Below are 115,343 nucleotides of genomic sequence, written 5' to 3' on the forward strand. Positions count from 1 at the left end.
TTTTCGAAAACAAAGGTGACAAACTGGTTTATCTGTCCTCTGCCGACTGGATGACCCGTAACATAGATTACCGCATCGAAGTCGCGGTCTCGCTGCTGGATCCAACGCTGAAACAACGAGTTCTGGATATTCTGGAAATTCTGTTCAGCGACACGGTCAAGGCACGTTACCTCGATAAAGAACTGAGCAACCAGTACGTACCGCGCGGCAACCGCCGTAAAGTCCGTTCTCAGGTTGCCATTTACGAGTATTTAAAAGCTCTGGAACAACCAGGACAGTAGGCCAGCAACTATGCCGCTAAAAAGCACTGCAACAAATAAACCGCAGGAAATTGCTGCCATCGACCTCGGGTCGAACAGCTTCCATATGGTGATTGCCCGCGTCGTCAACGGCGCTTTACAGGTATTGGGCCGTTTAAAACAACGGGTCCACCTCGCCGATGGATTGGACAGCAACAATGTGCTCAGTGAAGAGGCAATAGAACGTGGACTAGCCTGCCTGGCGCTGTTTGCCGAACGGCTGCAGGGCTTCCCGGCGGATAACGTCACCATCGTCGGTACTCACACCCTGCGTCAGGCCGTTAACGCGGAAGTGTTTCTCAAACGTGCAGCTAAAGTGATCCCCTACCCGATTGAAATCATCGCCGGACAGGAAGAAGCGCGTCTGATCTTTATGGGTGTGGAGCACACCCAGCCGGAAAAAGGCCGCAAGCTGGTGATCGATATCGGCGGTGGTTCTACTGAGCTGGTGATCGGTGAAGACTTTGAGCCGCTGCTGGCGGAAAGCCGCCGTATGGGCTGCGTCAGTTTCGCCCAGCAGTTTTTCCCGGGCGGTGAAATCAGCAAAAACAATTTCAAGCGTGCGCGCCTGGCAGCGGCACAGAAGCTGGAAACCCTGGCCTGGCAGTACCGTATTCAGGGTTGGCAGTATGCTCTGGGCGCGTCCGGTACCATCAAGGCCGCACACGAAGTGCTGGTGGCGATGGGCGAAAAAGACGGCCTGATCACCCTGGAACGGCTGGAGATGCTGACGGAGCAGGTGTTGCAGTTTAAAAGCTTCAGCTCCCTGAGTCTGCCGGGGCTGTCGGAAGACCGTCAGTCGGTGTTTGTACCGGGTCTGGCTATCCTGTGCGGCGTATTCGACGCGTTGGCAATCCGCGACCTGCGTCTTTCTGACGGCGCGCTGCGCGAAGGCGTGCTGTACGAAATGGAGGGCCGTTTCCGCCATCAGGATATCCGCAGCCGTACCGCCAAAAGCCTGGCCGATCACTACAATATCGACCGTGAGCAGGCCAAGCGGGTGCTGGACACCACCGAACTGCTGTACGCCCAATGGATGGCGCAAAACACCAAGCTGGCGAATCCGCAGTTGGAAGCGCTGTTGAAATGGGCCGCCATGTTGCATGAGGTGGGGCTGAGCATCAACCACAGCGGCATGCATCGCCACTCGGCCTATATTCTACAAAACACCAACCTGCCCGGCTTTAATCAGGAGCAGCAGTTGCTGTTGGCGGCGCTGGTGCGTTTCCACCGTAAGGGTATCAAGCTGGAAGAACTGCCGCGGCTGAACCTGTTCAAGAAAAAGCATTACCTGCCGCTGATCCAACTGCTGCGTTTGAGCACCCTGCTCAATAACCAGCGTCAGTCGACCACCACACCCGAGACGCTGCGCCTGAGTACTGACGATAATCACTGGACGCTGCGTTTCCCGGCCGGTTATCTGGCGTTAAACAACCTGGTACAACTGGATCTTGAACGTGAGCAGGCCTACTGGAATGACGTCGTCGGCTGGAAGCTGATTTGCGAAGAAGAAGAGACCCAAAACGAGCAACGTACTGCCTGAGTCTTTCGCCCCCTGCCTGCCGGGGGGCAAACTCAACGCGGTGTCGGTAACAGCGCCAGCAAGGGTTGTGGCTCGCCAATGAAGTAGCCCTGCATATAGTCCACGCCAACCCCTTTCAGCGCGACCAACTGCTCCATGCTTTCCACATATTCAGCCACTATCGCCAGCCGTTTCATGCGCGCAACCTTGCAGATAGACGTAATGACCTGGAAATCCACTGGATTGGTCAGCATGTCACGCACAAAACTGCCGTCGATTTTCAACATGTCGACCGGCAGCATCTTCAGCCGATCGTAGCTGGCATAGCCGGTGCCGAAGTCATCCAGCGCAATGCGACACCCCATCTCACGCAATGCCTGCAAATTGGCCCCGGCATAGGCCGTATCCTGCAACAGATGCGATTCGGTCACTTCCAGCGTCAGTTGATAGGGCTCAATCTGGTACTGCTCCAGCAGGCTGTTGACATCGTGGCGCAGCATAGGCCGGCACAGCGAAGAAGGTGACAGATTAACCGCGAAGCGCGCACTGGGCAGTTCGGCACGGTACAGATCCATAAATTTCAGCGTATTGCGCAACACCCACAGGTCCAGCCGATACGCCAGGCCGAACTCATGTGCCACCGGCAGAAAATCATTAGGCGATATGATCTCTCCGCACGTATCGCGCATGCGCAGCAGAATTTCATGATATCGGTCACCGCGCAGGCCCACGATCGGCTGCGCCATCAGAATGAACCCATCGTTATCCAACGCATGCTGTACACCATGCAGTAACTCGACTTTGCGCTTAATTTCTTCCTGTACCCATTGCCCACCGTTTTGCACGCTCTCCGGTTTGCCGCTGGTCAACGATACTTCGGCCAACGAGCTAAGCTCCCCCAGCAGAAGGTAGAGATGTTCGAAATCCGCATTCACGCTGCAATAGCCTAACCCCAGCGGCGGATGGAGCGGCAACCCGTTCCATATCAGACGGAATTTCTCCAGCGCGTGGTAGATCTGCAAAACCTTTTCTTCGCTATCTTCGCCATCCACCCGCAGCAACAGATCATAACCCGGCAGATGATATACGCCCTCACCGGGTGCCAATACCTGATGCAGCAGCGCCGCCAACTGCTGTTTGAAACGAATGCGCAATTGCATACCGTAGTTGCGGCTCAGCAAATCCAGCTCGCTAACGCGCAGGAAACACAGCGTTGAGGGTAATGACAAGGTCAGATCGCGCTTGAGGGCGCGCAGGTTAGGCAAGCCAATCACCGGATCTTGCAGCGCAGCGCTTTGCGCCCTGGCATGACTTAATCGCTGGCGGGTATTGAGCGCCGACATCAGGTAAATACACAGGGTAAACACCACCATCATCGAAGAGATGACTGCCAGGTTATGCAATAAATTGTCGCGCTGCGCATAACCGGGATAATGGAAAAACAGCACCAGCAGCGAAGAAGACCAGATAATGCAGTTGAATTGGTAGCCAAAGCGCATCGCGCCATACAGCATCACCGGCAGCAACAGGATCAGGCCATAGCCCCCCAGCAGCAGAGGATTGGAATTTTTGGCGTAGTAAGACAGCAAGGCCACCATGCTGACCAGCACCAGCAACCACAGAGACAACTCTTTTTTATCGGCCTGGGGAGCCATTTCACGGCCAAAACGTCGCCACAGCGTCAGTGCGAACCTGGGCTTGTTCAATAGGCGCAACATAAAGTAGAACAGCGGCATAGCGGACAGGCAACCCAGCAGCAGCGCCTGAAAATTGACCAGGGCCAACAAATAATCACTATTACCGGGCATCATCCCCAGTTCGTCAGGCAATTGGGCCAGAGCGACCAGCAGTTTCAGGCCGAAGACAAACAGCAACGCCGGCAGCACCACCAACCAGATCAACCTCGCTTTGACCAATGCCGGTACGCCGGGGGCCGCACACCAACGACGCTGAGTCTGGCTGCGATAGCCCAACCAGCACAGGATCAGACAAAGCAGGTACAACGAGGTGACCAATATGCCGCTCTCCAGCCCCAGTCGGCTCGCGTATCGCACCATGATGGCAAGGGTAATGCCCGGCAGCGCCCGCCAGTCGTAGACCATCAACAACGCAATGCAGGCTGCCAGTGGCAGATAGAGCAGATAGACTTTGCCCTCTGGCAACATAATGCGCGGCGACAACCAACCGGCGAACGGGATCAACAACAAGCCCCAGATGAGGGGATAACCCCACCAGCGCTCGCGTAAATGCTTCCAGAATATTGGCTTAACCATAAAAATAACGAGTCCGTCAGGGCGCAATTCCATTCGCGCGTTCAGGTAATAAGGCAGGTTCCTTTACGTACCTCTATCCATTCATGAGGCAAAGTGAAAGTAACATATGCGACAGGAGAATGGAGTGGAATTTTATGCGGCAGGGTCAGCAAGGGTTTGACTGCGATCAATCATGGAGGAAAAGTTGGGTAAATATGTGTAAGCCTATTTTGGGTATTTTCTTAAGTCCATGATCCAATAGACAAACTAAAACTCTTGCTAAACATAAGTGAAATATCCGACGGTACCAACCGGAAATAAATGGACAATATTTGTCATCGATAGCTAAAATTCCGTTTACAATTTATCGGCTTTCACCGTCGTTGAATGACACAGGAAACCGGCATGCCGGGTGATATATGCGTAAAAAAACCACCGGACAGATGACAAAAATAGTACTGTTTGTCAGCTTTATCATTTTGGTTGGCCGTCTGCTGTATGCTGCGGTGGTCGCAGTACCCCATCATCAGGAAAAAAAGCTCGCCCCTTATCAAACAACCACCGAAACAGGCGGCGAAAACCAGGGCACCGCTCCCTGACTTCAAAGACCCAGGCTACTTTGCAGGGCTTGCGAATAGTTAAGCAGCCTGCCGGCGTTTCGGCATGCCAGGCCCCTTACTTATTCCTCAGCTTCTGCTGCCATTTCATAAAAATGACGTCTGCATTCACTAAGCTCTCTGTTGTTCAGAGCTTGTCTGTAAGGACCCCTGAGTGCCAGTAAGGAATATCATGTCAGCCGCAACGCATAATGTTAAAAAAGTCGCTGAGCACCGCCAGCGCATTATTTCTCTGCTGTTAAATAACAAAGACCTGGTCGACGGCATTCTCGGCCGACCGGGTGACGAAAACGCCCTTAGCAAAAGTGAGCTGCTCAACCAGACCGCTGAAATTACCGGCCTGCTCGACGATATGCATGCCGCCGATTTGGCTGACTTGCTCGAAGCGCTACCGCAGGACGAACGTCTGGCGTTGTGGCGGCTGGTGGGTAACGCCAAGCGCGGCCAGGCACTGGTGGAAGTCGCCGAGCCGGTGTGGGACAGCCTGATCGAAGAAATGAGCGATAAAGACCTGCTCAAAGCCATCAAAACGCTGGACGTTGATGAACAGGCCTATCTGGCGCAATACCTGCCGCGTAACCTGATGGGCCGCCTGCTGACCTCGATGGAGCCGGAGCAGCGCGCTCAGGTGCGCGAGATGATCCACTACGGCAAGGACACCGTCGGCTGGATGATGGATTTTGAACTGGTCACGGTGCGCCCGGACGTCACCCTCGGTGCGGTGCATCGCTTCCTGCGCCTGCGCAAAACCATACCGGCGGCCACCGATAAGCTCTTTGTCACCGACCGTAAAAATACGCTATTGGGTGAGTTGCCGCTCACCGCGGTGCTGCTCAATGACCCGGAAACTCTGGTACAGGCGGTGATGGACAGCGATCCCACCCGTTTTCTGCCGGAAGAGAAAGCCGAGGCTGCAGCCAGCGCGTTCGAACGTTATGACCTGATCAGCGCCCCGGTGGTCGATGCCAAAGGCAAGCTGATGGGCCGCTTGACCATTGAAGAGATCGTTGACGTGGTCAACGAGGAAAGCGACAGCAACCTGCGCCGTATGGGGGGCTTAAGCCCGGAAGAAGACGTGTTTGCCCCGGTAAGCAAAGCGGTGAAAACCCGCTGGGCATGGCTGGCGATCAACCTGTGTACCGCATTTATCGCTTCGCGCGTTATCGGCCTGTTTGAACACACCATTTCACAACTGGTGGCGCTGGCGGCATTGATGCCGATTGTCGCCGGTATCGGCGGCAACACCGGTAACCAGACCATCACCATGATCGTTCGCGCACTGGCCCTGCATCAAATCGAAGTCGGCAATATCTCCCGCCTGATGTTCAGGGAACTGGGGGTCGCCATCATCAACGGCGTGGTCTGGGGCGGTATCATGGGCATCGTCACCTGGCTGTTGTATGGCGATTGGGCGATGGGCGGGGTAATGACGCTGGCGATGATCCTCAACCTGCTGGTAGCGGCGCTGATGGGGGTGGTTATCCCGATGGCGATGCTAAAAATGGGACGAGATCCGGCGGTCGGTTCCAGCGTCTTGATTACCGCGCTGACCGACACCGGCGGCTTCTTTATCTTCCTCGGTCTGGCCACCCTCTTCCTGCTGTAATCTCTGATGGCCGGCGGTTACGCCGGCTTTTGCTACCGCTCACTAACACCGTCCCCCTCCATTCAGCCCCATTCTCCTGTCTTTCAGGCCGTGGCGTCATTGGCCACATGCCCCCGATCACGTTTTTTTTGCTTAGCCAACCTGAGGTTAGTGGTATAACTAACGAGTTAGAGTTAATCGTTTGAACAAAACCTCGATACGGAAATCAGCACGCGCGTTAATTTCCACCACCATCTTTAAACGTGATTGCTCAGGGATAATGGCTATGAAAAACGAGTGGTTTGCCGCCAGAGAGCTTACCGGCATTGCAGGACTGCCCTCCTCGCCGCAGGGAATCAATTTGATGGCCCGCCGCGAAGGCTGGATCAGTCGCCGCCGAAAAGGCGTGCAGGGCAAAGCGGTGGAATACCACATCAATAGCCTGCCGATCGGCGCGCGCAGCCTGTTGGTACTGCAAGAAGATCCTGCTGAATATCAGCTTGAACGCCAGGATCCGCTGGCAGTCTGGGTTGAGTATTACTATCACCTGAGCGAAAGCGAGCGCGAGAAAGTACTCACCTTCCTGATGCGTGAAGGGATCGACAGCCTGCTGGCGCTGATTGCTGCCGAAGAATAACTCGGCTACTCGTCAGTGTCCGTTGACGGCACCCAACCCTGGTTATGCCACAGATGCAGCGTGGCGTAAGAGCGCCAGGGCCGCCAGCGTTCGGCATAGTTTTCAATCTGGCGTGGCGTCATCCCAGGAAAGCGCTGCTTGATCAGATAATCCCCTGTCAGAAACACGTCCGGCCATGACCAGGCGCGCATCGCGATGTAACAGGCCGTCCAACTGCCAATCCCCGGCAACGCGGTCAGCGCCTTGATCCCTTGCTCAATATCCAGCACGTTTTCCAACTGTAACCGCCCTTCGGTGACCGCCCGTGCGATGGCGATCAGCGCCGCTGCGCGTTTCAGTTGCACCCCCAGCGGGCGCAGTTCCTCGGGTTGCAACCGCGCCACCTGTTCGGCATTGGGGAACACATGGGTAATGCCGGCGTAAGGCTGTGCCAGCGGCGTTCCCCAGCGTTCAGCCATGCGTCCGGCAAAGGTCGCCGCCATCTTGACGCTGACCAACTGCCCAAGCACCGCCCGGGTCGCCTGCTCAAAGCCGTTGACGCAGCCGGGCAAACGCAGGCCCGGCGCATCGGCGGCAAGCCGCCCCAAGGCCTGGACGATCAGATCTGGCGCCGCGTCCAGATCAAACAGCTGGCGGATGCGACGCAGCACTTCCGTGGTCACCCGGCTGAGGGCGGGGGCAATCTCCACCCGCACTCGATTGTGGCTCTCTTCCGGCTGCACGCTGACCCAGCCGTGATAATCAATGCCGCCCTGGGTGATGGCGATCGCCCGCAGATACTGTTGCCCTTCCACCTTTTCCACTCCGCTCACCGCACGGGTTTGCAAAAAACTCAGCATACGCGGCCAGTCATAGGGCGGCCGGTAACCCAGATGAAAGACCAGCCCGCTGGCGACGGTGCGTTCATTACGGCCGCTGCTGCTGCGCAGCGCCGAGGGGATCAGCCGGTAGCGTGCCTTGAACAACTCGTTGAAACGTCGCAGGCTGCCGAAACCGGCGGCAAACGCCACCTCACTTAGCGGCATATCGGTATCCGCCAGCAGCCTTTTGGCCTGTAACAGCCGGTGCGACTGGGCATAATCAATCGGTGACGCGCCAAACTGATCGGCAAAGATACGCCGCAGGTGGCGGTCGGAAATGCCCAACCGCGCGGCCAGTTGCTCACAGCTGTGCTCCGACAGATAGCCCTGTTCAATCAACTGTACCGCCACCTGGGCATAGCGATTGCCCAGATCAATCAACGCCAGCCCCGGCGCCAACTCCGGCCGGCACTTCAGGCAGGGGCGAAACCCGGCCAGCTCTGCCGCCGCCGCGCTAGGGTAAAAGGTACAGTTCTCGATTTTCGGCGTGCGGGCACTGCACACCGGGCGGCAATAAATACCGGTCGAAGAAACGCCGACAAAAAAGCGGCCGTCGAATTTACGATCGCGCGCACTCAGTGCCTGATACAGCGCCTGTTGTTGGTTTTTCATGGCTAGGCTCGGGGTCAGTTTTTTGTTCATTATGCGACTCGGCTGGTGCGCTGACGTGCGGGATTCGGACATTAAGTTAAGCACGCGCTCCCGTTAGTCGCTAAAATTTTCGTCAGTTATGCGCTGGCACGTTGCCCGAGGGACAAGTCTCGGGTAAAGTCGCCCCCCTTCATCGGCATGGGGAGTGAGAAAAGACATGTTTATTGGATTCGATTACGGAACGGCCAACTGTTCCGTTGCAGTGATGCGTGATAACGGCCCCGAGCTGCTGACGTTGGAAAACAACGAACCCTATCTGCCGTCGATGCTGTGCGCACCGACGCGTGAAGCCGTGAGCGAGTGCTTGCACCGTCACTGGCAAGTGCCCACCGGCAGCGAAGAGAACCAGCAACTGCTGCGCCGGGCAATCAACTACAACCGTGAAGAAGACATCCCGGTCGCCAGCAACAGCGTGCTCTTCGGCCTGCAAGCGCTGGCACACTACGTTGAAGATCCGGAAGAGGTGTATTTTGTTCGTTCACCGAAATCCTTCCTCGGCGCCAACGGCCTGAAGCCACAGCAGATCGCGCTGTTTGAAGATCTGGTGTGTGCCATGATGTTCCACATCAAGCGCCAGGCGGAAAACGTCCTGCAGGACAGCATCAGTCAGGCGGTCATCGGTCGCCCGATCAACTTCCAGGGCATGGGCGGTGAAGATGCCAACCAGCAGGCGCAGGGCATTTTGCAACGCGCTGCCGAGCGTGCCGGGTTCAAAGACATTGAATTCCAGTTCGAGCCGGTCGCGGCAGGGCTGGACTTCGAAGCCACGCTGACCGAAGAGAAAACCGTGCTGGTGGTAGACATCGGCGGCGGTACCACCGACTGCTCGGTACTGCTGATGGGGCCACAATGGCGTGACCGCGCCGAACGCCAGCAAAGCCTGCTGGGGCACAGCGGTTGCCGCGTGGGCGGTAACGACCTGGATATCATGCTGGCATTCAAACAGCTGATGCCACTGTTCGGCATGGGCGGCGAAACCGGCAAGGGTATCGCCCTGCCTGCGCTGCCTTACTGGAACGCCGTCGCCACCAACGACGTGCCGGCGCAGAACGACTTTTACAGCGTCGCCAACGGCCGCATGCTGCGCGATCTGATCCGCGATGCCGCCGAGCCGGAAAAGGTCAAACGCCTGCTGAAAGTTCACCAGCAACGTCTGAGCTACCGTTTGGTGCGCGCGGCGGAGGAGAGTAAAATCGCCCTGTCCGCACAGCAAAACATCAGCGCACCGCTGGCTTTCGTCCAGGCTGATTTGACGGAAACCATCAGTCAGGATCAGCTTGCCGAGGCTATTTCGCAGCCGCTACTGCGTATTCAGGAACAGGTCAGCGCCGCACTAGCCAGCAGCCAGACCGCGCCACAGGTGATTTATCTCACCGGCGGCAGCGCACGTTCACCGCTGCTGCGCGCCGCGCTGCAACAGCAGTTGCCGGGCATTCCTATCGTTGGGGGCAACGATTTTGGCTCGGTCACCGCCGGGCTGGCACGCTGGGCGCAAACGCTGTTCCGTTAATCGTCCGAGGGCGCGGCCTGCCGCGCCCCTGGTCATTGGAGGTCAGTGATGTATGAAATACTCCCCCTGGAAAGCGACCGGTTGCTATTGCGCGCCTGGCGCGACCAAGATCTGCCGGCATTCGCCGCCCTCAACGCCGATCCCCAGGTGATGCGTTATTTCCCTGCCCCGCTGACAGCCGAACAAAGCCACGCGCAGGCTGATAAAATTCGTCAATTCATGCAGCAGAACGGTTGGGGTTTGTGGGCGGTGGAAGAAAAAGACGGCGCGCCTTTTATCGGTTTTGTCGGGCTGGCGATCCCGGCGGATGATCTGCCCTGCTCTCCCTGCGTAGAAATCGGCTGGCGGTTAGCGGCAGCGCACTGGGGAAAAGGCTACGCCACTGAGGCCGCCCGCACCGCACTGTGCTACGCTTTCGAACGGCTGGATTTAGCTGAAGTAGTGTCTTTTACCGCCGAAAACAACGGGCCATCACGCCGGGTTATGGAACGTATTGGCATGACTTCCAGCGGTGAAAACTTCCTGCATCCACGGTTGCCGCAGGGCCATCCGCTGCAAAAACATGTCCTGTATCGGCTGACACAACAAAACTGGCGGGAGCAACAATGCTGATCGTTTTTTCCGGTCTGCCGGGCAGCGGTAAAACTACACTGGCGCGAGCGCTGGCTAGCGCATTACCCGCAATGCATCTGCGAATCGATACCCTTGAACAAGCGATCCGCAACAGCGGAGCTCTGGCTAATGACATTGGCCCGGCGGGATATTTTGCCGCTTATGGCGTCGCCGAAGATAACCTGCGCCTGGGTCACACCGTGATTGCCGACTCAGTCAATCCGCTGCCGGTCACGCGTGAGGACTGGCATAGCGTTGCACTACGGGCTGGCACTGCCTGCCTGGATATTGAAGTGGTCTGTTCCAACCGTACGGAACACCGCCGACGAGTCGAAACCCGCGACGGTGATATTGCCGGGTTACGGTTGCCCAATTGGGAAAGTGTCACCGCCCATGATTACACGCCCTGGAGCACACCGGTGGTGACGATTGATACCGCTGGGCGCACCGTTGAAGCCTGCCTGACGCAGTTGCTGTCATTGATTAACGCCGTGCGCAGCTAACCCGATTACCAGGCGCTGGCCTGGTTCAGGGTGCTGATATCCTCAGCATCCAACCGCAGACGGGTAGCGCTAACCAACTCATCCAACTGCGTTAACGAGGTTGCGCTGACGATCGGTGCAGTAATGCTGGGCCGCGCTATCAGCCAGGCCAATGAAACCTGCGCGGGTGAAGTCTGGTGCTTCACCGCAACGCTATCCAACGCCGTCAGAATTTTTAAACCGCGCGGATTAAGATATTGCCCAATCACTCTGTCGCCACGCTGGCTCTTGCCGATATCTTGCTCGCTACGATATTTGCCGGTCAGGAAACCGCTGGCCAGCGAGAAGAAGTTAATCACGCCCAGTCCATGGCGCTGCGCCACCGCCTCCAGCCCTTGCTCATAGCCTTCTCGCGCATACAGGTTGTATTCCGGCTGCAGGGTTTCGTAACGCGCCAACCCTTCCCGCTCGCTGACGTTCAGTGCTTCTTCCAGACGATCGGCCTGATAGTTGGAAGCGCCTATCGCTCGCACCTTGCCGGCCTTGATCAGCGCATCAAACGCCGCCAGAGTTTCTGCCAGTGGCGTGTCCCGGTCGTCATCATGCGATTGATAAAGGTCGATATAATCGGTCTGCAAACGGCGCAGTGAATCCTCAACCGCCTGCTGGATATAGCGCGGCGACAGCCCCTGTTTGCCTTCGCCCATCGGCTTGCCCACTTTGGTGGCAATGATGACCTGGTCGCGCTTACCGGTTTTTTTCAGCCATTGTCCAATGGTGGTCTCCGACTCTCCGCCCTGATTGCCCGGCGCCCAACTGGAATACACGTCGGCGGTATCGATGAAATTGAGCTGGTTCTCCACCAGCGCATCCAGCAGGCTGAAAGAGGTTTCGCGATCGGCAGTCCAACCAAACACGTTACCGCCGAAGGTCAATGCCGGTACTTTAATGCCCGAACGGCCCAGTTCTCTGTTGCTCATTGTATGCTCCAAGGGAATTAATGATTCGCAGGGTAATTATTAGCGCCAAACCGAGAAATAGGCCAAAACGTATTGGCTATATGCCGGATTAAGTCTCTTATAAGGCGGGCATGCACAAATCTGCAACTTATTAGGACAATGCTGACGGTTACTCCATATTTCCTTCATTTTTATGCCGTCTTGACTGGCTAAACTAGTATCCTGTAAGGAGTGTAACTTTTTTGGCAATGAGTGCCCGCACGCCTGCCTTTTGGAGATATTTTCACCACCATGAATGCAAAAAACCCACGTCGTTCACTGATACTGCGCCTGCTGGTGGTGGTCATTGTGGCTATTGCCGCCGTGCTGATTTGGCGTCACTTCCGCGCTGCGCAACCTGCCACGGATGCTGCACCGCATGCGCGCCACGCAGGTAAAGGCCAGGCGGCCGCTGGCCGACGTGGGGCACCGATGTCACCGGTACAGGCCGCGACCGTCACGCAGCAGACGGTACCACGCTATCTTTCCGGACTGGGCACCGCCACCGCCGCCAACACCGTGACCGTCACCAGCCGGGTTGACGGCCAACTGATGGCGATCCACTTTACCGAAGGCCAACAGGTCAAGGCAGGCGATCTGCTGGTGGAAATCGACCCGCGCCCGTTTGAAGTGCAACTGACTCAGGCATTGGGGCAACTGGCAAAAGACCAGGCCACGCTCGCTAATGCCCGGCGCGATTTGGCGCGTTACCAGCAACTGGCGAAAACCAATCTGGTCTCGCGGCAGGATCTGGATACCCAATTGTCATTGGTGCAGCAGACTGAGGGGGCGATCAAGGCCGATCAGGGCACGGTGGACAGCGCCAGGCTGCAAATCACCTACAGTCGCATCACCGCGCCGATCGACGGTCGCGTCGGCCTGAAACTGGTGGATGTCGGCAATTACATCACCAGCGGCAGCACCACCGGCATTGTGGTGATCACCCAAACTCATCCTATCGATGTGGTGTTTACCCTGCCGGAAGCCAATATCAGCGACTTGATCAAAGCGCAAAAAGCCGGCCCGGTCAGCGTCGAAGCCTGGGATCGCACCAACCAAAATCAACTGGCAACCGGTTCATTACTGAGCCTGGATAACCAAATCGACACCACCACCGGCACCATCAAACTCAAGGCGCGTTTCACCAACGAGGACGATGCGCTGTTTCCCAACCAGTTTGTGAATGCACGTTTGAAGGTGGCGACGCTGCACGATGCCATGGTCATCCCGACCGCAGCGCTACAGATGGGCAACGAAGGCAACTTCGTCTGGACCCTGAGTGAAGAGAACAAAGTCAACAAACACCTGGTCACCACCGGCATGCAGGATAGCCAACAGGTGGTGATCACCGCCGGCCTGAACGTCGGCGATCGGGTAGTCACCGACGGTATCGATCGTCTGACAGAAGGCATGCAGGTAGAAGTGGTGACGCCGCAGACGGCTTCGGCAGCGACTAAACCGAGCCAACCAACTCGCGCTCAGGGGAAATCCTGATGCAGGTGATGCCACCTAACCCCGGCGGTGGCCCATCCCGCCTGTTTATTCTGCGCCCGGTCGCGACCACGCTGTTGATGGTGGCGATCCTGCTGGCGGGGATTATTGGTTATCGCGCCCTGCCGGTTTCCGCCCTGCCAGAAGTTGACTATCCGACCATTCAGGTGGTCACGCTGTACCCTGGCGCCAGCCCGGACGTGGTCACTTCGGCCATTACCGCCCCGCTGGAGCGCCAGTTTGGCCAGATGTCCGGCCTGAAACAGATGGCATCGCAAAGCTCCGGCGGCGCCTCGGTAGTGACGCTGCAATTCCAGCTTGAACTGCCGCTCGACGTCGCCGAACAGGAAGTACAGGCGGCGATCAACTCCGCCACCAACCTGTTACCGAGCGATCTGCCCTACCCGCCGATTTACAGCAAGGTTAACCCTGCCGATCCACCGATCCTGACGCTGGCCGTGACCTCATCCGCCATGCCTATGACTCAGGTGGAAGACATGGTGGAAACCCGCGTAGCGCAGAAAATATCGCAGGTCACCGGCGTCGGGCTGGTCACTATCTCCGGCGGTCAGCGGCCGGCGGTGCGCGTAAAACTTAATGCCGCGGCCGTTGCCGCCTACGGCCTGGACAGCGAAACTATCCGCACCGCCATCAGCAATGCCAACGTCAACTCCGCCAAAGGCAGCCTGGATGGCCCGACGCGCTCGGTCACGCTATCCGCCAACGATCAGATGAAGTCCGCCGACGATTACCGCCAACTGATTGTCGCCTACCAAAACGGCGCGGCGATCCGCCTGCAGGATATCGCCACCATCGAACAGGGCGCAGAAAATACCCGGCTGGCAGCCTGGGCCAATAAACAACCGGCGATTGTGCTGAACATCCAGCGTCAGCCGGGGGTGAACGTGATCACCACCGCCGACAGCATCCGCGAGATGCTGCCCCAGTTGATCAAGAGCCTGCCAAAATCGGTCGACGTCAAGGTACTGACCGATCGCACCACCACCATTCGCGCCTCGGTCAGCGACGTGCAGTTCGAACTGCTGTTGGCGGTGGCACTGGTGGTAATGGTGATTTATGTATTCCTGCGCAACGTACCGGCCACCATTATTCCGAGCGTCGCGGTACCGCTGTCGTTGATCGGTACCTTTGCCGCCATGTACTTCCTCGGCTTCTCCATTAACAACCTGACGCTGATGGCATTGACCATCGCCACCGGGTTTGTGGTCGATGATGCCATCGTGGTGATTGAGAACATTTCGCGCTATATCGAAAAGGGGGAAAAACCGCTCGATGCGGCGTTGAAAGGGGCCGGTGAGATCGGCTTCACCATCATTTCACTGACCTTCTCGTTGGTGGCAGTGCTGATCCCGCTGCTGTTTATGGGGGATATCGTCGGCCGACTGTTCCGCGAGTTTGCCGTGACGTTGGCGGTGGCGATTTTGATTTCCGCCGTGGTTTCACTGACGCTGACGCCGATGATGTGCGCGCGCATGCTGAGCCACGAATCGCTGCGTAAGCAGAACCGTTTTTCCGCGGCTTCCGAGCGTTTCTTTGATCGGGTTATCGCCCGCTACGGCAAATGGCTGAAAACGGTGCTCAACCACCCGTGGCTGACGCTCGGCGTGGCGTTCAGCACGCTGCTGCTCACCATCTTGCTGTACCTGCTGATCCCGAAAGGTTTCTTCCCGGTGCAGGACAACGGCATCATTCAGGGCACGCTGGAGGCACCGCAGTCGGTGTCATTCAGCAATATGGCCGAACGGCAACAGCAGGTGGCGGCAGAAATTCTCAAGGATCCGGCGGTGGAAAGCCTGACGTCGTTTGTCGGCGTCGATGGCAGTAATTCCACGCTCAACAGTGGCCGCTTGCAGATCAACCTCAAGCCCTTAAGCGAACGCAGCGAGCGTATTCCGGCCATCATCACCCGACTGCAACAGATGAGTACCCAGTTCCCCGGTGTGAAGCTGTATCTGCAGCCGGTACAGGATCTGACCATCGATACTCAGGTCAGCCGCACCCAATACCAGTTCACCCTGCAGGCGATGTCGCTGGACGATCTCAGCCTGTGGGTACCGAAACTGATGGCGGAACTGCAACAAACGCCGCAGTTGGCGGACGTGACCAGTAACTGGCAGGATCAGGGCCTAGTGGCCTATGTCAATGTCGATCGCGATTCGGCCTCTCGCCTCGGCATCAGCATGAGCGACGTGGATAATGCGCTGTACAACGCCTTCGGTCAGCGGTTGATCTCCACCATTTACACCCAGGCCAACCAGTACCGCGTGGTGCTGGAACATGACGTCAGCACTACGCCAGGGCTGGCGGCGCTGAATGATATCCGTCTGACCAGCAGCAACGGCACCATAGTGCCACTGAGCACCATCGCCAAAATTGAACAGCGCTTCGGGCCGCTGTCGGTTAACCATCTGGATCAGTTCCCGGCGGCCACCATCTCCTTTAACGTCGCAGGCAATTATTCCCTCGGAGAAGCCGTTGACGCCATCACTCTGGCAGAAAAAAACCTCAACCTGCCGAAAGACATCACCACCCAGTTCCAGGGCGCGACGCTGGCGTTCCAGGCAGCGCTGGGCGGCACCTTATGGCTGATCCTCGCGGCAGTAGTCGCGATGTATATCGTGCTGGGCGTGCTGTATGAGAGCTTTATTCACCCGGTGACCATTTTATCCACCCTGCCCACCGCCGGGGTCGGTGCCTTACTGGCGTTGATGATGGCCGGCAGCGAACTGGACGTGATTGCCATTATCGGCATCATCCTGCTGATCGGCATCGTGAAGAAAAACGCCATCATGATGATCGACTTTGCCCTGGCCGCCGAGCGGGAACAGGGAATGACGCCGTATGACGCGATTTATCAGGCTTGCCTGCTGCGTTTTAGGCCAATCCTGATGACCACACTGGCCGCGTTACTGGGCGCACTGCCGCTGATGCTCAGCACCGGCGTCGGCGCGGAGCTGCGCCACCCACTCGGAGTCTGTATGGTCGGCGGGCTGGTGATGAGCCAGATCCTGACGTTGTTCACCACGCCGGTGATCTACCTGCTGTTTGACAAGCTGGCGCGCAATACTCGCCGTCAGCCGGATGCGCAGGAGCTGCCGTGAAATTCTTCGCCCTGTTTATCTACCGGCCGGTCGCCACCACGCTGCTGACATTGGCTATCGCCATCAGCGGCGTGATCAGCTTCAGCCTGCTGCCAGTCTCGCCGCTGCCGCAGGTCGACTACCCGGTGATTTCAATCAGCGCTTCGCTGCCGGGTGCCGATCCAGAGACCATGGCCTCGTCGGTGGCGACGCCGCTGGAACGGGCGCTGGGCCGCATTGCCGGGGTCAATGAGATGACCTCGATGAGCTCACTGGGCAGCACCCGGGTGATTCTGCAGTTCGATCTCGATCGTGATATCAACGGGGCCGCGCGTGACGTACAGGCAGCGATTAACGCCGCACAAAGCCTGTTGCCCACCGGCATGCCAAGCCGCCCCAGCTACCGTAAGGTCAACCCGTCCGACGCGCCGATCATGATCCTGACGCTAACCTCGGATACCTACAGCCAGGGCCAACTCTACGATTTTGCCTCGACCCAGCTGGCGCAAAAAATCGCCCAGACCGAAGGAGTGGGTGACGTTTCGGTCGGCGGCAGCTCGCTGCCTGCGGTGCGGGTCGAACTCAACCCGAGCGCCCTGTTCAATCAGGGCATATCGCTCGATGCAGTGCGCCAGACCATCAGCAATGCCAACGTACGCAGGCCACAAGGGTCGGTGGAAAATCAACAGCAGCGCTGGCAGCTCCAGGCCAATGACGAGCTGAAAACCGCCGAGGCCTACCGGCCGCTGATTATCCACTACAACAACGGTTCGGCAGTGCGCCTGAGCGACGTGGCCGAGGTTAACGATTCGGTGCAGGATGTCCGCAACGCCGGGATGACCAATGCCAAGCCGGCGATTATTCTGGCCATCAGCCGGGCGCCGGACGCCAATATCATTGAAACCGTCGATCGCATTCGCGCCGAACTGCCCGCGCTGCAAGACAATATTCCGGCGTCGATCCAATTGAATATCGCCCAGGATCGCTCACCGACCATCCGCGCCTCACTGGCTGAGGTCGAACAGTCGCTGGTGATCGCCATTGGGCTGGTGATCCTGGTGGTGTTCATCTTCCTGCGTTCCGGCCGCGCTACGCTGATCCCGGCGGTAGCGGTGCCGGTCTCGCTGATCGGCTCCTTCACCGCCATGTATCTGTGCGGCTTCAGTCTGAATAACCTGTCGCTGATGGCACTGACCATCGCTACCGGCTTCGTGGTCGACGACGCTATCGTGGTGCTGGAGAATATTTCCCGCCACATCGAGGCCGGCATGAAACCCATTAATGCGGCGCTGGTCGGGGTGCGTGAAGTGGGCTTCACCGTGCTGTCGATGAGCGTGTCGCTGGTGGCAGTGTTTATTCCGCTGCTGCTGATGGAAGGCCTGCCTGGCCGCCTGTTCCGCGAGTTCGCCGTCACCCTGTCGGTGTCGATCGGGCTGTCGCTGATTATCTCGCTGACGCTGACGCCGATGATGTGCGCCTACCTGCTGCGCCACCAGCCGCCGCGCTCGCAGCGGCGCATTCGCGGCTTCGGTAAAATGCTGTTGGCGTTGCAAAAGGGTTATGGCCGTTCGCTAAGCTGGGTGCTTGGCCACTCGCGCTGGGTGCTGGCGGTGTTTCTGGCCACCATCGCACTCAACGTGTGGCTGTACGTCAGTATTCCAAAAACCTTTTTCCCGGAACAGGATACCGGACGGCTGATGGGCTTTATCCAGGCCGATCAGAGCATTTCCTTCCAGGCTATGCGCGTTAAGCTGGAAGATTTCATGAAAATCGTGCGTGAAGATCCGGATGTGGAAAACGTCACCGGTTTTACCGGTGGCTCACGCACCAACAGCGGCTCGATGTTTATTTCGTTGAAACCCCTGTCGGTGCGCAGCGATGATGCACAGAAAGTGATCGCCCGTCTGCGCGCCAAATTGGCCAAAGAGCCGGGTGCCAGCCTGTTCCTGATGGCAGTACAGGATATTCGCGTCGGCGGCCGACAGGCTAACGCCAGCTATCAGTACACTTTGATGGCGGATGACCTCGCTGCGCTGCGCGAATGGGAACCGAAGATCCGCACCGCGCTGGCCGCGCTGCCGGAGCTGGCGGACGTCAACTCCGATCAGCAGGACAAAGGCTCGGAAATGGACCTGGTTTACGATCGCGAGACCATGGCCCGTTTGGGGATTTCGGTCTCCGATGCCAATAACCTGCTGAATAACGCCTTCGGCCAGCGCCAGATTTCGACCATCTATCAGCCGCTCAATCAGTACAAGGTGGTGATGGAAGTCGCACCGCCCTATACCCAGGACGTCAGTTCGCTGGACAAGATGTTCGTGATCAACAGCGACGGCAAGGCGATCCCACTGTCCTACTTTGCCAGTTGGCGACCGGCCAATGCACCGCTGTCGGTCAACCATCAGGGGTTGTCGGCCGCCTCGACCATCTCGTTTAACCTGCCAGATGGCGGCAGCCTGTCGGACGCCACCGCCGGTATAGAGCGCACCATGACCGCACTCGGAGTGCCCTCAACCGTGCGAGGGGCCTTTGCCGGTACCGCGCAGGTATTCCAGGAAACGTTGAAATCCCAGTTGCTGCTGATCGCCGCCGCCATCGCCACGGTGTATATCGTGCTCGGCATCCTCTACGAAAGCTATATTCACCCGCTGACCATTCTGTCCACCCTGCCTTCTGCCGGGGTCGGCGCACTGCTGGCGCTGGAGTTGTTCGGCGCGCCGTTCAGCCTGATCGCATTGATTGGCATTATGCTGCTGATCGGCATTGTGAAGAAAAATGCCATCATGATGGTCGACTTTGCCCTGGATGCACAACGCAACGGCGGTATCAGCGCACATGACGCCATTTTCCAGGCTTGCCTGCTGCGTTTCAGGCCGATCATGATGACCACACTGGCGGCGCTTTTTGGCGCACTGCCATTGGTGTTGACCCACGGCGACGGCGCAGAGTTACGTCAACCGCTCGGTATCACCATCGTGGGCGGCCTGATCGTCAGCCAACTGTTGACGCTCTACACCACCCCGGTGGTTTACCTGTATTTTGATCGGCTGCAGATGAAATTCCGTCGCGGCAAGAAACTGGATCCTTTGCCCCAATAATGGCTGATTGATGCTCATAAAACACACCGCCTCGGTACAGTGGCAACTCTGGATTGTGGCATTCGGCTTTTTTATGCAGACGCTGGACACCACCATCGTCAACACCGCCCTGCCGTCGATGGCCGTCAGCCTGGGGGAGAACCCGCTGCGCATGCAGTCGGTGATCGTCTCCTATGTGCTGACGGTGGCGGTAATGTTGCCTGCCAGCGGCTGGCTGGCGGATCGGGTTGGCGTCCAGCGAGTGTTCTTCAGCGCCATCGTGCTGTTCACGCTGGGGTCGATTCTGTGTGCCCGTTCAGAAACGCTGAACGAACTGATCGCCTCACGCGTGGTTCAGGGCATCGGGGGCGCAATGATGGTGCCGGTCGGTCGGTTGACAGTGATGAAAATCGTCCCGCGCGAACAGTATATGGCGGCGATGACCTTCGTCACCCTGCCCGGCCAAATCGGCCCGCTGATGGGGCCGGCGCTGGGTGGTTTTTTGGTGCAGTACGCCAGCTGGCACTGGATTTTCCTGATCAATATTCCGGTGGGGATCGCCGGGGCCATCGCCACGCTGCTGCTGATGCCCAACTACCGCATGCAGACCCGGCGCTTCGACATCAGCGGCTTTATCCTGCTGGCAGTCGGGATGGCGACGCTGACGCTGGCGCTTGACGGCCACAAAGGCATGGGGCTGTCCGCTACCGCCATCGCCGGGCTGGTGGTGGCTGGCGTAGCGGCGCTAGCGGGATACTGGTGGCATGCACACGGCAACAGCCGGGCCCTGTTCTCGCTGCGGCTGTTCAAAACCCGGACCTATAAGGTCGGGCTGACAGCCAGCCTGCTGGGCCGTATCGGCAGCGGCATGCTGCCGTTTATGACACCGCTGTTTATGCAGGTCGGGATGGGCTTTTCCCCGTTCCACGCCGGGCTGATGATGATCCCGATGATCATCGGCAGCATGGGGATGAAACGCATAGTGGTGCGCGTGGTTAACCGTTTTGGGTACCGCAACGTGCTGGTAGCCGCGACGCTGATGCTGGCGCTGATCAGCCTGAGTTTCCCGCTGGTGGCCATGCTCGGCTGGATCTGGCTGCTGCCGGTGGTGCTGTTCTTCCAGGGCATGGTTAACTCACTGCGCTTCTCTGCGATGAATACCCTGACGCTGAAAGATTTACCGGACCGGTTGGCCAGCAGCGGCAACAGCCTGCTGTCGATGGTGATGCAACTGTCGATGAGCCTTGGCGTCAGCATCGCCGGTATTCTGATCGGCAGCTTCGCCCATCATCAGGTGGTCACCGACAGCCCGGCTATCCACAGCGCGTTTATTTACAGCTACTGCTGCATGGCATTAATCATCGCCCTGCCTGCGTTGGCCTTCGCCCGCGTCCCGGCTGATACCACCACTAACCGTACGCTGACCAAAGAGCCGGGCACAGGCTCCACGAGGTTGCAACAATGAAAATAGGCATTACCGGTAAACTGTTCATGGCGATTTTCGCCACCTGCATGCTGGTGTTAATCACCATGCACTGGGGTGTGCGTGTCAGCTTCGAACGCGGGTTTATCGACTACATCAAGAACAGTAACGAGCAGCGCATCAACATGCTGAGTGAAGCGCTGGAAGAACAATACAGTCACCACGGTAACTGGGTCTTTCTGCGCAATAACGATCAGGTGGTTTACCAGATCATGCGTTCGTTCGAACAAAACAGCGACAGCAGCCACAATCTGCCGCCCAAGGGCTGGCGTACCCAGTTCTGGGTGGTGGACAGCCAGTTTAACCGGCTGGTGGGGCATTCCGGCCCGCTGCCAAAGGAAGGCCCGCGTCATCCCATCCGCTACAACAATGAAATTGTCGGCTGGGTGCTCACCACCCCGGTAGAGAGGCTGACGCGCAATACCGACATTAACTTCGACCAACAGCAAAGACGCACCAGTTGGATGATTGTCGCCCTCTCCACCCTGTTGGCTGCGGCGGTGACCTGGCTGATGTCGCGCGGACTACTGGCACCGGTCAAACGCCTGGTAGCGGGCACCCATCGGCTGGCGGCGGGGGATTTCAGCACCCGCGTGGCGGTCAGCAGCCAGGATGAACTGGGGCGACTGGCGCTGGACTTTAACCAGCTTGCCACCTCACTGGAAAAAAATGAGCAGATGCGACGCGCCGTGATGGCCGACGTCTCGCACGAATTACGCACCCCGCTGGCGGTGTTGCGCGGCGAACTCGAAGCCTTGCAAGATGGCGTGCGTCAGCCCACCCCGGCCTCACTCAGCTCACTACTGGCGGAAGTCGCCACCCTGACCAAGCTGGTCGATGACCTGCATCAACTGTCGTTATCCGATCTCGGCGCGCTCGCCTACCGTAAATCACCGCTCGACTGTGTGCACCTGCTGCAAGTTGCGGTCGCCAGCTTCCGCGACCGGTTCCACGCTAAAGGGCTGGAAATCGTGACACTGCTACCAGAGCAGGCACCGCTGTTTGGCGATCCCGACAGGCTTAACCAACTGTTTAATAACCTGCTGGAAAACAGCCTGCGTTATACCGATGCCGAGGGTAAGCTGGAGATCGGTGCAGAATCGTTGCCGGGCCGCCTGCTAATCTATTGGCAGGACAGCGCACCGGGCGTCAATGACGAGCAACTGGCACTCATTTTTGAACGCTTCTACCGTACCGAAGGTTCGCGTAATCGCGCCAGCGGCGGTTCCGGACTCGGGCTATCGATCTGTCAAAACATAGTGGAAGCACACAACGGGAAGATCTACGCACAGCACTCGCCTTTGGGCGGCGTGCGGATTACTGTAGAATTCGCCACCCCGGTAATGAATAAGGCGTCATGATGGAAACCCAGAACCAGCCGTTGCAAATTATGATTGTTGAAGATGAACCCAAGCTGGGCCAACTGCTGGTGGACTACCTGCAGGCTGCGGGATACGCCACGCACTGGCTGACCACTGGCAGTGAGGTGGTGCCGGCGGTACATGCCCATTCCCCTGCCTTGATCCTGCTGGATTTGATGCTGCCGGGCAGCGACGGGTTAACGGTTTGCCGCGAGTTGCGCCGCTTTACCGATATTCCGGTGGTGATGGTAACGGCGAAAATCGAGGAGATCGATCGCCTGCTGGGGCTGGAGATCGGCGCAGATGATTACATCTGTAAACCTTACAGCCCGCGTGAAGTGGTCGCCAGGGTGAAAACCATTCTGCGCCGTTGCTACCGCCCGTTGGACAATACGCAGGAAGAAACCCAGCTTCACATTGATGAACCACGCTTTCAGGCCAGCTATCAGGGCCAAATGCTGGATCTCACCCCGGCAGAGTTTCGCCTGCTGAAAACGCTGGCCAGCCAACCGGGCAACGTGTTCTCACGTGAGCAACTGCTGAATAATCTGTATGACGACTACCGGGTCGTCACCGACCGTACCATCGACAGCCATATCAAAAACCTTCGGCGCAAGCTGGAACTGATCGACGGCGAGAAGTCCTTTATCCGTTCGGTGTACGGCGTGGGCTATCGCTGGGAAGCCGAGCCTTGCCGGCTGGTGAATGGGCTTTAAGTCCAGTCTTCCACTGCCAGGCCTGGCACCATGGCGAACGCCTTATCGTTAGTCACAATCGTCGCACCGCGGCTCTGGGCGTGCGCGGCAATAAGCTGATCCAAAGCCCCCATCGTTCGCCCGTTTTTTGTCATCTCCGCCCGCATAGCGCCATAGCAATGCGCGGCTTCACTGTCCCAGGCATAGACCGTCACGGAATCAAGGAATGCCGCAACCGTCGCTTTCAGCGTCAGACTCTGCCGTTTGGCGACGCCATAGAGCAATTCAGCCTCGGTAACACTGGAAATGCAGACCGCAGAAGGCGGGATCTTTTCCATTAAGCCGAGCAGACGAGGGTGCCGACGAAAGAGCTGGCTGACCGTATTGGTATCAAACATATACATGCTTATTCTTCCCCGGCAAAGGGATCGCGGGTGGCCATCCCCTGCTGACGATCCTCCGCGGTCAGGAAGTCCTGCGGTACCTGCGTTTGTGCGATCATTTGCAGCAGCGGAGCCCAACTATCAGGTTTCGCCGGATATTTCGATAAAATCACGTTTCCCTCCCGATCGCGGCGGATATACACGCGATCTGTATCGAATTCGAATTCCACGGGTAATCTCACCGCCTGATTTCTGCCGTTTTTAAACAGCTTCGCGACTCTTTCCATTTTCATCTCCTCTGACAGGCATAGGCCTAAGCATATGCCTGTTGAGCTTCGATGCCAAGATGCTGCGATCATTTTTTAACCACCACTTGCACAGCGGGCCAACCTTAGCGCGTCATCGCCGCCGGCGAAATACTGCCTTGGCAATAATGCGGCCAGCTGCGCAAACTTTCAGCATCACAATCCGCCATTAGCTTCTCGTGCTACAGCACTTTTCGCTGGCTGAAACTCAACGCCAGCGCAAAAAAATCGCCTGTTTTTTGCGCTATGGTGCGCAAGTCAGGTTTATTAGCCGCCCAATTTCAAGCTATTGGCTACACTTACATCACTTATCGGAACCCACAGGAGAGGAACCATGGCAATCGGTCACTATGAGCTGAAAAAAGCAAAGAATGGACAGTACCACTTCAACCTGAAAGCCAGTAATGGCGAAATCATTCTGGCCAGTGAGATGTACGCCAGCAAGGCCTCGGCGGAGAATGGCATTGCCTCGGTGCAAACCAATTCTCCCCACGAAGCGCAATATGAAATCAAGCACAGCACCAGCAATCAGCCTTACTTTGTGCTGAAGGCCAAAAACCATCAGGTGATCGGCGTCAGCGAAATGTACAGCTCTGAAACTGCTGCCAAAAACGGCATTCAATCGGTAATCAAAAACGGCCCGAGCACCGACGTGCGCGATTTGAGCGCATAACATCATCTGAGCGACGCGCGATGGTCGCCATCGCGCGTTTTTCTTATGACCAGGATCAATCTCCCTGTAATAAATCCGGTTACCTGCTGATTTCTTGCCGCTCTGCCGCTACAATCCCCCGCTTTTACTGCGCCATTTGGTGGTGCGGTACTGACCTGAAATCAGACCGAGACTCATTATGTTTACACCGGAACTCCTCTCCCCGGCGGGGACGCTGAAAAACATGCGTTACGCCTTTGCCTATGGTGCGGACGCCGTTTATGCCGGCCAACCGCGTTACAGCCTGCGGGTGCGCAATAACGAATTCAATCACGAGAATCTGGCACAGGGGATTAACGAAGCCCACGCGCTGGGCAAAAGATTCTACGTGGTGGTGAATATCGCCCCGCACAACGCCAAGCTGAAAACCTTCCTGCGCGATCTTAAACCGGTGATCGACATGGGCCCGGACGCGCTGATCATGTCCGATCCAGGCCTGATCATGATGGTGCGCGAAGCCTTCCCGCAGATGGACATTCATTTGTCGGTACAGGCGAACGCGGTTAACTGGGCGACGGTGAAATTCTGGCAGCAAATGGGGCTGACGCGAGTGATCCTGTCGCGTGAGCTGTCGCTGGAGGAGATCGCCGAGATCCGCACTCAGGTACCGGAAATGGAGCTGGAAATCTTCGTCCACGGTGCCCTGTGCATGGCCTACTCCGGCCGCTGCCTGTTGTCCGGTTATATCAACAAACGCGACCCCAATCAGGGCACCTGCACCAACGCCTGCCGCTGGCAGTACAAAGCGGAAGAAGGCAAAGAGGACGAGACCGGTAACATCGTGCATATGCATGAGCCGATCCCGGTACAAACCGTAGAGCCGACGCTGGGCATCGGTGCGCCGACCGATAAAGTGTTTATGCTGTCCGAAGCGCAAAAACCGGATGAGTACATGAGCGCCTTTGAAGATGAACACGGCACCTACATCATGAACTCGAAGGATTTACGTGCCATCCAGCATGTGGAACGCCTGACTCAGCTCGGCGTGCATTCGCTGAAAATCGAAGGCCGCACCAAATCCTTCTACTACTGCGCGCGCACCGCACAAGTCTATCGCCGCGCCATCGACGACGCCGTCGCGGGCAAACCATTCGATCCCACCCTGCTCACCACGCTGGAAGGTCTGGCCCACCGGGGTTACACCGAGGGTTTCCTGCGTCGCCATGTGCACGAAGCCCAGCAAAACTACGATTACGGTTCCTCACTGTCTGAACGCCAGCAGTTTGTCGGTGAATTCACCGGCGTCCGCCGTGACGGTTGGGCAGAAGTGGATGTGAAAAACAAGTTCATGGTCGGCGATAGTGTCGAGATGATGACTCCCGGCGGTAACGTATTGTTTACCCTGGAGAGCATGCAAAATAAGAAAGGTGAAGCGATCGACGTGGCACCGGGCAACGGGCATATCGTTTATTTACCCATTCCGTCAGATATCGATCTCAATTACGCATTGCTGATCCGAAATTTGCCGGAGACCAATAGTCCTGCGGTGTAAAAATTCTGCCCGCTATCTTTTAATGCTGGTTTTTGGCAAATATTAGAATTAGATCACATCAATTAGTGCGCAGCTTGGTTAACATCAGGCTGCTTAAAACTAAGAACGAAAAATATTTGCATAGCAATACTAGGAACCACCTCCTTAGCCGGTCCAATCTCCCTTGGACTGGCTTTTTCTTTGGTTTCAACCCAATATCCGCTATAGCGCCGCCAATATAACCCACCTATTTTCAAAGCGTTATTTTATCTATTTTTATAAAACCTTCCCCCGTAGCGATATAAATATAATGCTACAGCGATTACTTATTTCATTAACAATAATCGCTAACTTATCTAGCTCGCATATCTCAAATTAAGTCAATTATGCAGGAATAATCTCTGCCAAGAGGCACCAGCCAGAATTAACTGAATATTCTGATGGATTGCCACTGATGGGTAGTTTATCGTTGCCCACTATCTGTTAACAGCCGGGAGATATTGGGAATGCATCCACCAGCACCAGCGCTGCTTATCATCAACGGCAAAGGCGCCGGCAACGAAGAAGTTCGCCTGGCGGTACAGAAATTGCGGGATGAGAACCAAATCCTGCACGTTCGCGTCACCTGGGAACAGGGTGACGCCGCGCGCTATGTGCAGGAGGCCTGTCAACTTGGGGTGGCCACACTGATTGCCGGTGGTGGCGATGGCACCATCAATGAGGTGGCTGCAGCATTGGCCGCGTTACCGGCTAAAGGACGGCCGGTATTGGGCATTCTGCCGTTGGGCACTGCCAACGACTTCGCCATGGCCTGCAATATCCCGCTGATGCCGGAACAGGCGCTGCGGTTGGCGGTCAAAGGCCGCGCCGTCCCGATAGATCTGGCAAAAGTTAACGATCAACGCTATTTCATCAATATGGCGACCGGCGGTTTTGGTACCCGAATCACGACCGAAACGCCGGAAAAACTGAAGGCCGCGTTGGGCGGCGTGTCCTACTTTATCCACGGCTTGCTCCGCATGGACACGCTCAAAGCCGATCGCTGCGAGATCCGCGGTCCGGATTTCCATTGGTCCGGTGACGCTTTGGTGATTGGTATCGGTAATGGTAAGCAGGCCGGTGGCGGGCAGCAATTATGCCCGGACGCACTGATCAACGATGGCCTGCTGCAACTGCGGCTGCTGACTGCTGACGAACTGTTACCGACACTGATCGCCAGCCTGTTTAACGATGAAGAAAACAAAAACGTGATCGGTGCTGCCCTGCCGTGGCTGGAAATCGATGCGCCCCATGAAATGACCTTTAATCTCGACGGCGAACCACTCAAAGGCAGGCATTTCCGCATTGAAGTGCTGCCGAACGCCATCGAATGCCGTCTGCCCCCCAACTGCGAGCTGCTTGGGCAAACCCAGTCTTCCCAATAACCGCTGAATATAGGGCTCAGCCTGTGCGCTGAGCCCCCTGTTGGTCTTCTGTTCTGCCCCTCTTTTTCCGCGACAAAATGTGATCTTCCCCGGCAAATTCACTAAATCATACTTGTATGGTAGTTAGTTCATGGCGTATTTTTCGTCCATTATGATGCCCCATGGGAACAGGATTAGACGTATGAAGATTATCAACGCAGAGGTTTTTGTGACCTGCCCTGGCAGGAATTTTGTCACGCTGAAGATTACCACTGACGACGGAATTACCGGCATCGGCGACGCCACCCTGAACGGCCGCGAGCTGCCGGTGGCGTCCTATCTTAAAGATCACGTCTGCCCGCAGTTGATTGGCCGTGATGCCCATCAGATCGAAGACATCTGGCAGTTCTTCTATAAAGGCGCTTACTGGCGGCGCGGGCCGGTCACCATGTCTGCCATCTCCGCCGTAGACATGGCGCTATGGGACATCAAGGGCAAGGCCGCCAACATGCCGCTGTATCAGTTGCTGGGCGGCGCATCGCGCACCGGCGTGATGGTTTACTGCCACACCACCGGCCATTCCATCGACGAAGTGCTCGACGACTACGCCAAACATAAAGAGTTGGGTTTTAAAGCCATTCGCGCCCAGTGCGGCGTGCCGGGCATGAAAACCACCTACGGCATGGCCAAAGGTAAAGGGCTGGCTTACGAGCCAGCCACCAAGGGCAACTGGCCGGAAGAACAGCTGTGGTCAACGGAGAAATACCTCGATTTCACCCCCAAACTGTTCGAAGCGGTGCGCAACCGCTTTGGTTTTGATGAGCACTTGCTGCACGACATGCACCATCGCCTGACGCCCATCGAGGCGGCGCGCTTCGGTAAAAGCATTGAGCAGTACCGCCTGTTCTGGATGGAAGACCCAACGCCTGCGGAGAATCAGGAATGTTTCCGCCTGATCCGCCAGCACACCGTCACGCCGATCGCCGTCGGCGAAGTGTTCAACAGCATCTGGGACTGCAAACAGCTGATTGAAGAACAACTGATCGACTATATCCGCACCACCCTGACCCATGCCGGCGGCATTACCGGCATGCGCCGTATCGCCGATTTTGCTTCGCTGTATCAGGTGCGCACCGGATCACATGGGCCATCCGATCTGTCGCCAATCTGCATGGCTGCGGCGCTGCACTTTGATCTGTGGGTGCCGAACTTCGGTGTCCAGGAATACATGGGTTACTCCGAACAAATGCTTGAAGTGTTCCCACATAGCTGGAGCTTTAACGACGGCTATATGCACCCTGGCAACAAACCGGGGCTGGGCATTGAGTTCGACGAAAAACTGGCCGCCCGTTATCCGTACGAACCGGCTTATCTGCCGGTCGCGCGCCTGGAGGATGGCACCCTATGGAACTGGTAACAGGAGAAAGCGCCATGCAAAGCGTGGTCATTGAACAGCCCGGCCTGCTGGCTATCCAGCAGCGCCCCCTGCCGCAACCGGCGGCCAACGAAGTGCGGGTAAAGGTTAAATTTGCCGGTATCTGTGGTTCTGATGTGCATATTTACCATGGGCATAACCCGTTCGCCCGCTACCCACGAGTGATCGGCCACGAGTTTTTTGGCGTGATTGATCAGGTAGGCAGCGATGTCAGCCCACTGCGGCTCGGTGAACGCGTCTCGGTCGATCCGGTTGTCAGTTGCGGCCATTGCTATCCTTGCTCTATCGGTCGTCCCAACGTCTGCACGGAGCTGCAGGTGATCGGTGTGCATCGCGACGGCGGCTTCAGTGACTACGCCTGTGCCCCAGCGCGCAATGCCTACCCTATTCCGGACAGCATCAGCGATCGCCACGCCGCCATGGTCGAACCCTTCACCATTGCCGCCAATATCACCGCCCATCTGCAGCCCAACGCCGATGATATCGCGTTGATCTACGGGGCCGGGCCGATGGGATTAACGGTGATCCAAACGCTGAAAGGCGTCTACGGCGTGAAACAGGTGATCGTCACCGATCGCATCCATGAACGACTGGTGATGGCACAGGAAAACGGCGCCGACTGGACATTCAATAATGCCGAAGCGTCATTGCCTGCCGAGCTGGAACGGCGCGGTATTCGCCCGACGTTGATCGTCGACGCCGCCTGCCATCCGGCCATTTTGCAAGAGGCGATCAATCTTGCCTCTCCAGCAGCGCGCATCGGCATCATGGGGTTCTCCGGCGATGCCTGCACCATTACCCAACAAAGCATCACCAGTAAAGAGCTGTCGATTTTCTCCTCACGTCTTAACAGTGCACGCTTCCCGCAGGTTATCGATTGGATGGCCAGCGGGAAAATCGACCCGCAGAAACTCATTACTCACTGCGTGCCAGCCAACGAGGTTGAACAGGCGATGCTGATGTTCGAAAAAGATCAGCGCACCTGCTGCAAGGTGTTGCTGCAATTTGACTGATTGATTTACCAGGGCTGAGGGCGGCAGGAAAGCGCCCTCTACAACCATGAAACTTCGCGATTAAAACAACATTAAGTGGAGTGCATTTATGTTTAAAAACCTGCGTTGGACCATCGTATTCCTGCTGTTTATGGTTTACATGATCAACTACCTCGACCGCGTCGCGCTGTCGATCACCGTACCTATGATCGAAAAGGATCTGATGTTGAATGCCGAGCAGTTCGGCATCATCTTTGGCAGCTTCTTCTTCGGTTACGCCATCTTTAACTTTATCGGCGGGCTGGCGGTAGACAAGTTCGGCCCGACGTTGGTACTCGGCATCGCCGTCGGTCTGTGGTCTATCTTCTGTGGCATGACGGCATTAGCCACCGGCTTCTATTCCATGCTGATCCTGCGCGTGCTGTTCGGCATGGCCGAAGGGCCGATCTGCGCCTCCGCCAATAAAATGATCAACGGCTGGTTCCCGAAGAAACAGGCGGCGACCGCGATGGGCCTGCTCAGTGCCGGTTCCCCTTTGGGTGGTGCCGTGGCCGGGCCGATCGTCGGCTACCTGGCGTTGGCGTTCGGCTGGCGGCCGGCGTTTATGATCATCTGCTCGATCGGCATCGTCTGGATGCTGGTGTGGTTCTTCGTGGTGGCGGATAACCCGGCGAAAAGCAAACGCGTCAGCGATAAGGAACTGGCGCTGATTAACCAGATGAAGGAAGAGACCCACAGCGCCGAAGAAGAGCTGAGCAACGCCGCACACGGCCTGGGCTACTACCTGAAGCAGCCCATCATTCTGGTCACCGCGTTCGCCTTCTTCTGCTACAACTATATTCTGTTCTTCTTCCTGAGCTGGTTCCCGTCTTACCTGGTGCAGGCGCATAACCTGAACATCAAGGAAATGAGCCTCACCACCATGATCCCGTGGATTGTCGGCTTTGTCGGGTTGGCGCTCGGTGGCTATATCTCCGACAAGATTTTCAATATCACCGGCAAGCTGTTGCTGTCACGCAAGATTGTGCTGGTCACCAGCCTGCTGGCGGCGGCTGTCTGCGTGGCGCTGGCAGGTACCGTCAGCAGCGTGGTACCGGCGGTGATGCTGATGTCGGTGTCGATCTTCTTCCTGTACATCACCGGCGCGATTTACTGGGCGATTATCCAGGACGTGGTGCATAAATCCCGGGTCGGTGGCGCCAGCGGCTTTATCCATCTGGTCGGTAGCGTTTCCGGCATCATTGGCCCGGTGGTGACCGGCTACATTGTGCAAAACACCGGCAAGTTCGACAGCGCCTTTATGCTGGCGGGTGGCGTGGCCGCGCTCGGGGCGGTGCTGGTACTGCTGGTGATCAAAGCACCACGCAATAGCGTGCAACCGCAAATCTCAAAACCCTAACGCATCCGGGGTGGCAAATGTCGCCCCGTTTTCTGCCCCCACTTTCAGGAACTCCAGCATGACACTTTCCAGCAACAGCCTGCTGCCGACGGCAGTTGCGCAACCGGGTTACTCACGCGAAAGGATTAAACCGCGCATCGTGCACCTTGGCTTTGGCGCGTTTTTTCGTGCGCATCAGGCGGTTTACGCCGAAAAACTGGCTAACGAGCACGCCAGCGACTGGGGTTACTGCGTAATCAGCATGCACAACGGCCAGCAAAAAATCGCCGACCTGCAGCAGCAGAATTTGTTGTATACGGTCGCCGAAATGGACAACGACGGCTGGCACGGCCAGGTGATCGGCGTTGTCAGGCAGGCGTTACACCTGCAGGTTGATGGACTGGAAGCCGTGCTCGAGGCCATGGCGCAGCCGGAGGTTGCCATCGTTTCGCTGACCATCAGTGAAAAAGGCTACTGTTACCAGCCTGCCAGCGGCCAGTTACTGGCGGAACATCCTGATATCCAGCATGACATCGCCCACCCGCTGCACCCGCAATCTGCCCCCGGCCTGATCCTGGCCGCACTGCGGCGACGGCGGGAACGAGGGCTGCCGGCGTTTGCCGTGATGTCCTGCGACAACATGCCGGCCAACGGTCAGGTGACCCGCAACGTGCTCAGCCAGTTGGCTCAGCGGCAGGATGCGGAACTGGCCACCTGGGTCGAACAACAGGTCGCGTTTCCATCAACCATGGTTGACCGCATTGTCCCGGCTGTCACGGCGGAAACACGGCAACACATCGAGGCTTTACTCGGTGGCATCGCCGATCCGGTTGCCGTCGCCTGTGAGCCCTTCCGCCAATGGGTGATCGAAGATAACTTTCCGCAGGGACGTCCGGCATGGGAAAAGACCGGTGCCGAACTGGTCAGCGACGTGCTGCCCTACGAAGAAATGAAGCTGCGGATGCTCAACGGCAGCCATTCGTTTCTCGCTTATCTGGGTTATTTGGCCGGCTATACGCATATCAGCGACTGCATGCAGGACGAAGGTTTCGTTAATGCGGCACGGCACCTGATGCTGGCAGAGCAGGCACCGACGCTGCAGGTCCACGGCCTGGATTTGACGCAATACGCAGACTCACTCCTGGCCCGTTACCGCAATGCCGCGCTAAAGCACCGAACCTGGCAGATCGCCATGGACGGCACGCAGAAACTGCCGCAGCGCATGCTGGACGCCATTCGCTGGCATCTGGCGCACGGCAGCGATTTCAGCTGTCTGGCTTTAGGCGTCGCCGGTTGGATGCGCTACGTCGGTGGCAAGGATGAACAGGGCCGGACGATTGAGATCAGCGATCCCTTAAGTGAACGCCTCGCCGATTTGGTCGGCAACAGCCACGAAGGCCCGCAGCGGGTGCTGGCGCTGCTGCAGCTTGATACGGTGTTTGGCCACGATCTTCCTGATAACCCACGATTCGTCAGTGCCGTAACTGATGCCTATCTGGCGCTGCTGGCGCAGGGTGCCAAAGAGAGTGTGGCCAGATTACTGCCAGTTTGATCTGTATAAAACGCTGGGTGAATCCACTCAGCGTTAGGTTGCTGCATTAGGAATTATCCGCCGCGGCAGCAAGATAATCTGCTAGTATGGTGGCATCCAAATCCAAGCCAAATGACCGATCGTCACCATGTCTGAATCCTACAATCTCACTAATAGCCTCCCGGTTAATCAGCAGATCTACCGTTTCCTGCGTAAGGATATCGTCGACTGCACCATTCCCCCCGGCACGCTGTTGTCAGAGAAAGAGATCTCCACCCGCTTTAGCGTTTCTCGCCAACCGGTGCGCGAAGCCTTTATCAAGCTGGCGGAGGCCGGATTGGTGCAGATCTTGCCGCAGCGCGGGACTTTCGTGATGAAGATTTCCGCCAAACGGGTGGCCGACGGACGTTTTATCCGTCAGGCCGTAGAATGCGCAATTGCGCGCCGTGCGGCAGAACGCATCACCCAGGAACAGCTGATGACGCTGGAGCATAATTTGCACCGTCAGGAGCTGGCGGCGCAGAACAAGCAGACGCGTGAATTCCTGGCGCTGGACGATGAATTTCATCAGTTGCTTACCCAGTTTGCCGAATGCCCGTTAGCCTGGGAGACCATAGAAACCATCAAGGCCACCATGGACCGGGTGCGTTTTCTCAGCCTGAGCGAAGTATCACCGCCGGAAAGCCTGCTGCAGCAGCATTACCGCATTTTTGCCGCGCTGAAAGCGCAGGATGCCGATGCCGCCGAGCGTGCCATCCATGAGCACCTGCAAGAGATGATCTACTCCATTACCCCTATCTCTTTGCAAAATACCGAGTGGTTCGACGCCGAATAGTCAAGCACAACGCAAAAGCCCCTCACCCCGGCCCTCTCCCTCTGGAGAGGGGGACGCCCACTTAAACAACGTCATACATTCTTATTCAGAACTTTGCTTAACTGACCGGTATTAGGCGATCGTCCCCCGCTATTTGGCTTTGCAAATGGCATTTCCTCTCAATCGCATCTATTGTTTCTCCTTGCCATCAGGATTTCATTACTATCGTTTTTACAGCTTCAATCACTGCTTTTTAGTACGCGGGCAACCATTCATACCCTACTGTTTTTTGCTGCCGGTGTATTAGGAAGCTAATCAGGAGTTAATCATGACTGATATTGCACAGTTGTTAGGAAAGGAAGCGGAAGACCTGTTGCAACACCGCTGTACCACCATCCCTGCTGAAAATCTGTACCTGCCGGGCGCCGACTTTGTCGACCGTATCATGATCGATAACAACCGACCCAACACTGTCCTGCGTTCGATGCAAAGCCTGCTTAACCACGGCCGTCTGGCCGGCACCGGTTACCTGTCGATTCTGCCGGTTGACCAGGGGATTGAGCACTCCGCCGGCGCATCTTTCGCCGCTAACCCGCTGTACTTTGATCCGAAAAATATCGTCGAACTGGCCATTGAGGCCGGCTGTAACTGCGTCGCCTCCACTTACGGCGTGCTGGCTTCGGTATCACGCCGCTATGCTCACAAAATCCCGTTTCTGGTCAAACTGAACCACAACGAAACCCTAAGCTATCCGACCCAATATGACCAAACCCTGTATGCCAGCGTCGAGCAGGCTTTCAATATGGGCGCAGTCGCGGTCGGCGCTACCATTTACTTTGGTTCCGAGCAGTCACGCCGCCAAATTGAGGAAATCTCAAGCGCCTTCGAGCGCGCCCACGAACTGGGCATGGTTACCGTGCTGTGGGCCTATCTGCGTAACCCGGCATTTAACAAAGACGGGGTCGATTACCATTCCAGTGCCGATCTCACCGGCCAGGCCAACCATATTGCCGCCACCATCGGTGCCGATATCGTTAAGCAGAAAATGGCGGAAAACAACGGCGGTTACCGCGCGGTGAAATTCGGCTACACCGACGATCGCGTCTACAGCAAACTGACCACCGACCACCCGATCGATCTGGTTCGTTACCAGTTGGCCAACTGCTATATGGGCCGCGCCGGGTTGATCAACTCTGGCGGTGCCGCCGGTGAGAACGACCTGCAGGAATCGGTGCGCACCGCGGTCATCAACAAGCGCGCAGGCGGTATGGGGCTGATTCTGGGGCGTAAAGCGTTCAAGAAATCAATGAAAGAAGGTGTCGCGCTGATCAACGCCGTTCAGGATACCTATCTGGATAAGAAAGTTACCATCGCCTGATCCCGTCACCCGCAAAACCTGTTCCCCCCAGCCCGGTTCGCCGGGCTTTTTTATGCCCTTAATCTGCTCCTCCCCTCCGCTTAGCCTGACGGCTACCGCGCTTTTACCTTATTTTTCTTTCATAATTAACTTTCACAATAAAATATTTATCTTTCAAACTGTGATCTATTTAAAACAAATCAATCCATAAAGTGATTAGTGTAAGGCTCATGGCGACAGAGCCAGCGTTCGCTCCAGGCCATACCTTCCATCTCAGGAGAACAATAATGATTGAGCTAATCACCCACGGCGCCGAATGGTTTATCGGCCTGTTTCAGAAAGGTGGTGAAGTGTTTGTCGGCATGGTGACCGGCATTTTACCTTTGTTAATCAGCCTGTTGGTCATTATGAACGCGCTGATCAAATTTGTTGGCCAGGAACGTATCGAACGCTTGGCGCAGCGCTGCGCGGGGAACCCGGTTTCACGCTATCTGCTGCTGCCGCTGATCGGCACCTTTGTGTTTTGCAACCCGATGACTCTCAGCCTCGGCCGTTTTATGCCAGAGAAATACAAACCCAGCTACTACGCGGCGGCGTCCTATAGCTGTCACTCGATGAATGGCCTGTTCCCGCATATCAACCCCGGCGAACTGTTCGTTTACCTCGGTATCGCCAGCGGGCTGACTACCCTCGGCCTGCCGCTGGGGCCGCTGGCGGTGAGTTATTTTCTGGTTGGCCTGTTTACCAACTTTTTCCGCGGTTGGATAACCGATCTCACCACCAGCCTGTTCGAACGCAAGATGGGCATCCGCCTGGACCGTCAGGTACAACTTTAATCCGTGGAGTTCAGCATGAGTGCTTTTATCCGTATTGAGAAAGGCGATAGCGGCTGGGGTGGCCCGTTGCAGTTACCGATCGAGCCGGGGAAAAAAGTGGTGTACATCACTGCCGGTACTCGCCCGTCGATCGTCGACCGGCTTAGCGAACTGACCGGCTGGCCGGCCGTCGATGGCTTTAAGGAAGGCGAACCACCGGCGGAAGAGATTGGCGTGATGGTCATTGACTGTGGCGGCACCCTGCGCTGCGGTCTGTACCCCAAACGCCGTATTCCGACGGTCAATATCCACGCTACCGGTCAATCCGGCCCGCTGGCGAAATTTATCCTCGAGGATATTTATGTCTCCGGAGTACGCGACAGCAACATCAGCCGGGTTGAATCGGCAACAGAGACGGCGCAAGCGGCCCCCGCCCCGCAACCCAAGGGACGGGATTATGACACCAGCAAAAAAATCACTGAGCAGAGCGACGGCCTGTTGGCGAAAGTCGGCATGGGCATGGGTTCAGTGGTGGCGGTGTTCTTCCAGTCTGGCCGCGACACCATCGACACGGTACTGAAAACCATTCTGCCGTTTATGGCGTTCGTCTCGGCGCTGATCGGCATCATCATGGCCTCCGGCCTGGGGGATTTTATTGCCCACGGCCTGACGCCATTGGCCAACAGCCCGATTGGCCTGGTAACGCTGGCGCTGATTTGTTCCTTCCCGCTGCTGTCGCCCTTCCTCGGCCCTGGCGCGGTGATCGCTCAGGTGATCGGCGTACTGGTCGGGGTTCAGATTGGCCTGGGTCATATTCCACCCCAGTTGGCGCTGCCCGCGCTATTTGCAATTAACGCGCAGGCCGCCTGCGACTTTATCCCGGTCGGTCTGTCTCTGGCGGAAGCCAAACAGGACACGGTGCGGGTCGGCGTGCCTTCGGTTCTGGTCGGACGTTTCCTGACCGGCGCACCTACGGTGCTGATCGCCTGGGCCGCCTCGGCCTTCATCTACCAATAACTTTTACTGCCAGGGGCTAGCTATGAACACCATTTTCCAAACCACCATCACCCAGATTGGCGACAGTGCTCGCGAGGCGCTGCTGGACGACATGCTGATCACCTTCCGTGAAGGCGCACCGGCAGACATCGAAGAGTTTTGCTTCATCCATCGGCACGGCAATACCCTCGGTGAACTGCAGGCAGGCGGCTGGATGGAGTTGGCGGAGCAGCGTTATCCCATTACCGCCGTTGGCGACGTCGCCAGCCAAAACCTGCGTGAACTGGGCCACCTTACCGTGCGTTTCGACGGAGAAAGTCAGGCCGAATTTCCCGGTTCTATCCACGTGGCCGGTACCACGCCGGTTGATATCCCGTTAGGCAGTACGCTGAAATTTATCGCATAAGGAGTAGACCATGTCTGAAGTAGCTGTAGTGATTGGCGGAGGCCAAACATTAGGTGCATTTTTGTGCCTGGGACTGGCGCAGGCGGGTTACCGCGTGGCGGTAGCCGATTTAAACGCGGATAACGCCCACCAGGTGGCGCAGCAGATTAACCACCAATACGGCGCCGGCATCGCGCAGGGTTTCCAGGCCGATGCCACCGATGAACAAAGCGTCATTGCCCTGGCGGCTGCGGTGGATAGCAAATTTGGCCAGGCCAATCTGTTGGTATACAGCGCCGGTATCGCCAAGGCCGCACCGATCACCGATTTTCCATTAGGGGATTTTGATCGCTCGCTGCAGGTCAATCTGGTGGGGTATTTTCTCTGTGCCCGCGAATTTTCCCGCCTGATGATCCGTGACGGCCTTGCCGGACGCATCATTCAGATCAACTCCAAGTCCGGCAAGGTCGGCAGCAAACACAACTCGGGCTACAGCGCCGCCAAGTTCGGCGGGGTCGGGCTGACCCAGTCACTGGCGCTCGATCTGGCGGAATACGGTATTACCGTGCATTCGCTGATGCTCGGCAACCTGCTGAAGTCGCCAATGTTCCAGTCGCTACTGCCGCAATACGCACAAAAACTGGGGATCGCGCCGGATGAAGTTGAAAAATACTACACCGACAAGGTGCCGCTAAAACGCGGTTGCGACTACCAGGACGTGCTGAATACCCTCCTGTTTTACGCCAGCGACAAGGCGTCTTATTGCACGGGGCAGTCGATCAACATTACCGGCGGTCAGGTAATGTTCTGATTAGCGATACTTCCCTCTCCGTCCGGGGAGGGAAGATAAACAGGAGACACTATGCCCCAGGCATTAATCATCTTCGCCGTACTGGCCTGGCTGCTGCAAATCGCGCTCGGTTGGTGGCAGCTCCAGCGTTTCAACCGTGCCTTCGACGGCCTGTGCCAATTGGGCAGCGTCGGTGTCGGACGTTCCGGTGGGCGCTTTCGGCCACGGGTGGTGCTGGCACTGGCCTTCGATACGGAACAGCGAGTTTGCGGCAGCATGTTGATGCGTGGCCTGACCATTTTTGCCCAACCGCGGCCAATCGCCCGGTTGCATGGTCTGCACCAGAGAGACCTGAGCCCGGATGTGATCTTCCCCGAGGATCGCGCATGCCAGACAGCACTATCGTTAGCGATTGCCCCTAAATCATGATATTTTCACATTAAAAGACATTACCTTTCATATTGAATTATTCATTAAAGGGAAATGCTCAACTCTTGTGAACAGGACGGGCTATGAAACCAAAGCAGCGACAGGCCGCTATCCTTGAATATCTGCAGCGACATGGCAAAACGGCAGTGGATGCCCTGGCGGTACATTTCGCCACCACCGGCACCACCATACGTAAAGATCTCACCCTCTTGGAAGACGAAGGCGAGGTGATCCGCACCTACGGCGGCGTAGTGCTCAGCCGCGACGATGGCGACCAGCCCATCGACCGAAAAACGCATATCAATACCGAAAAGAAACGCCAGATCGCCTACGCCGCCATCAAGTTGATCAACGACGGTGATTCGCTGATATTCGATGCCGGCAGTACGGTATTGCAAATGGTCCCGCATCTGGCGCAGTTCAATAACATCACGGTAATGACCAACAGCCTGCACATCGTCAATGCGCTGGTGGAGCTGGATAATGACCAGACCATCCTGATGCCCGGCGGCACTTATCGCAAAAAATCGGCGTCCTTCCACGGCAGTCTGGCGGAGTCGGCTTTCCAGCAGTTCAGCTTTGATAAGCTGTTTATCGGCGCAGACGGCGTGGATCTCAATGCCGGTGTCACCACCTTTAACGAAGTGCATAACGTCAGCAAGGCGATGTGCGAAGCCGCCAGCCGCATTATCCTGCTGGTGGACTCGTCAAAATTCGGCCGCAAAAGCCCCAATGTGGTTTGCGATCTGAGCGCCGTCGATACGCTGATCACCGATAAAAACATCAACCCGGATTATCTCGCCGCGCTGCAAGCGAAAGGCATCAATATCCTTCTGGTAGGAGATTCTGATGAGTAATAGTGCCGCCCTGCTGGCCTTTGCCCGCGAAACGCTGGAAATTGAGCTGGCCGAAGCACAACGCCTGCTGGCACGACTGGACGACAATTTCGTCTGTGCCTGCGAACTGCTGCTGAACTGCCGCGGCAAGGCGGTGATTTCCGGCATCGGTAAATCCGGCCATATCGGTAAAAAAATTGCCGCCTCGCTGGCCAGTACCGGCACCCCGTCATTCTTCGTGCACCCGGCGGAAGCGCTGCACGGCGATCTCGGGATGATCGGTGCCGACGACGTGGTGGTGTTCATCTCCTACTCTGGCCGTGCCAAAGAGCTGGATCTGATCCTGCCGCTGCTGGCGGAAAATAACATCCCGGTGATCGCCATTACCGGCGGCAAAGAGTCACCGCTGGCCCAGGCGGCGGCCTGCATGCTGGACATCAGCGTAGAGCGTGAGGCTTGCCCGATGGGGCTGGCGCCAACCTCCAGCGCGGTCAATACGCTGATGATGGGCGACGCACTGGCAATGGCGCTGATGCGTCAACGCGGTTTCAACGCCGAAGACTTTGCTCGTTCGCATCCGGGCGGCAGCCTGGGCGCACGCCTGCTGAACCGGGTACATCACCTGATGCGCACCGGCGATCGCCTGCCGCAGGTCAGCGAAAGCGCCAACGTAATGGAAGCGATGCTGGAACTGAGCCGTACCGGGTTGGGGCTGGTGCCAGTGTGCGACGCACAGCAAAAAGTGGTGGGGGTGTTTACCGACGGCGACTTGCGTCGCTGGTTGGTGAAAGGCAATAGCCTGCAGGATGCGTTAAGCCCGGCGATCACCCGCCCCGGCTACCGTTTACCGGAACAATGGCGCGCCGGAGAAGCACTGGAAGCGTTGCACGAACAACACATCAGCGCTGCGCCGGTGGTCAATCTTGAGGGGGTGTTGGTGGGTGCCATCAACCTGCACGACCTGCATCAGGCCGGTATCGGCTGACCCATTAACTAATGCTGCCCATTTGTCCCCTCTCCTTTGGGAGAGGGGCTTCTAATCCGCTTATTTCCAGTCCGGATTATTCTCGAACTGTTGCTTCAACAGCGCCTTCATATCGTCGTTCGGTTTACCCAACCACTGATATTTGGCGTATTTCTTCGGATGATCAATCGCTTCCGGCTTATTCGCCACCTCGACGCGTACCGCCCAGGCCTGCGACTTGTCTTCTTTAAACGCCACCATCATAAAGTTGTTGGCGCAGTCGTGGGGTTTACAGATATTACCCACCAGATAGTTTTGCCCTTTCCAGCTCAGGCTTTGCGCCGGGGTCGAAGTCCCCACCCCTTTGCGTGCCCAGCCGGGCAAGCGGGCCTGCCCCTTCACCATATTCTGCCAACTGCTCTGATAACCAGGCTGCTGGATCACATCAGAAGTCGTGACGATCTGCTGGGCAAAGCCCCCCACGCTGAAGCTGAGCAACGCGCCGAAGATGGCGCCGCGAAGTGCGTTTTGTCCTGTCATGGCCTTCTCCCTTGATAAAATTTAATCGCACCCGGCCAATACCGGGCCTGGATCTAGTCAGACCACAAGGGTAGCAAAAAGTTGGCTCACCACCAGGCGTGAAAATGATGCACCGGCCCGATGCCGTGCCCCACTTCCAGCGTATCGGCCTGCTGCAAGGCTTTTTGCAGATAATCCTTGGCGGATGCCACCGTGCCTGCCCAGTCGTCGTGACGCGGACGCAGGGCGGCCAATGCGGCAGACAGCGTGCAGCCGGTGCCATGCGTATGGCGGGTCGCTACGCGCGGTGCAGTAAAGCGTTGCTCCAGTCCCGCACTGAACAGCCAGTCCGGGCTTTCGCTTTCGCTAAGATGGCCGCCCTTCATCAATACCGCCTGGCAACCCATCGCCAACAGTGCTCGCCCCTGCTCACGCATCTGGCGTTCATTTTCCGCCGGGGCGCATTCCAGCAGGGCCGCCGCTTCCGGCAGGTTCGGCGTGATGATCGACACCAGCGGCAACAGCTCGCAGCGAATCGATTCCACCGCCTCCGGCGCCAGCAGAGGATCGCCGCTTTTCGCCAGCATCACCGTATCCAGTACCACAAACGACGGCTGATAGTGACGTAAACGCTCCGCGACCGCCTGCACAATATCGGCGTTGGCCAACATGCCAATTTTGGTGCTGTCGATACGCAAATCGCTGAACACGGAATCAAGCTGGGCAGCGACAAAAGCCGGTTCGATGTTATACACCGACTGCACGCCGCGGGTATTTTGCGCCACCAGCGCGGTGATTACCGAGGCACCGTAGGCCCCCAGCGCGGAAAAGGCTTTCAGGTCGGCCTGGATCCCGGCCCCCCCGCTCGGATCGGTACCGGCGATGGTCAACGCGTTAATCCGTTTCATTGCAGATCCTCCGGACGCAGTTGGTACAGAGCGTCGAGGAATGCCGGGGTAAAACTGCCCGGCGCGGCGGCGCGGCGCGTGGCCATCTCACCGCAAAGTGACATCACCCGGCAGGCGGTCGCCACGTTGTCCAGGCTGTCGCCCGGCAGGCTGCAAAATGCCGCCACCACGGCCGAAAGTGCGCAACCGGTACCCACCACTCGCGTCATCAGCACGTCGCCCCCGGCGACCGCCCAGTCACACTGGCCGTCGGTGATGTAATCCACCACGCCGGTCACCGCCACCACGGCCCCACTGTTTCGCGCCAATTCCCGCGCCGCCGGTAACGCTGCCAGCGAATCGTCAGCGCTGTCAACACCGCGTCCACTCGCCTGCAGACCACTCAACGCCATAATTTCAGAAGCATTGCCGCGGATTGCCGCCGGCTTTTCGCCCAGCAAACGTTGGGCAAAGGCGGTGCGATACGCCAGCCCGCCGACGGCGACCGGATCCAGCGTCCAGGGTGTGCCTGCCGCATTGGCAGCTTCTATCGCCGCCAGCATGGATTCGGCACGCGAGGCATTAAGGGTGCCGATATTGATCAACAAAGCGTCAGCCAAACGGCTGAACTGTGCCGCTTCGGTCGGCTCCACCACCATCGCCGGGGAAGCACCGAGCGCCAGCAACACGTTAGCCGTCAGCTCCTGCACCACTTCGTTGGTCAGGCAGTGAATCAATGGGGATTGGCGTTTAAATTGGGTTAAACAGGCCGCGGCGCGGGCGCCGGGGAAAACATCAGGTCGAGCGAGCATATTCCTCCCAACCGGCGTTCAAGAAGGCGGGTACCGGTTGGGGCACCGAGACTTCCCTACGCTGGCATAATCCAGATCAGGTAATACGGGTAAAATCTCAGCCCCTAGAGGCACCCCGAGTCAGACGGTCATTATTGGGGTTGCTGTCGGTGAGGTCAATCGCGCTATAGTGACAAAAAATAAAAAGGAGCCGCCATGCGAATAAGAAAATACCAAGAGGCCGATCGTCCCTTCCTGCGCACCCTGTATCTGGCATCGCGCAAGGCGGCGTTTCCCTGGCGTGATACCGAAGATTACCGACTGGAAGATTTCGATCGCTCGACGCTGGGCGAGGATATTTGGGTGGCGGAAGAAAACGGCAAGCGACTGGGGTTCGTCTCGATTTATCGTCAGGATAACTTTATTCACAATCTGTATGTCGACCCTCAGCTACCGCCTCTTGGCGTCGGTAGCGCCCTGCTGCAGGCGGCGGAGCAAACCTTCACTGCCACCGGCTCGCTGAAATGCCTGGTGAAGAATGAGAAGGCGCTGGCCTTTTACCATAAACACGGCTGGCGGACGATCGCTACCGGCAATGACGGCGCGGAAGACTATTACCTGATGCACTCGCCGACAAAGTAAGGGGGCACAGTGCTGTGGCGCCCCCTTTAATAGACTCCAGGTCAGACGGCAGAAACCGCCGGGGTCAATTTGCCGCGTGCGCGGATATTTCTAACCAGCAGCCCCGACACGATGATCCCGGCGCAGGCAAACATGCCCATCAGGCCAAAGACAATCTTGTAGCCGGTTAACCCTGGGAAGGCATCGAGAATGTGGCCGTACAGGCTGAAGCAAAACATCGCCGGGGCATAGCCGATAAAACTACCCAACGCCATCGCCGCACCGGTATGTTCCTCATCAATCCCCGCCTCACCGATCGGGGCGAAGAACACCGCGCGTTGGGTAAAGACTACCGCCCCAAATCCCAGCGTACAGGCCATGCCCAAATACACCGGCATTTTCTCATGTGGCAGCAGGATCAATAATGCCAGCGCAATGGCACTGATAATAAAGGTGTAGAATAAATACTTGCTCGGGGATTTTAATACTTTATCCGCGATCAAACCGCCAATCGGCCCACCCACCATTTTTAGGCAATACTGATTAATAATCCCATAGGCACCCACCAGCGCAATCGGCAAGGCATAGACATGGCTCAGGAAAGGAATAAAGAACGTCAGCCCGCAATAGACGGCATAAACACAGAAAACGCTGAAGGCAATCAGCCAAACCGTTTTATTTTTTAATACGCTGCTCATCCCCGGTTTTTTATCGGCCGGCGCTTCGCTCTTAGAGGCTGTTTTTTCCTCCGGGCTTTCTTTCATTACCAACAGAATAATCATCCCTACGATAATCGCGATCGCTGAATAAAACAGTATCCCAACCTTGAAGCCAAGATAACCGCTGCCAAACGCGGTAAACAGTGCTAACGCAGAAAACGCCACAACGGTATCCACCACGCCGCGTCCGGTTTCGAAAAAGCCGAACAGCCGCCCCTGTTGAGTACTGTCCCCCAGCATACTCACCGATTTGAGCAGCACCGGCCAGTTCAGCATGTCACAGGTGACCCCAAACAACGCCCAGACAAACAGAATGCCCCAGTAGCCCGGCATGCTGGACAGATAAATACCAAGCAAGCCGGTGGCGATCAGTGAAAACGACATGGTAAAGCGGCGCGGCAGACGGTCGGAGAAATAAATCGACAAGAAGAAGCCAATGGTGGTAACAATCGAGTTGACCGACATGGCGTTACCAATTTCCCCGTTACTCAGGTGAAAGTATTCTTGCATCGGCACATAAAACGCATCCTTAAGGGAGGGTAATTTATATATTGTCCCGCCACATAAGACCAACAAGCTAAATAGTGCCCATCTTTTTTTAGTCAGCATAATCCCCTCACAGCCATTAGATAATAAGCGGTGTTGTTACCTCAGTGACGGGACGAGTGTTTCTCCACATCATTGAGAATGTGTTATTTATAAAATTATTTATTATATTATGCCGGGGTTAGCAGCTCCCGGGCTTGCTTTATCAAACTGTCAGTAATGGTGCGAACATGGTGAATTTGATTTAATGCATCCTGAACCTCTTTTTTAAGCCGTTCCTCCAGCCCATGTTCCGGTAACGCGGTTTCACTCATCTCCCGCCATGGAATATGCGGGTTATCGCCCTCTCCGTTAAAACGAAATGGCGGCGCGTAATAATCCACCTCTTCTTCCAGCCCATAAGCGGTAACCTGCGGCCGCTCTTCGCCCAGGCAAATTAGCCCCAGCAACAATTCCCGGAAGGGCAAATCCCCCTGCCCGGAAATACAGGCCCGGTGCCCCATTCCCTGGTCTTCACGCACGATCAGTGCGTCCTTGATATGTACCTGGGTGATATCTTCAGCCATTACCGCCAATGCCGTCAGCGGCTCTTCATTGGCGTTGATCATGTTGGCGAAATCAAATAACAGGGAAAGCTGCGGGAAATCTGCCGCCCGAACCAGGCTAACCAGTTCATGACTTTTAAGATCCTCGTGCTGCTCTAAAGTAAAGCTCAGACCGCTGTGCTGATAACGCTGCTTGATGTACTGAATATCTTCGGCAATGCACGCCAACACTTGCTGCAATGCCCCCTGATAGCGCGGATAGAAGCGCACCGAACTGGCACCGGATTTAAGGGCAATGTTCACCGCCTGATCGATGGTCTGCGAGTCGGAAGCGCTGGTTTCGATATGGATATCCAACCCATAGCGCTGTGCCTGCTCACCAAAGTTGCGAAGGCGGGCATCATCGGCGTGGCAAAGCGCCTGACTTTCCCCATCCAATACATGCACTTTCACGCCGCGCAGTTGCTGCTGATGAGCAATGGTCAGCAGATCCTCAGGCAGGATTTTCTCCATGCGCATATTGAGATGAAAGGCGTAGGCATGCAGATAAAGCGGTAAATTCTGCGCCCGCAGAAGAACTTTCTCCGCCGTTAAGCGATCCATGGTGTTCACCTATAAGTTAATGAAAAAATCCACCGACTCGAAACGCCAGTATTCGATATCCACCTGCACGATACGGCGCTGGGCATCGGCACGATGCTTCTCTACCAGTATCGACGGCGTGCTGGCGTTGCCGCCCATCACCTTGCAGGCATCACCGGACAATCGGGTCGGTTTAAAAGCCAAATGATGGGTGCGAGTCGCGGTTCCGTAGGCTTTTTCCCATACATCGGCAAACGAGTTCTCACCCAGGCGTTCGATGAAGTCGGGTGCCACCCGCGGACTGATAAAGGTTTCGTGATAAAACACGATGTGATTATCCAGCGCTCCCCAGCCACAGATTTTGTAGATCTCCGCCCCTTCACTAAGCTGCAGTAAATCGCAAATGGCCGCCGGTGCCGTCAAAACCCGCTCCTTGGTCATATAACCCCAGGAGGGAGAACGGCCCTGCTCAATGGCAGCCTGTTTGAAGCTGGTAGACGAATTGGGGTTGTAGTTAAAGCGTGGCAATGCTGCAAACCAACCCCGACGATCCTTACGGAATATCCTCGACTCACTTTCCAGGAACAGCAGCGCCTGGCGCAGCGTCATGCGTTTAATGTTCAGCAATTCCCCCAGCTCTCGCTCCGAAGGAAGCTTGTCGCCGGGGGCTATTGCGCCCTGACTCAGCCAGTCATTAAGCCTTTGCTTGGCCAGTTCAACGGTAGAGTTGTTTTCCATAGCTCACTTTATTGGTTTAAACCAGATTACATAACAGTATCGCGGTGAATTATGACAAACAATGGGGGTACTGAATTTTATATGTGACTCCTGTCCCAGAACCGAAAGGATGCCGCTAATGCGCCGCATTTGAGGCCGGCATGGCACGCAGCGTCAGCCCCCAGAACAACAAGGCCGCCAGGCTGACGCTCGCTCCCAGCCAACACACGCCGTACCAGCCCGCCAGAGCGAATACGTGGGTACTGGCAAAGGCACCCAGCCCGCTACCCACCGCGTAGAACAGCATGTAGCAGCCGACTAACCGGCTATGAGCCTGCGGATGAGCGCTGAAAATCAGACTCTGATTCAACACGTGAATGGCCTGTCCGGCCAGATCGAGCAGTACAATGCCCATAATCAGCCATCCCAGCCCGTAACTCAGCAGGCCGAGCGGCAACCAGGCCAGCACCAACAGCAACAGACAGATACCGGTTGCCAACTGCCCCAGACCGCGATCGGCCAGATGTCCGGCACGCACCGCCGCCAGCGCTCCCACCGCCCCCACCAGACCAAAGGCACCAATCACCGAATGTGAAAAATTAAACGGCGCCTGACTGAGTGGCAGAACCAGGGCACTCCAGAAAATGCTGAATGCCGCAAACATCAGCAGCGCCAGCATGCCGCGGATCTGTAGCGTGCGATCGCGCCACAGCAACGTCAGCATTGATCGCAACAGCGCCGGATAACTGAGTGTTGAAGGCGCTGTGTCCGGGACGGGCAACAGACGCGCAAGCACCGGCAACAGGAGCAGGGTTACCGCCGCAGAGAAAAAGTAAACCGCGCGCCAGCCACCGATATCCGCCATTGCGCCGGAAAGCGTGCGCGCCAATAACAACCCGAGAACCACACCGCCTTGCGCGGCGCCCACTACCCGTCCCCGCTCATGCGGCGCTGCCAATGTAGCGGCGAAGGCGACCAATCCCTGGGTCATGGCGGTACCCAGTAACCCCACCAGCAGCATGCCGACCAGTAATAACAGGCTGCTGTTCGCCCAACCGACCACACAAAGTGCGGTAATCAGCAGCAGTTGCTGAACCGCCAGCAGCCGGTGACGATTAACCCGATCGCCCAACGGCACCACCAGCAACAATGCCAATGCGCAGCCTAACTGAGTGACGGTGATCACCATGCCCACCGACGCCAGGCTGATATGAAAATCCTGAGCAATGGCGTCCAGTAAAGGTTGTGCGTAATACACATTCGCCACGCTAAAGGCACTGGCTCCCGCCAGCAATAACACCAGCGACGCAGGCAGGCGACTCAGCGCTCCGCCCTGCGCGGCACAAATCGGATCCAGCGTTTTATCACTCATCGTTCGCCCCAAAGTGGTTGCATTATTAAACCCAATGAACTTTACGCACGGAGGTTTTATAATGCAACCAGATATCGCTACAGGAACGGAATGCCATGAAACGTAAAAGTCTGGAAGATGCACAGTGCCCGGTGGCACGTACGCTGGATGTGATTGGTGACTGGTGGTCGCTGCTGATTGTGCGCGATGCCTTCGACGGCGTGCGCCGCTTCAGTGAGTTTCAAAAGGGACTGGGGATGGCGAAGAATATCCTCTCCACCCGGCTACGTACCCTGGTGGCGCACGGCATTTTGGAGATTGCCCCCGCTTCGGACGGCAGTGCCTATCAGGAATATATTCTCACCGACAAGGGGCGCGCCCTGTTCCCGGTTATCGTCGGCCTGCGCCAGTGGGGGGAGGATTATCTGTTTGACGCACAAGAGGCAAGATCAACGCTGGTAGAAAGAGACACCCGCCAACCGATCCCGCGCATGACGCCGACCAGCAGCACCGGGCAGGTTCTTACGCCGCTGAATACTTTGGTGGTGAAGGTCGACGGGGCCTGACGGATCCTTGGACGGGTGCATGCAGGGCTATTAGTGGCCGAAAAGCAGCTCGGTGTATTTCCTGGAAACGGCGCCGGTGCGTTTACCGCCTTCACCGTAGTAGCGATCCTCGCGGCACAGTCGCTCTTTGACATCGCAGAAAATGCCGTTGGCAAAGGTGAATTCGGTCGGGTCGAACTCACCTTGCGAAGACAGTTTGCTGGCGACTTTCTTGCCGAGATACTTTTCGGTCAATGGGCGGGAAATGCCATCGGTACCATTCGCACAGACATAACGGTCGCACAACACGCCTGATGCCGGTGACTTGAGGGATGAGTTTTGCTTCGCCTGTGCAGGCATCACGGATGCGGCAAGCAGCAGGGTCAGTGAGAACGAAAGTGCTATTTTATTCAATGAGTCAGCCTCGTTTAATGGCAGAGCGCCCGTTATTTGGAGCACTATACTGCCATGAAAAACAGGCCTTTGACGATGTGCAATTTTAAGCAATCTTCGCAATGCCCCCCGGGTAATGTATAGTCCGCGTTTTACGGGGACACCATGCCAACTCAATCATCCATTCGCCTGAATAAATACATTAGCGACAGCGGTATCTGTTCCCGCCGTCAGGCCGATCGCTATATCAAACTGGGTAAGGTTTTTATCAACGATAACCTGGCCGAGGTGGGTGCGCCGGTATTTATTGGGGATGTTGTGAGTGTTAACGGGCAACGGATAGAGCCGCGTAATGATGCAGATTTGGTGCTGATCGCGCTGAATAAACCCGTGGGTATCATCACCAGCATGGGTAAACACGTGCCGAACAACATCGGTGATTTCGTTAACCACAGCCAGCGCACCTTCCCCGTCGGCCGCCTGGATAAAGACTCTCAGGGGCTGATTTTTTTGACCAACCGCGGTGAACTGGTCAATAAGATCCTGCGCGCCGGCAACAATCACCAAAAAGAGTACCTGGTCACCGTCGACAAACCGCTGACCGATGAGTTTATTCAGGGCATGGGAGCGGGCGTGCCGATATTGGGCAAGGTGACCCATAAATGCCAGGTGGCGCAGGAAACTCCGCAGGTGTTTCGCATTACGCTGGTGCAGGGGCTTAACCGCCAAATCCGCCGTATGTGTAAATACTTTGGCTATCAAGTCACCAAACTTGAGCGCGTGCGCATTATGAACATCAGTCTGGAAGGGTTAGCACTGGGCGAATGGCGGGACTTGAGCGAGGATGAACGAACCGCGTTATTTAAGCTGCTTGAGCACTCTTCGTCCGAGGATCCAGACCTGCCACAGAGAGACGAGATACCGCCAGGCAACGATAATCTGTTACCCAACGATACCCCGTTATAACAAAACCGAATTTATCAAGAAATCAGAATGACCATCGGATGTTGGCATTAACGGCATTAACCTGGGTATCAGAACCGTATTGCCCCTGATAGCCGAGATCCAGGCTAGTGGAGCGCGACAGCTTCACGCTCACCCCGACGTCCGCCACCATCAGGTTGTCATCAACTGCGGTGCCCTGCGTGGTAAACGCATCGCTGCCGGCAAAGGCCATACGCGAAGAGGTGGTTTTATCACCGTAGGCATGCTGCCAACCCAGTGAGCCGTAAAGACTGACGTTCTGCGGCAGTTCAACCGTACCGCGCACGCCCAACGTGGAATAGAAGGTATTCATCGTTTCATTACGCACGCTAAGCGCTGCGGCACCGCCACTTTCCTCGAAGTTATCCGTATGCAGACGGATGTAGCTCAGATTGACGAATGGCTCAAGGTTCGCGTCCGACTGCCCAAAACGGTAGCCCGCTTCGGTGAACGCCAGCAGCGAGTCGGCATCATAGTCTGCCTTAAGCCGATCCGAGTAATTACCGAAGTTAACGTTGCGCTCATTTTCCAGCCGGTGCCAGGTGTAACCCAACGCGCCACGTAACGAGAAGGCGCCTTGCTGCCCTGCGGCATACAGACCGAGGTGATAATTATCGCTGTCGGACTTGGAGCGGCGGCTATCGACATCATAATCACCGCGGCTATAACCAAAATATCCACCAACGCGAACACTGCTATCCGCTAATTTATGGTCTGCCCCCAGCAGGAAGCCGCTGGTGTTGCCATCGAGTTTTCCGACGTTGTCATTACCGCTGTTTCTTGCCCATGAGCCAAACGTCTGCCCCCACACGCCACTGTTTTCGGCCTGCGCCGGTTGAACCAGCGTCATCGCCAATGGCGGAACGGGCAACGTATCGTTATCAAAAGCGCGCAACATGCGCTGATTGAGCACATTGAACAGCATGGTGCTGCCGGCAATCAGGTTAGATTGCATGGAGGGATAGACCTCACCAGAAAGTTGATTGAATGCCTCACGAGCTTCGGGCGCACTCAATAACAACAGTGAGTTGTACAGGGCCAATGAAGGGCCGCCTTGCGCCAGAGTCGAGAGCGCACCCGCGGTATTCCATTGGTTGTCGGTTTGTGCCACCGTCTGGAAAATACCTGGCTTGCCGCTGCCTTCTCCCGGCCCCTCACCGCCTGGGTTTTCACCCCCCGGATTCTCGCCGCCAGGGTTTTCGCCTCCCGGATTTTCACCGCCTGGGTTCTCACCACCCGGATTTTCACCGCCTGGGTTCTCGCCGCCTGGGTTCTCACCGCCGCCTTTCTGCGCAATCGTCAAATCCACGGCGTTAGCCTCGTGTTTGAGCGCAACGTCCAGGAACGCAGATTTTGAGACCGCTTCGGCGAACTGCCCGTCAATTCCCCCTTCCGAGGTTAAAATACGATAGCTTTGGCCGGTCTGATAGCTGGTTTGCGAGTCCAGCGCAGTCACCTGCACCTTCGCTTGATCGCTGATAGTGGTTTTACCCGTAACCAGCAGTTTGTCACTACTGCCATCACCGGCGATATCAACGTCGTAGAAAGATTCACCAATGAAGTTCAGATAGCGTTTCAGCGTCAGAGTGCCAATATTCCCGTCGCCAGGGGAAATGTGACCACCGGACTGAATTTCTGTCTGACCTAAAGTGCCATTGCCGCCCAGCGTGCCGCCGGATTTGATTGACGCAGCACTGCTGTAACCCAGACCATTGCTGACGTCGGAGCCGGCTGTTGCATTAAGAATCAACGTACCGCCATTCTCGGCACTCAGGGTCTGCACGTCGAAAGGACTGTCTTCTGGCTGCGTATTGATATCGCTGTTAATGATGATTTTACCGCCACGGGCGGTTACGTTCGCCTTAAGCTGGGTAAGATCCCCGCTCAGCGTCGTCTGCCCGGCGGTGTTGATCACCTCACCTTCGCCAACCATCTTATTGCGGAAATCATAGTTGTCGGAGGTATGGTTAAAGTACACGTAGCTGCCGAACAACCCACCGCGCAGATTGACCACCGTTTGGGCATCGAGGGTACCCGCGCCGCCCGCCGCACCGAGCGTGGGTTCGGTCAGGCCGGTGCCGGTATCCATATTGCCGCGGCTGCCGATGATTAGCGCGCCCCTGTTCGAACCGGAACCGGTATCGCCCAACCGCAGCTCGTTAGCCCCGGCGGAGAATGTTCCGCCGTCCACCACCGACAGCACACCGTTGCCATAATCTCCCACGTTGACGCTGCCGGCACTGGTAAAGCGCGAGCCTTCACCAGCAATATAAAGCTCGGCAGTTTTTCGCGAGCCAGAAACGCCGGCAATTTCCGCGCTGCCGACGTTAACCACGCCGCCATTGAGCACGTCAACATCGCCGTTGGCCGTGAGCGTTTGGCTGATGTTCCACTGCGAGTTTTTACCCGTCACCGTGGCTTTGGGGTTCAGCTTGTCGGCCTCATCAGGCTTGAATCCGCTGTCTATTCTGGCGGCGGCCGTGGTTGTCACCACCCCGCCATCTTCAATCAGCAGGGTGGAACGCGCGCCCTGCCCAAAACCGATGCCAAGCCTGTCGCTGGTAACCCTGGAACCGGCACCTTTAACATTCAAATGGCTGTCGTAACCCCCGGTAGTGCCGACGATAATTTCTTTCGCACTGGCCAGCCCGCCATCTTCAACCCGCAATGTCCCCTGGCCGAGGTTTAAACTGCCACGCAGAACATTTTGATCGTTTACGGCACTCAATACCGCATTAGGTCCTCTGACCGTGACCAGGCTTTCATAAATTTTGCCGTCTGAGCGGGTGCCGATATTGATGTTATAGCCGCCGACCTGGCCATTATCTATCAACAGGTTTCCACTTTGATTGCGACCGACGTAAACATTCCCGCTGTAGGCTAAGGGTTCTGTCACTTTGGATTCACCATCGAATATAACATCGTCGGCCCGAGCCATATCGGCAGACCCCATCAATAGCAATGGCGCGGAAAAAAGTGCGAGGTAAATTTTGGAAAGCGGTTTTCTTACCGCTAAATGATGCGATATTTTATCTTTCATGTTTTCTCTCCGGCCTAATTAACTTAGAGCCATCAAAATTATTATTTATATGAAAAATTCAATGTATTAGAGGGTGTAGAGTGCGTAATGCCGCAAACACAAACTGATTACCATCGAGACGCAAGCTTATTGCCCCCCAGCGCTAACGCGTCGATGCCAAACTTATTGGGCTTGCGGGTCAATACTGATTTTTCCCCTCGGCTCACACCCACAGGAGATTATTTATGCGTGACAACCGGGGTACAGCTCGGGGCGGTCAGCGATGGCGCAGATCCTAAAAACCCTGGCATCATCATCGAAGAGCAGTCGAAAATTCGCCCTTTTTCAGTGGTGGCGCGGTAAGTGAGTTTTTGTCCACCGAGTGCGTCGGGCTGGGCGCCGTTAACATTGGTCACGGTAATTTCGTCTGATGAGCCCAGCCCCAGCATTTTAGCCGTTTCCGCCTGCAGCAAAGGTATTGCCTGATCGGTTTTCAACGTTGAACAACCGGCGACCAGTAAAGTAACGGCCAGAGCGATAAATGGTTTCTTCATAAATTATCCTTTTCAACCAAACAGATCCAAACGCTGAATGGCTCTATGTTTTATCTTATCCAAATCCCCGCATAATATATTTCTCTTTCCTAAACGAAAAAACCCTCCTAAAGTAGGGAGGGTGGATAATAAGAGATTACCGGAACCATCCGATACGTTTATACGAAGGAGCTAGCTTTGGGACAGGAGTATGCACTGGTCGTTGATGACCATCCTTTGGTGGCAAGTGGCATCGCCAATTTTCTTAATACGCATTGTCGATTTAAACATGTCCACATGGCGACCAACGAAGATCATTGCTATCGCCACATTATGCTAAATGGCCCTCCTCGTTTAATGGTTATAGATTTTTGGCTATCCAATGGCACGGCGCTTAAATTCCTCAAAGAGATGAATGAACGTTATTCACAAATTCGCTTATTGGTGGTGAGTGGCGACGACAACAATGAAATATGGCAAAAGGTTCGAGAGGCCGGCGGCCATGGTTTCGTGCTTAAAAATGAATCTCCTGAATTATTCGCCAAAGCCGTAGCCACACTCACAGACAATCGACTATGGTTTCCTCAGGATAATGCGACGGGTGTAACGCCCGTCCAAAACCATTTGCAACATTTAAATCTAACGCCGCGACAGGTTGAAGTGCTTGCCATGATGTTGCGTGGTTTTCCTAATAAAAGAATAGCCTCACAACTTTCAATTTCAGAACCCACAGTTAAAGAGCACATCAGTAATATTCTGAAAAAGATAGGTGTGAATAGTCGGGTAGAGGCGATCACCCTGCTCCACGGCCGATCGGGGCCATTACAATGAAGTTACTTCAATCTTTACAAGATGATGGTATTTCTCCCCGTGCGCAAATCCGTCTGCTGGACAATACATTTATACGCCTGGTATTTAGCTTCAGCGCAGTGCCCTTTGTTGGTATTCCTTTCGCTATTTGGATTTATTTACTGGGTGAAAACCTATGGCCGATTAGCCTCTGGATAGTCTTATATTTGTTCTGCGCCGTCGCCATCAGGTTATGGCATCGCAGCTATAAGAGAGAAACAATAAAAAAAGATGCGGACGTTATTCTTCGCCGCTGGTTACCCCATATCAATAAAGTTGCCTTCGTTCATGGGCTGGGTATTTCTTCGTTATATATAATCACGCCACAGATAAACAATTTTGACTTTTTCTTATTATTGAACATCAGTATCGCGGCTATCGTTGCGGCCAACGCAACACATTTAACGCCAGTCATTAGCACCTTTACTCTGTTTTTCTTTTCCTGCTGGAGCATACTGAATATTGGCATCATCTGGCGATTAAACGATGTCATGCTTATTGTGCTGATGCTTAACCTGCTTTATGGGTTCGCCATCTACCGCCACGCATTAAGCTCCCATAAATTCTTTATCCAGCAAGCCCGCCTCGAAGAGGAAAGCTCCCGTCTTGCGGAGCAATTCAGACAAGCCAAAGAGGAAGCAGAGCAGGCGTTATTGGATAAAAACCAATTTCTTACTACCGCCAGTCATGATTTGCGTCAACCGGTGCACGCCATGGGTTTTTTGATCGAAGCCATTATCCATAAAAACCGCGATGTCACGCTCATCCCTCAGCTATTGGATCTGCAGCAAAGCGTAAGATCCGTGCATCTTATGTTTAATTCCTTACTCGATCTCAGCAAGATTGAATCCGGCAACGTCAGCACGGCAACGACCCATGTGGACATTGGAATGCTGCTCGACTCGGTGATGACCCTGTTTCGCGAAGAGGCGAACAGCCGGGCATTATCATTACGGGCATGGCGGCCCAAGCGCCGAATTTATGTGATGGGCGATCAGCTACTCATCAGGCAATCACTGATTAACCTGATACAAAATGCACTGCGTTATACGCAAAAAGGAGGCGTGCTGATAGCCATCCGCCCTCAGGGAGCGGAATGCTTAATTGAAGTTTGGGACACCGGCGTTGGCATCGCCGACGAAGAGAAAGGCAAAGTTTTTTCCCCCTATTATCGCCCTGAGCTGGCGTGGAAAATCGATAGTGCCGGCCATGGATTAGGGCTGGCGGTAGTGGCACGCTGCGCCAAACTGATGAAGGTGAAATACGGCATGCAATCCGTTGAAGGCAAGGGTTCCCGTTTCTGGATGCGCTTTGCCCTTTACAACGGCGAATGCGAGCTACCAGAAAGCGCAAACAGTTACTCAAATAGCCTCACTCCCATCCGCTATGCGCCGCTGTACGGTTCCTGTCTGGTGGTGGACGATGACCCACTGGTGACTTCCGCCTGGTCGAGTTTGATGAGCACCTGGGGCCTCACAGTACGCTGTGCGGCCTGTGCAGAGGAGGCATTTGCGATTATCGATGAAGGCTTCAGCCCTTTTGCCGTGCTGTGCGATCAACGGCTCCGCTCTGGCGAGAGCGGGTTCGATATATTGAAAGCGCTGTTTGAACGCCTGCCGGATACCAGCGGTGCCATGGTCAGCGGGGAATTTAACTCACCCACTTTGCAAGAGGCCGAGCAGGAAGGTTATCTGGTACTGCGAAAACCGCTGGAACCCGCGAAACTCTATGCATTGCTGTCGCAATGGGCAGCCTCAGTTAGCCGGTAGGCTTTATACCGGTGAACCCATGCCAGAATTTCGTTTCCGCATGGGTCCGATTTCAGGAGTGGCATTCCTTTAGATCTCGAGGCCGCGCAGCAGGCCCTCAAGGTTGCGCTCGCCAGCCCGGGTCTGAGCACCTGCCTTCAATCCGCCCCGAATGAGTTTTTCTGCTGCGGGCCGTGCGAACAGCCCAGCCCAGGCATCGTGTTCACGATAAAAGCCTTCCCGCAGATCTGGTGCAGGCATCGCCTGTTTGGCCGCCGCAATAACGCCCTCGGGCAATGCCGCAATGTTGCGAGCCAACCGATCGACGAAATCATCGAGTTCGGCAGCAGGTAATGCGCGATTGATCCATCCGTAACGTTCCGCCGTAGCGGCGTCGATCAGTTCGGCACCCAGGATCACTTCAAGCGCACGACCGCGCGTCATCCGGCTGGTCAGATACTGGGTAGCGCCACCGCCGGGCGTGATACCCATCAAGGCCTCACACTGGGCAAGCCCCGCCAACCCCTCGGCGGCAAACGCCATGTCGGCCGCCGCAACAAACTCGGCACCACCGCCGCGTGCCAGCCCGGCAAGCTTGACGATCGTGACCTGCGGCTGCTCCCGCAGAAGCTCACCGAATGCCTGGAACGGATTAAGGCCTTCTGGAGCATGGCGTGCAAGCTCATCGAAAGCGTGCGGCTCATCGATTAAGGTCATGTCGACATGAGCAATAAAAAACTCGGGATTTGCGCTCTGGAATACCAACACTCGCGTGTCCGGATCGTCACGAACAGCAACAAGAAAGCGGCTGATCTCCGACATCAAAGACACATCAAGCACGTTGACCGGAGGATTGTCGATCGTGATCGTCGATACGCCATGGTCATGGGAAATACTCAGCCTGCTGAAATCTGTATCTGTCATGTCAATATCCTGGGTGGTGGGGAAGAAAGTGGCAGCGGGTTTGGGTGCTGTTCACCGCATGGTATACTTTGCATACCTAGGGTCAATTACGCACTTTAAACATCCCAGGGATGCTGGAGGATACCTATGAACGAGACAGATCCTATCTACCGGGCCGACTGCCCAAGCCGAATCATTCTCGACCAGATCGCAGATAAATGGTCGATGATGGTGCTGGAAGTGCTTCGCGAGCCACGGCGTTTCAACGCGATTAAGCGCCGCCTTGACGGCGTCACTCAGCGCGTACTGACCCAGACACTGCGTAAGCTGGAACGCAACGGCATGGTGAAACGCAGGGTTCTGGATGGGCGGGTACTGGGCGTCGAGTATTCACTGACCCCACTCGGCCAATCGTTACAGGAGCCGTTTGCAATCCTGTTTAATTGGACGCTGGGGAATATGGAGACGATTCAGGACTGCCAGAAAAAATATGATGAGCAAAGCCAATAGAATGAAAATTGAGGTTGGCAGCCTCAATTCCCTGCGCGACTAATGGCCGCGTACATCCAATAATCTCTGGCCTGCCCGCGCACGCGGCGGTATTGCCTGATTAAACCTTCGCGCTGCATGCCCACTCGCTCCAGGACGGCAATCGACAATATATTGCTATCAAGAACCGTAGCCTGAACACGCTGAAGGCCCAGAACGGTGTGCGCCCAATGAATAACGGCACTCGCCGCCTCAGTCGCCAAGCCCCGGCCACAGTGGCTCGGGTCAAGATCGTAGGCAATTTCCGCCCGGCCATGATCGCGGGATATTTCGTTCAACCCAACCGTACCGAGCAAACCGTCACTCTGATCCACAATGGCCCAACGAAGAGAGTCTTTGCCTTCGGCATAGTCAGCAATCAGCGTTTCGAGGTTGGTCGGGCCGACATCCCCCCAACTGGTATGTTCAATCACGCCAGGTTTACTCAAATACGCCGACCACGCATCAACATCGTCTAATCTCAGCGGCCTTAATGACGCGTAAAGCTCTTCAGGTAACGGTATTCGTGTTGGCAATGTCGTCATAGCACCTCCGTCAAACCAGTCACTGATGCAAAGATATAAAGTACTGTGGTTTAGATGCGTTGTGAACCTACGCCAGGTAATTCCATAAAATTCTTTTACTTCATAAAAAATCCCGCAGTTACGCGGGATTAGATGTGATGGCTGTTATTTAGTGCCGGCCTAGACCGGCCGCTAAATCATTCCCACTCAATGGTAGCCGGTGGCTTGCCGCTGATGTCATAAACTACGCGGGAAATGCCGTTCACTTCGTTGATGATGCGGTTGGAGACGCGGCCGAGGAAATCATACGGCAGGTGCGCCCAATGCGCGGTCATAAAGTCGATGGTTTCCACTGCGCGCAGTGAAACAACCCAGTCGTATTTACGGCCATCGCCCATCACGCCAACGGAACGTACCGGCAGGAACACGGTGAATGCCTGGCTGACCTTGTTGTACAGATCGGCCTTGTGCAGTTCTTCAATGAAGATGGCATCGGCGCGACGCAGCAGGTCGCAATACTCTTTCTTCACTTCGCCCAGCACGCGCACACCCAGACCTGGCCCCGGGAACGGGTGGCGGAACAGCATGTCGTACGGCAGGCCCAGTTCCAGGCCAATTTTGCGCACTTCGTCTTTGAACAGCTCTTTCAGCGGTTCGACCAGGCCCAGCTTCATCTCTTTCGGCAGGCCACCCACGTTGTGGTGCGACTTGATCACGTGCGCTTTGCCGGTGGCAGAAGCGGCGGATTCGATCACGTCCGGGTAGATGGTGCCTTGCGCCAGCCATTTGACGTCAGCCTGTTTGCAGGCTTCTTCGTCGAACAACTCAACGAAAACGCGACCAATGATTTTGCGCTTGGCTTCCGGCTCGTCAACACCGGCCAGGGCGCTCAGGAAGCGATCTTCTGCCGCCACGTGAACGATGTTCAGGCCGAAGTGGTCACCAAACATTTCCAGTACCTGTTCGGCTTCGTTCAGGCGCAGCAGGCCGTTGTCGACAAACACGCAGGTCAGGCGTTTGCCGATGGCACGGTGCAGCAGCATCGCGGTAACGGAAGAGTCTACGCCGCCGGACAGGCCGAGGATCACGTGATCTTCACCTACCTGCTGACGAATACGTTCTACCGCATCTTCAATGATGGTCGCCGGGGTCCACAGGGCTTCACACTGGCAGATATCCAGCACGAAACGCTCCAGCATACGCTGGCCCTGACGGGTGTGGGTTACTTCCGGGTGGAACTGCACGCCGTAGAAGCGTTTTTCTTCGTTGGCCATAATGGCAAACGGGCAGGTATCGGTGCTGGCGACGGTCACGAAGTCAGCCGGGATAGCGGTCACTTTGTCGCCGTGGCTCATCCACACGTCCAGCAGCGGTTTGCCGGCCGGGCTCAGGGCGTCTTCGATGTCGCGCACCAATGCGCTTTCGGTGGTGATTTCCACCTGGGCATAACCGAACTCACGCTCGTTGGAACCTTCTACCTGGCCACCCAACTGCATCGCCATGGTCTGCATGCCGTAGCATACGCCCAGCACCGGGACACCGGCGGTGAACACGTATTCTGGCGCGCGCGGGCTGTTGGCTTCGGTGGTGCTTTCCGGGCCGCCGGACAGGATGATGCCGCTTGGATTGAATTCGCGGATTTGCTCTTCGCTAACGTCCCAGGCCCACAGCTCACAGTAAACGCCGATTTCGCGCACGCGGCGTGCTACCAGTTGAGTGTATTGCGAACCAAAGTCCAGAATCAGGATGCGATGCTTATGGATATTTTTTGTCATGTGAGGCGAATTCCAGCAACAGAGAAAAAGAGCGAAAATAGTGTTTTCGGGGTGAAGCGTTACGCCCCACCCCGGCTTCTCCCGCAGGAGAAGTTAAAGCATTAACCCATGCGGTAGTTCGGTGACTCTTTGGTGATGGTCACATCGTGCACGTGGCTTTCCTGAATGCCGGCGCCGCTGATGCGCACAAATTCAGCCTTGGTGCGCAGCTCGTCGATGGTGCCGCAACCGGTCAGGCCCATGCAAGAGCGCAGACCGCCCATTTGCTGGTGAACAATGGCTTTCAGCATGCCTTTGTAAGCCACGCGGCCTTCGATACCTTCAGGCACCAGTTTGTCGGCGGCGTTATCGGTCTGGAAGTAACGGTCGGAAGAGCCTTTGGACATCGCGCCCAGTGAACCCATACCGCGATAGGATTTGAACGAACGGCCCTGATACAGCTCGATTTCGCCCGGAGATTCTTCGGTACCCGCCAGCATAGAGCCAACCATCACGCAGGATGCGCCAGCCGCGATGGCTTTGGCGATGTCACCGGAGAAACGGATGCCGCCGTCGGCGATAACCGGGATACCGGTGCCTTCCAGCGCTTCAACCGCGTCGGCGATAGCGGTGATCTGCGGTACGCCAACGCCGGTAACGATACGAGTGGTACAGATGGAACCAGGGCCGATACCCACTTTCACCGCGCTAACACCGGCATCAGCCAGCGCTTTGGCGCCTGAAGCGGTCGCGACGTTGCCGCCAACGATCTGCAGATCCGGGTATTTGGCGCGGGTTTCACGAATGCGCTGTAATACGCCTTCGGAATGGCCGTGGGAGGAGTCAATCAGCAGGACGTCAACGCCGGCAGCGACCAGCGCATCAACGCGCTCTTCGTTACCTGCTCCGGCGCCAACCGCAGCACCAACGCGCAGACGGCCATGCTCGTCTTTACAGGCGTTTGGCTTGCGTTCCGCTTTTTGGAAGTCTTTGACGGTGATCATACCCAGCAGATGGAACTGGTCGTCTACCACCAGCGCTTTCTCAACGCGTTTTTCGTGCATTTTCTGCAGCACGACTTCACGCGCTTCACCTTCTTTCACCGTAACCAGGCGCTCTTTAGGCGTCATCACGGCGGTAACAGGCTGGTTCAGATCGGTGACGAAGCGAACGTCACGGCCGGTGATGATGCCGACCAGTTCGTTTTCTTCGGTCACGACCGGGTAGCCGGCAAAGCCGTTACGCGCGGTCAGTTCTTTCACTTCTTTCAGGGTGGTGGTCGGAGTCACGGCCTGTGGGTCGGTGACCACGCCGCTTTCATGTTTTTTCACGCGGCGGACTTCTTCAGCCTGACGCTCGATGGACATGTTTTTGTGGATGAAGCCTAAACCGCCTTCCTGCGCCAGCGCGATAGCCAGATTGGCTTCGGTAACGGTGTCCATGGCTGCGGACAGCATAGGGATATTCAGGTGGATGGTTTTGGTCAATTGGGTGCCGAGCTCAGCGGTATTAGGCAGAACCGTAGAGTGAGCTGGAACCAGGAGAACGTCGTCGAATGTCAGTGCTTCTTTTGCGATGCGTAGCATGGGCAATATCTCACCAGAGTGGGCTGTGAAAAAGATAAAATATTGCCGCGGCATTATACAGAGCGTAATCGGTTGCCTCCAGTACTTTCGCACAAAAACTCTTGATTACCTTTTTCAGCCATGTAGTATCGACCAATTAAGTGCTTGTTTTGAAATTTGATCTGGGTCACATGTCGCTACCTGTTTCGCCGTCTATTTTTACCGTAAGCCGCCTGAATCAGACGGTTCGACAGCTGCTGGAAATGGAAATGGGCCAGATTTGGCTCTCCGCCGAGATTTCCAACTTCTCTCAACCCTCTTCCGGCCACTGGTATTTCACGCTGAAAGACGATCGTGCGCAGGTGCGTTGCGCGATGTTCCGCAACACTAACCGCCGCACCACTTTCCGCCCGCAGAATGGCCAACAGGTACTGGTTCGCGCCAGCATTACGCTGTATGAACCGCGCGGCGACTACCAACTGATTGCCGAAAGCATGCAGCCTGCCGGTGACGGTCTGTTGCAACAGCAGTTCGACCAGTTGAAACAGCGCCTGAGCGCCGAAGGCCTGTTCGACCAACAGTTCAAGCAACCCTTGCCCAGCCCGGCCAAACGCGTCGGGGTCATTACCTCCGCCAGCGGTGCGGCGCTGCACGATGTGCTGCAGGTGCTGCAACGGCGTGATCCTTCACTGCCTATCGTTATCTACCCTACTTCGGTACAGGGCGCAGAAGCGCCATTGCAGATTGTGCGTGCCATCGAAACGGCTAACCGCCGCGACGAGTGTGACGTGCTGATCGTCGGCCGTGGTGGCGGTTCGCTGGAAGATCTGTGGAGTTTTAATGACGAACGCGTGGCGCGGGCAATTTTCGCCAGCCGCATTCCGATCGTCAGCGCCGTCGGCCATGAAACCGACGTCACCATTGCCGATTTTGTCGCCGACCTGCGTGCGCCAACCCCTTCAGCCGCCGCCGAACTGGTCAGCCGCAATCAGCTGGAGCTGCTGCGCCAGTTGCAGTCCCAGCAGCAGCGGATGGAAATGGCGATGGATTACTATCTGGCGCAGCGCCAGCAACAGTTCACCCGCATCAACCACCGTTTGCAGCAACAGCATCCACACCTGCGCCTGGCGCGTCAGCAGACGCTGTTGTTCAAACTGCAGCGTCGGTTGGAAGATGGCATGCAGAACCAACTGCGCTTGTCTTCACGCCGCAGCGAGCGGGCGCAACAGCGCTTGGCGCAGATGCAGCCACAGGCACGCATTCATCGCTATCAGCAACGCGTGCAGCAGCAGGAATACCGTTTACAGCAGGCGCTGGAGCGGCAGCTCAACGCCTGGCGTCAGCGCTTTGGTGTGGCCTGCAGCCAGCTTGAGGCGGTCAGTCCGCTGGCAACGCTGGCGCGTGGCTACAGCGTGACGCAAACGCCACGCGGCGAACTGCTGAAAACCACCAAACAGGCACAGGTGGGTGAATTGCTGAAAACCCGTCTGCAGGATGGCTGGGTGGAAAGCGAGGTGAAAACCATCACCCTGGCCAAAAAAACGCGCAAAAAGCGCGCGGCTGAATAATTCCGCTTATTCCAGCGTAAAACTGTTGCCGGGCGCGCCGTTGATCCACAACTCGCGCGCTTCTCCGGCAGGCAAGCTGAAGGTGATGGTTCGCCATGCCGGTTTAAAGCGGCCCTCGGTGGTGAGGTTCAGCGTGATGCGCTGATTGTCACTGAGCATCTCCCAGCGCAGCCACAGCGCGTCGCCCTGCTGCCAGCCATAACTCTCGCCGTCGTCTTCAAATAACAGCCCAGAAGCGCTGCCACAGCCTTTTAGCGGGTACAACTTAAGCTCACGTCGCTCGTCCGCCGTTACGTCAACATGCGCCAGGCGGGATGACAACGGCAATGCCGCACCGGCACGCACCAGCAGCGGCAAGCGCTCCAGCGGGGCTTCCAGCACCACCGTCTGGCCGCCACTGAACCACTGGCCGCTGTAGAAGCAATACCAACCATCGCCGTTATCCGGCAGATACACCGGCCGCTGGCGTTGCCCCTGCTCCACTACGCTGGCCACCAGCAGATCGCGACCAATCATAAAATCATCGGTTTCTTTCAGGGTCTGTTCGTCATGCTCATGGTCGAGGAAGGTCGGGCGCAGCATCGGCTCGTCGTCGGCACTGGCCTGCCACAGCAGGGTGTAGAAATACGGCATCAGCCGGTAACGCAGGTTAATCGCCTCGCGTACCGCCGGGGTAGCGGCCGGATACATCCAGGGTTCATTCACCGTGGCGTCGTCGTTCCAGGAGTGAATGGTAAAACGCGGATGCATCACGCCGTTTTGCACCCAGCGCACCAGGAGTTCGGCGTCCGGCTTGTCACCGGAGAAACCGCCGACGTCGTGCCCGAGGTTATACAGGCCGGACAGGCTCATGCCCAACCCCATGCGGATGTTGTAACGCAAAGTCTGCCAGTTGGTGCGGTTGTCGCCGCTCCAGGTCTGCACATAACGCTGCATACCGGCGCAACCGGAACGCGAGATCAGGTAAGGCCGCAGCTCGGGAGCAAAGCGTTGCTGAGCCTCCATTGAAGCGCGCATCATCAGTAACGGCATCACCGGGCGAATGTGCTTGATGGCGATAGGCGTGCCAAAACCGTGGCAACGCGCCTCTCCGTCCCACACTTCGTATTCGTTATTGTCATTCCAGGTGGAATCAATGCCCATCTCCAGCAGCTGCTGCGTCACGCCCTGTTGCCACCATTGCACCGCCGCCGGATTGGTGAAGTCGAGGTGCGAGCCTTCGTCGTCCCAAAAGCTGGAGCGCTCCGGCCGGTCGCTTTCGGAATCCCGGATAAACAGCCCCTGCTCCGCCGCCTGCTGATACTGCGGATGATCCTGCAACAGGCACGGCTTGATGTTGGCCGCCAACTTTAACCCGGCATCGTGAAACGCCTGGCTCAACTGTTTGGGCTGCGGCACCTTGTCGTAGTTCCAGTTGAATACATAGCGCTTGTTGCCGATCGAGGTATAACCCGACGACAGTTGGAACGAGTCGCAGGGAATATCATGCTGGCGACAGAGTTGAATAAACTGCTGTAGCTGCTGCTGGGCATCCGGCGCATCGGTGTAATGCATGGTGGAACCGCTGTAGCCCAGGCTCCATTTCGGGCCGAAGTGAGTCTTGCCGGTCAGACGTACAAACGCCTTGGTCACGTCCAGCACTTTGGGGCCGAGGAACAGGTAATAATCCAGATCCCCCGCTTCAGCCTGATAGCGGCGATAGGCCAGATGGTAGTTATCGATCTCATTGCCCAGATCCAGCCAGCAACTGCTCAGGTTGTCGTAAAACAGCCCGAAACTGGCCTCTTCCCCACGGGTGATGGTGAAAGGAATGTGCTTGTACAGCGGATCGGTGCTGGCGGCGTTGTAACCCATCGCGTCCAGGTTGCGCATTTCAAAGCGGCGACCGCTGCGTTCCAAATCACCGGCCTTCTCACCCAGGCCATAGTACCGCTCGGCGGCCTGACGGCGCTGGTAGTGGGCCACGCCGTCACCGTGCGGGTTCAGCAGGTAAGCGCTGGTTGGCCGATCGGCGGCCAGCGGAAGCCATTCACCGGCGGCGTTGCAGTGCTCCCACTCCAGCCACAGCGGCTGATGCACGGTAACGCGCAGTGCAGACGTCGTCACCACCAGCCGATCCTCATGTTGCTGCAACTGATAACCCGGCAGGCCGAAGCCGGCCACGCTCAAGCGATCACGCCCTTCCCAGGGCACATCAGTCTGCGGCGCAATGCTCCAGGTGCGATCCAGCGCCAACTCGCCATTGCGTTTAATCAACACGCGGAACAGGCTGTTTTCCAGCACGTAAAGACAGAACAGGTGACGTTCATCGACCAACAGCTCAATGCGATCGGCATACTGGCCGGCCAACGTCCAATTTTTTAAGGTTTTCATAGGCATCCAACTTAACTATTAAGTGTTTTTTTACCGCCACGTTCGGCGATCAAGGCAATCAGGAATACGGCGCCGATCAGGTCGAAGAAGCCCATGGCGATAAACAGCGGGTTGAAACCGACGGTATCGGAGACCGCGCCGATCAGCAGCGTGAACAGGAAGCTGGCGATCCAGGCGCTGGAGCCGCGCATACCGTTGACCGTAGCTACCTGATTTTTATCGAATGATTCCACCACCAGCGCGCTGAGCATGCAGGAGATCACCTGATGGCCGAAACCGCCGATCGAGATCAGAGCGATCGCCACATAGGGATCTTTGGTGATCGCGACGAACGCCAGCGAGACCATCATGAATGCGCCGGTGACCGAGCTGGCAACCACCGAGTTGACGCGGCTGCAGCCGAACCATTTACGGTACAAAGTGGTGAGATAGCCGCTGGCGACGCTGCCGATGTCCGCCGCCAAAAACGGCAGCCAGGCAAACATGGCGATGTGTTTTAAATCCATGCCGCGTTCGGTGGCCAAATACAGCGGCACCCAGAAACTGAATACCGCCCAGGCCGGCTCGGCGAGAAAGGCCGGAATGGCAATGCCGTAGAACTTTTTGTTGCGGCAGAGAATGGCCAACGACTTGAGGAAAGGCAGTCGGGGTAACTCCGGCTCGTTGTCTTCGCGGATCAGATCCAGCTCCTGCTGGCTCAGATTGGGGTGCTGCTGCGGCGAGTGGTAGAACCGCCACCACAGCACCACCCAAAACAACGCCAGCGCGCCGGAAAACAGGAAAGCGCCCTGCCAACCAAAGGAGACGTGGGCAATAACGATGATCGGCGGTGCCAGCATGGCGCCAATAGAAAACCCGACGCCCGCCCAACCGGCGGCGATGGGCCGTTCCTTCTTCGGGAACCAGTCGGAAATCGCCTTGGCGTTGGCCGGCGTAGCCGCTGCTTCTGCCCCGCCCATAAAGAAGCGCAGGATCGCCAACTGCACCCAGGTGCCGGCCCCGGCATGCATCATGCAAACCACCGCCCAGATGCTGGCGCAGATCAGGAACCCCATCTTCAGACCAATCACATCGATCAGCCAACCGCAGATCGGCTGAAACACCGTATAGGCCAGTTGGAACGACGCAACCACCCAGGAATACTGCTCGGTGGTCATGTTCAGGCTGGTTTTCAGCTCCGGCGCCAGGATGCCCAGCGAGTTACGAGTGATGTAGTTAACCGTGACACCCAGCAGAAACAGCGCCAGCATCCACCAGCGCAGTGATTTAAATTTACGCCGGCCGCTGTCGACGACCCTTTGATTAATTTCCACACTCATCTGTCTTCTCTCCACGACGGCTGCCCGGTGACACAGCGCGCTTTTTGGTAGGGTACGTTTGGTTAGCGAAGGTATGGGTGGTGTTAAATTGCATTATGCTTCCCAGAAGCAGGCGCACGTCCTTCACAACCACATGATTTATTTTCATTTTATTTATAATTCAGCCCATTAATTGGACTGATAAATCTATAAAGTTGGTATACCAATTCAAACTAGCCAGCCGGAAGCGTGAGCGAAACGTGGTTTTTTGCAAAAATTTTCATACGAAGGATAAAAGCTCGCCATAATGGCCACCGAAGCCTGACAGTACGCTGAAAAAATGCAGTGAAAATATTTTCATCACCAAATTTGAAGGAGATCACAGAATGAACGGAAAGCTGAAAATCCAGGAGATCGCCCACCAAACCGGGTTGTCGATCAGCACCGTTTCACGCGTTTTAGCCGGCAAGTCCAATACCAGCGTCGAAGCACGCCAAAAAGTGCTGGCCTGCGCCCAACAGAACGGCATCCTGCAGGGGATTTCCAGCGGTCGACTGATGTTGAACAGCGTGATGGTCTTCGCGCCACAACGCGCCTTTGACGTACGTACCGATATTTTTTACTACAAGGTGATCCAGGGCATCACCGCTGCGCTGGCAGAACATGAGGTACGTATTCGCTATTGCGGGCTTGAGGAACTGCACAGCGACGGCGCGCTGTTTTTGGAAAAGATGAGCGATCCGCAGACCCAGGCGGCGCTGATTATCGGTATCGATGACGAGCATATTCACCAGTTAGCCGCCGATCTGAATAAACCCTGCGTGCTGATTAACTGCAGCGACCGGCAGATGCGGCTCGATAGCGTGTCGCCCGACCATCAACTGATTGGCGAATTCTCCGCCAACTATCTGATCCAGCAGGGGCACAGCCATATTCTGAACCTGCAGTGCCTGCGTCGGCACACCATGGAGCTGCGGCTGGCGGGCATTAAACAAGCCTATGCGCGGCACAACATCGCCTTTGACGAGGGTCGCCATCTGGTCACCACCTCCGGTTTCGGTAGCGAAGAGGCCGAACAGGCACTCACCACCTTTATCAACCGGGTCAGTCAGCGCTCACAATTGCCGACGGCCATTCTTGCCGGTGGCGACTATATGGCGGTCGGCGCGGTCAAGGCACTCAACAAATTGCAGTTGAGCGTGCCAGGTGATATTTCGGTGATGAGCACCGACGGTTTTAATCTGGCGGAAATTCATGACGTGCCGCTCACCTCGGTACACGTGCCGCGCGACGAGTTGGGCTATGAGGCCATTCAGCTACTGCAACGCCGCATGCTGCGCGCCGATGCGCCCCCATGCAACCTGCTGCTGCACGGCAAGCTGGCGGTCCGCACCTCGGTCAAACGCGTCAGCCCCCATAAAACCAGCCCGGCGGTCAGCACTCACGATCACCGTCTTTACGATGTCTGAACTACACTTAGTGGCGGAATCTTTACTCAAGGAGAGCCACTATGCCGACCCTGACAGCGCGCTCGGTCATTCCCCCTTATATGCTGCGTCGGATCATTGAGCACGGCAGCCTGCCGCAGCGCGACTGCGCATTACACACCCTGAACCACGTTCAAAGCCTGCTCGGCAACAAGCCGTTACGCGCCCCCGGGGCGAAAACCTCGACCGGTGGCGAAGTCATCCGCGATATTTTTGATGCCGAAAACGGCACCCAACTGCCGGGTAAACAGGTACGTAATGAGGGCCAGGCCAGTAATCATGACGTGGCGGTGGATGAAGCCTATGACTACCTCGGCGTCACCTACGATTTCTTCTGGCAGGCATTCAAACGCAACTCGCTGGACAATCAAGGCCTGCCGCTGACCGGCAGCGTGCATTACGGCAAGGAATACCAGAACGCCTTTTGGAACGGCCAGCAAATGGTCTTCGGCGATGGTGACGGCGAAATCTTTAACCGTTTTACCATCGCCATCGACGTAGTCGGCCACGAACTGGCACACGGCGTCACCGAAAGCGAGGCCGGACTAATTTACTTCCAACAGGCCGGTGCGCTGAATGAGTCGCTGTCTGACGTGTTCGGTTCTCTGGTCAAACAGTTCCACCTCAAGCAAACCGCGGATAAGGCCGACTGGCTGATTGGCGAAGGCCTGCTGGCGAAAGGCATCAACGGCAAGGGCCTGCGTTCGATGTCGGCACCCGGTACCGCCTACGACGATCCGCTGCTGGGGAAAGATCCGCAGCCGGCCGACATGAAAGACTACATTCAGACCAAAGAGGATAACGGCGGCGTCCACCTCAACTCCGGCATTCCCAACCGCGCCTTCTATCTGGCGGCCACGGCTCTGGGCGGCTTTGCCTGGGAGAAAGCCGGTTACATCTGGTACGACACGCTTTGCGATAAGACACTGCCGCAGGACGCTGACTTCGCCACCTTTGCCCGTACCACGGTGAAACATGCCAAACAGCGCTTCGACAGTAAAGTGGCGGATAAGGTACAGCAGGCCTGGCATCAGGTAGGGGTAGAGTAATGAAACCCTTGCCGGCACTCAATCAGGACACGGTCATTGAGCTGGCGCGTGAAGGCGGCTTCGCCTTTATTCCCAAACTGGCGGGCCAGCGGCGCATTGCGCTGGCCGACATTACGCCAGAACAACGGCAGCGCCTGAATCAACTGTTGAACCAGACGCTGCCCTACGCCCAGGAAGAGGGGCAACCGGACTCTCCCGGCTGCGGTGACCAACGTTATTTTCGCGTGCAGATCAGCTATTACAGCCAAACTTTACGCAGCGAAATCGTACTGCTGATCCCGGAAACCAGCGCCCCGCAGGCGTTGGTCGACCTGTGGAAAACCGGTCAGGTGGATGAGTGAACGCTTACAACGGCTGATAACTGAATAACACCCGCTTTTTGGATATCAACCCATGGCCGTTCTGGCACAGGTAGTCCACCGCGCCGCAGGCCTTGAGTTCTTGTAATGGCTGCCCGCAATCCGGGCAGTGGGCCAACTGCTGATAATCGCTGTTACAGGCGGTGCAATGGTAGTGACCATTCACCCACTCCATCGTTTGATCGCATTGTGGACACTGCGCTTCCATAGTCACTCCCTGGTTAAATCACGCCCCATGAGCGTAAGAAATAGATGCCCAACGCGGTAGTGAAAAACGAGCCGACGGTGGTGATAGCGATAATATTCGCCGCCAGCGTGGCGTTCCCCCCCATCGCACGCGTCATCACATAGCTGCCAGAAGCCGTTGGCGTGGCCGAGAACAGGAAAATAATCCCCAACGCCGCGCCGTGAAAACCGCACAGCCAGCCACTCAGCGTCATTATCACTGGCACGACAAACAGCTTGGCCGAAGAAGACAGCGCCGCCACGTTGGACGAACGAAACATGGCGCGCAGGTCTAAACTGGCGCCGGTGCACAGCAAGGCCAGTGGCAACGACAGTGCGGAGATATAGCTGCCGGTCTGCCGGATCACCTGAGGTATTCCCAGACCGGTCTGGGCATAAGCCAGTCCGCACACCAGGCCGATAATCAGCGGATTGGTGACAATACTGCGCAACAGCGACAAACGGCTGATCCTCTTGCCCTGCCCGCCCTGCAGGCTGCGCGTGAGGGTAATAACTGACAGTATGTTAAACAGGATCACCGTCACCGTCAGGTACAGCGACCCTAACGCCACGCCCTCACTGCCGTAAGCGGTCATGGCATAGGCCAGGCCGACAATAGCGGTATTGGCACGGAAGCCCCCCTGCACAAAGACACCGCGCTCACGTGGCTCTTTAACCAGCCAGATAGCCGCCACTTCCAGCAGCAGGAAGGTGACCACGGTGCCTATAGCGCCAAAGATTACCAGCGGCAGGTTGCCCAGCAACTGCGGGTGGTTGGTAGCGATGCTGAAGAACAACAAACAGGGCAGCGCCAGGTTAAACACCAACTTGGTGGCACCATCGATAAAACGGTCGTCCATCAAGCGCCAGTGGCGCAGCAATATGCCCAGCAACATCATTAACAGATTGGGGACGGTGACGTTGAATGCAAAACTCCAGGTTTCCCAGGACATGATGTTCCTTCAGGCTAACGGCGGTAATAGTCAGATAATAAAACGATTTCGATCCAATAAAAAAGGGGCGCGGTAGTGATACCGCGCCCCTCATTCTTATGATTAGCCTTTCTTCAGGTGGCTCATCAGACGTTTACGCTTGCGCATCTGGTTCGGCGTCAGCAGGTTACGCTTACCGGCGAACGGGTTCTCACCCTCTTTGAACTGGATGCGGATCGGCGTACCCATCACCTTCAGAGAACGACGGAAGTAGTTCATCAGGTAGCGTTTGTACGAATCGGACAGATCGGTCACCTGGTTGCCGTGGATCACCACAATCGGCGGGTTATACCCACCGGCGTGCGCATATTTCAGCTTCACGCGGCGGCCACGTACCAACGGCGGTTGGTGATCGTCGGCAGCCATCTGCATGATTTTGGTCAGCATTGAGGTGTTCACGCGGCGGGTCGCACACTCGTAAGCTTCCAGTACCGACACGAACAAGTTGCCAACGCCGCTACCATGCAGGGCAGAGATAAAGTGAATGCGGGCGAAATCGACAAAGCCCAGACGCAGATCGAGCATCTCTTTCACGTGATCGCGATCTTCCTCGCTCATGCCGTCCCACTTGTTGACGACAATCACCAGTGAGCGCCCACTATTGAGGATAAAGCCGAGCAGCGAGAGATCCTGATCGGAAATGCCTTCGCGTGCATCCACGACCAGCAACACTACGTTGGCGTCTTCAATCGCCTGCAGGGTTTTGATTACCGAGAACTTCTCTACGGTTTCCGTAACCTTGCCGCGCTTACGTACCCCGGCGGTATCGATCAGCACGTATTCGCGCTCGTCGCGGACCATCGGGATATAGATGCTGTCACGGGTCGTGCCCGGCATGTCGTAGACCACGACACGATCTTCGCCGAGAATGCGGTTAGTCAGTGTGGACTTACCTACGTTAGGACGACCCACGATAGCCAGCTTGATTGGCAGATCCTGCGGGTTGAAGTCGTCTTCCGGCTCTTCGTCTGCGCCTTCGAGGGTTTCACCTTCTTGCTCTGCCCAATAAGCGGCGTTAGCCTCTTCTTCGGTCAGCTCGACTTCTTCCGGCTTTTCACCGACAAACGGCACCAGTACGTGCTCGATCAACTGCGCTACGCCACGACCGTGGGAAGCCGCGATCGGATGCACGTCGCCCAGGCCCAGCGAATAGAAATCGGCGGCGGCCATGTCTGGATCCATACCGTCGGTTTTGTTGGCGACCAGGAAGGTGGCTTTCTGACGGTTGCGCAGATGCTGGGCAATGCCCAGATCGGCCGGCATCAGGCCAGCGCGAGCATCGACCATAAACAGCACGATGTCTGCTTCTTCGATCGCCAGCAGCGACTGACCGGCCATGCGTGTTTCAACGCCATCTTCGGTGCCGTCAATGCCCCCGGTATCGACGATAATAAATTCATTACCCTCAACCTCAGCACGACCATACTTGCGGTCTCGCGTTAGCCCGGGGAAATCCGCCACCAGCGCATCGCGCGTATGGGTTAAACGGTTAAACAAGGTGGATTTACCCACATTCGGGCGCCCTACTAGCGCGACGACAGGTATCATTGTGAAGCCTCATTACTTAATAATCAAAGCGTTACTACACTATGGATAGACACCAGGAGTGCAGCTTATAAAAATACGAAACGGCCCCTGAACATTCAGGAGCCGTTGGCAATCCGTGCGACGATCGGCGTTAGCGGGTGAAAGCGTAAACTTTTCCGCCCTTCGCCTGGATGACCAGCTTATCGCCAGCTACCATCGGCGCAGACAGGAAGCCGGAGCTATCCACTTCCTGCTGAGCAACAAAACGGCCGTCCGTGGTGTTGATCCAGTGCAGGTAACCTTCAGAGTCACCGGTCACCAGGAAACCATTGTACATCACCGGCGGAGTCAGATTGCGGTGCAGCAAATCGCTCTGCGTCCATACCGTCACGCCACCTTCGGTGCTCAACGCCACCACGCGATCGTTCTGATCGATAAGGTAGATGCGACCTGCATCAACGATAAAGTCGTTCACCGAGCCCAGTTCACGCTTCCACATGATCTGGCCGGAACGCAGATCCAGCGCCGTCAGGTTGCCATTGTAACCTAATGCGTAGACAACGCCCTCAACAATCACCGGCGTAGTGTCGACATCGTTCAAACGATCGATTTCGGTCGCGCCGCTCGGCTGGGAAATACGTTGTTGCCAAATCAACTGACCTTGCTGCATCAGCACGGCATTGACGCGACCGTTATCACCGCCAACAATGGCTGCGCCAAAGGCAACGGCCGGTGCGGACTCACCGCGCAACGACAGTGAAGGCATGTCCAGGTTAACCGTCCACTTCACCGCGCCATCAGATTCGTTCAGCGCCTGCAGCAGGCCGTTAGTGGTATGGATCAACACCATACCGTCGCTGATCACCGGACGTGAAATCGCTTCGCCGGCCACCTTGGTCTGCCAGGCCAGGGTACCGTCTGAGGTATTGAGCGCGTAAACCACGGCTTTCTCACTGCCGACATAAGCCTTGTCGCCCGCGACCGCCATACCGCCCGACAGCAGTGCCGGCAGGTTGCTGGACAGGAAGCCGGTTTTCTCAGAGAGATCAACCTTCCACTTTTCGTTACCGTTATCGGCATCCAGTGCTTTCACGATGCCATGACGATCGGCTGCGTAAATAGTGTTGTCCTGGAAAGCAGGACGCAGGTGAGAATAGAACTCACCAACACCGTCACCGACCGAGGTACTCCACGCCTTGTTCGGCGTGAACTGATTTTCAACTTTCGGCAGCGGCGACATGGTAACCACGTCTTCTTCACTGTTGAACAGTGAGCAACCACTCAGCAAGGCAACGGAAACCAGTCCGACCAAGAGTGTTTTACGCAATTGCATGGGAATTCCCCTTAGCTGGACAAGTTATTCAATTTCATGCGCAGCAGAACCTGCAGCGCCTGAGAAGCGTTAGACTCAATGCCTTTACTGTAAGCTTCACGTGCACCTTTGGTGTCACCCTTAGCCAACAACACGTCGCCGCGCGTATCTTGCGCCATCGCCGCCCAGCCTTCGCCTTTCACGCCATCCAGCGTTTTCAGCGCGTCATCCAGCTTTTTCTCCTGCAGCTGGACACGTGCCAGACGCAGGTTAATCATCGAAAGCATGTTTTCGTCTTTGGTCTGGCCCTGAGCCAACACCAGTTGTTGGCTCGCTTTGGCAAACTCATTCTGCTCAACAAAATGCTTCGCCAGCTCCAGGGAGGCCAGCACGCCATAGCTGTTGCTGTTGGCCTGGGCAAACTTCTCCGCGGCGGCTACATCGTCCGGCTTACCGCTAGCCAGACGATCGCTGGCTTCCTGATAGGACTGGGACGCAACCATCATGTTGGAGTTTTCGTGGCTCTGCCAGTAACGCCAGCCGACCAGGGCACCAATTCCGAGCACCACGCCCACTGCCAGCGCTTTGCCATTTTCGGCAAAGAACCGACGCACGGCGTCGACTTGTTCGTTTTCAGTGGTATAGACTTCCACGGTGTCCTTCTCCTTAACCTAACATCAGAGCCAGGCGCACTGCGACTTCGCTTTGCGCCAGCGTTTCTTGTTCACCACTGCGCAGGTCCTTAACCACCACCTGCTGGGCTGCGACTTCGTTCTCACCCAGGATCAAGGCGACGCGCGCGCCCCACTTATCCGCACGGGTGATCTGCTTCTTAAAGTTACCACCGCCGTAGTTGGTCATCAGTTTGAGCTGTGGCGCCGCATCACGCACGCGCTCCGCCAGCTGCATTGCTGCACTCTGAGTACCGGCACCGGAGGAGATCACATACACGTCGATGGTCGCCGCGGCCTTGAACTCTGGGTTAACCGCCTGAACCAGCAACACCAGGCGCTCCAGACCCATGGCGAAACCGACCGCCGGCGTCGCACGCCCGCCCAGTTGCTCTACCAGGCCGTCATAACGACCACCGGCACACACCGTACCCTGAGCGCCCAGACTGGTGGTCACCCATTCGAATACCGTGCGGTTGTAGTAGTCCAGACCGCGCACCAGGCGTTCATTGATGGTATATGGGATGCCTGCCTGCGCCAAAAGTTCACACAGACCTTCGAAGTGGGCTTTGGAATCTGCATCCAGATACTCGGACAGGCGTGGCGCGTCGTTCAACAGCGCCTGCACTTCCGGGTTTTTCGAGTCCAGTACGCGCAGCGGGTTGCTGTACATACGGCGTTTGCAATCTTCGTCCAGCTTCTCTTGATGCTGTTCCAGGAAGGCCACCAGAGCATCGCGGTAGTTGGCACGCGCTTCCAGTGAACCGATGGAGTTCAGCTCCAGCTTGACGTGCTCGGAAATCCCCAGCGCTTTCCACCAGCGGGCGCTCAGCAGGATCAGCTCAGCGTCAATATCCGGGCCCTGCAGGCCAAACACTTCGGCCCCCAGTTGATGGAACTGGCGATAGCGGCCTTTTTGCGGGCGCTCGTAGCGGAACATCGGACCGACGTACCACAGACGCTGCTCCTGATTGTACAGCAGACCATGTTCGATGCCGGCGCGAACGCAACCAGCCGTGCCTTCCGGACGCAGCGTCAGGCTTTCGCCGTTGCGGTCGTCGAAGGTATACATCTCTTTTTCCACGACGTCGGTCACTTCGCCGATCGCGCGTTTGAATAACGGGGTCTGCTCTACAATCGGCAAGCGGATTTCGCTGTAACCGTAGCCGCTAAGCACCTGCTTGAGGATGCCTTCAATACGCTGCCATAATGCCGTTTCTTCCGGCAGGTAGTCGTTCATGCCGCGAATGGCTTGAATGTTCTTTGCCACGTGAGTTCTCTGTCCGTTGTCTAAAAAAATGAACCCGATTATAGGGACTTTGCCGCCCCGTATTCAACGCGAATACCGAGTTCTGCTCCCGGGTTCATAAACAAGCGGGCTAAAAAGCCCGCCGTATCGGTGTAATGCTTATTTTTCCAGCAGGTTGACCGCGATGCGATTGCTTTCATCCATCATCGACGCCTTGGCGCGAATTTTGGCTTCCAGCTGGTCAATCATCTGCTCGTTGTCGAAACGTTCTTTCTGGCGCACACCGTCTTCGTAAAAACCGCTCTTTTTATGGCCACCGGTAACGCCGAGCGTGGAAACCAACGCTTCGCCCGGGCCATTGACCACACAGCCGATAATCGAAATGTCCATCGGCGTGATGATGTCTTCCAGACGCTGTTCCAACGCGTTGACCGTTCCGATAACGTCAAATTCCTGACGTGAACATGTCGGGCACGCGATAAAGTTAATGCCGCGTGCGCGGATGCGCAGCGATTTCAGAATGTCGAAACCGACCTTAACTTCTTCCACCGGATCGGCTGCCAATGAGATGCGCAGAGTATCGCCAATGCCTTCCGACAGCAGCAGCCCCAAACCAATCGCCGACTTCACTGAGCCACTGCGTGCGCCACCGGCTTCGGTGATGCCCAGATGCAACGGCTGATCGATACGCGCAGCCAACAGACGATAGGATTGCACCGCCAGGAACACATCGGATGCCTTGACGCTGACTTTGAACTGGTCGAAGTTGAGACGATCAAGGATATCAACGTGGCGCATGGCGGATTCGAGTAGCGCTTCCGGCGTAGGTTCGCCGTATTTTTCCTGGATGTCTTTTTCCAGCGAACCACCATTCACCCCGATACGGATTGGGATGTTTTTATCGCGCGCGCAGTCTACGACTGAACGGATACGCGATTCGTTACCGATATTGCCCGGATTGATACGCAGGCAGTCTACGCCATACTCGGCAACCTGCAGCGCGATACGGTAATCGAAGTGGATATCGGCGACCAGCGGCACGTTAACCTGCTGCTTGATCAGTTTGAACGCCTCGGCGGCATCCATGGTGGGGACTGAAACGCGGACGATATCAACGCCCACGCGCTCCAGCGCTTTGATCTGATTAACCGTTGCTTCAACATCAGTGGTACGGGTGTTAGTCATCGACTGCACGGCAATCGGCGCACCATCACCAATAGGCACATTGCCGACGTAAATTCGCGTTGATTTTCGACGGATGATGGGCGATTGGTTATGCATTACTTACTCTCCATTGTTGCCCTGACTTAACGACAATGGCCGCGCAATTACTGCGCGGCAACGGTCAGACGAGCAACACGGTTTGACTTAACAAACCGGCTTAAATCAACCGGCTTACCTTGATATTGAATCTGTACTGCAGCCGGGGCGCCAATGGTCAGTTTGTACGGCGCGGTACCCGCCAGGCTCAGCTTGCCGCCGCTTTTCTGGCTGCCGCTGTACAACGTTTTACCGTTGGCATCACTCACCTGCAACCAACAATCGGCGGAGAACTCCATAACCAGCGCGTTAGGATCAACAGCCGGGGCAGTCACGCCCGCGTCGGCAGTTGGTAACGGCGCAGTTGGAGCCGCAGGCGTTGTTTCAGGCAGCGTTGTCTGGCTTGGTGAAACCACCGCAGGCTGCTGCGCGGTTGCACTGCCGCTAACGGCCGGAGTCTGAGACTGCTGTGGAGCAACGCCGGTATCTACCGGCGTGGAACCATTGTCAGCCAGAGGCGCGCTGTTGTCGGCATTGCTGTCGGTCAACGGCACTGACTGGCCTTCATTGTTTTGTGAAAGCTGCGCAGAGGATTGATCGGCCATGGTGACGATCTCTTCCTGCTGGGCCTTGTGGTTTTGCCACCACCAGGCGCCGGTCAGGCCAACCACCACGAAAACGATCAGCCAGGTGAAGCTCATCAGCCAGCCATCGCGTTTTTTGCGGCGCTTGCCCAATGAGAAACTCTGCATTGGTGCAACTTTCGCAACCTTCAACGGAGCCTGCTTGGCCAGCATCGGCAGCAGTTCATCCTCTGGCAAACGCACCAGCTTGGCGTAGGAACGGATATAACCCCGCACGAAGGTTGAAGCCAAATCTGCGGACAGATTGTCTTCTTCGATATCGCGCACGGTAGACATTTTGAGGCACAGGCGTTCTGCAACGGCCTGTTGACTCAACCCGAGTTGTTCACGGGCCTGACGCAGACGTTCGCCTGTCGTCATTGATACAGTTTTATCTTGGGAGGCTTCAGTATTCATTAGCTAAGAACTGCTGGTACTGTTTGGATTGTGGAAAACTTCGCGATAACTGCTTGCCATAGCGTTGCACGCTATCCTGGCGCCCGGCTAACGCGGCGAAACGAATCTGTAACCATAAGCTGTCGGCGCTAGCCGGCAGAACATGCTGATAACTATCGAGTAAAAGTTGCGACTGTGCGCGCTTCCCTTCTCCAAATTGCTTTTCTGCCTCCACCAACAGTGGAGTGCCTTTGTCCGGATCGATCTTCATGGCACGCGTTAACAAGGTACGTGCTTCATCGTTCTGTCCGGCCTTGAGAAAACAGTAACCTGCGTTTTCCAGGCTGTCGGCAACCTGACCGTAATCCGGTGCTACTGCCGCAGCGCTAAACTGCTGTTGTGCCGGTACATACTGCCCTAAACTGCAAAGAAACGCACCGTAATTATTCAGCACGGTGCCATTGTTCGGCGCAAGTTTGAGCGCTTGCTGATAACGCTGTTCGGCCGCGCTATTTTCGCCCATCCGCTGCTCATAAAGCGCCATGCCCAATTGGGTACGGTAATCCTGTGGGGCAGCGTCTGCCGCTTTCTCCAGATTCTGTCGCGCGGCGGGTAAATCGCCCTGCTTGAGATATTCCAGACCCAGCTGCAAACGCGTCTGGCCCGCTTGTGACTGCGCGTCTTTTTCTTCCGGCGTTGAACCGGAACAGCCGGCCAGTAAACCAGCCGCCAGCAACGTTCCCCACAGAGTCAGCTTCATGCCTGCATTCATTTCCTTGTCTGATGTCACCTTGACGTCCATTCACATAACAGACTGTAAGATAACAAAAAAATCATGCTATAGGATTCAGACCGCACGTACAGAGATAGGTTCCCCGGCCATTTTCTTTTTCAGGGTACGCTTGGTACGGTCGATCACTTCACCCGCCAGTTGCCCGCAGGCGGCATCGATATCATCACCACGGGTTTTACGAACAATAGTCGTAAAGCCGTATTCCATCAACACTTTGGAAAAACGATCCACCCGGCTGTTGGAGCTTCGGCCGTAAGGTGCCCCCGGGAACGGGTTCCATGGGATCAGGTTGATCTTGCATGGCGTGTCCTTCAGGACTTCTGCCAGCTGGTGCGCGTCGTCAGTGCTGTCGTTGATGTGGTCCAGCATCACGTATTCAACCGTTACCCGCCCCTGGTTGGCATTGGATTTTGCCAGGTAGCGACGTACCGCCGCCAGGAAGGTCTCGATATTGTATTTACGGTTGATCGGCACGATGTCGTCGCGGATCTTGTCGTTCGGCGCATGCAGCGAGATTGCCAGTGCAACGTCGATCATATCGCCCAACTTGTCCAGTGCCGGCACCACGCCGGAAGTAGACAGGGTCACACGACGCTTGGACAGGCCAAAACCGAAGTCGTCCAGCATGATTTCCATCGCCGGTACCACGTTGTTCAGGTTGAGCAACGGCTCACCCATGCCCATCATCACCACGTTGGTGATCGGACGTTCGCCGGTCACTTTCAGCGCACCGATAATTTTCGCCGCACGCCAAACCTGACCAATGATTTCCGACACGCGCAGGTTGCGGTTAAAGCCTTGCTGCGCGGTCGAACAGAATTTGCATTCCAGTGCACAACCCACCTGGGAAGAGACACACAGGGTCGCACGGTCGCCGTCCGGGATATACACGGTTTCGACCTGCTGATCGCCCACTTTGATCGCCCATTTGATGGTGCCATCGGCTGAGCGTTGTTCTTCCGCCACTTCTGGCGCACGGATCTCGGCGACGCTCTGCAATTTATTGCGCAGGACCTTGTTAATGTCGGTCATCTGCTCAAAGTCATCGCAGCAATAGTGGTACATCCACTTCATGACCTGATCGGCACGGAAGGGTTTCTCGCCCATTTTGGCGAAAAACTCACGCAGTTGCTGACGGTTCAAATCCAGCAGGTTAATTTTGGCCACAGCCGGTTGTTCCGCGTTAACGGATTGAGTAGTCAGCGAATTATTTTCAGACACGATGTGCTCGGACGTGATGGGTTCTAACATAATTGATCTCTGGCCTCGTTGTTACACGTTACGGCGCGAAAGAGTGGAAAGTAAGTGCGTCGTTCAACCCGCATAAATTGCGGTGACGGCGCTAAAAGCGCGCCCCTGACAAGAAGCCTCATCAGGGGCGCGGCATTGTACAAATTTTAGTAGCAGCTTTCCACGTCTGAAAGACATTCAGGGCATTTTTATTGTTTCAGCCGATGAATGAAAAATTCGAGTAGCGGCGCTGCATGCTGCGCCTGAGCCAATCGGGGCGAATATATCGCCCCCTACAGCTTGAAAGGCAACGAGCAAATTAACGTGAGCAGATTTCGCTCTCATTAAAGAAATACGCGATTTCGCGCTGTGCAGATTCTACTGCGTCAGAACCGTGTACGGCGTTGGCAGTGAAGCTGTCCGCGTAGTCAGCACGCAGGGTGCCGGCCAGTGCGTTGTCCGGGTTGGTTGCGCCCATGATGTCACGGTTACGCTGTACTGCGTTTTCTGCTTCCAGAACCTGAACCACGATCGGGCCAGAGGTCATGAACTCAACCAGGCCATCGAAGAATGGGCGGCCTTTGTGCTCAGCGTAGAAGCCTTCGGCTTGTTCGCGAGTCAGACGCAGCATTTTGGATGCGATGATTTTGAAACCGGCACGCTCAAAGCGAGCATAGATTGCGCCGATGTCGTTGTTAGCTACAGCGTTTGGTTTAATGATGGAAAAGGTACGTTCTACGGTCATGATGGCCTCTGTATAACTTCCAAAACAGGCCGGTCTGCAAACAGGGGGCCGGCCTTCTCAAGTGGCGCAGATTATATGTGTGCTGCCAACGCTTGCCTACGGGAAAATCAACATTTCATTAAAAAATCATTATCTTTATTCTTCACTTTGCGGCCCAGAGCACAGGTTATGAAAACTTACCTTAATCGAGGTTAAATTCGCGCAATGCCATCTGACCGCTCTCATCCAGCACGCTGAGCTGATAGCGACCAGGTTGGGTCAGCGTCTGTAGCAGCGACTCCCCTTCCCCCACCAACTGGCCGTTGAGGAACCACCAGCGCTGTCCGCCGCCGCCCTGGGCGCTGACCCGCAAGTCCAGCGTATTATTGCCCGGCAGGCGGCGCAGTATCGCGCCGTCACGCACGCCCAGCATCAACAGCGGCGGTGCTTCTTGCTGCTGCAACGGCGGACACTGCGGATCAATAGCCGGCAAGCGCTGCGCACGACGCTCCGCCGGAGGCAACCAGGGCTCCAGCGGCGTAGGCCACAGGGCCAGCCGACGCGGTGTCGCCCCGGGGCAATCCGCCGCCACTCGCAAGCCACGCGCGTTCAACCACATCAGCGGCTGGCTGCCCAGCAGGCTTTCCTGACCCGGTGCGGGAAGCGTGGGCGGAATAGTCCCGTCGAGAATCCAGCTCAGACGTCGTTGGCGGCAATTGCTGTCACCCGCGGGCAGTGGCTGGCCGCCCGGCCAGCAGATCACCGCACGGCTGACGCTGGCGGGGCGCGGATCGGCCGGAATGCCTTCCCCACGCTGGCGTAAAGAGGTCAGCAACAGGTTATTGACCTGATTAAGCAGCGGCACCGCGGTAGCAAAACCGAACTGCCCGGCCACCGGAGTACCGTCCGGTCGCCCCACCCAAATGCCTATCGTATAGCGCGCATTAACGCCGATGGCCCAGGCGTCGCGGTAGCCATAACTGGTGCCGGTCTTCCACGCCAGTGGCACACTGGCAGGCAATGCATCATCCGGCAATGGACGAGCCTCTCCCGCCAATATTCGCCGTACAATCCAGGCGGCGCCCGGAGACATGAACTGGCGATCGTAAATCCCTTGCTGAGGCGTAAAACGCAGCGGTGCCACCCGGCCCTGACGAGCCAGCGCGCTGAATCCGGCCACCAACTGATCCAAACGGGCACCGGCCCCGCCCAAGATCAGCGCCAGGCTGGGTTCGGCGTGTGCCGGCAGCCGCAGTTCAACCCCCACGTTACGGAGATTGGCGGCAAAGCGCTTCGGCCCGTAGGCTTCCAGCAACTGGACCGCCGGCAGGTTGAGTGAACGCGACAACGCTTCACTGGCGCTGACCGGGCCGTGGAAACCGGTATCAAAATTACCGGGCCGATAATCCCCAAAACGGCGCGGTACGTCCTGCAACAGCGATTCGGCGTGGATCAGGCCGTCGTCCAGCGCCAAACCATACAAAAAGGGTTTTAGCGTCGAGCCCGGCGAGCGCCAGGCAGCCACCATGTCGACATGGCCAAAACGGCTGTTATCGTTCAAATCCAGCGAGCCCAGGTAGGCACGTACTTTCATATTGGTGTGATCAACCACCAATACGCCAACCGAGGTTTTTTCCGGCAGTTGACTCTTCCAGCCGCGAGCCAGTTCTTCCAGCCGCCGTTGCAAGGTAGCGTCCAGCGTGGTGGTCACCACCTGGCTACGATTACCCTGTGTCATGCGCCTTGCCAGTAACGGGGCCAACTGCGGTACCTGGCGCGGGGCCAGCCACAACGCTTCCTGCCGGATTTCGGCCACCTGCTGCGCTGGCCAAACCTGATAATACGCCAGGCGTTCCAGCACCTTGTCACGCGCAGCCTGCGCCCGTTCCGGGTAGCGGTCCGGCCGCAAACGGCTGGGAGCCTGCGGCAACACTGCCAGCAACGCCGCCTCACCACGCGTCAGCGCCGAAGGCGGTTTGCCCAAATAAGTCCAGCTGGCCGCGCCAATCCCCTGTAGCGTGCCGCCGTACGGCGCCCGGTTAAGGTAGATTTCAAGGATTTGATCCTTCGACAGATGCCATTCCAACTGGGCGGTACGCCACACCTGGCGTAACTTGCCGGCCAGAGTGCGTGGATGGGGATCAATCAGGCGCGCGACCTGCATCGACAGCGTGCTGCCGCCGGAAACAATCTGCCCGTTACGCAGGTCTTGCCAGGCGGCGCGGGCCAGCGACAATGGATTGATGCCGGGATGCCGATAAAACCAACGGTCTTCATAGGTCAGCAGCGCCTGCAAATAATAGGGCGAGACCTGCTGCAGACTGACCGGATAGCGCCATACGCCGTCACTGTCCGCATAGCGCCACAGCGGGGTACCGTCTTCCGCCACCACCACTCGTGCCATCTCGGCATCTTTCAGCGGCAACGGCCACAGCCGGTCCGCCAACCACAGCAAAACGGGCGGCAGCAAAATAGCCAGCAGCCAGATGGCTGCCCGGCGACGTAAATGAGTAAGAAATCGATTCATCAGGAAGGTATCACCCCTTTGCCCCGCCACCGGCTAAATCACCGGGCGGGGCAAAAAGGATCATTTGGCAATTTCAAGCCGCTGTGGTGTCGCGCCCAGCGCACGCCAGGCAGGCACATACATCGACTCAACCTGCGGTGCCGGAACCAGATATGTGCCCGGCGTCACGGCCCGAGCCAGATACAGCAGCGTGGTATGACGGTAGCCGTCGATATTCACCGCCGCCACATAGCGATCGTCACGGAACTCCTGATGTTTGATATCGGCCTGCTGCATGTCCTGCAGCAGTTCGGTCACGCTACTGGCGCTTTCGCCCAGGCTGGCGCTGCTGTCCCCCAGATTTTGGTTCTCCAGCTCCAGCCCGGCCGGCAGCAGATCCACCACCAGCGCGTCCGGCACCTGATTATCGGCCCAGACGTCCAGGTGCACCAGGATCAGCTGACCGCTTTTCAGTTGGGTCAGATCCACGGATTTGCCGTCCAGCCCCAGGAATTCGCGGCGGATATTCAACACGTTGCTCTGCGGCTGCGGCGCCTGCTGCGGATAACCGACCAAATCGACCCGGCTGTACAGTGTACCGCTGCCGGTATTGGTGAGCTGCAAACCGCTCGCCAACTGCTCAGCGGACAGATTTTGCGTCAGCGCCTGGTTGCCGGACAGGGTTTTGCCCTGCGCCGTTTGTGCCTGCCATGGCGTTTCAGCACTGCCAATCAGATTGCGCGCCGCCAGGAACAGGGCATTGCTCTCCTGCGTAGACAGATAACGTTCGCCGTTGAGACGCTCAGACAGCGTCAGCAAACGCTGGTCACGCTCGGCCGGCAGCAGGTTATTTTCGGTCAGCAGCGCCAGGATCATCGCGTCATCACGCAGCGGACTGCCGTAATCTTCCAACCAGTAATCCTTGGCATTGCGCTGCGTTGCCAGCCCTTGTTCAATAGCCTGATTGGCACGCGGCATATCGCCCATCAGCTTCAGCGCCACGCCAAGTTGCACCAGCGGCAGGCCCGAACGAGCATCGGCACGGCGCTCAAACAGCTGTCGCAATGCCCCGAGCGGTGCCTGTTGCTGACGCGCCAATACCAAGCCGGCATAAGCCTGCACCGCAAAACGGGTGTGGTCCGGGTACTGGGTGGAAGCAACGTCAATCTGACTACGGTCCTGCAAATAGCGCTGCAGCCGGTTGTTGGCCGCCGTCAGCGCATCGGTCGGGACGCTGTAGTTCTGTTCACTGGCACGGAACAGGAAGTCGGTAGCGTAGGCCGTCAGCCAGAACTCTTCCTGGCTGTCGCGACTCCACAGACCAAAACCGCCGTTATAGCGCTGCATGCTGAGCAGATGCTCGATGCCAACGTCGATACTGTTGCGGCGGCTTTCATCGCTGCCGGATTTAATCCCGAGCGCACTGAGCTGCGCCCGGTTGGTATACAGCGACGGATAAAGCCCACTGGTCGTCTGCTCCAGGCAGCCGTAGGGATAGGCGTACAGTTCGCTGATGTAACGCGCCAGGTTGATTGGCGGACGGCTGGTCAACAGCAGTTGCCCTTCGGTCGTCGCCTGAACCAGCCCGGCGGCGGCATCTGCCGGCAGACTCCAGCTTTCACCGGCGTGGATCACGCTGGCGAACTGGCGGGTTTGCGCTGGATAAGCAGGCCTTACGCCAATCTTCCAACTGTGCTGATAGTCCTTGAGCGTTTCCCCCGGCAGCACCAGACCGCTGAGGGTCAGCGCGACCTCGCCCTGACCAAAGCCCGCCAGCGCCTGCACCGGTATCTGCAGCGTGGTGCGTTCACCGTTGGCCAGGCTGACTTGTTGTTCGGCAGCCCCCTGCAGCGCCACCAACCCGCTGGAAGCCAGTTTCACGGTTAATGTCTGCGGCTGGCCCGACAGGTTGCTGACATCCAGCGCCAATTGGGTGCTGTCGCCCCCGGCCAGGAAGCGTGGCGTCGCCAGCTCTGCCACCACCGGTGCGGCAACCACGGTCTTGCCTTCCGCCTTGCCGAAGTCTTCATCGCTCCACGCCTGCGCCATCAGTCGTAATTCACCGTTGAAGTCAGGAATGGCAATCTGAATTTCGCCTTCGCCGTTGGCATCCAGCTTAACCGGCTGCGCCTGCTGGGCAACAATGGTAACCGCGGTGATCGGCTTTTTACCGCCGCGCGACAACGCATCTTCGTCATCACCGTCGCCGCCGTAGCGCAGGTTTGCCAAACGCCCTTTGCCTTCAATCAGTTGACCATAAACATCGTACTGATCGGCGCTGTAGCGCTTACGGCCAAAGAAGGCCTGATACGGATCCGGCGTCGCGTAATTGGTAATGTTGAGGATGCCGCTGTCCACCGCGGAAAGCAGCACGTTGATTTGCTGTGGCGGTTTACCGCTGCTGTGGGCGGCCTTCACCTTCACCGTCAGCATTTGGTTCGGCCGCATACGCTGCGGCGCGTCCAGCTGCAGTGCCAGTTTGCGTCCTTCATCCACCAGCGGCAGATGCAACAGCCCCACCGCCCGTTTCGGCGTCGACTGCTGTTGTTTGTCACCCGGGCGGATCACCAATGCGCTGAGGTACAGATCGTGGCGTTTCCACTCCTTATTGATAGGCACTTCAACATCAACGCCCTTGGCCGGCACATCCAGTTCCTGCCACCACAGCGGACCATCGCTGGATTCCACCAGCAGGTAGCCCTTGCCGGCGGCCGGCGCTTCGATATGCAGCTTCACTTTCTCGCCCGGTTGGTAGGCCGGTTTGTCGAGTTTCAGCTTCACCTGGTCCGGACGTACAGCCCCACTACCATTAGTGTTGTCCTGCCAGCTGTAACCGGCCCAGAAACGCAGGCTGCTGATCAGATTGCTCTGCGGATCCACGACCTCAATACGATATGCGCCCCACTCCACCGGGAAACTGACCTTGGTGCTGCCGTTGGCGGCGATATCGATAGACTGTTCCGCCAGTGGCAGATCCTTCTTATCGTACAACGACTGCCAGCCTTCGCCTTCTGACCACTGCCAGTAGTAGTCGCGACGCTCACGCACCAGGCGAGCCTTCAGCCCGCTGACGGCCAGTTTTTCACCAGCGGCATTGGCGTAGACAATATCAAACCCAGCCTGGGTGTTTTCATCCACCACCGGCTGGGCCTGGTAGCTGTTGCTACGATAATCATAAATCTGTTGTTTGTTGAACAAAGGTCGAATGCCGGGCAGCGCATCGGCAGGCCAGATCGCCTGTTCGGCGCGGCGCGTCACCGGGCGACCACCAGACTCCAGCAGGCTGGCCTGCAAGATGGCTTTCAACGGCGATTTTACCTCTGCCCAACTGCTGTCCACCGCCACCTGCGCCTTGCCGGCGTTATCCAGCGCCTGGTCGAATTCATCCATATTGCGCGACAGGCTTTCTTCCGTCACCGAACCAAACTCATAGCCCGGCAGGCTGCTGACCGCCTCACGCTGCGGCCGCAGGAACACCTGCCCCTGCAGACGGTTACCCGAGGCCGGGGCACCATAGAGATAGCGGCCGGTGACGTCGAACACCAGTTGTGCGTCAGGGCGCAGCGGGGTTTTCTCGGCGGTAATATCGAGCGCCATGCGTTCCGGCAGGAAATCCTCGACCTTGAAGTTGTAAAGCCGCGGCTGGTTATCGCCCAGATTGAAACGTAGCGACCAGTTTCCGGTCGGCCCGCCTTCAGGGATTGGGTACTGATATTGATACAAGCCATCCTGCGGCTGCCAGACAAAACTGCGCGCCACCTGATCGTCCGGTTTGACGATATCCACCTTCACCGGCTGGGCCGGCAGCGGTTTGCCGTCGGCGTCACGCAGCAGCCCGTTAACAATCAGCGTTTCGCCGGGGCGGTAAAGATCACGCGGGCCGAAGGCGAAGAATTGCTTGCTGTAGCCTTCCGGCCCGGCAATATCGAACTCAGCCAAATCCAGCGCCGGCGTCGACAGATCGATCATGCTGGTCTGGCCCTGTTGGGTCGCCAGCAACAGCCGCGCCTTGGCGCTTTTCACCAACTGGGCGTGCCCTTGCTTATCGGTGGTGCCCTGGGTCAGCGTTTGACCTTTTTCATCCAGCAGGCGCAGTTCAACCGCGCCCAATGCCGCGCCGCCATCCAGAGCCTGGGTAAACACGTCCAGACGGTCATGATAACTGTGCAGCGAAACGCCGATATCACTGAGAGTGAACAGGGTCGCCGGGTTGGTATATCCGTAATGCCCGGCCTGCTGCATCACCGCCAGGTAGACACCCGGCTGTTGTAAGGCCTCGATGCCACTCAACGGCAATAGCAGGCGTTCGCGGGTATTGTGTTGCGGGTTGAGATCGAAGCGGCCGCTGTAGACCAGATCGGCCATTTTCAGCAGTTCTTCCGACTCCCAACTGGAGAGCGAATTGCGATATTCCCAGTTTGCCAGGAACGCAGGTAAGGCATCGGCCTTCACCCGGAAGAAGTTAACGTCAACGTTATCGACGTTTAATGCCATCACCGGCAGCCCCTGCGCCAGCTTGGTCGGCAACAGCGAGCCTTTGCCGGCAAAGCCGACGCTCGGTTTGATGTCGCGGGTGGTAATAGTCTGTTCTTGCTGTTTGCCCAGTTCGGCACCGTTGACCGCTTTCAGACCGCTCTCGAGGGTCAGCACCAGCTTGCGGTTGGGCTGCAGATGACGCAGCCGCAGTTCCATCAGGTTATCTGACAGCTCCCAGGCACCGTCGATTTTACCGCTAACGCTGTCGACCAGATGCGCTCGCGCGGCGAAATCCTGACTCGGATCCAGCGGCAAAGAAAACGTCAGCACCATGGCACTGGCGCCGTCGAGTTGCAGTTCGGAAGCATCAAGCAGCGTCAGCGGCTTACCGGCGTCGCGTTTCGCCAATGCCGCCAACGCGGCGGCATCCGGCCGTTTGGCCTGCGTGACACTACTGGCCTGGGCATCGGCCTGCGCTGCGGTTGGTTTTTTCCCGCCGTCATCACAGGCGGCCAGCAGCAGCAGGCTTCCCGCCAATGCGATCCCCTGACAAAGCTTCTTGCCTGATGCAAATGCCCCTGAACGGTATGGTTTCATCGTTTAACTCCCTGGCAGCCTTTACGCAACGACACTCGTCGGCGCAAGATCCGAATATGGATGAATAATAGCAGCGCTGTTAGCATCAGACCCAGCTCAATTTTTTCCCTTCAACAGAAAGGGGCCACCCAAGCCTGAAGCAGGAAATGATATGGCCACAATGAAAGATGTTGCCCGACGGGCAGGCGTGTCGACGGCCACCGTCAGCCGGGTGATCAACAGCACCGCCTATGTGGAGCCGGTCACCCGCGAACGGGTTGAAAAAGCCATGCGCGAGTTTAACTATCACCGCAATGCTGCCGCGCTGGCCCTGGCGAAAAGAAGCGGCAATATGCTGGGGCTGTTGACCGGTAATCTCGACGACCCTTTTTTCTCGCGTCTGGCACGGGGAGTCGAAGATGTCACGCGCAAAGACGGCGTAAAATTAATGGTCTGCAGCGGCGGCCATCAGGCCGAACTGGAGAAGAACGGCCTCGATTTTCTGATCAATCAGGGCTGCGAAGCCATCGTGGCCCACGTGACCCGGATGAGCGATGCCGACGTTTTACGCTATGCCGCCCACACCCCGGCGATGGTGGTGATCAATCGCTATTTGCCTGCCATCGCCAACCGCTGCATCTGGCTGGACAACGTCAGCGCCTCTCAGGCCGCCACCCAGATGCTGATTCGGCACGGGCACCGCAATATCGCCTGTATCACGACGGACTTACCCATCGATGACAGAAAACAGCGCCTGGAAGGCTATCGCAGTGCCATGAATGATGCCGGGATCTCGGTGCCGGGTAGCTGGATCATCAGCGTTCCCTTCAATGAGCAAGGGGGCGAATTAGCGGCAGAAAGGATCCTGGCAAGCGATCACCCTTTTACCGCCGCACTGACGTTCAATGACGTGATGGCCGCCGGTATGATGCGAACCTTTCGCCAGCGGCAGATAAAACTGCCGGAGGCTATCTCGATTGTCGGCTTTGATGACGTGACCCTGGCAAAATATCTTCACCCGTCATTGACCACCATGCATTATCCGATTGAGAAAATGGCGCGACGTGCGGCTAATTTGGCGCTGCAGTTGAACTCTGCTGCCACTGTGGCACCGCAGAATAATATGTTTTCCGCTGAATTGATCCTGCGTGACTCGGTCACCCCCCTCGAGAAAAACACCTCAAATCAAGAAAACAAGCCTGAAAAATGAGAGGCAACGCACACAACGCCTACTCATGAAACCGATTACATGGACAGTTGCCCAGGCTCACATCTCAATCAAAACGAATTCATTAGGCTGGCGTCACACCCTCATCCTTAACCGGAGTTGTTAATGAATAACAAAAAGAAACTCAACCTGGGACTGGCGATGCTGCCCATTGTGGCGATGCTATTGCTGCTCATCGTCGGCTACGGCCAGCTTGGGCTGCGGATCGAGCCGTTGCTGCTGGTTTCGGCCACCATTGCCGCCGCACTGGCCTGGTGGCAAGGTTATCGCTGGAACGACATTATCGAGTCCATCGTCGCCAAACTGGCCAAGGCCATGCCAGTGATCATGATACTGATCTGCGTCGGCGGGTTGATCGGCACCTGGATGTTCAGCGGCACCATTCCTTACATGGTGTACTGGGGCTTAAAGCTGATTAGCCCGCAATATATCCTGATCGCCGCATTCTTTATTACCAGCGTGATCTCCGTTTGTACCGGCACCTCCTGGGGCGCGGCAGGCACCGTGGGTGTCGCACTGATGGGCGTCGCCGCCGGACTGGATGTTCCCCTGGCCGCCGCCGCCGGTGCCGTGGTTTCCGGCGCCTACTTTGGCGATAAGATCTCCCCGCTGTCCGACTCCACCAATTTCGCGGCCATCGTCGCGGATACCGATCTCTACAGCCATATCCAGCACCTGATGTACACCACAATACCGAGCTTTGTTTTAGCCGCGGTGGTGTATCTGATTGCCGGGCACACCAGCGCCGTCGGCAGCGTAGCCACGCCGGAAAAAGTCACCGAGATCGTGACCGCGCTGGAGGGTCTGTATCACTTTAACCTGCTGCTGATCCTGCCGCCGGTGTTGGTGCTGTGGGGTGCCGTGACCAAACGGCCGGTGATCCCCGTCATGCTGGCGGCCTGTACCCTGGCCATATTCATTGGCGTACTGCTCCAGGGGTTTAACCTGCAGCAGGGCCTAAATGCATTGATGGACGGCTTTAATCTTTCAATGTTTACGGCTCAGGGACACAGCATTACCGGCATCGCCCTAGATGTTCCGCGCCTGCTCAACCGCGGCGGCATGTCCTCGATGATGAGCACCATTCTGCTGGTGTTCTGTGCGTTTTCCTTTGCCGGTGCCTTAACGCTGACCGGCGCGCTGACCGTTATCATCAATCGCTTGCTGAAAGTGGTTCATACCACCGGCCAATTGATCGCCGCGACAGTCGCGACCACCATTCTGGTGACCGGTGCCACCAGCGACGGCAAGCTGGCGCTGCTCATTCCGGCCGAGCTGTTCAAAGGCGCTTACCGTCGCATGGGGTTAGACAATAAAAACCTGTCGCGGACCGTAGAAGATGCCGGCACCGTCATCGAACCTTTAATTCCGTGGACCGCCGCAGGTATTTATATGGCAACCACCCTGGGTGTCAGCACGCTGGATCTCCTGCCGTGGGCCATCCAATGCTACGCCGCCGTGGTCTTCGCCCTGATTTATGGGTTTACCGGATTTGGGATTGCCAGAATACAGCCAGAAAACGATTTACAGCGTAAGGAAGCCTGACGTGAAACAGACCGATTTTAACCAGATAGTTAACCGCCACAACACCGGCTCGGTGAAATGGGACTTTATCGACCGCTATCTGCAACTCGATGAAACCGACCTTTTGCCAATGTGGGTCTCTGATTTTGACTTCCAGTGCCCGGCGGAAGTCCGGCAGGCACTGCATCAGCGGGTTGATCACGGCGTATTTGGCTACAGTGAGCGCGATGACGCATATTACCAGGCGGCGATCAATTGGTTCTCAAGACGGCACAATCTGCCTTTGCAGCGCGAATGGTTCACCTCCGTTGAGGGGGTGGTGCCCGGATTGGCGCTCCTGATCCAGTTGCTCAGCCAGCCTGGCGATCCGGTAGTGATCCAGGGACCATACTATGGATCTTTCGCCAAGATCATCACCATGAACGGCCGAGAAGTCCTCGAAAACCCGCTGAAGGAAAGCTCGCAGGGTTATCAATTTGATTTCGAGCATCTGGAAGCCTGCTTTGAGCAGCGTAAACCGCCGTTACTGCTGTTGTGTAATCCGCATAACCCCACCGGGCGATGCTGGACCCGCAGCGAACTGACGCAGTTGATGACGCTATGCAGTCGTCATGGCGTGACGGTGATTTCCGATGAAATCTGGGCCGACCTGACGCTGCCCGGCGAAACCTTTACCTCGGTGCTGCATCTGGATGAAGCCTGGCATGACCAGATGATTTCGGCGACCTCTGCCAGCAAGAGCTTTGGCTTGTCGTCGCTGAGGATCTCAAATTTCCTGATCCCCAATGTTCGCACCCGCAATGCGTTTATCGAACGCCTGAATGCCCATGGGTTGGATGTCTTTAATGCACTCTCGATGACTGCCGCAACGGCAGCTTATCAACAGGGGGAAGCCTGGCTTGATGATTTACAAGGTTATCTGGCAGACAACCGGCGTTGGTTTGAGCAGGCATTAGCCTGTGCCGCACCCTGGTGCAAAATGACCCCAGCCGAAGGAACCTACCTTGCCTGGCTGGATTGTCGCGCCTTAGGCCTGGATGATCACGCCCTACAGCAGGCGTTGATCCACCAGTCGAAAATTGCCGCCTCGATGGGCATCAGCTTTGGCGAGCAGGGAAAAGGCTTTATCCGCATCAACCTCGGCTGTCCTCGCCAATATCTTGAACAGGCCATCGCGGGGCTCGCCCGGTTAAAACCCTGAACCACAATCACCGACGTATGAAAGGCCCCAAACGGGGTCTTTTTGTTGAACGATATCTGGCGGAAATGGTTGAACGAATTTACCTCGACCTGGCGGTATAGCTTTGAAATTAAAGCTTCTGTTAGACTGCTGACGGGCGCTTGAAGCTTTCTGCTTCAGGCCCTGGGTGGGAAGCAGAAAGAAGAAAGCCCCAAACTGACTCTTAATCAGAATGAGGCTTCACCATACTGCATCAACACCAGCATGGTAGCCTCTTAACCGCAGAAATGCAACGGAGGGCTGACATGTCGCGAAAACTGTTTTTACCAGGATTTACAGTAGGATGCGTAACATTCTTGGTATTCATCTGGCTTATACGTGGCTCAGTTTGTGAGCTGACGTTTAAACAGGGAAATACGGAGGTAGCGGCAGTGTTGTCCTGTAACGTTAAACGTTAAATGGCAACCTGAAGGCGGGGTTCGCCCCGCCTGTTTTGGTGCGACGCAGTGGTTTTCCGGCGCCCATTGTTGTACGCGGCCAGCCTTTCGAGGTTGGCCGCTCTCTTTTACCCTGATACAACTTACAACAGCAAAAACAGGGCTACTGGGTTTTGTCGGTAGAAGGGATGATGTTGCGTAACCAACTGCCCCAGCGGCGCTGGTAGAAGGGTTGGGTATGAGTGATCAGGTAATGGCTGACGCCACGTTCCTTTTCCGATACCAGGCAAAAATCCACCGGTTCGTCGTTAGGTGCGGTTTCGCTGGCCACGCTGCCCGCTTCATTGATCAGCGCCTCGATATCGCCTTGTTCGCCGTCTACTTCCAGCCCGACCAGCAGATTGGGTTTTTCGTCGACCGCCTGATCGTGCATCAGCGCCAGAAACGCGCGGCGGACCGGCTTGCGCTGGCTGAACAATGTGGTCAAGGCATCGACCATCGCCGACGGATATTCTTCCGGTTGGCCCAACAGGATCTGGGTATCCTTGTCGATATAGCGTTCTGCCGGTTTGCTTACGCCGCCGGTGGCCAGCAGCATTGCCACCTCTTCAGGATAAAACTCCTTGCCGTACTCGGCCTTCGGGTTGAGGAACAGATCCGCACCCTGCGTAATCTCGAATAAGACCCGTGCCGGCATGGCGATGAAGGGCTGTTCATCCTCAACGGCCTTTTGCAGCGCTTCCACCGAGGTGAAAAACGGGATGATACTGCCGCCTTCCTGCTTTTCCCAATGCTGAATATTCACCGGCGTATCGGCGTTCAGCGTGATGTCTCCACCGAGTTGCACCTGTTCGCTGTCACCGAGGATCAACACCGTAGCCTCAAGCAGTTCACGAAAGAATGCCGGACGATGGGCCGGCTCCGTCACCGCCAGTTTCAACAGGCGTTCAAGTTCGTTTTCGCCTGTGGCGGCTTCGTGATGGTGAGAACTCATGGCAAACTCCAGCAATCAAATAACGGGGCCCAGCATGCTGGGCCCCGAGGATAAACGACATTCTATACCCTATAGCTTTCATTTTGCAGCTAGGCGCCCAGCTCGCTCATCCCCAGGCGCTTACTTTAGTAAGTAACTGGGGTGAGCGAGTGCAGGTAACAACGCTGCAACTTGAAAGATGACGGGTATAACGCCCACCGGGGTGGGCATTCAATTACTTGGCTTTGCTCAGCAGCAGGTTGGCCAGGGCACGTACCCCCAAACCGGTTGCGCCAGCGGACCATTGATCTACTGCACCTTTGCGGTAAGTAGCGGAACAGTCAATGTGCAGCCAGCCCTGCTGGTAGTTAGTCACAAAATGCGACAGGAAGGCAGCCGCGGTACTAGCACCCGCCGTGTAGGCCGGACCGGCTACGTTGTTCAGTTCGGCAAAGTTGGACGGCAGTTGGCTGCGGTGGAATTCAGCCAGCGGCAGACGCCAGAATGGCTCTTGCTCCGCCGCCGCACTGGCCAGCAGCTCTTGCGCCAGAGCGTCATCGAAGCTGAACAGCGCATGGTAGTCGTTACCCACCGCCGTTTTCGCCGCACCGGTCAGAGTGGCGCAGTCGATGATCAACTGAGGGTTCTGTGCGGACGCATCGATCAGGCCATCGGCCAGCACCAGACGCCCTTCCGCATCGGTATTCATCACCTCAACGGTTTTGCCGTTGCGGTAACGGATGATGTCACCCAATTTGAAAGCATTGCCGCTGACCATGTTGTCGGCACAGCACAGGTAAAGTTTCACACGCTGTTTCAGACCGCGAGCCGCTGCCAGCGCCAGTGCGCCGGTAATGGTGGCTGCACCGCCCATATCCGCCTTCATGGAGTCCATAAAGGCGCTTTGTTTCAGGCTGTAGCCACCGGTGTCAAAGGTGATGCCTTTGCCCACCAGGCAGGCAAACACCGGCGCTTCCGGGTTACCGGTCGGGTTGAAATCCAGTGCCAACAGCACCGGTGAACGATCTGACCCACGGCCCACGGTGTGAATACCGGCGTAGTTTTGCTCACGCAGATCTTCACCCTTGGTAATACGATAGCTGACGGCTTCACAACCGATGTCACACATCAGATCAACCGCGCGAGTAGCCAACTGCTCCGGCCCCAACTCTTCCGCCGACATGTTGATGGTGTCACGCACCCAGTCAACAATCTTCAGGCGCTGTTCCAGCTCTTTGCTTTCCGCTTCCGGCAATGGCGCCCATTCGACACTGCGTTTGCCTTTCGGCCCACGGAAGCCCTGCCAGAATGCCCAGCTGTTTTCCAGATCCCAGCCGTCACCGGCCAGTTTGACATTCTTGATGCCCTGGCCGTCAATCTTACGGGCCGCACGTTGAATGCTGCCCAGTTTATCTTTGCCGGTCAGGTGGATGGTCATCCCTTCTGCACCGGTGCTCAGCAGCGCTTTCTCGCCCCAGCGCGCGTCAGCAGATTGGTTCGACAGCGTTACCAGCATAAATTCAGTTGTCATAGCCTTACTCCGGATTTCCCCTTCATTTTCACGCCACACGCAAAATCTATTGGGGATTTTTATTGTATACCCTATGAGTTTCAAGTTGCAGCTAGGCGGCCAGCTCGCTCATCCCCAGGCGCTTACTTGAGTAAGTAACTGGGGGGAGTGAGTGCAGGCAACAACGCTGCAGCTTGAAAGGCGACGGGTATGTCGGATACAAAATAAACGGGCCGCCTATGGCAGCCCGTTACGCTATTTACTCCGCTTCATCTAACCAGACCAGCAGAACAGCTTCCAGTATTTTTTCGTTGGAAGCCTGTGGATCGTCGTCAAAATCTTCCAGATCGCAAATCCACTGATGCATGTCGGTAAAACGTACGGTTTTCGGATCGGTATCCGGGTATTGGTCGTACAGGGCTTCGCCGATTTCACGGCTGTCGGTCCACTTCAGTCCCATTTCTACTGTCCTCTTACCCTTCACGTGCGTGGTTGACGGTATAACGCGGCATTTCAACCACCAAATCTTCGTCGGCCACCAGTGCCTGACAGCTCAGACGGCTTTCCGGCTCCAGACCCCAGGCCTTGTCCAGCATGTCATCTTCCAGTTCAGTGCTCTCTTCGAGAGAGTCGAAACCTTCGCGCACGATGCAGTGACAAGTGGTGCAGGCACAGGATTTCTCACAGGCATGCTCAATCTCGATACCGTTGCGCAGCGCAACGTTGAGGATTGACTCCCCTTGTTCGGCTTCCAGTACTGCCCCCTCCGGGCATAAATCTTGATGGGGCAGGAAAACAATTTTAGGCATGATTAAACCTCATCCACAGAATGGCCAGCCAGCGCACGGCGAATGGAAGCATCCATGCGGCGCGCGGCAAAGTCTTGCGTTTGTGCATCTAATGTTTTAATTGCGGCTTCAATAGCGGCAGGATCGGTGCCCTGCGTCGCCTGTTGCAAAGCTTCTACCGCCGCGGGGATCGCCGTGCTTTCTGCTTCGCTCAGCAATGCGGCGTCGCTGGCCAGTGCGCCCTGCAGGCTTTCCAGCACCCGTGACGCCTCAACCCGCTGTTCCGCCAGCATGCGCGCGCCGACATCGCTCTGCGCATTGGCCATCGAATCTTTGATCATGCCGGCAATTTCGGCGTCGGACAGACCATACGACGGTTTAACCTGAATTGAAGCCTCAACGCCGGTGGATTTCTCCATCGCGGTGACGCTTAACAGGCCATCAGCATCCACCTGGAAGGTAACGCGAATATGGGCGCCGCCGGCAGGCAGAGGCGGTAAGCCACGCAGCGAGAAGCGCGCCAGCGAGCGGCAATCCTGCACCAATTCGCGCTCGCCCTGCAGCACATGGATCATCATCGCGCTTTGGCCGTCTTTAAAAGTGGTGAACTCTTGCGCACGCGCCACCGGAATGGTGGTGTTACGCGGGATCACTTTTTCTACCAGACCGCCCATGGTTTCCAGGCCTAGCGAAAGTGGGATTACATCCAGCAGCAGCATGTCGCTGTCAGGTTTGTTACCCACTAAAATGTCCGCCTGGATCGCCGCACCAATAGCGACGACTTTATCCGGATCGATCGAAGTTAACGGCGTGCGGCCGAAGAACGTGCCCACCTGCTCACGCACCAGAGGCACGCGGGTGGATCCGCCAACCATGACCACTTCCAGCACTTCTTCGGCACTCACGCCCGCGTCTTTCAGCGCACGGCGGCAGGCCATCAGGGTACGTTTCACCAGAGTGGCGATCAGCGCATCAAACTGTGTTCGGGTCACTTCGCCCTGCCAGCCGGCAATCTCAACGACAGTACTGTCGGCATCGCTCAGTGCAACTTTGGCCGCGATGGCCGCATCCAGCAGTTGGCGCTGTACACCGTGATCGCTACGGTCAGCCACACCGGCCTGTTCACGCAGCCAGTCAGCCAGCAGATGGTCAAAGTCGTCGCCTCCCAGCGCGGAATCCCCGCCGGTAGCCAACACTTCAAACACCCCACGGCTCAGCCGCAGAATGGAAATATCAAAGGTACCGCCGCCCAGATCGTACACCGCGATAATGCCTTCCTGCCCGGAATCCAGGCCATAGGCAATCGCCGCCGCCGTCGGTTCGTTCAGCAGACGCAGCACGTGCAGCCCGGCCAGACGCGCAGCGTCTTTGGTGCCCTGGCGCTGTGCATCATCAAAATAGGCAGGAACGGTGATCACCACGCCGTCCAGATCCCCTTCCAGCGCAGTTTTCGCACGCTCGGCAAGGGCTCTGAGGATATCGGCAGAAACCCCTACCGGGTTAACCGCACCGGCAGCGGTCAGCATCATCGGCAAGCCGTTGTCGCTGGCCTGAAACTGATACGGCAGGTTCGGGTAACGCGCCAGTACGTCGGCCAATGAGCGGCCCATCATACGTTTCACTGAGCTGATGGTATTGGCAGGATCCTGCGCTGCCTGTTGGCGCGCATCCCAACCGACACGCAAAGTGTCAGCCTGGTAATGCACTACCGAGGGCAGTAAATCGCGGTCCTCGGCGTCGGCCAGCGTTTCCGCCTGCCCGCTGCGCACCGTGGCGACCAGAGAATTGGTGGTGCCTAAATCAATACCGGCAGCCAGACGGCGCTGGTGCGGCGCAGCGCTGAGGCCGGGCTCACTAATTTGTAATAAGGCCATATTGAAGCTTCCACAAGCAAAAATGTGTTACTCAAAACCCAGCAGTTTTTCTTCGAGTTGTTCAACCTGTTGCTGGAGTTTGTCCAAAAAACGCAGCTTACGCACGGTGTCAGCGGCATCCATCCACTGCTGGCTATCGAGTTGCTGAATCATCAGAGCGCTGCGTTGTTTGACCGTCTCGTTCACCCGCGCGCCAAAGCTGGCCAACTGGGTTTGTGCATCTGCTTTGCGCTCAATGGCGTCGAGCTCCTCGCGCAGTTCCAACTGTTCCATCAGGAACGCGGTATCACGCATAGTGTGCTGCTCGTTACCCAAATCAAAGCCGTGCAAAGATAGCATATACTCCGCGCGTTTTAATGGGTGCTTCAGCGTTTGGTAGGCTTCATTGATAGTCGCTGCCTGTTGTAACGCCATCAGGCGTTCGCGTTCTGGCTGACTTGCAAAACGATCGGGATGGAATTGGCGCTGCAGATCCTGATAGCGAGAGGCAAGCAGGCTGCCGTCCACGGGATAGCGAACTGGCAGCCCGAATAAAGTAAAGTAATCCATAGCGTGCTCTGGGCGTTATCGGATGAAGTTCCCCCGCACCTGGCGGGGGAGCACGATGGACTGTCAGACGTTGAAACTTTCGCCGCAGCCACACTCGCTTGAGACATTGGGGTTGTTGAACTTGAAGCCTTCGTTCAGGCCTTCCTTAACGAAATCAAGCTCGGTGCCGTCAAGGTAGACCAGGCTCTTGCCGTCAATGATCACCTTAACGCCTTTGTTTTCAAAAACGATGTCGTCATCGTTCATATCGTCAACAAATTCCAGCACATACGCCATCCCGGAGCAGCCAGAGGTTCTCACCCCCAGACGCAGGCCAAGACCTTTGCCACGGTTATTCATAAATGCCTGAACGCGCTGTGCAGCGCTGTCGCTCATGGTAATTGACATCACAACCTCACACTTCAAAGCCCAACCAAGGCCGGGCTAAATGACTCAGAAATAATTACTTGGCGCTGTGTTTGCTCTTGTAGTCGGCAATCGCTGCTTTAATGGCGTCTTCGGCCAGGATTGAGCAGTGAATTTTTACCGGCGGTAATTCCAGTTCTTCGGCGATCTGCGTGTTTTTGATCGCTTCGGCCTGATCAAGAGACTTGCCTTTCATCCATTCGGTCACCAGCGAGCTGGAGGCGATGGCGGAACCGCAGCCGTAAGTCTTGAAACGGGCGTCTTCAATGATACCTTCATTGTTGACTTTGATCTGCAACTTCATCACGTCGCCACAGGCCGGTGCACCCACCATGCCGCTGCCAACGCTAGGATCTTCGTTGTCGAAAGAACCCACGTTACGCGGGTTTTCATAGTGATCGATTACTTTTTCGCTGTAAGCCATGACCTTGCTCCTGAATCCTGAGAATTAATGATGTGCCCATTCGATGCTGTTGATATCCACGCCCTGCTTGAACATGTCCCACAGTGGAGACAGGTCACGCAGACGGCCGATGGATTTACGCACCAGTTGAATGGTGTAATCGATCTCTTCTTCTGTGGTGAAACGCCCCAGAGAGAAACGGATCGAGCTATGCGCCAATTCGTCAGTCATGCCCAACGCGCGCAGCACGTAAGATGGCTCAAGGCTGGCGGAGGTACAGGCAGAACCCGAGGATACGGCCAGGTCTTTCAGCGCCATGATCAGCGACTCGCCTTCAACATAGTTGAAGCTGACGTTCAGGATGTTAGGCACCCCGTTCTCCAGAGAGCCGTTCAGATACACTTCTTCCATATCTTTCACGCCGTTCCACAGACGATCGCGCAGCGTGCGCAGACGTGCCATTTCCGACGCCATTTCTTCTTTGGCGATACGGTAGGCTTCGCCCATACCGGCGATCTGGTGTACTGGCAGGGTACCGGAACGCATACCGCGCTCATGACCACCGCCGTGGATCTGGGCTTCGATACGGATACGTGGCTTACGACGCACGTACAGCGCACCAATGCCTTTCGGGCCATAAATTTTGTGGCCGGAGAAAGACATCAGATCAACTTTCAGCTTGCTCAGGTCGATAGGCAATTTGCCCACGCTCTGGGTAGCATCAACGTGATAAATGATACCGCGCGCACGACACATTTCGCCGATAGCTTCGATATCCTGCACCACGCCGATTTCGTTGTTCACGTGCATGATAGAAACCAGAATGGTGTCCTCACGCATCGCGGCTTCGAGGGCCTGCAGGCTGATAATACCGTTGCTCTGAGGTGCCAGATAGGTCACTTCAAAGCCTTCACGCTCGAGCTGGCGACAGGTGTCCAGCACGGCTTTGTGTTCGGTTTTGCTGGTGATAATGTGCTTGCCTTTCTTTTGATAGAAATTGGCAGCGCCTTTGATCGCCAGGTTGTCGGACTCGGTGGCTCCGGAAGTGAACACGATTTCGCGCGGGTCAGCGCCAACCAGTTCAGCAATTTGGTTACGGGCGATATCTACCGCCTCTTCCGCCTGCCAACCGAAACGGTGGGAACGGGAAGCCGGGTTACCAAAAGTCCCGTCCAGAGTCAAAAATTGCATCATTTTCTCAGCAACGCGCGGATCAACCGGCGTCGTTGCTGAGTAATCCAGATAAATCGGTAATTTCATTGCTCTTGTGCTCCGTACATCACTTCCAAAAACTAAAAAAATATCGCCAGCTGCTTATGCGCGCAGATTAACGTTGATAGTTTCTTGCGGACGACCGTTGGCCGTGCGACGGGTATCGTTGTTTTGACGGTCCGCCACCACCAGCACGTCCTGGTTGTTCACCAGTTCAGCCAGCGTAATGTTGTTCAGGAACCCGCTGATGCGCTCGCTCAGATCACGCCACAGGGTATGGGTCAGGCAGCGATCGCCACCCTGACAGCCTTCTTTACCCTGGCAACGGGTTGCGTCTACCGATTCATCGACAGCAGTGATGACTGCACCTACGGCAATCTCACTCGCGTCTTTGCCCAGCAGATAACCACCGCCCGGTCCACGTACGCTGGCCACCAGGCCATTCTTGCGCAGACGGGAGAATAATTGTTCCAGATAAGAGAGCGAGATACCCTGGCGCTCAGAAATATCCGCCAGAGGAACGGGCCCTTCCTGGGAGTGCAATGCCACGTCAAGCATAGCGGTTACGGCATAACGGCCTTTGGATGTCAGTCTCATAGCTAAGTGGTTACCTGTTGGTCAAACATGGCCGAAAGTCTGACATTCCTGAGTAAATCAGTCAACTATTTAACCTAGTAATTTACTCAAGTATTAGCACGTTTTGGACTAAGCCAGATAATATGCATATAAAATACACATTATAACCGTTAGATAACTAATACTATTACCGCAAGCCGTCATTTCACATCAAATTAATTACCTTGATGTTTGTCCTGTTTCTCGATCGACGTCAGCATACCGCGCAGGATATTCAGCTCTTGAGCTTCCGGCCGCGCACGGGTGAATAAACGACGCAAACGGCTCATGACCTGCCCCGGATGAGAGGGACGGATAAAGCCACTATGCTGCAGCGTTTGTTCCAGATGCTGATAGAAGCGTTCCAGGTCATCGACCAACGGATACGGCGTTTCTTCCAGTTGTGGCGCGCCTGCCTGTTGACGATCGAGGTAAGCCACACGCACTTCATAGGCCAGAATTTGCACCGCCATCGCCAGATTCAACGAGCTGTAATCCGGGTTGGCAGGGATGGCGACATGATAATGGCACTTTTGCAGCTCATCATTGGTCAGGCCGACACGTTCACGGCCGAACACCAGCGCTACCGGCGCATGTTCACCTTCGTGCACGGCGCGGATGCCGCATTCGCGCGGTTCCAGCATCGGCCACGGCAAGGTGCGCGAACGCGCACTGGTGCCCACGACCAGACTGCAGCCGGCAATGGCGTCATCCAGAGTGTCAACAATAGTGGCGTTGCCGATCACGTCGCTGGCACCAGCGGCCAGGGCGATCGCCTGAGAATCAGGTTTTATCAGCGGATTAACCAAATAAAGGTTGGTTAATCCCATGGTTTTCATGGCTCTGGCGGTCGAGCCCATGTTACCGGTATGAGAGGTTTCTACCAGAACAATGCGGATGTTATGCAGCATACAAACTCTGAGCGTAGCGGAAAATCACAGCAGCTTAACACAGCCGTAGGCATTTTGCCGAACACCTGCTATACTTCGCGCCGTTTCCTGTTCTTTAACATCCTAGTTGGAAGATACCCATGCATCCGATGCTGACGATCGCCGTGCGCGCTGCGCGCAAGGCCGGTAACCTGATTGCCAAAAACTACGAAACCCCGGACGCTGTAGAAGCGAGCCAGAAAGGGACCAATGACTTTGTCACTAACGTCGATCGCGATGCAGAGCATCTGATCATCGACGTCATTCGCAAGTCCTATCCGCAACATACTATTGTTACCGAAGAACGCGGCGAATTGGTCGGCGAAGATAAAGACGTACAATGGGTGATCGATCCACTGGATGGCACATCAAACTTCATCAAACGTTTCCCACACTTCTCAGTTTCCATCGCCGTACGCATTAAAGGCCGTACTGAAGTGGCTGTGGTTTACGATCCAATGCGTAACGAACTGTTCACCGCCACCCGCGGTCAGGGCGCACAGCTCAACGGTTACCGTCTGCGCGGCACCAATGCCAAAGATCTCGATGGCACCATCCTGGCGACCGGCTTCCCGTTCAAGGTTAAGCAGCACGCAACGCCATACATTAATGTGGTTGGCAAACTATTCACTCAGTGTGCCGACTTCCGTCGTACCGGTTCTGCCGCGCTGGATCTGGCCTATGTGGCCGCCGGTCGCGTTGACGGTTTCTTCGAAATAGGCCTGAAGCCATGGGATTTCGCCGCAGGTGAACTGCTGGTACGTGAATCCGGCGGCCTGGTGACCGACTTTGTTGGCGGCCACAACCACTTCAGCTCCGGCAACGTGGTAGCCGGCAACCCGCGCGTAGTGAAAGCCATGCTTTCCACCATGCGTGAAGAACTGAGCGAAGCGCTGAAGCGTTAATATCGCGAAGTGAATGAATAAAGAAAAAGCGCTGCAGTTTATTGCAGCGCTTTTTTTATGCCCGTCAGCGGGAGAAAGGCCGGATGCCGCCGATAAACTCCGACTGGGCAGTGAGATACAGCAACAGCCCGGCGAACAGCAAAATCAGGCCACCGGCCAGCGCCAGCGAACCCCAGGCCACCGCACTCCAGGCCGCAGGTGCACGTGATTGGCTGAGACGTACCGCCAATCGGCGACTGTAATGCACCAACAAGGCCAATAATGAGATGGTCAGTGAGGTGCCCAGCGCCATGGCCAACGCCGAGAAAACGCCCCAGACAAACACGCCAATCACCTTGGAAAACAGCAACACCAGTATTGCGCCCGAGCACGGCCGCATTCCCATCGCCAACACGATGGCGGTCTGTGTACGCCAGTCGCTACCCGCCTGCAGTTCGCTGTCGCTCGGCATATGGCGGTGACCGCAGCCGCAATGCTCACTGTGAACGTGGTCCGCCGGCAGCGGTTGCAGGCTGTTGATTCGCAGCGTTGGCGACGGACGCATGGCTTTCACCGCATAATACAAACGCTTCAGCGCTCGCCAGCTCAGCAACACCCCGAGCAGCATCACCAGAATAAAACTGCCTTTCTCGAGCCAGAAACTGCTCTGGTGCAGTTGCCGGGACGACAGTTGCAGTACCACCAGCATCAACGTCACCAGCGCGATCGCCACCAGTCCCTGCACCAACGACGCGGCAAAGGTCAGTTTCAGGCTGCTTTTCAACCGCGCCGGATGGGTAGCCAGATAGGTGGCAATCACCACTTTACCGTGGCCGGGGCCAAGGGCGTGCAGCACGCCATAACTCAGGCTGAACAACATCAGCGCCAACCCGGCCTGTTGCGGTGCCGCTTTTACCTGCTGCAACAAACCCGCCAATTGCAGGTGCAGCCCTTTCTGCCACACCACGCTTTGCATCAGTAATTGCGGCCAATAGTGCCACGCCAACTGCGCGCCCAGCATCAGCAACACGGCAAACAGCAGCAGCGGCCACAGGCTGAAAGCCCAGTGTCGCTTACGCGCCCGGTGCTGGCTGAGATTTATTGACATTGCAGGCTAACCCGCTGGGCGAACTGTTGCCCCAGCGCCATATCTTCGCCGGGTGAATCGTTTTTATCGAGGGACAATGCGTAAGCCTGTAAAGAGGAGTCCGGTTTGGGCGTCATCAGTTTGAATTTGCACTGCGAAGCCATCTCCGACGGCAGATGCAATGCCGTTTTATCTTTATAAGTCATATCGACAAAATAAGTGGGATCGTAGGTGGAGATCTCGAACGGCTTGCCCGCCAGAGGCTGCGGTTCGGCCAGCGGCAGTACAAACTCCAGTACCGCCTGGTGCCCCTGGCGTGACAGGTGGTATTCCGTTGGCAGATTCAGGTATTTCACCGGCTTGCCGTCGCGATAGACATCCGTAAAATAGTGTTGCCCCAGAACATTGGCCATCACTTCCGCCGCCAGCTTTTTCCATATTTCCGAGTCTTTTTTGGCATTTTGTGCATCGTACAGCAGATCTGCCGAGGTGATTTCATCCATAACCCAAACCATTTTCAAGCCAACCAGCTGTTGATCCTTCGCCACAAAGGTGGTGTTCATATCAATAAAGCTGTGCGGGTGAGCCACAGCGCCGGCGCTCAATAGCATTAAAAAACCGGCCAAAACAAAGCGTAACTTCATCATCAAAAGATACTCATTATTGTTATAAAGTAACATAAACCGTTCTTCAACCGCCGCGATCTCGCCCAATATTTGTGACGAAAGTTGTAAGCCGAAGTAAAACCGGGTGCCGTTGCCGCGCCGCGCATCACCTTTTGCTATGCTTATTCATAATTTAAACGTTACCTGCCCGAAGGTGATATGAGCCTGGACACTGCCCCCGTGCCTGAGCTCTCCGGTCAACAACGACGCTGCCATCTGTTATTGATGTTGTATGCGCCGGTGCCCGCAGTACAACTGGAGACTATCAGCCAAATTAATGGCGTTTCCCCCCCGATTACCCGGCAAGATATAGCCGAGGTTGCCAGTGAAATCCAGCGTTTCCACCATCTGGAGATCGACGGTAACCCCGATGAGGGTTACCGGATCAGGGGCAGCGCACTCAACCAACGCCTCTGCCTGCTCCACTGGCTGCGCAGAGCCCTGCGCTGTAGCCCGGAATTTATCGATCAACATTTTTCCCGCTGGTTACAGCAAGCTCTGGGGCAAAGCGCCGATCTGACACCGCAGCTGGAACAGTGCATCAGCGAGTATGAAGCGCTGGTCAACCGCAGCTTTGATCGACGCGATCGTCAGTTTCTGCAACACTACCTGCGCTACTGCGCATGGGAGAACCAACGCCGGCGGCACCCGACATTCAGCCCCGAACAACGCGACTGGCTGCATCAGAAGCCGGAACATCAGGCGACCGTCTTGCTGCATCAATCATTGAATCAGTTATTTGCTCTGCCACCCGAAACCAGCGAAAACGATTTTCTGGTGCTGATGTTTACCATGCTGAAAAATCACAGCTACCACAGCAATGACTCAACGGAAGATCTACGATTAATGGCAGCGATTGAAAATATGGTCGAGCGCTTCCAGCAGATTTCCGGCATGACTTTTAGCAGTAAAGAGGATTTGATCAGCCAGCTGTTCGCCCATCTGGCCCCTGCGGTAGAACGCTGTCGCTTTGAGATTGGTATCGATAACACACTGCTGGAGGAAGTTGAACGCAAGTATCCGCGCCTGATGCGTACCGCCCAGGAGGCACTGGCCCCGCTGGAACAGGAATACGGTATTCATTTTTCCAGCGAAGAAGCCGGGCTGGTCGCCATCAGTTTCGGTGCCTGGTTGATGCAGGGCAATGCGTTGCAGGAAAAACAGGTGTTATTGCTGACGCTGGACAACCCGCAGTTGGAAGATGAAGTGGAATATCAGATCCGCGAATTAACGCTGCTGCCACTTAATATCAAGTATTTGCCACTGCGCGACTATCTGCATTCTGGCGCGCCGCAGGGCGTCACCCTGGTGATCACCCCCTATGCCACGGAGCACAGTGCGCCACAGCCGCCGCTGATTTATACCGAATTGCCATTAGCGCGCCAGCAGCGCAAATTCATCCGTGCGCTGCTGGAAACCTCTTAACGGCTGCTGCTGACCGCAACGGCCGGTGGGCGGATAAACAACGCCGGCAACACCACTGCCGCCATCACCCAGAACACCCCACCCTGCAGATGCTCGAACAGGAAACCGGCGATCACCGTCATAATCGCAATACCGCCGCCCATCGCCAGCGCCGAATAAACCGCCTGCAGCCGGATCACTTCCGGCCCCTTGCGCGCGGCGATAAAACGCATCGCTGCCAGATGGCAAACGGTAAAGGTGCCGCAGTGCAGAATTTGGATCACCAGTAGCCACCCCAACTCGGTGCTACTGGCCATCAGGCTCCAGCGCAGTATCCCGCAACAGGCGGAAAGCAGCAGCAGATTGCGCGCATTCCAGCGGCGGAACAGGAAATTGCTGCTGGCAAAAATAACCACTTCGGCCACCACCCCCAGCGACCACAAGTAACCAATGGTCGAAGCCGAGTAGCCCGCCTCCTGCCAATAGATAGAACCGAAACTGTAATAACCGGCATGCGCGCCTTGCAGCAGAGTGACGCACAACAGGAAGCGCCAGACGGGCCCTTCCTTAAGCATCTCCCACAGAGAACGTTCGGTTTCGCTGTGGGTGCGCGTTTCCCCCTGCGGCATCACGCTCGGTTTCAGCATCATGCCCAACAGCATCGCCAGTATGCTGATTATCAGGCTGTAGAGAATGGCGCTATGGCCCCAGACGGAAACCATCTGCCCGGTTAGCGCCGAACCAATCACAAACGCCAGCGAGCCCCATAGCCTGACCCGGCCGTAATCCATGGTGATTTGTTTTTGCCAGGTGCCGGCCAGTGCGTCGGTGAGCGGAACCAACGGTGAAAAGAACAGGTTAAAGCCGGCGATCACCAGCATCAGCCAGCCCCAGCCGTTGCCGAAACAGAACCCAATGGCAAAAGCCAGCGTCAGCAATGCCAGCAGGCGCAATGCCGTCACCAGATGAGCGGGATCTTTCACCCGTGGAGCAATCAACAAACTACCGAGGAAGCGCGCAACCAGACCGGCGCCAAGCAGAATACCGATGGTTTCAGGCGGTATGCCCTCACCTTTTAACCAAACGCCCCAAAAGGGTAAGAAGATGCCGTAAGAAAAAAAGTAGGTGAAGTAACTGAGAGCTAGCCAACGCGTAGATTGCAGAACCATGATCCCTCCGGTGTGAGGGCGATACTTTGACAGAGCTCACACTGGCTAGCAATGTTCATTCATCGTCGAGGGAGTAGAGTGCTAGGGAGTTCACAGTTTATTCCCATAATCAGGGCGCAGCTTGCCGCTACCCTGATTATGGAGATACTGCTATTTAGCCCAACAAATGATCCGGGCCGAACCCAAGTGGGAAAAGCTCAGAAATATCGTGCACATAGTACTCATCCAGGCTGTTAGCGATAATGATCTGGATATCCTTGCCGAATTCATAAATCATTTGGCGGCACACGCCGCAAGGCCCGGAATAACCTTTAGCCTTGCTTTCACCCACTCTGGGGCCGCCGATCACCACGATCATCTCAAAACTGCGCTCGCCTTCGGAGACCGCTTTCAGGATCGCCACGCGTTCTGCGCAGGTGGTTGGCGAATAAGAGACGGATTCGACATTGCAGCCGGTGAACACCTTGCCGCTCTTGGTGATCAATGCCGCCCCCACGGTAAAGTTGGAATAAGGGGCATAGGAAAACTCTCTGGCCTGGGAGGCGGCAGCAATCATTTCTTGAATCTTGGCTTTGTCTTCCATTCTAATTTCTCCTTTTGATTGAATTCAATATATTGCACCAGAAGGCGGTATAATTTTCCCATTGCATAAATTGCGGCCCACCCCAATGTGGGGAGCAATCAGCGGCAAAGCAGGCAACATGGCCTTCTTGATACTTACCCACCACCAGCAGAGGATCGCCGTTAATTTCGGCTAATGTTTCGCTGCCGGGTTTGGCAATAAATTTGTTATAGCCCAGTAAGGGCGGCCATTCATTTAAATGACGGGTAATCTCGTGAGTCTTGCTTAATGTGAGGGGCTTGCAGCCTTGCGGCAACTCAACGCGGTCGTCGTGGTCTAACATTTCAACCGGTAATACTTCGGCAAGGATGGTGTTTTTATAATTTGCTTTTGCCTCTATGCCGGTAAAGGAAAGATAACCGCCTATCATTAACGCACCGCCCCCCATAGCGACATAGTCTTTTATCAGTGACAGAGCATTGGTCATCACCTCCATTTTATAAAAGGTTTTATTTTGCAATAGGAAGGTATTACTGCCGATATCGCTAATCACGACGACATCATAAACCAGCAGTTCGTCTAACGTTTGTGGGAAGGCATTTTGAACTGTATGCGCCGGCATATAGTCGATGAAAATACCGGCGCTGCGCAGACAGGACAACAGATACTCTGCCCCCTCTTCATATTTACTCGAGGTAAAACTGTCAAAGCCTTTAGAGTGGATCATGTGAATATGCCATGACTCACCAATAAACAAAATCTTCATTGCAACACCTCCTTATGTCGGTTGATTTTAAATACCGCCGGGATAAATATTCCTTAATCTAGCCTGCCAGAGGGTTTAAATAACCAATCCGGCCACCGCTGCCGATAAGAAACTCACCAGCGTTGAGCCATACAGCAGTTTCATACTGAAACGGGAAACCACGTTCCCCTGCTTCTCGTTCAATGCTTTAATCGCACCCGCCACAATGCCCACCGAGGTGAAGTTGGCAAAAGAAATCAGGAATACCGACAAGATCCCTTCGGCGCGGGGCGACAGCACGGCTTTAATCTGTTGCAACTCAGTCATGGCGACAAACTCGTTGGCGACAATCTTGGTCGCCATGATGCTGCCAACCTGCTGCGCCTCATGAGCCGGCACGCCAAGCACCCAGGCAAAAGGATAAAGCAAATAGCCCAGCAAGCCTTGAAAACTGATGCCAAACAGGCTGCTAAACAACGCGTTGATGGCGGCGATCAGGGCAATAAAGCCCAGCAGCATGGCGGCAATGATTACTGCGACCTTAAAGCCGGCAAGAATATATTCGCCCAACATTTCAAATAAACTTTGTCCACGATGCAGATCCTGCATCTCAACCTCTTCTTCCAAATCGACACGATACGGATTAATCAGTGACAGCACGATAAATGTGCTAAACATATTCAGAATCAATGACACTACGACATAGCGGGCATCAACCATATTGATATAGGCACCGACCATAAAAACCGAGACGGTTGACATCGCAGTGGCTGCCATAGTGTAAATGCGATTTTCGGACATCTTGCCCAGCACGTCTTTATAAACGATAAAGTTCTCTGACTGCCCCAGCAATAATGCGCTGACAGCATTAAAAGACTCCAACTTGCCCATGCCATTGACTTTGGACAACACCGTCCCCACTACCCGGATAATAATCGGCAACAGATTGATGTGCTGAATAATACCGATCAATGCAGAAATAAAAATAATAGGACACAATACATTGAGAAGGAAGAATGCCAGTCCTTGCGCCCGCATTCCGCCGAATAAAAAGTCAGTGCCTTCACCGGCAAACAGCATCAAACCGTTAAACACCGTAGAAACCTGTGCCGTAAATCCGGTACCCATATCAGAACGAAGGAACAGCCAGGCAAGTAATACTTCAATCACCAGCAGCTGAATAATATAGCGGATCTTAATTAACTTTCGTTCATGGCTGACCATCAATGCCATTATCGTCACTAACAGACACGAGAGGATAAAGTGAATAACCTGCGTCATACGACACTCCATAGTATAATAACCATCCTTTTTCAAGATATACCATGAGAGCAAATAACAATCATATAGACTTACATCACATAACACCGTATGTAAACAAGGTAATTAATTAAAAGACGACAAATATCACACCCTATCGTTGATATATATATCAATAACTAATATTAATGACGGAAATATATATACGACGTTCAATCTCTAACCGTCGCCTAAAGGTAAAAAAAAACCGGTCACCCAAGTGACCGGCCTGACGCCTCAGCGTTTTTTACAGCAATGGAAATTATGCGTAAACCGGCAGGCGGGCGCAGATATCCAGTACTTTCTTCTTGGTGCGTTCGATGGTGGCTTCATCGTTGATGTTGTCCAGCACGTCGCAGATCCAGCCGGCCAGTTCACGCACGTCAGCTTCTTTGAAGCCGCGACGGGTCACTGCCGGAGTACCGATACGCACACCGGAGGTGACGAACGGGCTCTTGGGATCGTTTGGCACGCTGTTTTTGTTCACGGTAATGTTGGCGCGGCCCAGGGCAGCGTCAGCTTCTTTACCGGTCAGGTTCTTATCAACCAGATCCAGCAGGAACAGGTGGTTATGAGTGCCACCGGAAACCACTTTGTAGCCGCGCTCCAGCACCACTTCCACCATGGCTTTGGCGTTTTTGGCCACTTGCTGCTGGTAAATTTTGAACTCAGGCTCCATGGCTTCTTTCAGCGCCACCGCTTTACCGGCGATCACGTGCATCAGCGGGCCGCCCTGGCCGCCCGGGAACACCGCGGAGTTCAGCTTTTTATACAGATCTTCATCACCGCCTTTCGCCAGGATCAGGCCGCCGCGCGGACCTGCCAGGGTTTTGTGGGTGGTGGTGGTCACGATATGTGCGTGAGGGACCGGGTTCGGATAAACGCCGGCGGCGATCAGACCCGCTACGTGCGCCATGTCAACGAACAGGTAAGCGCCGATGCTGTCGGCGATTTCGCGCATTTTTGCCCAATCAACGATACCGGAGAAGGCAGAGAAGCCGCCGATGATCATTTTTGGTTTATGAGTCTGTGCCTGTTTCGCCAGATCTTCGTAGTCGATTTGACCTTTTTCGTCGATGCCGTAAGGCACCACGTTATACAGTTTACCAGACAGGTTGACCGGTGAACCGTGGGTCAGGTGGCCGCCGTGCGCCAGGTTCATGCCCAGAATGGTGTCGCCCGGCTGCAGCAGCGCGGTGTAAACAGCGAAGTTCGCCTGGGAACCGGAGTGCGGCTGGACGTTGGCGTAATCTGCGCCGAACAGCTCTTTTGCGCGATCGATGGCCAGTTGCTCAACGATATCCACATATTCGCAGCCGCCGTAATAACGCTTGCCCGGATAACCTTCAGCGTATTTGTTGGTCAACTGGGAGCCCTGGGCCTGCATTACGCGCGGGCTGGTGTAGTTCTCAGACGCAATCAGCTCAATGTGCTCTTCCTGACGCACAACTTCTTGCTCCATTGCACGCCACAGTTCGGCATCGTAATCAGCAATGTTCATTTCACGCTTTAACATCCGGCTTCTCCTGACTAAATCAGCTAACTAAAAAATCACCAAATAACTACCCGTTCGGGTTCTGGGCCACAGTGTAAACTGTTTCGCCCCACCGAGGATAGGTCTTGACAGAGGTTTTTACGCAAACGATTGGCATTAGGCGCAGCAAGGCTTTGATCCGATAAAACACCCCATTCGACAACCGACTTTTACTCATACTGAGGATGCGGTTTTTTCATGTTCTGTGAGCGAGATCGTCGCATGGCGACTCCGCAACAAAAACAGGGGTATTTACAGCCACGGCAGAAACCGTTAGGATGCGTTCAAACGTAAAGGTGCATTTAAAATGCATCATTAGAATATTCCAATAATGTCCGACCAAGGAGCGCCACCATGCTGGATAGCCAAACCATCGCCACCGTAAAATCTACTATTCCCCTGCTGGCCGCTACCGGGCCAAAACTGACCGCCCACTTCTACGATCGCATGTTCGAGCATAATCCCGAGTTAAAGGACGTGTTCAACATGAACAACCAGCGCAATGGCGATCAGCGTCAGGCGCTGTTCGACGCGATCTGCGCCTATGCCGCGAATATCGAAAACCTGGCGGCGCTGCTGCCGGCGGTGGAGCGCATTGCCCAGAAGCATACCAGCCTGAATATTCGCCCGGATCAATATCAGATTGTCGGTGGTCATCTGCTGGCAACTCTGGACGAAATGTTCAGCCCGGGGCAGGAAGTGCTGGATGCCTGGGGTAAAGCCTACGGGGTGTTGGCGGATGTATTTATCCAGCGCGAAGGCCAGATTTATCAGGCCAGCGAAACTGCCGAGGGTGGCTGGCGCGATCGACGAGCCTTCCGCATCGTCAAAAAACAGCCACAGAGCGAGGTGATTTGCAGCTTCGTGTTGGCGCCGGTTGACGGTGGCAAGGTGATCGACTTCAAACCGGGCCAGTACCTGGCGGTCTACATCAAGCACGACAGCATGGAAAACCAGGAGATTCGCCAATACTCACTGACCACCTCACCGAATGGCGAGTACTATCGCATTGCGGTAAAACGAGAGGATCAGGGCAAGGTATCGAACTTCCTGCACCAGCAGGCCAAAGAAGGCGACGTCATTTATATCGCTCCGCCGCACGGGGATTTCTTCCTGGAAGCGCAGCCGGAAACCCCGGTGGCACTGATCTCCGCCGGTGTCGGCCAAACACCAATGCTCGGCATGCTCCATACGCTGCACGATAACCAGCACCCGGCGGACGTGCACTGGCTGCACGCGGCGGAAAACGGCAGCGTTCACGCCTTTGCCGATGAAGTGGCGGATATTGCCGGCCGCATGCCGAATCTGAGCCGTCACGTGTGGTACAACCAACCGGGTGCCAATGATGTGGAAGGCCGCGACTACCAGAGCCGTGGCCTGATGAATCTCAGTGCCCTGCGTGAAACGCTCAGCACGCCGCAGATGCATTACTACTTCTGCGGACCGTTACCGTTTATGCAGTCTGTGGCCAGCCAACTTCTGGACATGGGCGTAGAGGCCGAACGCATCCACTACGAATGCTTCGGCCCGCATAAGGTCATGTAATTGAAAGGGGCGCGGCCTGCTGCCGTGCCCTCAGACGGCTGATAATGCCCGTTATTAGGGAGAGCGTGCCGAAGGGGTCGTAGCGGCTTGCCCGCCGGAGCGCCCCTCGGTGCGCTAGGCCCGAGTATCTCTGTCTAACAAACAGCTCAACGCGCGCCCACCGTTATTTCTCCGCCAGCTTGCGTGTCTCTTTTACCTGCTGCGCCGTGACCGGTGCCGCCTGGTTGCCCCAACTTCCCCGCAAATAACTCATCAGATCGGCAGCCTGCTGGTCGTTCAATGTCCAGGCGTAACCCGGCATGGCAAGCGCCGTAGCATGTTGGGTGATCGGCGTATGTGCTCCTTCCAACACTACGCGCAGCGCGGTTAGTGGATCCTCCGCCGTGACCGTTGCGTTACCGGCCAATGCCGGAATGGTGTTATCGCTGCCCTCGCCCTTATTACCATGGCAGGTTGAACAGTACATGGCATAGGTGCGTTGCCCCGCTTGCCAGTTGTCGACCGCCATGGCTACGGGTTTCTCCGCCGGCGGTTTCTCTGCCGCCAGACTGTGCAGGTAAGTAGCAATGGCGTTCAAATCACCGTCGGTCAGATATTGCGTGCTGTGGCTAACCACTTCACTCATCGGCCCTGCGACTGCCGCATGTTGGCTGCGCCCGGTTTTCAGCAAGGCCACCACTTCATCCTGTTTCAGCCCGCGTATTCCTGAAGCGTACCAGCCATCGAGTTCGGCACCGCTCAGGAAGGCCGGATCTTTGCTGTCCAGCCCTTTCTCCTGCATCGCCCAGCCGCGCGGCGTATGACAACTGCCGCAGTGCCCTGCCCCTTGCACCAAATAGGCGCCACGGTTCCACTCTGAGCTCTGGCTGCTGTCCGGCTGATAAGGCGTATCCTCATGGAACAGTTGGTTCCATATTGCCAACGGCCAACGCATCGACAGCGGCCAACTGATATCACTGGCGCGGTTGACGGTGTTCTGCGCCGGGACTTCCTTCATCAGATAGTCGTACAGCGCACGCATATCTTCCGCGTTCATTTTGGCGTAAGAGGTGTACGGCATCGCCGGATACAGTCGATGGCCATCTTTGGCGATCCCCTGACGCATCGCACGGTCAAACTCGTCAAAGGAATAGGCGCCGATGCCCTGCTGCTTGTCCGGCGTAATATTGGTAGCGTAAATATTGCCCAGCGGGGTCGGAAACTTCATACCACCGCCAAGCAAAGCCCCACCCGGCGTGGTATGGCAGGCGGTGCAGTCACCAGCCCTGGCAACATATTCCCCGGCCGACATCGCCTGTGCCGAGCCACCCGCCGCCAGTAAGGTCAGTAAGTACAGTGAACGCATGCTCATGCTCCCTCCTTGGCGGCAACCTGGCCGAAGGCCAGTTCATTAACCGCGCGCCACGCCTGATCGATCGCCGAGTTGGCGTACGGGCTCCAGTCTGAATCCGAGTTGGCAATCACAATTTTGCCGATCGGCTTACGCGCCGTCTCAATGATTTTCTTCGCCTCGTCCTCATCGTCAAACAGCCCGTTGAGGAAGTAGGAATAGCCGTGCGACCAGCGGTTTACGGTGATCGCTTCAATATCACGCTGATGATCAAAACCGGCGGAACCGAGCATGCCCTGCAACTGCTCACGGATCATCTGCTCATGCACTTCAAACGGCGTGCCCAACAGCAAGGCACGGCCCTTGCGCGACTGCTCGCGTGGGCTTAACCCGCTGCCCGCCAGCGTCGGCACATACACCATGTGCAGGCCAATCGGCTGGTTCGGATCGCGTGGATGCTGGTAGCCGCCCATGCTCACCGGATAATCCAGCTTCACACGGCAATAAGGCGCCGTTGGCGAGTAAACCTCATGCACGCCCAGTTTAATAAACGACTGCCAGTTACGGATCACCACTTTGCTGTACACCAGCGGCGACTTGACGTTCTGCTTCAGCGCCTGTTGCTGCTCCGGCGACATTTCCGGCACCAGATAAGGGATCATCATATTGTAACCGGCCATCACTACCTGCCCGGCGCGCACCTTGGTCATTTTCTCGCCGGTCATGTAGGTCACTTCGACCTTGTCGCCAACGTTAGCCGCGTGCAGCCCGGTGCTGTTCAACCGCAGTTTTACCGGTGACTCCGCCCGGTCAAGCTGGCTGTAGTCGAACTTCGCCAACACTATGTCATTCATGTCCTTACCGCCCGGTGAGACCGCCGGGATCAGATGGCGCACCATTAAGCGTGTCAGCGTGGCGTTGCCGTCCGGGAAGTGGAACACGTAAGGATCGTCGAGATCCGCCTGTGACTCTTCATCCAGCGGCGGCAGGTTCATGCCGTTCAGGCCAGGCAGATCGCAAATACGCGCATCGCTGCACGAAGTGGCGTCGATGCCCACCGCCTGGAAGTCACTGGTGGTTTGTTGGAAATAGCGGATCGCCATTTCGCTCAGGCCAACCTTGTCACGCAGGAATTCGGTATAACTGTGCTTGTCGAGCCATTCGCTTTTCTGCTCCTGACTCATTTCCGGCAGGTAATCCTTTTCCACCGTATGCAGTGCAATCAGCGCCTGGCGATCGCTTTCCGGCAGCGGGAAATCACCGATAAAGGCTTCGTAGGAACGGCCATTAAGGCGGTCATGGGGAATATCATCCGCCACCATACGGCCAGGATCCCCGTTCACTACTTTGTCGACGCCGAAGTTTTTGCGATCGAAATAGACGCCACGGCTCAGGTTAAGATCCGGGTAGAAGGTTTTATCGAAAGCCTTTTCCAGGTTGTCGATGCTGACGCCCAGTTTTTGCAGCAGCCCCATCGCCACCGGGCTGAAGTTGGAGCGCGGCGACTGCAGCGACTCGCTGCCGCCGTAGCCGAGAATGGTGCCATTTTCGCTGCTGAATTCATTACGCTTGGCGTGGCCGCCGAAATCATCATGGTTGTCGATCAGCAAGATACGCTGCTGCTGACCTTTCATTTGCTGCCAGAAACAGGCAGCGGCCAGTCCGCTGATCCCGGCACCGACTACCACCAGATCGAACTCTTCCGTGGCCGGGATGCTGGCAAAATCGAAGGTCTTGCCGTCACGCCCCAGTTGGTGAGCATGCTCAAACGAACCAGGATGGTTGCCCCGCAATCCGGTCAGCGTCGGCGGATAATAGAGGGTTTGATTGGCGGTTTGCGGCGATGCACGCAGGATCTGCATCGGCGTTAACCCGGCGGCGATAGTGATCGCCACCCCATTAAGAAAATCGCGTCTGGTGATTCCCATGGCTATTGGCTTCCTTTG

Annotated in this window: 101 protein-coding genes and 1 riboswitch (1 of these 102 running past the window's edge); of the genes, 47 read left to right on the forward strand and 54 right to left on the reverse strand. The window is 56.3% G+C overall.

Going from position 1 to position 115,343, the window contains the following annotated elements; genetic code table 11:
* Together ppk1 and ppx are read left to right on the forward strand one after the other, a co-directional pair.
* Positions 1 to 281, forward strand: the end of a protein-coding gene (gene ppk1, locus M2406_RS19200) for a polyphosphate kinase 1 (protein WP_012146250.1). The gene continues 1,783 nt to the left of window position 1, outside the view; only the last 281 of its 2,064 coding nucleotides appear in the window; its start codon lies beyond the left edge, outside the window; it ends in the stop codon at positions 279 to 281.
* Between the two features lie 10 nt (positions 282 to 291).
* Positions 292 to 1,842 (forward strand): exopolyphosphatase, encoded by a 1,551-nt coding sequence (ppx, locus tag M2406_RS19205; RefSeq protein ID WP_012146251.1) that lies wholly within the window; start codon positions 292 to 294, stop codon positions 1,840 to 1,842.
* A 32-nt stretch (positions 1,843 to 1,874) separates the two neighbouring features.
* Here ppx and M2406_RS19210 read toward each other — a convergent pair whose 3' ends face one another.
* Positions 1,875 to 4,094 carry a GGDEF domain-containing phosphodiesterase gene (locus M2406_RS19210; protein ID WP_259191036.1) on the reverse strand — a complete coding sequence of 740 codons (2,220 nt, stop codon included), beginning with the start codon at positions 4,092 to 4,094 and terminating at the stop codon, positions 1,875 to 1,877.
* A gap of 398 nt (positions 4,095 to 4,492) precedes the next feature.
* On the opposite strand from M2406_RS19210, the gene M2406_RS19215 reads away from it, so the two are divergent.
* The 3 genes from M2406_RS19215 to M2406_RS19225 all read left to right on the forward strand — a co-directional run bounded on the left by M2406_RS19215 (position 4,493) and on the right by M2406_RS19225 (position 6,912).
* A complete protein-coding gene (locus M2406_RS19215; protein ID WP_012146253.1) occupies positions 4,493 to 4,672 on the forward strand; it encodes a YfgG family protein in 180 nt (59 codons plus the stop codon).
* A 190-nt stretch (positions 4,673 to 4,862) separates the two neighbouring features.
* Entirely contained in the window at positions 4,863 to 6,296 is a 1,434-nt protein-coding gene (mgtE, locus tag M2406_RS19220; RefSeq protein WP_012146254.1) for a magnesium transporter, read from the forward strand.
* Between the two features lie 265 nt (positions 6,297 to 6,561).
* On the forward strand, positions 6,562 to 6,912 hold the full coding sequence (locus tag M2406_RS19225) for a DNA-binding protein (RefSeq protein ID WP_012146255.1): 351 nt from the start codon (positions 6,562 to 6,564) through the stop codon (positions 6,910 to 6,912).
* A gap of 5 nt (positions 6,913 to 6,917) precedes the next feature.
* On the opposite strand, the gene alkA is transcribed toward M2406_RS19225, so the two are convergent.
* Positions 6,918 to 8,414: a DNA-3-methyladenine glycosylase 2 gene (gene alkA / locus M2406_RS19230; protein ID WP_218217443.1), complete on the reverse strand. Its 1,497-nt coding sequence runs from the start codon at positions 8,412 to 8,414 to the stop codon at positions 6,918 to 6,920.
* Between the two features lie 166 nt (positions 8,415 to 8,580).
* Here alkA and yegD point away from each other — a divergent pair, with 166 nt between their 5' ends.
* From yegD to M2406_RS19245, 3 genes are read left to right on the forward strand one after another with little or no spacing between them, the layout of a single operon-like run.
* Positions 8,581 to 9,933, forward strand: coding sequence for a molecular chaperone (gene yegD, locus M2406_RS19235; RefSeq protein ID WP_012146257.1), 1,353 nt, complete (start codon positions 8,581 to 8,583; stop codon positions 9,931 to 9,933).
* A gap of 48 nt (positions 9,934 to 9,981) precedes the next feature.
* Positions 9,982 to 10,545: a GNAT family N-acetyltransferase gene (locus M2406_RS19240; RefSeq protein WP_259191037.1), complete on the forward strand. Its 564-nt coding sequence runs from the start codon at positions 9,982 to 9,984 to the stop codon at positions 10,543 to 10,545.
* Positions 10,539 to 11,048, forward strand: coding sequence for an AAA family ATPase (locus M2406_RS19245; protein WP_181574775.1), 510 nt, complete (start codon positions 10,539 to 10,541; stop codon positions 11,046 to 11,048). Before M2406_RS19240 ends, M2406_RS19245 begins: the two co-directional genes overlap by 7 nt.
* 5 nt (positions 11,049 to 11,053) lie before the next feature.
* On the opposite strand, the gene M2406_RS19250 is transcribed toward M2406_RS19245, so the two are convergent.
* Positions 11,054 to 12,007 carry an aldo/keto reductase gene (locus tag M2406_RS19250; RefSeq protein ID WP_259191038.1) on the reverse strand — a complete coding sequence of 318 codons (954 nt, stop codon included), beginning with the start codon at positions 12,005 to 12,007 and terminating at the stop codon, positions 11,054 to 11,056.
* A gap of 270 nt (positions 12,008 to 12,277) precedes the next feature.
* Between M2406_RS19250 and M2406_RS19255 the strand changes: the two genes are divergently transcribed.
* From M2406_RS19255 to baeR, 6 genes are read left to right on the forward strand one after another with little or no spacing between them, the layout of a single operon-like run.
* Positions 12,278 to 13,519, forward strand: a complete 1,242-nt coding sequence (locus tag M2406_RS19255; protein ID WP_259191039.1) for an MdtA/MuxA family multidrug efflux RND transporter periplasmic adaptor subunit — start codon at positions 12,278 to 12,280, stop codon at positions 13,517 to 13,519.
* Entirely contained in the window at positions 13,519 to 16,638 is a 3,120-nt protein-coding gene (locus M2406_RS19260; RefSeq protein ID WP_115184047.1) for an MdtB/MuxB family multidrug efflux RND transporter permease subunit, read from the forward strand. The genes M2406_RS19255 and M2406_RS19260 overlap by 1 nt, the downstream gene beginning before the upstream one ends.
* On the forward strand, positions 16,635 to 19,715 hold the full coding sequence (gene mdtC, locus M2406_RS19265) for a multidrug efflux RND transporter permease subunit MdtC (protein WP_259191040.1): 3,081 nt from the start codon (positions 16,635 to 16,637) through the stop codon (positions 19,713 to 19,715). Before M2406_RS19260 ends, mdtC begins: the two co-directional genes overlap by 4 nt.
* Before the next feature lie 10 nt (positions 19,716 to 19,725).
* The gene (locus M2406_RS19270; protein ID WP_012146264.1) at positions 19,726 to 21,159 is read left to right on the forward strand and encodes an MFS transporter; all 1,434 of its coding nucleotides are present in this window, start codon (positions 19,726 to 19,728) and stop codon (positions 21,157 to 21,159) included.
* On the forward strand, positions 21,156 to 22,538 hold the full coding sequence (gene baeS, locus M2406_RS19275) for a two-component system sensor histidine kinase BaeS (protein ID WP_012146265.1): 1,383 nt from the start codon (positions 21,156 to 21,158) through the stop codon (positions 22,536 to 22,538). The genes M2406_RS19270 and baeS overlap by 4 nt, the downstream gene beginning before the upstream one ends.
* Entirely contained in the window at positions 22,538 to 23,254 is a 717-nt protein-coding gene (gene baeR / locus M2406_RS19280; RefSeq protein WP_259191144.1) for a two-component system response regulator BaeR, read from the forward strand. The genes baeS and baeR overlap by 1 nt, the downstream gene beginning before the upstream one ends.
* Here the strand turns inward: baeR and M2406_RS19285 are convergent.
* Positions 23,251 to 23,637, reverse strand: coding sequence for a type II toxin-antitoxin system VapC family toxin (locus M2406_RS19285; RefSeq protein WP_259191041.1), 387 nt, complete (start codon positions 23,635 to 23,637; stop codon positions 23,251 to 23,253). The genes baeR and M2406_RS19285 overlap by 4 nt on opposite strands.
* Positions 23,638 to 23,639: 2 nt before the next feature.
* The gene (locus M2406_RS19290; RefSeq protein ID WP_012146268.1) at positions 23,640 to 23,903 is read right to left on the reverse strand and encodes an antitoxin; all 264 of its coding nucleotides are present in this window, start codon (positions 23,901 to 23,903) and stop codon (positions 23,640 to 23,642) included.
* A gap of 352 nt (positions 23,904 to 24,255) precedes the next feature.
* Between M2406_RS19290 and M2406_RS19295 the strand changes: the two genes are divergently transcribed.
* The 16 genes from M2406_RS19295 (at position 24,256) to gutQ (ending at position 40,250) form a co-directional block, all read left to right on the forward strand.
* Entirely contained in the window at positions 24,256 to 24,594 is a 339-nt protein-coding gene (locus M2406_RS19295; protein ID WP_112364038.1) for a YegP family protein, read from the forward strand.
* A 178-nt stretch (positions 24,595 to 24,772) separates the two neighbouring features.
* Positions 24,773 to 26,125: a tRNA 5-hydroxyuridine modification protein YegQ gene (gene yegQ / locus M2406_RS19300; RefSeq protein WP_112364037.1), complete on the forward strand. Its 1,353-nt coding sequence runs from the start codon at positions 24,773 to 24,775 to the stop codon at positions 26,123 to 26,125.
* 485 nt (positions 26,126 to 26,610) lie between these two features.
* Positions 26,611 to 27,528, forward strand: coding sequence for a lipid kinase YegS (yegS, locus tag M2406_RS19305; protein ID WP_259191042.1), 918 nt, complete (start codon positions 26,611 to 26,613; stop codon positions 27,526 to 27,528).
* 181 nt (positions 27,529 to 27,709) lie between these two features.
* Positions 27,710 to 28,924 (forward strand): D-mannonate dehydratase ManD, encoded by a 1,215-nt coding sequence (gene manD / locus M2406_RS19310; protein ID WP_259191043.1) that lies wholly within the window; start codon positions 27,710 to 27,712, stop codon positions 28,922 to 28,924.
* Positions 28,925 to 28,938: 14 nt separating this feature from the next.
* Entirely contained in the window at positions 28,939 to 29,955 is a 1,017-nt protein-coding gene (locus M2406_RS19315; RefSeq protein WP_017893651.1) for a Zn-dependent oxidoreductase, read from the forward strand.
* An 88-nt stretch (positions 29,956 to 30,043) separates the two neighbouring features.
* A complete protein-coding gene (locus tag M2406_RS19320; protein ID WP_012146274.1) occupies positions 30,044 to 31,333 on the forward strand; it encodes an MFS transporter in 1,290 nt (429 codons plus the stop codon).
* 58 nt (positions 31,334 to 31,391) lie between these two features.
* Positions 31,392 to 32,864, forward strand: coding sequence for a mannitol dehydrogenase family protein (locus M2406_RS19325; protein ID WP_259191044.1), 1,473 nt, complete (start codon positions 31,392 to 31,394; stop codon positions 32,862 to 32,864).
* A 127-nt stretch (positions 32,865 to 32,991) separates the two neighbouring features.
* On the forward strand, positions 32,992 to 33,678 hold the full coding sequence (locus M2406_RS19330) for a GntR family transcriptional regulator (RefSeq protein ID WP_259191045.1): 687 nt from the start codon (positions 32,992 to 32,994) through the stop codon (positions 33,676 to 33,678).
* A gap of 307 nt (positions 33,679 to 33,985) precedes the next feature.
* Positions 33,986 to 35,035 carry a class I fructose-bisphosphate aldolase gene (fbaB, locus tag M2406_RS19335; RefSeq protein ID WP_012146277.1) on the forward strand — a complete coding sequence of 350 codons (1,050 nt, stop codon included), beginning with the start codon at positions 33,986 to 33,988 and terminating at the stop codon, positions 35,033 to 35,035.
* 266 nt (positions 35,036 to 35,301) lie between these two features.
* Entirely contained in the window at positions 35,302 to 35,850 is a 549-nt protein-coding gene (locus M2406_RS19340; protein WP_020828107.1) for a PTS glucitol/sorbitol transporter subunit IIC, read from the forward strand.
* 15 nt (positions 35,851 to 35,865) lie between these two features.
* Entirely contained in the window at positions 35,866 to 36,846 is a 981-nt protein-coding gene (locus tag M2406_RS19345) for a PTS glucitol/sorbitol transporter subunit IIB (protein WP_259191046.1), read from the forward strand.
* A 22-nt stretch (positions 36,847 to 36,868) separates the two neighbouring features.
* Entirely contained in the window at positions 36,869 to 37,231 is a 363-nt protein-coding gene (gene srlB, locus M2406_RS19350; RefSeq protein ID WP_012146279.1) for a PTS glucitol/sorbitol transporter subunit IIA, read from the forward strand.
* Positions 37,232 to 37,241: 10 nt separating this feature from the next.
* Positions 37,242 to 38,021 carry a sorbitol-6-phosphate dehydrogenase gene (gene srlD / locus M2406_RS19355; RefSeq protein WP_017893656.1) on the forward strand — a complete coding sequence of 260 codons (780 nt, stop codon included), beginning with the start codon at positions 37,242 to 37,244 and terminating at the stop codon, positions 38,019 to 38,021.
* A 51-nt stretch (positions 38,022 to 38,072) separates the two neighbouring features.
* The gene (gene gutM, locus M2406_RS19360; RefSeq protein WP_259191047.1) at positions 38,073 to 38,429 is read left to right on the forward strand and encodes a transcriptional regulator GutM; all 357 of its coding nucleotides are present in this window, start codon (positions 38,073 to 38,075) and stop codon (positions 38,427 to 38,429) included.
* Positions 38,430 to 38,512: 83 nt separating this feature from the next.
* Positions 38,513 to 39,286: a DNA-binding transcriptional repressor gene (locus M2406_RS19365; protein WP_012146282.1), complete on the forward strand. Its 774-nt coding sequence runs from the start codon at positions 38,513 to 38,515 to the stop codon at positions 39,284 to 39,286.
* Positions 39,279 to 40,250, forward strand: a complete 972-nt coding sequence (gene gutQ / locus M2406_RS19370; RefSeq protein ID WP_017893658.1) for an arabinose-5-phosphate isomerase GutQ — start codon at positions 39,279 to 39,281, stop codon at positions 40,248 to 40,250. Before M2406_RS19365 ends, gutQ begins: the two co-directional genes overlap by 8 nt.
* A gap of 60 nt (positions 40,251 to 40,310) precedes the next feature.
* Here the strand turns inward: gutQ and M2406_RS19375 are convergent, their stop codons facing one another.
* From M2406_RS19375 to thiM, 3 genes are all read right to left on the reverse strand, one after another.
* Positions 40,311 to 40,769, reverse strand: coding sequence for an inhibitor of vertebrate lysozyme family protein (locus M2406_RS19375; RefSeq protein ID WP_012146284.1), 459 nt, complete (start codon positions 40,767 to 40,769; stop codon positions 40,311 to 40,313).
* An 86-nt stretch (positions 40,770 to 40,855) separates the two neighbouring features.
* The gene (gene thiD / locus M2406_RS19380) at positions 40,856 to 41,656 is read right to left on the reverse strand and encodes a bifunctional hydroxymethylpyrimidine kinase/phosphomethylpyrimidine kinase (protein WP_012146285.1); all 801 of its coding nucleotides are present in this window, start codon (positions 41,654 to 41,656) and stop codon (positions 40,856 to 40,858) included.
* A complete protein-coding gene (thiM, locus tag M2406_RS19385) occupies positions 41,653 to 42,447 on the reverse strand; it encodes a hydroxyethylthiazole kinase (RefSeq protein WP_259191048.1) in 795 nt (264 codons plus the stop codon). The genes thiD and thiM overlap by 4 nt, the downstream gene beginning before the upstream one ends.
* Positions 42,448 to 42,483: 36 nt before the next feature.
* Positions 42,484 to 42,575, reverse strand: a riboswitch (TPP riboswitch).
* Between the two features lie 67 nt (positions 42,576 to 42,642).
* Between thiM and M2406_RS19390 the strand changes: the two genes are divergently transcribed.
* Positions 42,643 to 43,068 carry a GNAT family N-acetyltransferase gene (locus M2406_RS19390; protein WP_012146287.1) on the forward strand — a complete coding sequence of 142 codons (426 nt, stop codon included), beginning with the start codon at positions 42,643 to 42,645 and terminating at the stop codon, positions 43,066 to 43,068.
* 41 nt (positions 43,069 to 43,109) lie between these two features.
* Here the strand turns inward: M2406_RS19390 and M2406_RS19395 are convergent, their stop codons facing one another.
* From M2406_RS19395 to M2406_RS19410, 4 genes are all read right to left on the reverse strand, one after another.
* The gene (locus tag M2406_RS19395; RefSeq protein ID WP_259191049.1) at positions 43,110 to 44,375 is read right to left on the reverse strand and encodes an MFS transporter; all 1,266 of its coding nucleotides are present in this window, start codon (positions 44,373 to 44,375) and stop codon (positions 43,110 to 43,112) included.
* Positions 44,376 to 44,482: 107 nt separating this feature from the next.
* Positions 44,483 to 45,460, reverse strand: coding sequence for a sugar phosphate isomerase/epimerase (locus tag M2406_RS19400; RefSeq protein ID WP_259191050.1), 978 nt, complete (start codon positions 45,458 to 45,460; stop codon positions 44,483 to 44,485).
* A 9-nt stretch (positions 45,461 to 45,469) separates the two neighbouring features.
* A complete protein-coding gene (locus tag M2406_RS19405; protein ID WP_259191051.1) occupies positions 45,470 to 46,177 on the reverse strand; it encodes a GntR family transcriptional regulator in 708 nt (235 codons plus the stop codon).
* A gap of 115 nt (positions 46,178 to 46,292) precedes the next feature.
* Positions 46,293 to 47,528, reverse strand: a complete 1,236-nt coding sequence (locus M2406_RS19410; protein WP_259191052.1) for an MFS transporter — start codon at positions 47,526 to 47,528, stop codon at positions 46,293 to 46,295.
* Between the two features lie 95 nt (positions 47,529 to 47,623).
* Between M2406_RS19410 and M2406_RS19415 the strand changes: the two genes are divergently transcribed.
* Positions 47,624 to 48,073 (forward strand): helix-turn-helix domain-containing protein, encoded by a 450-nt coding sequence (locus M2406_RS19415; RefSeq protein ID WP_259191053.1) that lies wholly within the window; start codon positions 47,624 to 47,626, stop codon positions 48,071 to 48,073.
* Positions 48,074 to 48,103: 30 nt separating this feature from the next.
* On the opposite strand, the gene M2406_RS19420 is transcribed toward M2406_RS19415, so the two are convergent.
* The gene (locus M2406_RS19420; protein ID WP_012146293.1) at positions 48,104 to 48,412 is read right to left on the reverse strand and encodes a YcgJ family protein; all 309 of its coding nucleotides are present in this window, start codon (positions 48,410 to 48,412) and stop codon (positions 48,104 to 48,106) included.
* A 198-nt stretch (positions 48,413 to 48,610) separates the two neighbouring features.
* Between M2406_RS19420 and rluF the strand changes: the two genes are divergently transcribed.
* Positions 48,611 to 49,411 (forward strand): 23S rRNA pseudouridine(2604) synthase RluF, encoded by an 801-nt coding sequence (rluF, locus tag M2406_RS19425; RefSeq protein ID WP_259191054.1) that lies wholly within the window; start codon positions 48,611 to 48,613, stop codon positions 49,409 to 49,411.
* A gap of 22 nt (positions 49,412 to 49,433) precedes the next feature.
* Here the strand turns inward: rluF and M2406_RS19430 are convergent, their stop codons facing one another.
* Together M2406_RS19430 and M2406_RS19435 are read right to left on the reverse strand one after the other, a co-directional pair.
* Positions 49,434 to 52,469 (reverse strand): autotransporter domain-containing protein, encoded by a 3,036-nt coding sequence (locus M2406_RS19430; protein ID WP_259191055.1) that lies wholly within the window; start codon positions 52,467 to 52,469, stop codon positions 49,434 to 49,436.
* A 218-nt stretch (positions 52,470 to 52,687) separates the two neighbouring features.
* Positions 52,688 to 53,002, reverse strand: a complete 315-nt coding sequence (locus M2406_RS19435) for a hypothetical protein (RefSeq protein ID WP_012146296.1) — start codon at positions 53,000 to 53,002, stop codon at positions 52,688 to 52,690.
* Between the two features lie 177 nt (positions 53,003 to 53,179).
* On the opposite strand from M2406_RS19435, the gene M2406_RS19440 reads away from it, so the two are divergent.
* Positions 53,180 to 53,812, forward strand: a complete 633-nt coding sequence (locus tag M2406_RS19440) for a response regulator transcription factor (RefSeq protein ID WP_012146297.1) — start codon at positions 53,180 to 53,182, stop codon at positions 53,810 to 53,812.
* Complete coding sequence (locus M2406_RS19445; RefSeq protein ID WP_259191056.1) at positions 53,809 to 55,599, forward strand: ATP-binding protein; 1,791 nt, start codon at positions 53,809 to 53,811, stop codon at positions 55,597 to 55,599. The genes M2406_RS19440 and M2406_RS19445 overlap by 4 nt, the downstream gene beginning before the upstream one ends.
* Positions 55,600 to 55,668: 69 nt before the next feature.
* On the opposite strand, the gene M2406_RS19450 is transcribed toward M2406_RS19445, so the two are convergent.
* Positions 55,669 to 56,502 (reverse strand): enoyl-CoA hydratase/isomerase family protein, encoded by an 834-nt coding sequence (locus M2406_RS19450; protein ID WP_259191057.1) that lies wholly within the window; start codon positions 56,500 to 56,502, stop codon positions 55,669 to 55,671.
* Positions 56,503 to 56,628: 126 nt separating this feature from the next.
* On the opposite strand from M2406_RS19450, the gene M2406_RS19455 reads away from it, so the two are divergent.
* Entirely contained in the window at positions 56,629 to 56,991 is a 363-nt protein-coding gene (locus M2406_RS19455; RefSeq protein WP_259191058.1) for a helix-turn-helix domain-containing protein, read from the forward strand.
* Between the two features lie 23 nt (positions 56,992 to 57,014).
* Here M2406_RS19455 and M2406_RS19460 read toward each other — a convergent pair whose 3' ends face one another.
* From M2406_RS19460 to guaB, 3 genes are all read right to left on the reverse strand, one after another.
* Entirely contained in the window at positions 57,015 to 57,554 is a 540-nt protein-coding gene (locus M2406_RS19460; RefSeq protein ID WP_259191059.1) for a GNAT family N-acetyltransferase, read from the reverse strand.
* A 176-nt stretch (positions 57,555 to 57,730) separates the two neighbouring features.
* Positions 57,731 to 59,308 (reverse strand): glutamine-hydrolyzing GMP synthase, encoded by a 1,578-nt coding sequence (gene guaA / locus M2406_RS19465; protein ID WP_259191060.1) that lies wholly within the window; start codon positions 59,306 to 59,308, stop codon positions 57,731 to 57,733.
* A gap of 101 nt (positions 59,309 to 59,409) precedes the next feature.
* The gene (guaB, locus tag M2406_RS19470; RefSeq protein ID WP_012146304.1) at positions 59,410 to 60,873 is read right to left on the reverse strand and encodes an IMP dehydrogenase; all 1,464 of its coding nucleotides are present in this window, start codon (positions 60,871 to 60,873) and stop codon (positions 59,410 to 59,412) included.
* Between the two features lie 170 nt (positions 60,874 to 61,043).
* Between guaB and xseA the strand changes: the two genes are divergently transcribed.
* A complete protein-coding gene (gene xseA / locus M2406_RS19475) occupies positions 61,044 to 62,420 on the forward strand; it encodes an exodeoxyribonuclease VII large subunit (protein ID WP_259191061.1) in 1,377 nt (458 codons plus the stop codon).
* Positions 62,421 to 62,426: 6 nt separating this feature from the next.
* On the opposite strand, the gene M2406_RS19480 is transcribed toward xseA, so the two are convergent.
* Positions 62,427 to 64,793, reverse strand: a complete 2,367-nt coding sequence (locus tag M2406_RS19480) for a glycoside hydrolase family 31 protein (protein ID WP_259191062.1) — start codon at positions 64,791 to 64,793, stop codon at positions 62,427 to 62,429.
* An 11-nt stretch (positions 64,794 to 64,804) separates the two neighbouring features.
* Positions 64,805 to 66,112, reverse strand: a complete 1,308-nt coding sequence (locus M2406_RS19485) for an MFS transporter (RefSeq protein WP_259191063.1) — start codon at positions 66,110 to 66,112, stop codon at positions 64,805 to 64,807.
* A gap of 365 nt (positions 66,113 to 66,477) precedes the next feature.
* On the opposite strand from M2406_RS19485, the gene M2406_RS19490 reads away from it, so the two are divergent.
* From M2406_RS19490 to M2406_RS19500, 3 genes are read left to right on the forward strand one after another with little or no spacing between them, the layout of a single operon-like run.
* Positions 66,478 to 67,560 (forward strand): LacI family DNA-binding transcriptional regulator, encoded by a 1,083-nt coding sequence (locus M2406_RS19490; RefSeq protein ID WP_259191064.1) that lies wholly within the window; start codon positions 66,478 to 66,480, stop codon positions 67,558 to 67,560.
* Between the two features lie 41 nt (positions 67,561 to 67,601).
* On the forward strand, positions 67,602 to 68,627 hold the full coding sequence (locus M2406_RS19495) for a M4 family metallopeptidase (protein WP_259191065.1): 1,026 nt from the start codon (positions 67,602 to 67,604) through the stop codon (positions 68,625 to 68,627).
* A complete protein-coding gene (locus M2406_RS19500) occupies positions 68,627 to 68,968 on the forward strand; it encodes a protealysin inhibitor emfourin (RefSeq protein ID WP_012146310.1) in 342 nt (113 codons plus the stop codon). The genes M2406_RS19495 and M2406_RS19500 overlap by 1 nt, the downstream gene beginning before the upstream one ends.
* Before the next feature lie 4 nt (positions 68,969 to 68,972).
* Here the strand turns inward: M2406_RS19500 and M2406_RS19505 are convergent, their stop codons facing one another.
* The 13 genes from M2406_RS19505 to M2406_RS19565 form a co-directional block, all read right to left on the reverse strand.
* Positions 68,973 to 69,194 carry a zinc ribbon domain-containing protein gene (locus tag M2406_RS19505; RefSeq protein ID WP_017893682.1) on the reverse strand — a complete coding sequence of 74 codons (222 nt, stop codon included), beginning with the start codon at positions 69,192 to 69,194 and terminating at the stop codon, positions 68,973 to 68,975.
* A 13-nt stretch (positions 69,195 to 69,207) separates the two neighbouring features.
* Positions 69,208 to 70,164 (reverse strand): AEC family transporter, encoded by a 957-nt coding sequence (locus M2406_RS19510; RefSeq protein WP_012146312.1) that lies wholly within the window; start codon positions 70,162 to 70,164, stop codon positions 69,208 to 69,210.
* A gap of 102 nt (positions 70,165 to 70,266) precedes the next feature.
* Positions 70,267 to 71,751, reverse strand: coding sequence for a ribosome biogenesis GTPase Der (der, locus tag M2406_RS19515; protein WP_112363243.1), 1,485 nt, complete (start codon positions 71,749 to 71,751; stop codon positions 70,267 to 70,269).
* Between the two features lie 130 nt (positions 71,752 to 71,881).
* A complete protein-coding gene (gene bamB, locus M2406_RS19520) occupies positions 71,882 to 73,063 on the reverse strand; it encodes an outer membrane protein assembly factor BamB (protein ID WP_112363244.1) in 1,182 nt (393 codons plus the stop codon).
* An 11-nt stretch (positions 73,064 to 73,074) separates the two neighbouring features.
* On the reverse strand, positions 73,075 to 73,695 hold the full coding sequence (locus M2406_RS19525; protein WP_012146315.1) for a YfgM family protein: 621 nt from the start codon (positions 73,693 to 73,695) through the stop codon (positions 73,075 to 73,077).
* Positions 73,696 to 73,708: 13 nt separating this feature from the next.
* Entirely contained in the window at positions 73,709 to 74,983 is a 1,275-nt protein-coding gene (hisS, locus tag M2406_RS19530) for a histidine--tRNA ligase (protein ID WP_012146316.1), read from the reverse strand.
* 138 nt (positions 74,984 to 75,121) lie between these two features.
* Entirely contained in the window at positions 75,122 to 76,243 is a 1,122-nt protein-coding gene (ispG, locus tag M2406_RS19535; protein WP_012146317.1) for a flavodoxin-dependent (E)-4-hydroxy-3-methylbut-2-enyl-diphosphate synthase, read from the reverse strand.
* Positions 76,244 to 76,290: 47 nt separating this feature from the next.
* Positions 76,291 to 77,262: a cytoskeleton protein RodZ gene (gene rodZ / locus M2406_RS19540; RefSeq protein WP_012146318.1), complete on the reverse strand. Its 972-nt coding sequence runs from the start codon at positions 77,260 to 77,262 to the stop codon at positions 76,291 to 76,293.
* The gene (gene pilW, locus M2406_RS19545; protein WP_017893687.1) at positions 77,252 to 78,001 is read right to left on the reverse strand and encodes a type IV pilus biogenesis/stability protein PilW; all 750 of its coding nucleotides are present in this window, start codon (positions 77,999 to 78,001) and stop codon (positions 77,252 to 77,254) included. Before pilW ends, rodZ begins: the two co-directional genes overlap by 11 nt.
* Before the next feature lie 87 nt (positions 78,002 to 78,088).
* Positions 78,089 to 79,285 carry a bifunctional tRNA (adenosine(37)-C2)-methyltransferase TrmG/ribosomal RNA large subunit methyltransferase RlmN gene (locus M2406_RS19550; RefSeq protein ID WP_012146320.1) on the reverse strand — a complete coding sequence of 399 codons (1,197 nt, stop codon included), beginning with the start codon at positions 79,283 to 79,285 and terminating at the stop codon, positions 78,089 to 78,091.
* A 298-nt stretch (positions 79,286 to 79,583) separates the two neighbouring features.
* Complete coding sequence (gene ndk / locus M2406_RS19555) at positions 79,584 to 80,009, reverse strand: nucleoside-diphosphate kinase (protein WP_012146321.1); 426 nt, start codon at positions 80,007 to 80,009, stop codon at positions 79,584 to 79,586.
* 181 nt (positions 80,010 to 80,190) lie between these two features.
* Positions 80,191 to 82,515 (reverse strand): peptidoglycan glycosyltransferase PbpC, encoded by a 2,325-nt coding sequence (gene pbpC / locus M2406_RS19560; RefSeq protein ID WP_259191066.1) that lies wholly within the window; start codon positions 82,513 to 82,515, stop codon positions 80,191 to 80,193.
* A gap of 60 nt (positions 82,516 to 82,575) precedes the next feature.
* Positions 82,576 to 87,567 carry an alpha-2-macroglobulin gene (locus M2406_RS19565; protein ID WP_259191067.1) on the reverse strand — a complete coding sequence of 1,664 codons (4,992 nt, stop codon included), beginning with the start codon at positions 87,565 to 87,567 and terminating at the stop codon, positions 82,576 to 82,578.
* A gap of 151 nt (positions 87,568 to 87,718) precedes the next feature.
* Here M2406_RS19565 and M2406_RS19570 point away from each other — a divergent pair, with 151 nt between their 5' ends.
* The 4 genes from M2406_RS19570 (at position 87,719) to M2406_RS19585 (ending at position 91,936) form a co-directional block, all read left to right on the forward strand.
* On the forward strand, positions 87,719 to 88,756 hold the full coding sequence (locus M2406_RS19570; protein WP_017893690.1) for a LacI family DNA-binding transcriptional regulator: 1,038 nt from the start codon (positions 87,719 to 87,721) through the stop codon (positions 88,754 to 88,756).
* A gap of 123 nt (positions 88,757 to 88,879) precedes the next feature.
* Positions 88,880 to 90,319 carry a Na+/H+ antiporter NhaC gene (nhaC, locus tag M2406_RS19575; protein ID WP_112363248.1) on the forward strand — a complete coding sequence of 480 codons (1,440 nt, stop codon included), beginning with the start codon at positions 88,880 to 88,882 and terminating at the stop codon, positions 90,317 to 90,319.
* Between the two features lies 1 nt (position 90,320).
* Positions 90,321 to 91,499, forward strand: coding sequence for a MalY/PatB family protein (locus M2406_RS19580; protein WP_259191068.1), 1,179 nt, complete (start codon positions 90,321 to 90,323; stop codon positions 91,497 to 91,499).
* 284 nt (positions 91,500 to 91,783) lie between these two features.
* Complete coding sequence (locus M2406_RS19585) at positions 91,784 to 91,936, forward strand: Hok/Gef family protein (RefSeq protein ID WP_112363250.1); 153 nt, start codon at positions 91,784 to 91,786, stop codon at positions 91,934 to 91,936.
* A gap of 142 nt (positions 91,937 to 92,078) precedes the next feature.
* Here the strand turns inward: M2406_RS19585 and sseB are convergent, their stop codons facing one another.
* The 11 genes from sseB to trmJ all read right to left on the reverse strand — a co-directional run bounded on the left by sseB (position 92,079) and on the right by trmJ (position 101,155).
* Complete coding sequence (sseB, locus tag M2406_RS19590; protein WP_135345070.1) at positions 92,079 to 92,909, reverse strand: enhanced serine sensitivity protein SseB; 831 nt, start codon at positions 92,907 to 92,909, stop codon at positions 92,079 to 92,081.
* Positions 92,910 to 93,123: 214 nt separating this feature from the next.
* Positions 93,124 to 94,419 (reverse strand): aminopeptidase PepB, encoded by a 1,296-nt coding sequence (pepB, locus tag M2406_RS19595; RefSeq protein WP_165366708.1) that lies wholly within the window; start codon positions 94,417 to 94,419, stop codon positions 93,124 to 93,126.
* A 238-nt stretch (positions 94,420 to 94,657) separates the two neighbouring features.
* The gene (iscX, locus tag M2406_RS19600) at positions 94,658 to 94,858 is read right to left on the reverse strand and encodes a Fe-S cluster assembly protein IscX (protein WP_012146329.1); all 201 of its coding nucleotides are present in this window, start codon (positions 94,856 to 94,858) and stop codon (positions 94,658 to 94,660) included.
* Between the two features lie 13 nt (positions 94,859 to 94,871).
* Positions 94,872 to 95,207 carry an ISC system 2Fe-2S type ferredoxin gene (gene fdx / locus M2406_RS19605; RefSeq protein WP_017893695.1) on the reverse strand — a complete coding sequence of 112 codons (336 nt, stop codon included), beginning with the start codon at positions 95,205 to 95,207 and terminating at the stop codon, positions 94,872 to 94,874.
* A 2-nt stretch (positions 95,208 to 95,209) separates the two neighbouring features.
* Entirely contained in the window at positions 95,210 to 97,060 is a 1,851-nt protein-coding gene (gene hscA / locus M2406_RS19610; RefSeq protein ID WP_259191069.1) for a Fe-S protein assembly chaperone HscA, read from the reverse strand.
* A gap of 27 nt (positions 97,061 to 97,087) precedes the next feature.
* Positions 97,088 to 97,609: a co-chaperone HscB gene (gene hscB / locus M2406_RS19615; RefSeq protein ID WP_012146331.1), complete on the reverse strand. Its 522-nt coding sequence runs from the start codon at positions 97,607 to 97,609 to the stop codon at positions 97,088 to 97,090.
* A 63-nt stretch (positions 97,610 to 97,672) separates the two neighbouring features.
* On the reverse strand, positions 97,673 to 97,996 hold the full coding sequence (gene iscA / locus M2406_RS19620; RefSeq protein ID WP_012146332.1) for an iron-sulfur cluster assembly protein IscA: 324 nt from the start codon (positions 97,994 to 97,996) through the stop codon (positions 97,673 to 97,675).
* Between the two features lie 55 nt (positions 97,997 to 98,051).
* The gene (gene iscU / locus M2406_RS19625) at positions 98,052 to 98,438 is read right to left on the reverse strand and encodes a Fe-S cluster assembly scaffold IscU (RefSeq protein ID WP_012146333.1); all 387 of its coding nucleotides are present in this window, start codon (positions 98,436 to 98,438) and stop codon (positions 98,052 to 98,054) included.
* A 24-nt stretch (positions 98,439 to 98,462) separates the two neighbouring features.
* The gene (locus M2406_RS19630; RefSeq protein ID WP_012146334.1) at positions 98,463 to 99,677 is read right to left on the reverse strand and encodes an IscS subfamily cysteine desulfurase; all 1,215 of its coding nucleotides are present in this window, start codon (positions 99,675 to 99,677) and stop codon (positions 98,463 to 98,465) included.
* Between the two features lie 54 nt (positions 99,678 to 99,731).
* A complete protein-coding gene (gene iscR, locus M2406_RS19635; RefSeq protein WP_012146335.1) occupies positions 99,732 to 100,226 on the reverse strand; it encodes a Fe-S cluster assembly transcriptional regulator IscR in 495 nt (164 codons plus the stop codon).
* A gap of 194 nt (positions 100,227 to 100,420) precedes the next feature.
* On the reverse strand, positions 100,421 to 101,155 hold the full coding sequence (trmJ, locus tag M2406_RS19640; RefSeq protein ID WP_012146336.1) for a tRNA (cytosine(32)/uridine(32)-2'-O)-methyltransferase TrmJ: 735 nt from the start codon (positions 101,153 to 101,155) through the stop codon (positions 100,421 to 100,423).
* 119 nt (positions 101,156 to 101,274) lie between these two features.
* Between trmJ and suhB the strand changes: the two genes are divergently transcribed.
* Positions 101,275 to 102,078: an inositol-1-monophosphatase gene (gene suhB / locus M2406_RS19645; RefSeq protein WP_012146337.1), complete on the forward strand. Its 804-nt coding sequence runs from the start codon at positions 101,275 to 101,277 to the stop codon at positions 102,076 to 102,078.
* Between the two features lie 64 nt (positions 102,079 to 102,142).
* Here the strand turns inward: suhB and M2406_RS19650 are convergent, their stop codons facing one another.
* Positions 102,143 to 103,165, reverse strand: coding sequence for a nickel/cobalt transporter (locus M2406_RS19650; protein ID WP_259191070.1), 1,023 nt, complete (start codon positions 103,163 to 103,165; stop codon positions 102,143 to 102,145).
* A complete protein-coding gene (locus M2406_RS19655; RefSeq protein ID WP_259191071.1) occupies positions 103,156 to 103,791 on the reverse strand; it encodes a DUF1007 family protein in 636 nt (211 codons plus the stop codon). Before M2406_RS19655 ends, M2406_RS19650 begins: the two co-directional genes overlap by 10 nt.
* A 177-nt stretch (positions 103,792 to 103,968) precedes the next feature.
* On the opposite strand from M2406_RS19655, the gene csiE reads away from it, so the two are divergent.
* Entirely contained in the window at positions 103,969 to 105,234 is a 1,266-nt protein-coding gene (gene csiE / locus M2406_RS19660) for a stationary phase inducible protein CsiE (RefSeq protein ID WP_259191072.1), read from the forward strand.
* Here csiE and M2406_RS19665 read toward each other — a convergent pair.
* The 5 genes from M2406_RS19665 to glyA all read right to left on the reverse strand — a co-directional run bounded on the left by M2406_RS19665 (position 105,231) and on the right by glyA (position 110,504).
* On the reverse strand, positions 105,231 to 106,382 hold the full coding sequence (locus M2406_RS19665) for a 3-phenylpropionate MFS transporter (protein ID WP_115184016.1): 1,152 nt from the start codon (positions 106,380 to 106,382) through the stop codon (positions 105,231 to 105,233). The two genes, csiE and M2406_RS19665, sit on opposite strands and share 4 nt — an antisense overlap.
* 154 nt (positions 106,383 to 106,536) lie before the next feature.
* A complete protein-coding gene (gene cdd, locus M2406_RS19670; protein ID WP_012146342.1) occupies positions 106,537 to 106,965 on the reverse strand; it encodes a cytidine deaminase in 429 nt (142 codons plus the stop codon).
* A 1-nt stretch (position 106,966) separates the two neighbouring features.
* Positions 106,967 to 107,710 carry a glutamine amidotransferase gene (locus M2406_RS19675; RefSeq protein ID WP_259191073.1) on the reverse strand — a complete coding sequence of 248 codons (744 nt, stop codon included), beginning with the start codon at positions 107,708 to 107,710 and terminating at the stop codon, positions 106,967 to 106,969.
* A 75-nt stretch (positions 107,711 to 107,785) separates the two neighbouring features.
* Positions 107,786 to 108,970, reverse strand: coding sequence for a NupC/NupG family nucleoside CNT transporter (locus tag M2406_RS19680; protein ID WP_259191074.1), 1,185 nt, complete (start codon positions 108,968 to 108,970; stop codon positions 107,786 to 107,788).
* A 280-nt stretch (positions 108,971 to 109,250) separates the two neighbouring features.
* Entirely contained in the window at positions 109,251 to 110,504 is a 1,254-nt protein-coding gene (gene glyA, locus M2406_RS19685; RefSeq protein ID WP_012146345.1) for a serine hydroxymethyltransferase, read from the reverse strand.
* A gap of 372 nt (positions 110,505 to 110,876) precedes the next feature.
* Here glyA and hmpA point away from each other — a divergent pair, with 372 nt between their 5' ends.
* Entirely contained in the window at positions 110,877 to 112,067 is a 1,191-nt protein-coding gene (gene hmpA, locus M2406_RS19690) for an NO-inducible flavohemoprotein (protein ID WP_017893703.1), read from the forward strand.
* Between the two features lie 163 nt (positions 112,068 to 112,230).
* Here hmpA and M2406_RS19695 read toward each other — a convergent pair whose 3' ends face one another.
* Together M2406_RS19695 and M2406_RS19700 are read right to left on the reverse strand one after the other, a co-directional pair.
* Positions 112,231 to 113,418 carry a cytochrome c gene (locus M2406_RS19695; protein WP_259191075.1) on the reverse strand — a complete coding sequence of 396 codons (1,188 nt, stop codon included), beginning with the start codon at positions 113,416 to 113,418 and terminating at the stop codon, positions 112,231 to 112,233.
* On the reverse strand, positions 113,415 to 115,325 hold the full coding sequence (locus tag M2406_RS19700; protein WP_259191076.1) for an FAD/NAD(P)-binding protein: 1,911 nt from the start codon (positions 115,323 to 115,325) through the stop codon (positions 113,415 to 113,417). The genes M2406_RS19695 and M2406_RS19700 overlap by 4 nt, the downstream gene beginning before the upstream one ends.
* Between the last annotated feature and the right edge of the window lie 18 nt (positions 115,326 to 115,343).

Origin of the sequence: Serratia sp. BIGb0163 (genome assembly GCF_024809935.1) — a bacterium.
Taxonomy (GTDB): domain Bacteria; phylum Pseudomonadota; class Gammaproteobacteria; order Enterobacterales; family Enterobacteriaceae; genus Serratia; species Serratia quinivorans.

Bases quoted from the DNA above. Each gene is read 5' to 3' on its own strand.
- M2406_RS19245 (WP_181574775.1), top strand. From the start codon at position 10,539: ATGCTGATCGTTTTTTCCGGTCTGCCGGGCAGCGGTAAAACTACACTG.
- M2406_RS19505 (WP_017893682.1), bottom strand. From the start codon at position 69,194: ATGGAAGCGCAGTGTCCACAATGCGATCAAACGATGGAGTGGGTGAAT.
- alkA (WP_218217443.1), bottom strand. From the start codon at position 8,414: ATGAACAAAAAACTGACCCCGAGCCTAGCCATGAAAAACCAACAACAG.
- thiD (WP_012146285.1), bottom strand. From the start codon at position 41,656: ATGAAACGGATTAACGCGTTGACCATCGCCGGTACCGATCCGAGCGGG.
- M2406_RS19240 (WP_259191037.1), top strand. From the start codon at position 9,982: ATGTATGAAATACTCCCCCTGGAAAGCGACCGGTTGCTATTGCGCGCC.
- pilW (WP_017893687.1), bottom strand. From the start codon at position 78,001: ATGAAGCTGACTCTGTGGGGAACGTTGCTGGCGGCTGGTTTACTGGCC.
- manD (WP_259191043.1), top strand. From the start codon at position 27,710: ATGAAGATTATCAACGCAGAGGTTTTTGTGACCTGCCCTGGCAGGAAT.
- M2406_RS19405 (WP_259191051.1), bottom strand. From the start codon at position 46,177: ATGGAAAACAACTCTACCGTTGAACTGGCCAAGCAAAGGCTTAATGAC.
- M2406_RS19395 (WP_259191049.1), bottom strand. From the start codon at position 44,375: ATGCTGACTAAAAAAAGATGGGCACTATTTAGCTTGTTGGTCTTATGT.
- yegD (WP_012146257.1), top strand. From the start codon at position 8,581: ATGTTTATTGGATTCGATTACGGAACGGCCAACTGTTCCGTTGCAGTG.
- M2406_RS19285 (WP_259191041.1), bottom strand. From the start codon at position 23,637: ATGTATATGTTTGATACCAATACGGTCAGCCAGCTCTTTCGTCGGCAC.
- M2406_RS19495 (WP_259191065.1), top strand. From the start codon at position 67,602: ATGCCGACCCTGACAGCGCGCTCGGTCATTCCCCCTTATATGCTGCGT.
- M2406_RS19415 (WP_259191053.1), top strand. From the start codon at position 47,624: ATGAAACGTAAAAGTCTGGAAGATGCACAGTGCCCGGTGGCACGTACG.
- cdd (WP_012146342.1), bottom strand. From the start codon at position 106,965: ATGGAAGACAAAGCCAAGATTCAAGAAATGATTGCTGCCGCCTCCCAG.
- M2406_RS19490 (WP_259191064.1), top strand. From the start codon at position 66,478: ATGAACGGAAAGCTGAAAATCCAGGAGATCGCCCACCAAACCGGGTTG.
- M2406_RS19340 (WP_020828107.1), top strand. From the start codon at position 35,302: ATGATTGAGCTAATCACCCACGGCGCCGAATGGTTTATCGGCCTGTTT.
- M2406_RS19665 (WP_115184016.1), bottom strand. From the start codon at position 106,382: ATGGTTCTGCAATCTACGCGTTGGCTAGCTCTCAGTTACTTCACCTAC.
- baeR (WP_259191144.1), top strand. From the start codon at position 22,538: ATGGAAACCCAGAACCAGCCGTTGCAAATTATGATTGTTGAAGATGAA.
- iscR (WP_012146335.1), bottom strand. From the start codon at position 100,226: ATGAGACTGACATCCAAAGGCCGTTATGCCGTAACCGCTATGCTTGAC.
- srlB (WP_012146279.1), top strand. From the start codon at position 36,869: ATGAACACCATTTTCCAAACCACCATCACCCAGATTGGCGACAGTGCT.
- srlD (WP_017893656.1), top strand. From the start codon at position 37,242: ATGTCTGAAGTAGCTGTAGTGATTGGCGGAGGCCAAACATTAGGTGCA.
- M2406_RS19295 (WP_112364038.1), top strand. From the start codon at position 24,256: ATGGCAATCGGTCACTATGAGCTGAAAAAAGCAAAGAATGGACAGTAC.
- fbaB (WP_012146277.1), top strand. From the start codon at position 33,986: ATGACTGATATTGCACAGTTGTTAGGAAAGGAAGCGGAAGACCTGTTG.
- M2406_RS19695 (WP_259191075.1), bottom strand. From the start codon at position 113,418: ATGAGCATGCGTTCACTGTACTTACTGACCTTACTGGCGGCGGGTGGC.
- M2406_RS19485 (WP_259191063.1), bottom strand. From the start codon at position 66,112: ATGAGTGTGGAAATTAATCAAAGGGTCGTCGACAGCGGCCGGCGTAAA.
- M2406_RS19345 (WP_259191046.1), top strand. From the start codon at position 35,866: ATGAGTGCTTTTATCCGTATTGAGAAAGGCGATAGCGGCTGGGGTGGC.
- M2406_RS19550 (WP_012146320.1), bottom strand. From the start codon at position 79,285: ATGTTAGAACCCATCACGTCCGAGCACATCGTGTCTGAAAATAATTCG.
- hscA (WP_259191069.1), bottom strand. From the start codon at position 97,060: ATGGCCTTATTACAAATTAGTGAGCCCGGCCTCAGCGCTGCGCCGCAC.
- M2406_RS19420 (WP_012146293.1), bottom strand. From the start codon at position 48,412: ATGCCTGCACAGGCGAAGCAAAACTCATCCCTCAAGTCACCGGCATCA.
- iscA (WP_012146332.1), bottom strand. From the start codon at position 97,996: ATGTCAATTACCATGAGCGACAGCGCTGCACAGCGCGTTCAGGCATTT.
- iscX (WP_012146329.1), bottom strand. From the start codon at position 94,858: ATGGGACTGAAGTGGACCGACAGCCGTGAAATCGGCGAAGCCCTGTAC.
- M2406_RS19325 (WP_259191044.1), top strand. From the start codon at position 31,392: ATGACACTTTCCAGCAACAGCCTGCTGCCGACGGCAGTTGCGCAACCG.
- M2406_RS19680 (WP_259191074.1), bottom strand. From the start codon at position 108,970: ATGACGCAGGTTATTCACTTTATCCTCTCGTGTCTGTTAGTGACGATA.
- hmpA (WP_017893703.1), top strand. From the start codon at position 110,877: ATGCTGGATAGCCAAACCATCGCCACCGTAAAATCTACTATTCCCCTG.
- M2406_RS19210 (WP_259191036.1), bottom strand. From the start codon at position 4,094: ATGGTTAAGCCAATATTCTGGAAGCATTTACGCGAGCGCTGGTGGGGT.
- bamB (WP_112363244.1), bottom strand. From the start codon at position 73,063: ATGCAATTGCGTAAAACACTCTTGGTCGGACTGGTTTCCGTTGCCTTG.
- baeS (WP_012146265.1), top strand. From the start codon at position 21,156: ATGAAAATAGGCATTACCGGTAAACTGTTCATGGCGATTTTCGCCACC.
- M2406_RS19700 (WP_259191076.1), bottom strand. From the start codon at position 115,325: ATGGGAATCACCAGACGCGATTTTCTTAATGGGGTGGCGATCACTATC.
- yegS (WP_259191042.1), top strand. From the start codon at position 26,611: ATGCATCCACCAGCACCAGCGCTGCTTATCATCAACGGCAAAGGCGCC.
- M2406_RS19450 (WP_259191057.1), bottom strand. From the start codon at position 56,502: ATGACAGATACAGATTTCAGCAGGCTGAGTATTTCCCATGACCATGGC.
- yegQ (WP_112364037.1), top strand. From the start codon at position 24,773: ATGTTTACACCGGAACTCCTCTCCCCGGCGGGGACGCTGAAAAACATG.
- M2406_RS19565 (WP_259191067.1), bottom strand. From the start codon at position 87,567: ATGAAACCATACCGTTCAGGGGCATTTGCATCAGGCAAGAAGCTTTGT.
- guaA (WP_259191060.1), bottom strand. From the start codon at position 59,308: ATGACAAAAAATATCCATAAGCATCGCATCCTGATTCTGGACTTTGGT.
- M2406_RS19570 (WP_017893690.1), top strand. From the start codon at position 87,719: ATGGCCACAATGAAAGATGTTGCCCGACGGGCAGGCGTGTCGACGGCC.
- ppx (WP_012146251.1), top strand. From the start codon at position 292: ATGCCGCTAAAAAGCACTGCAACAAATAAACCGCAGGAAATTGCTGCC.
- suhB (WP_012146337.1), top strand. From the start codon at position 101,275: ATGCATCCGATGCTGACGATCGCCGTGCGCGCTGCGCGCAAGGCCGGT.
- gutM (WP_259191047.1), top strand. From the start codon at position 38,073: ATGCCCCAGGCATTAATCATCTTCGCCGTACTGGCCTGGCTGCTGCAA.
- M2406_RS19630 (WP_012146334.1), bottom strand. From the start codon at position 99,677: ATGAAATTACCGATTTATCTGGATTACTCAGCAACGACGCCGGTTGAT.
- ndk (WP_012146321.1), bottom strand. From the start codon at position 80,009: ATGACCGTAGAACGTACCTTTTCCATCATTAAACCAAACGCTGTAGCT.
- M2406_RS19225 (WP_012146255.1), top strand. From the start codon at position 6,562: ATGAAAAACGAGTGGTTTGCCGCCAGAGAGCTTACCGGCATTGCAGGA.
- M2406_RS19445 (WP_259191056.1), top strand. From the start codon at position 53,809: ATGAAGTTACTTCAATCTTTACAAGATGATGGTATTTCTCCCCGTGCG.
- M2406_RS19460 (WP_259191059.1), bottom strand. From the start codon at position 57,554: ATGACGACATTGCCAACACGAATACCGTTACCTGAAGAGCTTTACGCG.
- trmJ (WP_012146336.1), bottom strand. From the start codon at position 101,155: ATGCTGCATAACATCCGCATTGTTCTGGTAGAAACCTCTCATACCGGT.
- der (WP_112363243.1), bottom strand. From the start codon at position 71,751: ATGATACCTGTCGTCGCGCTAGTAGGGCGCCCGAATGTGGGTAAATCC.
- M2406_RS19510 (WP_012146312.1), bottom strand. From the start codon at position 70,164: ATGTCCTGGGAAACCTGGAGTTTTGCATTCAACGTCACCGTCCCCAAT.
- nhaC (WP_112363248.1), top strand. From the start codon at position 88,880: ATGAATAACAAAAAGAAACTCAACCTGGGACTGGCGATGCTGCCCATT.
- iscU (WP_012146333.1), bottom strand. From the start codon at position 98,438: ATGGCTTACAGCGAAAAAGTAATCGATCACTATGAAAACCCGCGTAAC.
- sseB (WP_135345070.1), bottom strand. From the start codon at position 92,909: ATGAGTTCTCACCATCACGAAGCCGCCACAGGCGAAAACGAACTTGAA.
- gutQ (WP_017893658.1), top strand. From the start codon at position 39,279: ATGAGTAATAGTGCCGCCCTGCTGGCCTTTGCCCGCGAAACGCTGGAA.
- M2406_RS19390 (WP_012146287.1), top strand. From the start codon at position 42,643: ATGCGAATAAGAAAATACCAAGAGGCCGATCGTCCCTTCCTGCGCACC.
- M2406_RS19435 (WP_012146296.1), bottom strand. From the start codon at position 53,002: ATGAAGAAACCATTTATCGCTCTGGCCGTTACTTTACTGGTCGCCGGT.
- M2406_RS19330 (WP_259191045.1), top strand. From the start codon at position 32,992: ATGTCTGAATCCTACAATCTCACTAATAGCCTCCCGGTTAATCAGCAG.
- rodZ (WP_012146318.1), bottom strand. From the start codon at position 77,262: ATGAATACTGAAGCCTCCCAAGATAAAACTGTATCAATGACGACAGGC.
- ispG (WP_012146317.1), bottom strand. From the start codon at position 76,243: ATGCATAACCAATCGCCCATCATCCGTCGAAAATCAACGCGAATTTAC.
- guaB (WP_012146304.1), bottom strand. From the start codon at position 60,873: ATGCTACGCATCGCAAAAGAAGCACTGACATTCGACGACGTTCTCCTG.
- M2406_RS19215 (WP_012146253.1), top strand. From the start codon at position 4,493: ATGCGTAAAAAAACCACCGGACAGATGACAAAAATAGTACTGTTTGTC.
- mgtE (WP_012146254.1), top strand. From the start codon at position 4,863: ATGTCAGCCGCAACGCATAATGTTAAAAAAGTCGCTGAGCACCGCCAG.
- rluF (WP_259191054.1), top strand. From the start codon at position 48,611: ATGCCAACTCAATCATCCATTCGCCTGAATAAATACATTAGCGACAGC.
- M2406_RS19500 (WP_012146310.1), top strand. From the start codon at position 68,627: ATGAAACCCTTGCCGGCACTCAATCAGGACACGGTCATTGAGCTGGCG.
- xseA (WP_259191061.1), top strand. From the start codon at position 61,044: ATGTCGCTACCTGTTTCGCCGTCTATTTTTACCGTAAGCCGCCTGAAT.
- M2406_RS19655 (WP_259191071.1), bottom strand. From the start codon at position 103,791: ATGATGAAGTTACGCTTTGTTTTGGCCGGTTTTTTAATGCTATTGAGC.
- pbpC (WP_259191066.1), bottom strand. From the start codon at position 82,515: ATGAATCGATTTCTTACTCATTTACGTCGCCGGGCAGCCATCTGGCTG.
- M2406_RS19260 (WP_115184047.1), top strand. From the start codon at position 13,519: ATGCAGGTGATGCCACCTAACCCCGGCGGTGGCCCATCCCGCCTGTTT.
- M2406_RS19585 (WP_112363250.1), top strand. From the start codon at position 91,784: ATGTCGCGAAAACTGTTTTTACCAGGATTTACAGTAGGATGCGTAACA.
- glyA (WP_012146345.1), bottom strand. From the start codon at position 110,504: ATGTTAAAGCGTGAAATGAACATTGCTGATTACGATGCCGAACTGTGG.
- pepB (WP_165366708.1), bottom strand. From the start codon at position 94,419: ATGACAACTGAATTTATGCTGGTAACGCTGTCGAACCAATCTGCTGAC.
- M2406_RS19675 (WP_259191073.1), bottom strand. From the start codon at position 107,710: ATGAAGATTTTGTTTATTGGTGAGTCATGGCATATTCACATGATCCAC.
- M2406_RS19365 (WP_012146282.1), top strand. From the start codon at position 38,513: ATGAAACCAAAGCAGCGACAGGCCGCTATCCTTGAATATCTGCAGCGA.
- M2406_RS19270 (WP_012146264.1), top strand. From the start codon at position 19,726: ATGCTCATAAAACACACCGCCTCGGTACAGTGGCAACTCTGGATTGTG.
- M2406_RS19410 (WP_259191052.1), bottom strand. From the start codon at position 47,528: ATGAGTGATAAAACGCTGGATCCGATTTGTGCCGCGCAGGGCGGAGCG.
- thiM (WP_259191048.1), bottom strand. From the start codon at position 42,447: ATGCTCGCTCGACCTGATGTTTTCCCCGGCGCCCGCGCCGCGGCCTGT.
- M2406_RS19430 (WP_259191055.1), bottom strand. From the start codon at position 52,469: ATGAAAGATAAAATATCGCATCATTTAGCGGTAAGAAAACCGCTTTCC.
- M2406_RS19250 (WP_259191038.1), bottom strand. From the start codon at position 12,007: ATGAGCAACAGAGAACTGGGCCGTTCGGGCATTAAAGTACCGGCATTG.
- M2406_RS19290 (WP_012146268.1), bottom strand. From the start codon at position 23,903: ATGGAAAGAGTCGCGAAGCTGTTTAAAAACGGCAGAAATCAGGCGGTG.
- M2406_RS19255 (WP_259191039.1), top strand. From the start codon at position 12,278: ATGAATGCAAAAAACCCACGTCGTTCACTGATACTGCGCCTGCTGGTG.
- M2406_RS19375 (WP_012146284.1), bottom strand. From the start codon at position 40,769: ATGACAGGACAAAACGCACTTCGCGGCGCCATCTTCGGCGCGTTGCTC.
- fdx (WP_017893695.1), bottom strand. From the start codon at position 95,207: ATGCCTAAAATTGTTTTCCTGCCCCATCAAGATTTATGCCCGGAGGGG.
- M2406_RS19400 (WP_259191050.1), bottom strand. From the start codon at position 45,460: ATGGATCGCTTAACGGCGGAGAAAGTTCTTCTGCGGGCGCAGAATTTA.
- M2406_RS19320 (WP_012146274.1), top strand. From the start codon at position 30,044: ATGTTTAAAAACCTGCGTTGGACCATCGTATTCCTGCTGTTTATGGTT.
- M2406_RS19455 (WP_259191058.1), top strand. From the start codon at position 56,629: ATGAACGAGACAGATCCTATCTACCGGGCCGACTGCCCAAGCCGAATC.
- M2406_RS19315 (WP_017893651.1), top strand. From the start codon at position 28,939: ATGCAAAGCGTGGTCATTGAACAGCCCGGCCTGCTGGCTATCCAGCAG.
- M2406_RS19650 (WP_259191070.1), bottom strand. From the start codon at position 103,165: ATGTCAATAAATCTCAGCCAGCACCGGGCGCGTAAGCGACACTGGGCT.
- M2406_RS19480 (WP_259191062.1), bottom strand. From the start codon at position 64,793: ATGAAAACCTTAAAAAATTGGACGTTGGCCGGCCAGTATGCCGATCGC.
- csiE (WP_259191072.1), top strand. From the start codon at position 103,969: ATGAGCCTGGACACTGCCCCCGTGCCTGAGCTCTCCGGTCAACAACGA.
- hscB (WP_012146331.1), bottom strand. From the start codon at position 97,609: ATGGATTACTTTACTTTATTCGGGCTGCCAGTTCGCTATCCCGTGGAC.